81 protein-coding genes and 2 pseudogenes (1 of these 83 running past the window's edge) are annotated in these 88109 nt (G+C 54.3%); 49 read left to right on the plus strand and 34 right to left on the minus strand.

Going from position 1 to position 88109, the window contains the following annotated elements:
- The 6 genes from JX360_RS00775 to rplI form a co-directional block, all read right to left on the minus strand.
- On the minus strand, positions 1-758 hold the 5' portion of the coding sequence (locus JX360_RS00775) for an ABC transporter ATP-binding protein (protein WP_244348592.1). 67 nt of this gene lie to the left of the window's left edge; 758 of the gene's 825 nt are visible here — the first part of the coding sequence; its start codon is at positions 756-758; its stop codon lies beyond the left edge, outside the window.
- A 147-nt stretch (positions 759-905) separates the two neighbouring features.
- Positions 906-1739: a TerC family protein gene (locus tag JX360_RS00780; RefSeq protein WP_244348448.1), complete on the minus strand. Its 834-nt coding sequence runs from the start codon at positions 1737-1739 to the stop codon at positions 906-908.
- Between the two features lie 247 nt (positions 1740-1986).
- Positions 1987-2805: a nickel pincer cofactor biosynthesis protein LarB gene (gene larB / locus JX360_RS00785; protein WP_244348449.1), complete on the minus strand. Its 819-nt coding sequence runs from the start codon at positions 2803-2805 to the stop codon at positions 1987-1989.
- A gap of 11 nt (positions 2806-2816) precedes the next feature.
- A complete protein-coding gene (locus JX360_RS00790; RefSeq protein ID WP_244348450.1) occupies positions 2817-3725 on the minus strand; it encodes a universal stress protein in 909 nt (302 codons plus the stop codon).
- A gap of 95 nt (positions 3726-3820) precedes the next feature.
- A complete protein-coding gene (dnaB, locus tag JX360_RS00795) occupies positions 3821-5596 on the minus strand; it encodes a replicative DNA helicase (protein WP_244348595.1) in 1776 nt (591 codons plus the stop codon).
- A 216-nt stretch (positions 5597-5812) separates the two neighbouring features.
- Positions 5813-6277 (minus strand): 50S ribosomal protein L9, encoded by a 465-nt coding sequence (rplI, locus tag JX360_RS00800; RefSeq protein ID WP_244348451.1) that lies wholly within the window; start codon positions 6275-6277, stop codon positions 5813-5815.
- A 624-nt stretch (positions 6278-6901) separates the two neighbouring features.
- Between rplI and pstS the strand changes: the two genes are divergently transcribed.
- The 4 genes from pstS (at position 6902) to pstB (ending at position 10803) form a co-directional block, all read left to right on the plus strand.
- Entirely contained in the window at positions 6902-7978 is a 1077-nt protein-coding gene (gene pstS / locus JX360_RS00805) for a phosphate ABC transporter substrate-binding protein PstS (RefSeq protein WP_244348452.1), read from the plus strand.
- Between the two features lie 51 nt (positions 7979-8029).
- The gene (gene pstC, locus JX360_RS00810) at positions 8030-8998 is read left to right on the plus strand and encodes a phosphate ABC transporter permease subunit PstC (protein ID WP_244348453.1); all 969 of its coding nucleotides are present in this window, start codon (positions 8030-8032) and stop codon (positions 8996-8998) included.
- Positions 8999-9004: 6 nt separating this feature from the next.
- Entirely contained in the window at positions 9005-9895 is an 891-nt protein-coding gene (gene pstA, locus JX360_RS00815) for a phosphate ABC transporter permease PstA (RefSeq protein ID WP_244348454.1), read from the plus strand.
- A gap of 143 nt (positions 9896-10038) precedes the next feature.
- Entirely contained in the window at positions 10039-10803 is a 765-nt protein-coding gene (gene pstB / locus JX360_RS00820) for a phosphate ABC transporter ATP-binding protein PstB (protein WP_244348597.1), read from the plus strand.
- 14 nt (positions 10804-10817) lie between these two features.
- Here pstB and JX360_RS00825 read toward each other — a convergent pair whose 3' ends face one another.
- A complete protein-coding gene (locus JX360_RS00825; RefSeq protein ID WP_244348455.1) occupies positions 10818-12044 on the minus strand; it encodes an RNA-guided endonuclease InsQ/TnpB family protein in 1227 nt (408 codons plus the stop codon).
- Between the two features lie 87 nt (positions 12045-12131).
- Between JX360_RS00825 and tnpA the strand changes: the two genes are divergently transcribed.
- From tnpA to JX360_RS00845, 4 genes are all read left to right on the plus strand, one after another.
- Positions 12132-12545, plus strand: a complete 414-nt coding sequence (tnpA, locus tag JX360_RS00830) for an IS200/IS605 family transposase (RefSeq protein ID WP_244348456.1) — start codon at positions 12132-12134, stop codon at positions 12543-12545.
- 218 nt (positions 12546-12763) lie between these two features.
- Positions 12764-13645, plus strand: coding sequence for a TlyA family RNA methyltransferase (locus tag JX360_RS00835; protein WP_244348457.1), 882 nt, complete (start codon positions 12764-12766; stop codon positions 13643-13645).
- A 43-nt stretch (positions 13646-13688) separates the two neighbouring features.
- Complete coding sequence (locus tag JX360_RS00840) at positions 13689-14114, plus strand: tetratricopeptide repeat protein (RefSeq protein WP_244348458.1); 426 nt, start codon at positions 13689-13691, stop codon at positions 14112-14114.
- A 292-nt stretch (positions 14115-14406) separates the two neighbouring features.
- A complete protein-coding gene (locus JX360_RS00845) occupies positions 14407-14583 on the plus strand; it encodes a hypothetical protein (RefSeq protein WP_244348459.1) in 177 nt (58 codons plus the stop codon).
- Positions 14584-14915: 332 nt separating this feature from the next.
- Here JX360_RS00845 and atpC read toward each other — a convergent pair whose 3' ends face one another.
- Positions 14916-15323 (minus strand): ATP synthase F1 subunit epsilon, encoded by a 408-nt coding sequence (atpC, locus tag JX360_RS00850; RefSeq protein WP_244348460.1) that lies wholly within the window; start codon positions 15321-15323, stop codon positions 14916-14918.
- A gap of 354 nt (positions 15324-15677) precedes the next feature.
- Positions 15678-16874 (minus strand): RNA-guided endonuclease TnpB family protein, encoded by a 1197-nt coding sequence (locus JX360_RS00855; protein WP_244348461.1) that lies wholly within the window; start codon positions 16872-16874, stop codon positions 15678-15680.
- Positions 16875-17118: 244 nt separating this feature from the next.
- On the opposite strand from JX360_RS00855, the gene JX360_RS00860 reads away from it, so the two are divergent.
- Positions 17119-18327, plus strand: a complete 1209-nt coding sequence (locus tag JX360_RS00860; RefSeq protein WP_244348462.1) for a phosphodiester glycosidase family protein — start codon at positions 17119-17121, stop codon at positions 18325-18327.
- Positions 18328-18404: 77 nt separating this feature from the next.
- On the opposite strand, the gene ctpC is transcribed toward JX360_RS00860, so the two are convergent.
- Entirely contained in the window at positions 18405-19700 is a 1296-nt protein-coding gene (gene ctpC, locus JX360_RS00865; protein ID WP_244348463.1) for a carboxyl-terminal processing protease CtpC, read from the minus strand.
- A 261-nt stretch (positions 19701-19961) separates the two neighbouring features.
- Here ctpC and JX360_RS00870 point away from each other — a divergent pair, with 261 nt between their 5' ends.
- From JX360_RS00870 to JX360_RS00885, 4 genes are all read left to right on the plus strand, one after another.
- A complete protein-coding gene (locus JX360_RS00870; protein ID WP_244348464.1) occupies positions 19962-21329 on the plus strand; it encodes a glutamate-5-semialdehyde dehydrogenase in 1368 nt (455 codons plus the stop codon).
- Between the two features lie 412 nt (positions 21330-21741).
- On the plus strand, positions 21742-22224 hold the full coding sequence (locus tag JX360_RS00875) for an RNA recognition motif domain-containing protein (protein WP_244348465.1): 483 nt from the start codon (positions 21742-21744) through the stop codon (positions 22222-22224).
- A 61-nt stretch (positions 22225-22285) separates the two neighbouring features.
- Positions 22286-23128, plus strand: a complete 843-nt coding sequence (locus tag JX360_RS00880) for a DsbA family protein (protein WP_244348466.1) — start codon at positions 22286-22288, stop codon at positions 23126-23128.
- Between the two features lie 26 nt (positions 23129-23154).
- The gene (locus JX360_RS00885) at positions 23155-23775 is read left to right on the plus strand and encodes an HNH endonuclease (protein WP_244348467.1); all 621 of its coding nucleotides are present in this window, start codon (positions 23155-23157) and stop codon (positions 23773-23775) included.
- A gap of 86 nt (positions 23776-23861) precedes the next feature.
- Here the strand turns inward: JX360_RS00885 and JX360_RS00890 are convergent, their stop codons facing one another.
- Positions 23862-25019 (minus strand): amidohydrolase family protein, encoded by a 1158-nt coding sequence (locus JX360_RS00890; protein WP_244348468.1) that lies wholly within the window; start codon positions 25017-25019, stop codon positions 23862-23864.
- A 324-nt stretch (positions 25020-25343) separates the two neighbouring features.
- Here JX360_RS00890 and JX360_RS00895 point away from each other — a divergent pair, with 324 nt between their 5' ends.
- The 14 genes from JX360_RS00895 (at position 25344) to JX360_RS00960 (ending at position 42005) form a co-directional block, all read left to right on the plus strand.
- Entirely contained in the window at positions 25344-26495 is a 1152-nt protein-coding gene (locus JX360_RS00895; protein ID WP_244348470.1) for a BMP family ABC transporter substrate-binding protein, read from the plus strand.
- Positions 26495-27583: an ABC transporter permease gene (locus JX360_RS00900; RefSeq protein ID WP_244348472.1), complete on the plus strand. Its 1089-nt coding sequence runs from the start codon at positions 26495-26497 to the stop codon at positions 27581-27583. The genes JX360_RS00895 and JX360_RS00900 overlap by 1 nt, the downstream gene beginning before the upstream one ends.
- 127 nt (positions 27584-27710) lie before the next feature.
- Positions 27711-28658: an ABC transporter permease gene (locus JX360_RS00905; RefSeq protein WP_244348474.1), complete on the plus strand. Its 948-nt coding sequence runs from the start codon at positions 27711-27713 to the stop codon at positions 28656-28658.
- Positions 28659-28698: 40 nt separating this feature from the next.
- Positions 28699-29742: a formamidase gene (locus JX360_RS00910; RefSeq protein ID WP_244348476.1), complete on the plus strand. Its 1044-nt coding sequence runs from the start codon at positions 28699-28701 to the stop codon at positions 29740-29742.
- A 240-nt stretch (positions 29743-29982) separates the two neighbouring features.
- A complete protein-coding gene (locus JX360_RS00915; protein WP_244348479.1) occupies positions 29983-30132 on the plus strand; it encodes a hypothetical protein in 150 nt (49 codons plus the stop codon).
- A 112-nt stretch (positions 30133-30244) separates the two neighbouring features.
- Positions 30245-31261 (plus strand): CAP domain-containing protein, encoded by a 1017-nt coding sequence (locus JX360_RS00920; protein ID WP_244348482.1) that lies wholly within the window; start codon positions 30245-30247, stop codon positions 31259-31261.
- Positions 31262-31450: 189 nt separating this feature from the next.
- Entirely contained in the window at positions 31451-33004 is a 1554-nt protein-coding gene (locus JX360_RS00925) for a ferredoxin--nitrite reductase (protein WP_244348484.1), read from the plus strand.
- Between the two features lie 109 nt (positions 33005-33113).
- Entirely contained in the window at positions 33114-34436 is a 1323-nt protein-coding gene (locus JX360_RS00930; RefSeq protein ID WP_279611132.1) for a CmpA/NrtA family ABC transporter substrate-binding protein, read from the plus strand.
- A 111-nt stretch (positions 34437-34547) separates the two neighbouring features.
- Positions 34548-35549: a nitrate ABC transporter permease gene (ntrB, locus tag JX360_RS00935; protein ID WP_244348486.1), complete on the plus strand. Its 1002-nt coding sequence runs from the start codon at positions 34548-34550 to the stop codon at positions 35547-35549.
- Positions 35550-35608: 59 nt separating this feature from the next.
- Positions 35609-37609, plus strand: coding sequence for an ABC transporter ATP-binding/substrate-binding protein (locus tag JX360_RS00940; RefSeq protein WP_244348600.1), 2001 nt, complete (start codon positions 35609-35611; stop codon positions 37607-37609).
- Positions 37610-37644: 35 nt separating this feature from the next.
- Complete coding sequence (locus JX360_RS00945; RefSeq protein WP_244348601.1) at positions 37645-38487, plus strand: nitrate ABC transporter ATP-binding protein; 843 nt, start codon at positions 37645-37647, stop codon at positions 38485-38487.
- A 218-nt stretch (positions 38488-38705) separates the two neighbouring features.
- Positions 38706-39296: a Uma2 family endonuclease gene (locus JX360_RS00950; RefSeq protein WP_244348488.1), complete on the plus strand. Its 591-nt coding sequence runs from the start codon at positions 38706-38708 to the stop codon at positions 39294-39296.
- Positions 39297-39373: 77 nt separating this feature from the next.
- Positions 39374-41551, plus strand: a complete 2178-nt coding sequence (locus JX360_RS00955) for a molybdopterin oxidoreductase family protein (RefSeq protein ID WP_244348490.1) — start codon at positions 39374-39376, stop codon at positions 41549-41551.
- On the plus strand, positions 41532-42005 hold the full coding sequence (locus JX360_RS00960; RefSeq protein ID WP_244348492.1) for a nitrate reductase associated protein: 474 nt from the start codon (positions 41532-41534) through the stop codon (positions 42003-42005). Before JX360_RS00955 ends, JX360_RS00960 begins: the two co-directional genes overlap by 20 nt.
- Before the next feature lie 236 nt (positions 42006-42241).
- Here JX360_RS00960 and purD read toward each other — a convergent pair whose 3' ends face one another.
- The 3 genes from purD to JX360_RS00975 all read right to left on the minus strand — a co-directional run bounded on the left by purD (position 42242) and on the right by JX360_RS00975 (position 46216).
- Positions 42242-43540: a phosphoribosylamine--glycine ligase gene (purD, locus tag JX360_RS00965; RefSeq protein ID WP_244348494.1), complete on the minus strand. Its 1299-nt coding sequence runs from the start codon at positions 43538-43540 to the stop codon at positions 42242-42244.
- Between the two features lie 124 nt (positions 43541-43664).
- Positions 43665-44885: a glycosyltransferase family 2 protein gene (locus JX360_RS00970; protein ID WP_244348497.1), complete on the minus strand. Its 1221-nt coding sequence runs from the start codon at positions 44883-44885 to the stop codon at positions 43665-43667.
- 41 nt (positions 44886-44926) lie between these two features.
- The gene (locus JX360_RS00975) at positions 44927-46216 is read right to left on the minus strand and encodes an HD domain-containing protein (RefSeq protein ID WP_244348499.1); all 1290 of its coding nucleotides are present in this window, start codon (positions 46214-46216) and stop codon (positions 44927-44929) included.
- A gap of 68 nt (positions 46217-46284) precedes the next feature.
- On the opposite strand from JX360_RS00975, the gene JX360_RS00980 reads away from it, so the two are divergent.
- The gene (locus JX360_RS00980; protein WP_244348500.1) at positions 46285-47295 is read left to right on the plus strand and encodes an SGNH/GDSL hydrolase family protein; all 1011 of its coding nucleotides are present in this window, start codon (positions 46285-46287) and stop codon (positions 47293-47295) included.
- A 64-nt stretch (positions 47296-47359) separates the two neighbouring features.
- Here the strand turns inward: JX360_RS00980 and JX360_RS00985 are convergent, their stop codons facing one another.
- Together JX360_RS00985 and dapA are read right to left on the minus strand one after the other, a co-directional pair.
- Positions 47360-49204: a ribonuclease J gene (locus tag JX360_RS00985; RefSeq protein ID WP_244348502.1), complete on the minus strand. Its 1845-nt coding sequence runs from the start codon at positions 49202-49204 to the stop codon at positions 47360-47362.
- 279 nt (positions 49205-49483) lie between these two features.
- Positions 49484-50404 (minus strand): 4-hydroxy-tetrahydrodipicolinate synthase, encoded by a 921-nt coding sequence (dapA, locus tag JX360_RS00990; protein WP_341830508.1) that lies wholly within the window; start codon positions 50402-50404, stop codon positions 49484-49486.
- A gap of 280 nt (positions 50405-50684) precedes the next feature.
- On the opposite strand from dapA, the gene JX360_RS00995 reads away from it, so the two are divergent.
- Entirely contained in the window at positions 50685-51311 is a 627-nt protein-coding gene (locus tag JX360_RS00995; protein WP_244348504.1) for a nitroreductase family protein, read from the plus strand.
- On the opposite strand, the gene JX360_RS01000 is transcribed toward JX360_RS00995, so the two are convergent.
- Positions 51308-52894, minus strand: a complete 1587-nt coding sequence (locus tag JX360_RS01000) for an NAD(P)H-quinone oxidoreductase subunit 4 (protein ID WP_341830510.1) — start codon at positions 52892-52894, stop codon at positions 51308-51310. The two genes, JX360_RS00995 and JX360_RS01000, sit on opposite strands and share 4 nt — an antisense overlap.
- 479 nt (positions 52895-53373) lie before the next feature.
- Here JX360_RS01000 and JX360_RS01005 point away from each other — a divergent pair, with 479 nt between their 5' ends.
- From JX360_RS01005 to JX360_RS01015, 3 genes and pseudogenes are all read left to right on the plus strand, one after another.
- Positions 53374-54252: an isoaspartyl peptidase/L-asparaginase gene (locus JX360_RS01005; protein ID WP_244348509.1), complete on the plus strand. Its 879-nt coding sequence runs from the start codon at positions 53374-53376 to the stop codon at positions 54250-54252.
- Positions 54253-54408: 156 nt separating this feature from the next.
- The gene (locus JX360_RS01010; protein WP_244348511.1) at positions 54409-55452 is read left to right on the plus strand and encodes an amidohydrolase family protein; all 1044 of its coding nucleotides are present in this window, start codon (positions 54409-54411) and stop codon (positions 55450-55452) included.
- Between the two features lie 70 nt (positions 55453-55522).
- Positions 55523-56680 (plus strand): annotated as a pseudogene (locus tag JX360_RS01015) (DUF3095 domain-containing protein).
- A gap of 83 nt (positions 56681-56763) precedes the next feature.
- Here the strand turns inward: JX360_RS01015 and JX360_RS01020 are convergent.
- Complete coding sequence (locus JX360_RS01020) at positions 56764-58389, minus strand: sensor histidine kinase (protein ID WP_244348514.1); 1626 nt, start codon at positions 58387-58389, stop codon at positions 56764-56766.
- A gap of 171 nt (positions 58390-58560) precedes the next feature.
- On the opposite strand from JX360_RS01020, the gene JX360_RS01025 reads away from it, so the two are divergent.
- From JX360_RS01025 to JX360_RS01050, 6 genes and pseudogenes are all read left to right on the plus strand, one after another.
- Entirely contained in the window at positions 58561-59352 is a 792-nt protein-coding gene (locus JX360_RS01025; protein WP_244348516.1) for a response regulator transcription factor, read from the plus strand.
- A 357-nt stretch (positions 59353-59709) separates the two neighbouring features.
- Positions 59710-61263: a CmpA/NrtA family ABC transporter substrate-binding protein gene (locus tag JX360_RS01030; protein ID WP_244348517.1), complete on the plus strand. Its 1554-nt coding sequence runs from the start codon at positions 59710-59712 to the stop codon at positions 61261-61263.
- A gap of 99 nt (positions 61264-61362) precedes the next feature.
- Positions 61363-62193 carry a nitrate ABC transporter permease gene (ntrB, locus tag JX360_RS01035; protein ID WP_244348520.1) on the plus strand — a complete coding sequence of 277 codons (831 nt, stop codon included), beginning with the start codon at positions 61363-61365 and terminating at the stop codon, positions 62191-62193.
- Positions 62193-63080 (plus strand): ABC transporter ATP-binding protein, encoded by an 888-nt coding sequence (locus tag JX360_RS01040; RefSeq protein WP_244348606.1) that lies wholly within the window; start codon positions 62193-62195, stop codon positions 63078-63080. The genes ntrB (JX360_RS01035) and JX360_RS01040 overlap by 1 nt, the downstream gene beginning before the upstream one ends.
- A gap of 72 nt (positions 63081-63152) precedes the next feature.
- The gene (cynS, locus tag JX360_RS01045) at positions 63153-63599 is read left to right on the plus strand and encodes a cyanase (RefSeq protein WP_244348523.1); all 447 of its coding nucleotides are present in this window, start codon (positions 63153-63155) and stop codon (positions 63597-63599) included.
- A gap of 116 nt (positions 63600-63715) precedes the next feature.
- Positions 63716-63991: pseudogene (locus tag JX360_RS01050) on the plus strand (DUF1348 family protein); the annotation flags it as partial.
- 8 nt (positions 63992-63999) lie between these two features.
- Here the strand turns inward: JX360_RS01050 and JX360_RS01055 are convergent.
- Positions 64000-64467, minus strand: a complete 468-nt coding sequence (locus JX360_RS01055; protein ID WP_244348526.1) for a DUF4359 domain-containing protein — start codon at positions 64465-64467, stop codon at positions 64000-64002.
- A 130-nt stretch (positions 64468-64597) separates the two neighbouring features.
- Here JX360_RS01055 and prfB point away from each other — a divergent pair.
- A protein-coding gene (gene prfB, locus JX360_RS01060; RefSeq protein ID WP_244348528.1) for a peptide chain release factor 2 occupies positions 64598-65726 on the plus strand; the annotation gives its coding sequence in 2 pieces (ribosomal slippage) (positions 64598-64669 and positions 64671-65726; 1128 coding nt in all).
- Positions 65727-65848: 122 nt separating this feature from the next.
- Positions 65849-66523 carry a DUF3318 domain-containing protein gene (locus JX360_RS01065; protein ID WP_244348530.1) on the plus strand — a complete coding sequence of 225 codons (675 nt, stop codon included), beginning with the start codon at positions 65849-65851 and terminating at the stop codon, positions 66521-66523.
- A 31-nt stretch (positions 66524-66554) separates the two neighbouring features.
- Here JX360_RS01065 and JX360_RS01070 read toward each other — a convergent pair whose 3' ends face one another.
- Positions 66555-67508 carry an asparaginase gene (locus JX360_RS01070; protein ID WP_244348532.1) on the minus strand — a complete coding sequence of 318 codons (954 nt, stop codon included), beginning with the start codon at positions 67506-67508 and terminating at the stop codon, positions 66555-66557.
- A gap of 145 nt (positions 67509-67653) precedes the next feature.
- Between JX360_RS01070 and JX360_RS01075 the strand changes: the two genes are divergently transcribed.
- The 4 genes from JX360_RS01075 (at position 67654) to JX360_RS01090 (ending at position 70932) form a co-directional block, all read left to right on the plus strand.
- Positions 67654-68430, plus strand: a complete 777-nt coding sequence (locus JX360_RS01075) for a sirohydrochlorin chelatase (protein WP_244348534.1) — start codon at positions 67654-67656, stop codon at positions 68428-68430.
- 85 nt (positions 68431-68515) lie between these two features.
- Positions 68516-69262, plus strand: coding sequence for a uroporphyrinogen-III C-methyltransferase (gene cobA / locus JX360_RS01080; RefSeq protein WP_244348536.1), 747 nt, complete (start codon positions 68516-68518; stop codon positions 69260-69262).
- Positions 69263-69284: 22 nt separating this feature from the next.
- Entirely contained in the window at positions 69285-70073 is a 789-nt protein-coding gene (locus JX360_RS01085) for an ABC transporter permease (RefSeq protein WP_244348538.1), read from the plus strand.
- Between the two features lie 193 nt (positions 70074-70266).
- Positions 70267-70932: a response regulator transcription factor gene (locus JX360_RS01090; RefSeq protein WP_244348540.1), complete on the plus strand. Its 666-nt coding sequence runs from the start codon at positions 70267-70269 to the stop codon at positions 70930-70932.
- Positions 70933-70968: 36 nt separating this feature from the next.
- Here JX360_RS01090 and JX360_RS01095 read toward each other — a convergent pair whose 3' ends face one another.
- The gene (locus JX360_RS01095) at positions 70969-71232 is read right to left on the minus strand and encodes a sulfiredoxin (RefSeq protein WP_244348541.1); all 264 of its coding nucleotides are present in this window, start codon (positions 71230-71232) and stop codon (positions 70969-70971) included.
- A 166-nt stretch (positions 71233-71398) separates the two neighbouring features.
- Here JX360_RS01095 and JX360_RS01100 point away from each other — a divergent pair, with 166 nt between their 5' ends.
- Positions 71399-72322, plus strand: a complete 924-nt coding sequence (locus tag JX360_RS01100) for a hypothetical protein (protein WP_244348542.1) — start codon at positions 71399-71401, stop codon at positions 72320-72322.
- 47 nt (positions 72323-72369) lie between these two features.
- On the opposite strand, the gene JX360_RS01105 is transcribed toward JX360_RS01100, so the two are convergent.
- From JX360_RS01105 to JX360_RS01115, 3 genes are all read right to left on the minus strand, one after another.
- Complete coding sequence (locus JX360_RS01105; RefSeq protein ID WP_244348544.1) at positions 72370-73329, minus strand: orange carotenoid-binding protein; 960 nt, start codon at positions 73327-73329, stop codon at positions 72370-72372.
- Between the two features lie 117 nt (positions 73330-73446).
- Complete coding sequence (locus tag JX360_RS01110; protein WP_244348546.1) at positions 73447-73767, minus strand: hypothetical protein; 321 nt, start codon at positions 73765-73767, stop codon at positions 73447-73449.
- Between the two features lie 70 nt (positions 73768-73837).
- Positions 73838-74155, minus strand: a complete 318-nt coding sequence (locus JX360_RS01115) for a hypothetical protein (protein ID WP_244348548.1) — start codon at positions 74153-74155, stop codon at positions 73838-73840.
- 251 nt (positions 74156-74406) lie between these two features.
- Here JX360_RS01115 and rnc point away from each other — a divergent pair, with 251 nt between their 5' ends.
- The gene (rnc, locus tag JX360_RS01120; RefSeq protein ID WP_244348550.1) at positions 74407-75135 is read left to right on the plus strand and encodes a ribonuclease III; all 729 of its coding nucleotides are present in this window, start codon (positions 74407-74409) and stop codon (positions 75133-75135) included.
- A complete protein-coding gene (locus tag JX360_RS01125) occupies positions 75132-75332 on the plus strand; it encodes a hypothetical protein (protein ID WP_244348552.1) in 201 nt (66 codons plus the stop codon). The genes rnc and JX360_RS01125 overlap by 4 nt, the downstream gene beginning before the upstream one ends.
- A gap of 52 nt (positions 75333-75384) precedes the next feature.
- Here JX360_RS01125 and JX360_RS01130 read toward each other — a convergent pair whose 3' ends face one another.
- Genes JX360_RS01130 through JX360_RS01140 form a run of 3 tightly spaced genes read right to left on the minus strand, consistent with a single transcriptional unit; the run spans position 75385 to position 78037 of the window.
- The gene (locus JX360_RS01130; protein ID WP_244348554.1) at positions 75385-76698 is read right to left on the minus strand and encodes a sensor histidine kinase; all 1314 of its coding nucleotides are present in this window, start codon (positions 76696-76698) and stop codon (positions 75385-75387) included.
- On the minus strand, positions 76674-77369 hold the full coding sequence (locus JX360_RS01135; protein ID WP_244348556.1) for a response regulator transcription factor: 696 nt from the start codon (positions 77367-77369) through the stop codon (positions 76674-76676). The genes JX360_RS01130 and JX360_RS01135 overlap by 25 nt, the downstream gene beginning before the upstream one ends.
- On the minus strand, positions 77369-78037 hold the full coding sequence (locus JX360_RS01140) for a hypothetical protein (RefSeq protein ID WP_244348559.1): 669 nt from the start codon (positions 78035-78037) through the stop codon (positions 77369-77371). The genes JX360_RS01135 and JX360_RS01140 overlap by 1 nt, the downstream gene beginning before the upstream one ends.
- 381 nt (positions 78038-78418) lie before the next feature.
- Between JX360_RS01140 and JX360_RS01145 the strand changes: the two genes are divergently transcribed.
- The gene (locus JX360_RS01145) at positions 78419-79231 is read left to right on the plus strand and encodes a TPM domain-containing protein (RefSeq protein ID WP_279611138.1); all 813 of its coding nucleotides are present in this window, start codon (positions 78419-78421) and stop codon (positions 79229-79231) included.
- A 36-nt stretch (positions 79232-79267) separates the two neighbouring features.
- On the opposite strand, the gene JX360_RS01150 is transcribed toward JX360_RS01145, so the two are convergent.
- Positions 79268-79915: a Uma2 family endonuclease gene (locus JX360_RS01150; protein ID WP_425244330.1), complete on the minus strand. Its 648-nt coding sequence runs from the start codon at positions 79913-79915 to the stop codon at positions 79268-79270.
- A 75-nt stretch (positions 79916-79990) separates the two neighbouring features.
- Positions 79991-81283: a serpin family protein gene (locus JX360_RS01155; protein ID WP_244348563.1), complete on the minus strand. Its 1293-nt coding sequence runs from the start codon at positions 81281-81283 to the stop codon at positions 79991-79993.
- A gap of 317 nt (positions 81284-81600) precedes the next feature.
- On the opposite strand from JX360_RS01155, the gene JX360_RS01160 reads away from it, so the two are divergent.
- On the plus strand, positions 81601-82143 hold the full coding sequence (locus tag JX360_RS01160) for a DUF192 domain-containing protein (protein ID WP_244348566.1): 543 nt from the start codon (positions 81601-81603) through the stop codon (positions 82141-82143).
- A 47-nt stretch (positions 82144-82190) separates the two neighbouring features.
- On the opposite strand, the gene JX360_RS01165 is transcribed toward JX360_RS01160, so the two are convergent.
- From JX360_RS01165 to JX360_RS17805, 5 genes are all read right to left on the minus strand, one after another.
- A complete protein-coding gene (locus JX360_RS01165) occupies positions 82191-82931 on the minus strand; it encodes a sulfite exporter TauE/SafE family protein (protein WP_244348569.1) in 741 nt (246 codons plus the stop codon).
- Between the two features lie 294 nt (positions 82932-83225).
- Positions 83226-86405: a type I restriction endonuclease subunit R gene (locus JX360_RS01170; RefSeq protein WP_244348571.1), complete on the minus strand. Its 3180-nt coding sequence runs from the start codon at positions 86403-86405 to the stop codon at positions 83226-83228.
- Positions 86406-86544: 139 nt separating this feature from the next.
- Positions 86545-87132 (minus strand): transposase, encoded by a 588-nt coding sequence (locus tag JX360_RS01175; protein WP_244348574.1) that lies wholly within the window; start codon positions 87130-87132, stop codon positions 86545-86547.
- Complete coding sequence (locus JX360_RS01180; RefSeq protein WP_341830511.1) at positions 87129-87977, minus strand: restriction endonuclease subunit S; 849 nt, start codon at positions 87975-87977, stop codon at positions 87129-87131. The genes JX360_RS01175 and JX360_RS01180 overlap by 4 nt, the downstream gene beginning before the upstream one ends.
- Positions 87978-88014: 37 nt before the next feature.
- On the minus strand, positions 88015-88098 hold the full coding sequence (locus tag JX360_RS17805) for a hypothetical protein (RefSeq protein ID WP_425244331.1): 84 nt from the start codon (positions 88096-88098) through the stop codon (positions 88015-88017).
- Between the last annotated feature and the right edge of the window lie 11 nt (positions 88099-88109).

Consider the following 88109-nt stretch of genomic DNA (forward strand, 5'->3'; position numbering starts at 1 on the left):
TTGTCGCAAGTTTCAATCTGGTGTACGGATCCCTGCCACTGCACCTGTCCCTGAGCCAGTAGCACGATGCGATCCGTGGCCCGCCGAATGGTGCTGTGCTGGTGAGTGACGACGATGTAGCTCTCACAAGCCTTTTTCACCTGCTGCAGATCCCGAATCAGGTCTTCAATCACCGTGGAAGCAATTGGATCCAACCCTGCCGTCGGCTCATCGTAGAGCAACAGCTGCGGCTCATCCTGGGGCAAGGAGGGATCCTCCATAATGGCGCGGGCAAAACTGGCCCGTTTGCGCATCCCCCCCGAGAGTTCCTCGGGCAAGTTGTGCTCCTTGCCTGCCAACCCCACTGCTTCTAGCTTAGCGGCCACCAATTCCCGAATGCGAGAACGGGGTAAGCGGGAGTGTTCATAGAGCAAAAAGCCAACATTCTCTTCTACCGTGAGGGAGTCAAACAGGGCCGCCTGTTGAAAGACCATACCCACCCGCAACGGGGGAGTTTGATGTTGGGCTTGAATCTCCGGCAACGGGATCCCACACCAAAACACTTCTCCCGCGTCTGGTTCCGTTAGTCCGGCAATAATGCGCAGCAGTGTCGACTTGCCAGTGCCCGAGGGCCCCACCAACCCAAGGGCTTCGCCACGGTACACCTTCAGATCCACTTGGTCAAACACCACCGTCGATCCAAAGCGCTTGGAAACCTGGCGCAACTCCACCAAGGGGACGGGATCCCCAGTTGGGGTGGAGGACTGAGGATCCCTCATCTGCAAAGGTTGCGTCTGTTGGCTGTGACCGTTCATCCTGTTGTGCTCTGTCCAGCGTTTTACCGTCAGAGGGCCTCATTGGATAGTCTAGGGATCCCTCGCAGGTAAGGCAACGCGGAATTGGGCAGAGTTGGGCAAAGCGAGCGGTTAATCCGGCTGCAGTTCTGGAGTTGCCTCTGGTTCAGCCCCAAAGGAGGAGATCCCTTCTTCCTGCTTCAGCTCATTCGCGCCAACGGTGCAGAGCACACTTAGGCTGGGCACCGAGCCCTCCTGTCTTTCCTCCTCCTCCAGCGGGGATCCCATACGTCGGGAGAAGCCCCACGCAAATAAGGGAATCACGGCTATCATCACTCCCCACTCTGGGATCTCGATCTGTGGGAAAAACACCTCAAACAGCATGCAGCCCCCCACCAAGGCGATGATGGCAAAAGCCGCGTCTTCTAAGCGAGAGAACTCATCCAACCAGCGCAAAAACAGAGAGGCCATGTAGCGCATCAGGGTAATGCCGAGAATACCCCCAAGGATAATGACCCAGGGCTTGCGGGAGACTGCCACCGAAGCCGCAATGCTGTCGAAGGAAAACACCAAATCCGTCATCTCCACCATCACCAAGGTCTGCCAAAAGTTGGCATGGCGGGTGAGGTCTTGCTCTTCCCCTTCTTCTTCCCCCCGAAAATGCTGCCAAGCCAGCCAGAGCAAATAACAAGCCCCAACAAACTGCGCCGGCGGATACTCCACCAACCAGACGGCAGCAAAAATAATGGCAATGCGAAAGCCATAGGCACCGACAATACCCCAGCGCAAGGCCCGGTTTTGTTGTTCGGGGGTAGGCAAATGCTTCACCAAAGCAGCCAGGGCAACGGCGTTATCGGCAGATAGGGCCGCTTCCAAAAACACCAAAGCCACCACCAAAAGGAGATCCATCCAAGTGAAGGAGTGAATCACTCCTTGGGCAAAAGCCAAGACTGCGTCCATTGACATATCCGCGCGTTTTATCCACCAGAAAAAAGGAACGGAGAAAAAGAGATCCCATTTTTCCCCGCAAGAAACTCAACCCAGAGGATCCCTAGCGAGGTATTCCACATCATGCCATCTGTAGCCGAAAGGCGTGTAGCTGAAGATGAGAAAGAACCACGCCGGGCCAGGATCCAACCTGGACATGGCCCGAGTATAGCCTTTATTCCTCAGGATCGGTTTACATTGCTTAACCTTGGGCTTCATGTTTGGCTCAGGCTTTGTCGGCAGTGGCAGAGTTGAGTCGGGTGGCCATCTGCTGTCCACAGCGCAGGATCTGACCGGCCAGAATCGCTGCCCCAAAGCCATTGTCAATATTCACCACCCCTACTCCCGCCGCACAGGAGTTGAGCATGGTGAGCAAAGCGGCCAACCCTTGAAAACTCGCTCCATAGCCAATGCTGGTGGGGACGGCGATGACTGGACAGTTGGCTAAACCTGCCACGACGCTAGCCAAGGCACCCTCCATACCAGCCACCACAATCAACACATCCGCCTGGAGCGCTTGTCGGTTTTGCAGCAGCCGGTGGATCCCGGCCACCCCGACATCCCAGAGGCGTTTCACCTGAAAGCCAGACAGTTCGGCGGTAAGGGCGGCTTCTTCGGCCACCGGCAGATCGGCAGTACCGGCGGAGATCACACTTAACTGGCCGGGATAAGCAATCGCCTGAGCACGGGGGATCCAACACAAACGGGCCAGCGGCGAGTACTGAACCTGGGGCAGAAGGCGGCGGATCTGCTCATGAACCTGGGCCTCAATACGGGTGGCTAAGGCCAGGGATCCCCGTTGATGGAGCTGCTCCATAATCTGGGCAATCTGTTCTGGCGTTTTTCCTGGACCCCAAACCGCCTCAGGAAACCCAGTGCGCAAGGAACGGTGATGATCCACATGGGCGAAGTCTCCCACCGATTCAAAGGGCAAGAACCGATAGGCATCCAGGGCGCGTTCTGGGGAAAGCTCCCCTTGAGCAACAGCCTGCAGCAGCTCTCGCAGCGCCTGTTCAGAAGAAGGGGGTATGAAGGGTTCGTTCAATGCTGTACCGCCTATTTCGCCAAAGCCCCACGGGGGAAAAACAACACCGGATGCCAGCTACGCCGCAGAATGTCGCCCGTCAAGCTGCGTACCGACCATTCCCAAAAGCTCCCTACATTGGGAGAAGCAGTGGCAATCGCCGTCATATCTTCGTCGGCAGCGGTGGCCAGAATCTCCTTCAAAGGGGATCCCACCCGCACGAGGGTGCGCAGCTGCACCGCCTGAGCATGTCGAGCCAGCCCTTCAATAGCTTGAGCCAGATCCGCCTCTGCTTTCCGTTTCAGCACTTGCACATCACATCCCTGGTTGCGGCGGGCGCTGGGATCGATCACATAGAGCACCGTGATGTTCTCACACTGAGGCTGGGAGGGAGCACTATCGGACAACCGACGACTGAGGTCATCTAACAGTTTCTGGCGGGGTTCCTCAAAATCAAAAGGCACCAAGATACAGCGAAACAGATGGCGGCTGCGCAAGCGCAATTCCTCTAGGGTGAAGGCAGCAATCAACTGGGGGCGCACCACCATCACCGGGATCTTCAGTTTCGGCAATAGACCAATGGTGGTGCTGCCAAACAACTTCTCGGTGAGTAAGTTGTGGGTATCCATGCCGGTAATCAGCAGATCGGAGCCATATTGCTGGATCCCTTTTAGGATCAGATCTACTGGCTTGCTCACCTGCACCAACGCCTTAACTTCCAACCCTGCCGGAATATCGCTCAACAGCTCCTGCAACTCCGCCTGCTGAGCCTGTATCTCAGGAGTAATGTCTTCGGGAATACCGATGCTGTCATCTTGCCAGGCGACGCTGTGAACAAAGGCGATGCGTTCAATGCCGCCGCTGTGTAGGTCTGCCAAACACTTGCCAAACCGCTGTAAGCCATCTTGGCGATCGGTAGCAATTAACAGGTTCTTGAACATACAAAGAGGTGGCTGGTGACGGGTTGCCGCTGTTGCCTACAGCTACCCCAGGCTAACACCTTGAGGAGAGGCTCTGGCGGTGAGGATCTGCAGATTCAACGATTGGGATCTGCCAGATTGCGAAACTGGGTGTACTGGTTTTCAAACAGCAGCCGAACGGTGCCGGTGGGGCCATTGCGGTGTTTGGCGATGATCAATTCCGCAATGCCGCGATCGTTGGTGTTGGGGTCGTAGTATTCCGGTCGGTAGAGCATCATCACCAAATCCGCATCCTGCTCAATGCTGTTGTGTACCAGCAGACCATTGGCGACAAAGTTGTGATGACGGGGCATCTCGATGTCGTAAACCGGCTGCGGATCCCCCAACTCGCTAATCGAGACCACGGGATCCCACACCAGTTCCTCCTGGAGCACCACTGCCACTTCTTCCTCCAGTTGCAGGTCATCCAGCGCCTTCCAGCCCTGCTGCGTGAAAAAAGGGTGGTTCCCAGTCGCCTGAATAGAAAGATTAAGCCGGGTTTTCAGAGTACAGGTACGTTGCTTCCCACTACAAAACACTTTGACGGGCTTTTGGGGCACGAGGCGACCACGGCTATTCAAGCTGAGCAGACGGGGTAGGGCCTCTGGCTGAGCGACAGAAGCCAGCTGCTCCAACCGCCACACTTTGCCTCGATCCACATCCAGCACCTCCGTTTCCCCGGATAGACAGCCGGATTCCCGTAGATCCGCCAGTTGCGGACGTTTGTCGGAGCGAGACTCCACTGCCCGACTCAACTGGGACAGCACCAGCACCGGCACCATCAGTTCTTTGGCTAGGGCCTTGAGGCCACGGGTAATGCGAGACAGCTCCTGCACCCGGTTGTCGGCGGCGGATCCCTGCATCAGTTGTAGATAGTCGATCAACACCATCCCCAAAGTTCCCCCTTGCTCTGCTTGCAAACGACGCGCCTTAGAGCGAATTTCAGTGACGGTGCAATCGGGGGTATCGTCGATGAACAAGGGCAGCTGCGACAAAAAGCCGATCGCCTGTCCGAGGCGTTGCCACTCATTCTCGCTGATGCGCCCAGAACGTAGGCGGCTACTGTCGATGCGGGCTTCACTGGCCAAAAGACGCTGCACCAGTTGTTCCCGCGACATTTCCAAACTAAAGACAGCAACCGGCTGCTTGGAGTAGGCAGCCACATTCTGGGCAACGTTCAGGGCAAGGCTGGTTTTTCCCATGGAAGGGCGCCCTGCCAGGATCAACAGATCAGAACGTTGCAAACCCTGGGTTAGGTTATCCAGATCGATGAATTTGGTCGGGATCCCTGGGATTTGGGCCCCATTTTGAAACTTCTCTTCCAGATCTGAGAAGATATTGACCAAAACATCGGAGGCAGGAATAAGGCTGCGCTGCACCCGTTCTTGGGTCAGACCAAACACCTGCTGCTCTGCTTGATCCATCACCTGCGACAATGGCTGACTGGTGTCGTAGGCCAACCGAGCTAGGGTATTGCTCACCTGGATCAACTGGCGGCGCATATACTTGTCCAGCACCAAGCGAGCGTACTGATCGATGTTGATGCTGCTGACGGTTTGCTCCAGCAAACGACGAATTGCCCCGGTACCGCCCACCCGCTCCAGTAGATGGTGATCCGCCAGCCAAGCAGAAACCGTCATCAGGTCGGTAGGTTGTCCCTGACTGTGCAGCTGTAAGGCCGCCCGATAAATTTCCTGGTGGGCGGAAGTATAGAACATCTCCGGGCGCAGGAGCTCTGCCACCCGCACCAGTGCATCCGGATCCAAGAGGATCCCGCCTAGGATCTCCTCTTCGGCCTCCACATTCTGGGGGGGAAGCCGATCCCCGCCGGTTAGGTCGTAATCGCTGATCACCGCAAGCCAGGATAGACAAAAGAACCCAGCCACGGCTCAATAGCCTTGTGGCACACCAGCATGTCAGCCCAACTGCTCAACTTGATGCAGGGTTCTAGGCTGAGCATACCCACTTGTTGATTCAGACGGAAACCCTATCGAACTGAAGCCAGGGATCCCCCGAATCCAGTCCTGGGATCCATTTCGAGTTCAGGGATCCCCTGAGAGCAAATCTGCTCATGCGGGGGTGACCTGAATGCGCAGGGTGGCAGTTACCTCTGGGTGTAGCTTCACCTGCACGGGGTAAACACCGGTTTTGTTGATCTCTTCTGGCAGAGAAATGTTGCGGCGATCAATATCTAGACCGCTGGTGGCCAACACCACTTCTGCAATATCGCTGCTGGTCACTTGCCCAAAGAGCAAATCGTTTTCTCCCACCTTTTGACGAATGACAAAGCGACCAATGGTTTCCAGAGCAGTTTTGTAGCCTTCTGCCCGCTGTTTTTCTGCCAGTTTACGGGCCGCTTCTTGCTCCAGGCGCATTTGACGCTCTTTCAAAAGCCCAGGAGTAACCCGCACAGCCATCTGCCGGGGGAAAAGATAGTTGCGGGCATAGCCAGGTTTGACATTCACCAACTCCCCGGGTTTGCCCAGTCCTGGAATCGACTGGCGCAGCACAACCTGCATATCACGTTTCGACATTGGAGGAGACGCTTATTTTCTCGACAGTCCTTTATTCTAAATGTCTAACGCGGGTCTCGTCAGCCCAAGTTGCCCGAGAAAGTTGCCCACCGCACCTCAGCCATTTGGCGGAAGGGATCCCTGGTGGGTTCAATCCCCAGTGAGTATAGAGGGTGAGTCCAGCACATCTTGGTCAAGGTTCTACAGCTCAGCACAGACTCGATAGAGACCTTTTTCTCTAGTTGAAAATACGCAAACTATATGTTCATAAAGCGATTTTAAGCCAAAAGTTGATGGGATCGTGACGAAAGGGATCCCCAAAACATCTGCGACATTTGGCGGATATTTCCAGAGATAACCTGAATTTAACCTCATCTTAACTATGGATTATCAGCCTTACGTTACATTAACGACGTAGGACAGTTGGGCGATCGAAATTAATCATTTGTGGGTATCCCTAGGCTTTGAGAATTACCGATTTGGGTGCTGAGTGGATAGTCTTTGCTTGGATCGCTCTATTGGTAGTTCCCAGAGTTGGGGTTATCGCGTCAGAAACTTGCTGAGTTGATTTGATGGCTAGCCTACGGATGATCTGCGTAGTTCTAGACGAGTTGGACTGAGACTTTTCTCCCTTGGAGGCTCCTAATGCTACCTGTACACTCCTTGAATCGTCGCTTTTTCCTAAAGTCTTTGTCTGCCACCGTTGCTGGTTTTGCCGCTAGTCAAGCTGATTGGCGACAGGTGTTTGCTCAACAGGTGGTTAACTTAAATGGTGCAGGGGCCTCTTTCCCGGCTCCGATCTACCAAACTTGGGCACAGGAGTTTGGCAAGCAAAACCCAAACATTCAGATCAATTACCAGTCGGTGGGGAGTGGCGCTGGCCGGCGACAATTTGTGGCTCGCACGGTAGATTTTGGTGCTACAGATAGCATTCCTAGATCCGAAGAAATTGCTCAAATTGAGGGGGAAGCTCAACCTCCAAAGGGTATGGTCTCGGTGCCGATGGTGGGGGGAGCTGTGGTAGCTGCCTACAACATTCCCGGTGTGAGTTCAGAGATTCGCCTTTCTCGTCTGGCGCTCACGAATATCTTTTTGGGTAAGATCACCAAATGGAACGATACTTTGATTGCGTCCTTGAACCCACGTGTAACTTTCCCCGACCTGCCCATTACCGTCGTGCATCGTTCTGACGGCAGTGGTACCACCGAAATTTTTACCAGCCATCTCAACGCTGTTAACACTGAGTGGCGACAGCGGGTAGGGCGGGGCTCTTCTGTGAATTGGCCCGCCGGCGTGGGAGCGCGCGGCAATGAGGGGGTTTCTGAACAAATCAAACAAATTCCGGGAGCAATTGGCTATGTAGAATTTGGCTTTGCCAAGCTCAACAATCTAGCTGTAGCCCGATTGGAAAACCGCGCTGGCAAATTTGTCACTCCCACTGTTGAATCTGAGCAGGAAGGCTTAGGGCAAATTCAACTGAATGAGCGGTTGTTAGGATCTGACCCGGATCCATTGGGAGAGGCTTCCTATCCGATTGTCAGCTATACCTGGATCTTGGCCTATAGAACCTATGCCAATGCTCAAACGGCGCAGGCGGTACAAGCCTTTTTGCGCTATGGGTTAAACGAGGGACAGGCTTTTGCTGAGCCATTGGGTTATGTGCCCTTACCAGATGCTGTCCGTCAACGGTCTCTGGCAGCGGTCGATACCATTCAAGCCTGATTTTTCCTACTCCTTATTATCGACTTGCGGTAGCCCACTTGAGTAAGTTCTATGACAACGACTCTACCGGATTCTCCTCCTCAGTTTCGACCCAGAGTTGTCTTTCAGCGCCGGCGGGATCAGGTATTTATTTGGGCAACCCGAATTGCCGTCTTTTTCTCTGCCTTTTTGCTGTTGTGGATTGCCCTAGAGATTACTCGGCAGGCGTTACCGGCAATCGGAAAGTTTGGTCTGGGTTTTCTTTGGAATACCACCTGGGATCCGGTAGAGGATAACTATGGCGCTTGGCCACAAATCTACGGCACTTTGGTAAGCTCGCTGATTGCCTTGATTATCGGGATCCCGTTTAGCTTTGGAATTGCCATCTTCTTGAGTGAAGATTTCTTACCCAAGCCACTGCGGCTGACTTTGATCATTGTGGTGGAGTTGCTAGCAGCCATTCCCAGCGTGGTTTTTGGCATTTGGGGGCTATTTGTGTTCATCCCCTTTTTCCGACCCATTCAAATGGTATTGTTTGAGCGCTTTAATTGGATCCCAATTTTTAGTACACCCCCAGTTGGGCCAGGGATGCTTACAGCAGGCGTTGTGCTGGGGATCATGATTGTTCCCATTATTACCGCCATTGCACGGGAAGTGTTGGTGGCGGTACCTCCAGAACTAAGGGCAGCTGCCTACTCCATGGGGGCAACCCGTTGGGAGGCGATCTTCGGGGTGGTTTTGCCAGCAGCCATTGGGGGTATGTTGGGGGCGGTGGTGCTGGGTCTAGGCCGTGCCATGGGAGAGACGATGGCGGTGGCCATGTTGATCGGCAACTCCCGCAGTATCAACATTTCTATCCTTGCTCCGGCCAGCAACATCCCTGCTCTATTGGCGAACGAGTTTGGGGAGGCCAGCGACCAGCAGATCTCTGCTTTGATGTATGCTGCTTTGATTTTGTTGGTGGTTACTTTGTTGGTCAATATCGTGGCCGAGTGGATGGTGCGCCGCGTCAAGTTAGCTCTGACGGCTTCTCAGGAGTAAAGAACTATGGCAACCCAGGTGGCCGCCAAGACCAACCTGTTTAAGCGCAAGGCTCGTTCCCAACGGGTGCTGCTTGACTGGGGAATGACGGCTCTAACTTTCATTTCCAGTCTCTTTGCTATTTTTGTTTTGGGCTTGATTCTCTACTATGTGTTCATCAATGGCATTGAACGCTTCAACTGGCAGAGCTTCACCCAATTACCCCCTCCTCCTGGAGATCAAGTGGGTGGCTTTGGTAATGCAGTGCTGGGGACACTTATCGTGGTGACAATCGCCATTTCGATTAGCTTTCCCATTGGGTTGCTGGCCGCTATTTACCTCTCCGAATTTGGCCAAAATAGCTCTACGGCCTCAGCGTTGCGCTTCATTATCAAGGTGTTGACGGGGGTGCCTTCTATCATTGCTGGGGTGTTTGCTTATGGGGTGCTGGTGTTGACCACAAAAACGTTCTCCGCCCTTTCGGGAGGGGTGGCCCTCTCGGTGTTAACTCTGCCGATCATCATCCTTTCTTGCGAAGAGGCCCTACGTTTGGTGCCTAGGGACGTGCGGGATGCTGCCTATGCCTTGGGGGCTTCGAGAGTACAGACGGTGTTTCGGGTAATTTTGCCGGCAGCTCTGCCGGTGATCTTGACGGGGGTGACTCTGGCTGTTTCCCGAGCAGCGGGAGAGACCGCGCCATTGATTTTTACGGCTCTATTTAGCTTTTTGTGGCCAAGTGGCTTGCTCAGGCCGGTGGCCTCGCTGGCGGTGCTGATCTACAACTTTGCCATTGTTCCTTTCGAGAATCAGCAGAAGATCGCCTGGGGAGGAGCCTTGGCTTTGGTGATACTGGTTCTGATCACCACCGTCACCTTCCGTGTGTTACTCAGTCGGCGAGAAGAAAACATCTCTATCTGAGCGGGATCCTGCTGTGAATCTTTGAATCCTTGCTGCTGGTTGTGTTCAAGTTGCTCTGCTCTTAATTCCAGGTACTGCCCATGCACTCTCGCTCTTCCCATACCTCTGATTCTCAGAAAAAGCCTGACCGTTTGGTGGTTGAAATGGAGACGAAGGAGGTGAGTGTCTATTATGGATCTCATCTGGCGGTGCGCCACGTTTCCCTGAAGATCCCCAAAAATCAAATCACGGCGTTTATCGGCCCTTCCGGCTGTGGCAAAAGCACCCTTCTACGTTGTTTTAACCGCATGAATGACTTGATCCCTTCAGCGAGAGTTGAGGGATCCGTGATTTTCCACCAACAAAACATCTATGATCCGGAGGTGGATCCTTCTGAGGTACGGCGGCGGATTGGCTTGGTGTTTCAAAAGCCCAACCCCTTTCCCAAATCGATTTACGACAACATTGCCTTTGGGCCGCGCATCAATGGCTACCAGGGGGATTTGGATGAGCTGGTGGAGCGCACCCTCCGCCAAGCTGCCCTTTGGGATGAGGTAAAGGACAAGCTGAAAATGAGTGGGCTTTCTCTTTCAGGGGGTCAACAGCAGCGTCTTTGTATTGCCCGTACCCTGGCCATCCAGCCGGAGGTGATCCTGATGGATGAGCCTTGCGCTTCATTGGATCCCATTTCCACTTTGCGCATTGAGGAGCTGTTGAAGGAGCTGGGCCGCCGCTACACGATCATCATCGTCACCCACAACATGCAGCAGGCGGCACGGGTATCTGACTTTACGGCGTTCTACAATACCGAGATTGATGACAATGGAGTCCGCTACGGGCGTTTGGTGGAATTTAACCGCACGGAAAAGATCTTTAATTCCCCGGCCCATCGGGAAACCGAGGAATATGTGAGCGGACGCTTCGGGTGACATACTCCCGGCGCTCATGCTTCGCATAGAGCGCGGGCTTCTCTCTGAGCCATAGCCCTTCGAGCTTTTTTGAGTGAGGCGATGCCCAACCCCACTTTTTTGATCAATATCCCAGAATTTGTATCGCGTGGCATTTCTGCTCCGCATTCTGGGCAAGAGTGCCAGCGATCTGACAACTCTTTCGGGACACGGTTCAGGCAAACACAGCAATGCTGACTTGTGCCAGTTGGATCAACCTTGATTGTTCTCTTTCCGGCTCTCTCAGCCTTGAAAGGTAGAATCTGGTTCACAAACTGACTGATTCCGGCATCAGCAAAGGACTTGTTCAGCCCCGATTTTGCCGCCTGTGCATTGGGTAGAAACGTCCCATTCTCATCCTGCTTCGGCTTACACCGCTTTGTCATGTTGCTGACGCTGAGATCTTCCACAAAGATGACGTCAGCTTTATTGAGCAATTGATTAGCCGTCTCGCAGTGAAACTGATATCGCTGTCTTGCAATCTTCTGGTGTAATCTCGCAATTCTTCGATTCAGTTTCTTTCGGGCGATGCTGCTTTTAGAACGGGCATCGCGCTTTTGCTGCAACTTAGCAAGCTTTGATTCTGCCTGTCTCAGAAAACGAGGATAGTCAATTAATTCGCCTTCTGAGTCTGCTGCAAAATGCTCTAGCCCCATATCCACGCCGATTGAATTGTCCCAGTTCGGATCAACATCAATCGTTTGTTCAGGAACTGAGTCATCTTGCAATGACAGCGTGATGTACCAGCCGTCGGCTTTCCGGCTCAAAATTGCGCTTTTAACTTCAAATCCGTCAGGCAGTGGACGATGCCACACAACTTTCACCGCTCCGATTTTGGGTAGTTCGATTTTGTTGCCATCAATCCAATCAATCGAAGCTTGAGGATAGGTGAAAGAACGATACCGATTGACACCCTTGAAACGAGGCTTGCCTGATCTTTTGCCGTTGCAGTCCCCTTTGATATAGCGGTCAAAGGCAAGTTTGACCCGCTTCACCATGTCTTGCAGTACTTGAGAGTGAATCTCTTTATACCAGGGTCTATCCTGCTTCAGAGTCACCAGGGAGCGTTTCTGTCCATAGTATTCAGGCTGCTCTCTGGGTTCAGCAATGCTGCAAATCAAAGGACAGGCATTCACCAGACACCGATTCATCTCCCACCAATCAAAGCGATCTGCCAGCATCCAGTTGTACTGGTGACGCAGCATATCAAGCCAACGATTCATCGTGGCAAGCTGTAGAGCGGATGGCAGTAGCTTGTATTGATAGGCTAATCTCACATAGTGAGTGTAGCATAAGCTGCATACACTGACATGAAAAAAGACTTTGTATCAAGTGGCAGGGCGGTATCAGACATGAAGGCTCATTTGGTGCTGACAACCAAGTATCGGCGGAATGTCTTGACTGCTGCAATGCTCGCCCGACTGGGAGAAATCATGGACGATCTTTGCGAGAAGTGGAATTGCAAGCTGATTGAGTTTAACGGGGAAGAAAATCACATCCACCTTCTGTTTCAATATCTGCCTCAGATGGAGATACCCAAATTTGTGAACAATCTGAAGTCCGTCACCAGCCGGAGAATCCGCTCTGAGTTTGTCGATGAAGTGGAGCAGGTCTACTGGAAAAATGTGCTTTGGAATGAGTCGTATTTCATTGCATCGTGTGGAGGTGTCACGGTATCGGTGCTACGGAAGTACATCGAAAACCAAGACACCCCGGACGAGTAGCAGAGATTGTTGCTTGCTTCGGGGGCATTGAACCCCGCTCAGCAAGCGCGGCTCTCATCCCGACGCTATGCCTACGGCACGCGACGCGAACACCTATGCGGGCAGGCTGCGCCAACGGTAGAGCGCGGGGCTTCCCGCCTAGTTCGCTAAACTCTGCCTGAGCTTGATCCCTGGCTCCTGATCTCTGGAAAGACAGCCCCTTCGTTAGGATAGGGGACATGGGAAATTGCAATCCGTGCGGGATCCCGCTGTCGTTGTTCGGCCTCTTGAGCGTGGCAAATCGGGTTCGCCTAGACAGTTGGCTGGTGGAACGGGGTTACTTTGCTTCCCGGCAGCAGGCGCAGCGTTCCATTCTGGCGGGAGAAGTGTTCTTAAATGGAATGCGGGCCGAGAAAACCGGCGCTTGGGTGAATGGGGATCCCACGGTGCAGATCCAGTCCAAGCCAGCGTTTGTGTCGCGGGGGGGCGAGAAACTGCAGGGGGCGCTGGAGAAGTTTCCGGTACAGGTGCAAGATCGCATTTGTTTGGATGCTGGCATTTCCACCGGCGGCTTTACGGATTGCCTACTGCAACGGGGAGCCAAACAGGTCTATGGTGTGGATGTCGGCTATGGACAGTTGGCCTGGTCTTTGCGTACCGATGCTCGGGTGATCCTCAAAGAGCGGGTTAATCTTCGTTATCTTCAATCGGTGGATCTCTACGGGACGGAGTTGCCCCACGAGAACTGGCCGGATCTGGCAGTGGTGGATCTGTCCTTTATTGCCTTGGCCAAGGTGCTGGATCCGCTGTGGAACCTACTGCGTTCGCCCCGCGAGGCGCTCCTGTTGGTAAAGCCACAATTCGAGGCGGGTCGGGAACAGGTAGGCAAAAAAGGGGTAGTCCGGGATCCCGCCATTCATGCCCAGGTGATCGAGGCGGTAATTCAGTCGGCCTTGGCCCAAGGTTGGCATCTGCAGGGCTATACGTGGTCCCCGATTACCGGCCCTGCGGGGAATATAGAATATTGGCTTTGGCTAGCCGAACAAGACGGGATCCCTGTGCCTGGCCGCAGTGCGCTACAACAGATGAGCGAGCAGGCAAAAATACAGCTAGATGCATGATTTGTCGATTTTGTCAATACGTTATTGTGCGTGATCTAGGGATATGAGCGAAGAAATTGAAGAATTATTTCAGCAAGGTATTCGGCGCTACGAATCCGGGGAAGCTGCCAGGTCGCTGATTCCCTCCTTCGAGTCCATCTGTAAGAGCTCCCCGAAAGCTGCTGCCGCCTGGACCTGTTTGTCGTGGTTGTACCTGCTGGAAGGACAGGCAGAAAAAGCCCTGAAAGCCTCGCAAACCGCCGTCAAGCTAGATCCAGTGGATGCTCAGCCCCGCGTCAATTTGACCCTGGCCATGCTGGAACTGAAAAAAACAGGGGTGCGCCAACAGGTAGACACCATCAAACAAATCCTGGTGCGGGATCCCGAGCAGATCGATGGCATCAAATCCAATTTGGCGGAAGGGGAAAATCGCCGCCCTACCTGGCCCCACTTGAGCAAGATCTACCGCTGGCTTTTTGAAGAAGATTAAGCAGCTCTGAGGACTATCCTGCAACAAGACTTTAGGAAAAGCTAGGAGCTGTTACAGCAGCCTACAACTCTTAACAGGATCCTCATGAGGTGGGTGCTAGACTTCTCTTACCAAATCGCAGGATGGGATCAAATCACAGTTAGGGATTGGGTTTCATCGCTTCTCAAGCCTCTTTTTACTGGGCTTTTGAGTGGATGCGAAACGTTTAATGGCCATCGCACTTATTGTGTTGCATTGCCGTTCCTATTTTGAGTCTCACCTTTTTTTGACCCCAGATTGGAGGAACTTTAAGATGAACCGTCAAACCGTTTGGCTCAAGGGCGACACCCGGAATCACCAGGGTCATTTCGTCCCTCAATCTGAATACACCTTGATCGATGCTGACCAGAATGGCTGGGCCTTGATTTGTGTTGACAATGCCCGCTGCTACTACGTGGATCCTGAAGCACTCCGGTTTGAGGCGGGATGAGACTTATTTGAGACTTGCCGCGTAGGTCAGCTTAGCTAGGCTTCTCAAGGCAGTCTTTTCCGACCTCAAGCAGGGTTTGTCAGGTTTGTAGCAACAAAGCTAGACAAAACCCTTGGGGTACCTTACCGGGAAAGACATGAACCTGGGTCAATTGTACTGGATATCGCTGGCTGGATCTGTGGTCAAACTCCTAATTTAAGACTTCAATCCATACTCATTTCAATACTCAATTTAGTGGCCGACCGAGGAGCTAATCGCTAGCTCCTCTGCTTTTTGGCCGGCTTTTGGCCATCGGGATCCCTCAGTCAGAGGGAGTAGGTCGGGTCAAACCTCTAACTCTTGCTGCCCATTTCAGCGGCTTGGATTAAGGCGGTGGCCCGTTGCTGATCCAACTTGGCTTGCAAGCGTTCCTGCTTGTCGTTGCTGCTGCTGAGTACCCTGCTGGCTTCACTCAAAACGGCTTGGGCTGCTGCTTTATCCACTTTGTCACCCATCTCGGCTCGATTCACCAGGATGGTTACTTCGTTATTCTCGACTTCAGCAAAGCCACCCATCACCGCGATAGCAGACCATTTGCCTCCGGCCCTAACCCGCATCACTCCATTGCCGATGGCGGTTAAAAGGGGGGCATGCCCGGTCAGTATGCCCAGTTGACCTGAGGTGGCCGGGAGGATCACTTCCTCGCTAGGGGCATCCCAAACAGTGCGGTCAGGGGTGATCACACGAACCGTCAGCGTCACAGCAGATTCTCCTGGAGGCTTGAGCTTAACGTCTTTGATCCTACCGGATTACGGGGATCCCTTGTGCGGCAGTTCTTTGGATGGGATCCGGCATTCCCAGGACAATGTTCTCTGGCTGGTTGACTGACGAAAGTTGGATGAAAGCTTCTGAGCAGCGTGTGACGCGGTAGTTTCAGGGATTTGAGGAGAGAGGGAAGCCAGCATTCTGAGCTTACAGCCCTTTAATGCTCCGCAGTCGCGTGTCGCGTAGCATTAGCGTTGCGTAGCAAAATGCCTACGGCAGGCTGCGCCCCCCCAAAAGTGAACGCGGGTTTGTTGACACTCCCCCGGTTAGAAACCGGGGGATTCTCCCTTCTAGCCCCCCACAGCTTGAAGCTGTGGAGTATTCATGGAGTTCAGGGGATTGCCAACTACCCCATCCCCTGAGCCGACCGCACCCATTACAGATATGGCTTCTTTTAGACTCAGAGGACATGAGAATCCGTCCCACTGGGCTAGGTTCATAGCCGCGTTCCAGTCGGCATCACAGCAATACCCGTCCTGCCCAGTGAACAGATGCCCACTCCTTTTCCCAATGGCCTCCGGCCCTGCGGAGCAGATCAATCCTGTCCTATGGTCGGTTTTGGATGTGTAGGCAGCAGGACGTTTATGCAGCGTCCTACCTGCCAGCTCCAGCTTGTAGGCAACCTTCCACTCCAAGTCGTAGTACGACCAGGTGTGCCGTGACTTACCGGCATCCGAACGCGCCTTTCGACTCTGTCTGGATTGGCGGATACCCGAGAGGTCTTCCATCCACACATCCGCATTTACCGCCTTGGCAAACCGCACAATGCGGCGGCTCACGGTGTGGTTGACTGCCCTCATCCACCGGGCTTCTTTGCGCTCCAGTCGCTTGAGTGCTCGGTATTTACCCGCCTGTTGCAACTGGGCACGACGCTTCTGGAAACGACGACGACGGTGGGCTATCTCCCCACCGCCAAAAAACACCGCTCGACCCCAACGGGTGGCCGCTACTGCCAAACGGTTCTGCCCCCGGTCAACACCTAACCGCTCCGTACTCTTCACTTCGGGAACTTCCCAAGTGATAGATAGAACGGCATACCAAGCCCCGCGTATTTGCATCAGCTTCAAGGTTCCCCGTTCACAATCCTGTTCGGCCAGGATGCGCTCAAGACGCTCGGCATAGTAGGAACTGCTAACCTCAAGGGGAACCCGCTTGTCACCCTGAATTGTGGGAAAACTCACTGAGTAGGTGCTGCCTACTTTGTGCAGCTTCCAGTTTTGGTTGTTGACCTCTGGCCAGAATACTTTGAAGTGCTTGACCCGCTGGCCGGCTTTCCCCTTCAGGACACGAATCACCTGGTTGGAGAGGGCCGACTTGAGGGGTGTCACCACTTTGGCGGTTGTTAATGCTTTTCGTTCCTTTGGACTGATGCGGAGCAGTTCGTTTGCCAGTGCGGTTGTCGCCCAAACCGTCTGGGCAAACATCTCTGCTTTGACCGCGTTGAGATCAAGAAACTTGAGCTTGAGTGTGGTGGTGACCCGTTTCATGGGGGCTATTGTACTATTCCTGTAGATGCTTCGCCGTTATCTACATGACAGAGTACAAGCATTATCGGCATTCGGTTGGAAAGGTGTTGGAATACATCAACGACCCACACCACGGCTGAATCAATTCAGCCTGTGCGCTTATATCCCCCGGTTAGAAACCGGGGGCTTTACGCTGGTTTTCGTAAGCTTTTGCGCAGGGATCCACCCCGGATCTAGGTCTACCCTAAGGCAGGGAGGCAAAGATATGCTGAAAACAAAGCCAAGAATGCAAGCTATCCGCCGGGGAGTGGTCGGCGTAGCTGTTGGTCTTCTATCCCTCCTCCACAGTCTTGCCGCTCAAGCTCAGATGATCCCTGTACGCACAGTGCAAGGGATCCATGTGTATCAGGAAGAAACTTGGGTTGGGGGGAATCGGATCCCAGTTTCTATTTTGACCCTTTCGCCATCTGCCGGTCGCCTGCGCCCGATTTGGGCTGAGCCAACGGGGTTGGTGGGTCTAGGAGAATTGACCTCCTTCGCCCGCGAACGAGGAGCCTTAGCCGCCATTAACGGGGGCTTTTTTAACCGCAATACCCGTCAGCCGCTGGGGGCGATTCGCTTGGATGGCCGCTGGATCTCCAGCCCAATTTTGGGCCGTGGTGTTGTGGCTTGGTCGGATCAGGGATCGGTACGCTTCGGACGGCTACGGATGCAAGCCGAACTGCGCAATGGGATTGGAGATCGCATCCCGCTCATGGGCATCAACACAGGCTATATCGTCGCTGGAATCTCGCAATTCACCCCCGACTGGGGATCCATTTACACGACGCAAACCGACAACGAAACCCTTCTGCTGGTGCAAGCAGACCGGGTACAGGCCATTCTTTCCGCAGGTTTGGCAAGCAGTGTCAGTGTGCCGATTCCGGTGGGGGGCTATGTATTGGCGGCACGGGAGTTAGAGGGATCCCTGGAAGCCCAAAAACTGGTTGTCGGAGATCGTCTCAGCCTTCACTTGACTGTGGATCCGCCAGAGCTGGAAGCCTATCCTCATCTCCTGGGGGCCGGGCCTTTGTTGCTCTTGGATGGGCAGGTGGTGTTGGATGCCGAACTGGAGCGGTTTCAACCTACCTTTCGCGCTCAGCGAGCAGCTCGTAGCGCCATTGGCCAGCTGGACAGCGGACATCTGCTGTGGGTCACCGCAGGCAATGCTCAGGAAAGCCAAGGGCTCACCCTGCTAGAGATGGCCCAGTTGATGCAGCAGTTGGGCTGCCGGCATGCCTTGAATTTGGATGGAGGCAATTCTTCTACATTAGTGCTAGAGGGAGAAGCTATAAATTTAGAGCGTCGATTCTTAGAAGCTAGTAACCCTGAAAATGCAACGGGTCATGAAACGGATAATGGATTGCCGGGATCCCGGCGAATTCTACCGAGAGTTCACAATGGTCTCGGCTTTTTCCCAACAACAGCTCAATAGAGATTTAATATAAAGAGCCGCTCGAATCCCAGCAATTTCTGCCACTTGTACTACCCGTAACAGGGAATCTTTAACCGCTACAGAGAGGAGGAGCGAACGGTCTCCTTAGCCTGTTGTTGACGTGCTAAAATTTGCGGCCTTAGTGCCTCAATGGCAGCAGCATATTGCGGGTCGGCCAGAGTGGCCACCAGTTCCCGATTTTGGCTGAGGCGATTGAGATCCTCCTCCGAAAGCTCCACCAAAATGTCAGGGGTAATGCCTTTGTGGTCGATATCGGTGCCGTTGGGAGTGCGATAGCGGGCAATGGTGACCGCCAATCCCGACCCATCCGAGAGGGGATGCACCGACTGCACCAGCCCCTTGCCAAAAGTTGGGGTACCAATGATGACAGCGCGACGATTGTCTTGCAGGGCACCGGATAAAATCTCACTGGCGCTGGCGGAACCCCCATCCACCAAAACAGCTAATGGTTTGTCGGTGAGAGCCGTGTTGTTGGCATTGAAGCGATCCTGTTCCCCTTGCCGATTCACCGTCGAGACAATCCCCCCCCGTTCAATCCACATCCGGGCGATCTCGGCACTGGAGTAAAGCAGCCCACCCGGGTTGGCCCGCAGATCCAGTACATAAGCCACCACCCCTTGCTTTTCCATGTCGCGGATGGCTTGGCGCATCTTCTCGGCGGCATTGCCGGAAAACTGGGTCAGGCGGATATAACCAATGGGCAGGCCGTTTTCTTCGTGAATTTCGTAGCGCACGGTGGCCAGCTCGATTTTCTCCCGCACGAGGTCAAAAACCTTCAGCCCTTCCCCTTCGCGGCGGATCGTCAGGCGTACCCGGGATCCCGGCTCACCCCGAATCAAGCTGACGGCGGCGTTGGTGTCCATGCCCTCAGTGGATTGATCGTCAATGCGGACAATCACATCTTTGGACTTGATCCCGGCTCGGTCGGCAGGCGAGCCTTCAATGGGGGAGACCACCACCAACTCATTCGTCTCTTGATCCATGCCCAGCGTGATCCCAACTCCAGTGAGTTCGCCAGAGGTGTCAATCTGCATGCTGGCAAACTGATCGGGATCCAAAAAGCGGGTGTAGGGGTCATTCAGACCCTTCAGCGCCTCACGAATAGCGGCATAGGCATCTTCTCGAGTGGCATACTCCCGGCTCAGCAGATCGAGCCGAACGGCTTCCCAATCCAGAGCATTGAAAGAAGGGTCAACAAACTCCCGATTGACGATTTGCCAAACTTCGTCCACCACCTCTTTCGGGTCACTGCGAAACCCAGCCCAACCGGGCATGGACAGTTGCACACCAACAAGGGATACCGCCGTCACTACAGCAGCTGTTGCACTGACCACAAACCCACGCTTTCTCATTCGGCTCTCCTGGAAGACACGGTGCTAAAGGCTAAGGCTGGATACTGGGGGAGTCAGGGTTTTCCTAAAGTCTTCATCCCGGAACCGAGACGGACAAACAGAAAAGGATTCCATTGCCGCAACGAATGGGATGCAAATTTGGTAGGCTGCAAATGACACAGCCTGACTTTGCCCAACCTAGCATAGGGATCCGCCCAAGGGTGCTTTCCGGATCACATTCAAGACAACTCTTTCACCGTTACCCTTTCCTGCCCCATCCCAATGACCCTTGCCACCGATCGCCCCAACCCCTCGGCAACCGCCTCTACACCTCCCCTTGCCCAACAGGCTCGTTTGGCCCGCGCTGCTGCCCAACGGACGGCTACTCTATCGACCGCCAGCAAAAATGCGGCGTTAGAGGCGATCGCCACTGCCCTGCTGCAGGATAAGGACGCCATTCTGGCAGCCAATCAAGCGGATCTGGCCCGAGCCGAGGAGATGGTGAAGACGGGGAGTTTGTCGCCAGCGGCCTATGCTCGCCTGAAGTTGGATGCCGATAAGCTGACCGGGATGGTAGCTGGTGTTCGAGAGGTGATTCGCCTGGGGGATCCGGTAGGGCGGCCGCTGCTGATCCGCCAGTTGGATGAGGGCCTGATCCTGGAGCGGCGCACCTATCCACTGGGAGTTTTGGGGGTGATCTTCGAGTCGCGGCCCGATGCGTTGGTGCAAATTGCGGCTTTGGCGGTGAAAACGGGCAACAGCGTTTTGCTCAAGGGGGGATCCGAGGCGCTGCTCTCCTGTCAAGCATTGATGGCGGCGATCCAGCAAGGGTTGAGGAGGATCCCGGAGTTTCCAGAGGGATCCCTGCAACTGCTCACCAGCCGCGAAGAGATTAAAGCCCTGCTGCAACTGGAGGGGCTGGTGGATCTGATTATTCCCCGCGGATCCAATGCCTTTGTGCGCTACGTCATGGACAACACCCGCATTCCGGTCCTGGGTCATGCGGATGGAATTTGTCATCTGTACGTGGATCGGGCAGCCAATTTAGACATGGCGCTGGATTTGGCCGTGGATAGCAAAACCCAGTATCCTGCCGCCTGTAATGCGATTGAAACCCTGTTGATTCACCAGGAGGTGGCGCCCCAGTTCCTGCCAGCGGTGGCTGTTGCCCTGCGCCAGAAGGGGGTGGAGTTGCGGGGGGATCCCCTTTGTCGGGAGTGGGTGCCGGATTTGATCCCGACTACCGAAGAGGACTGGAGCACCGAGTACGCGGATTTGATCCTCTCGATGAAGGTGGTGGACTCTCTCGATGGGGCCATTGCTCATATTCAGCAGTACGGATCCCGGCACACCGAGGCGATTGTAACGGAGGATACTGAAGCAGCCCAGCGTTTTTTGGATGAAGTGGATGCAGCTGGGGTGTTTCACAATGCCTCCACTCGTTTTGCCGATGGGTTCCGCTATGGACTAGGAGCAGAGGTGGGTATTAGCACCCAAAAAATGCCACCGCGAGGGCCGGTTGGATTGGAAGGGTTGGTGACCTATCGCTACCAGTTGCGGGGGAAGGGGCAACGGGTTGCAGACTACACAGGCCCTCAGGCCCGTCCCTTTCAGCATCGGGATCAACTGAACAGCACCGGCTTAGCCTAAACAGCTCCAAAACGGGATCCCGATTCATCCGGCTTGAATCCACCCACGGCTGAGATTGGGATAAAATACAAGGGCTGTAAACTTGGGTGCCGCAGTGGAGTGAAAGTCTGTCAGGAGCACCCTACCGGTGAAGGAATGGGATAAAGAATGGGTGCACGGTGGGATTGTGTATTAATTGTTCAAAGTTGGTAACACAACCGATAACCAAGTTGTCCCACCTCCTTTCGGTCTCAAAGTTGAGGTAAATTAAAGAATGACTTTATGATTTGCGAAGATTGTCGTTTGCGTCACGCTGGGATGTAAAAATAATCTCTGGGTTCTAGATGTCTTGCTTTTCGGGGCTGGATTCCTTTGAACTCGGCATCTTGGTTGTTCAACTTGTCGTTACTTCGATAGGGAGCTTCACTGCATCATGTCTGTTCGTCTGTATGTCGGGAATCTACCGGAAGAGGTGGATCGTCAGGCATTGGAGGAGCTCTTTACCTCGGCGGGTGAGGTGATCTCCACCAAGGTGATTCGAGATCGCAAGACAGGCAAATGTCGCGGCTTCGGCTTTGTAACAGTGAACACGCAGGAGCAAGCGGAACAGTACATCGAAAAATTCAATGGCCATAGCTTTGGTGATGCCAACCTGCGCATTGAGATTGCCCAACCGCGAGATAAGGGGGAAGAGACGGACTCTAGCGCCGCCAGTGCTGCTCACGAAGCCAAGGAATCTGGAGAGAAGTCTGGAGAAAGTCGCGCACCCAGCAAAAAACAGCGCAACCGCGGCGGCAAAGGTGGAAGTGGCGCCAGTGCCACCGCAGAGGTAGGCAGTGCTTCCGGGCCGGATCCCCGGTGGGCTAGCCAGCTCCAGCGCATCAAAGAGCAGCTTTTACAGGCCACCAATTCTTGAATCCCCCCAAAGGAGTGAATGGACGCAGGTGGGATCTGGCAGTAGGCTAGGTTCGGCTGCTATGAGCCTACGCATGTTCTCCATTGGGTTTTCTGCAATGAATTGGCTTTCAAAGGTTTCTCGGGCTTGGGGGCAAAACTTGGCCAAGGTCGGCTTTTTGTGCGGTTTAGCCTGCTTGCTCTGGTTGGGAAGTGGAGTGCAACCCTTCCTGCCGGCGGCAGTAGCCAGCCCGGCGGATTTGGAAGAACAGGTTTTGCAGATCATCCGCAACAACCCCAAGGTGATTCTTGAGGCCGTACAGGAGTATCAGCAGCGGCAGTACGAAGAACAGCAGCGACAACAGCAGCAGCTCTCGGAAGAATTTGGCCGTCAGTTGCGGGACAATCCTCGCGCTGTCATTGGGGATTCTCCCCGCATGGGTTCCGACTCTTTGAAGTTGGTGTTGGTGGAATTTTCCGACTTTCAATGTCCCTTCTGCGCCCGCGCCCACGACACTCTTAAGCAGTTCATGGCGGATCATGGCGATGACGTGACCTTGGTGTACAAGCACCTGCCCTTGACCAGCATTCACCCAGAGGCTATGCCTGCTGCTCGTGCCGCTTGGGCTGCCCAACGCCAAGGGAAGTTCTGGGAGTTCCACGATGAGCTGTTTGCCAACCAGTCGCAGCTCGGAGATGGATTTTATGTGGCCACTGCCGAAAAGTTGGGCCTGAATGTGGAGAAATTCAATCGGGATCGACGCAGTCGGGCGGCGGAGCGCTCTATTCAGCGGGACATTGACATGGCCTCCCAGTTGGGCATTACGGGTACTCCCTACTTCTCTCTCAACGGCTTTTCCTTCTCAGGGGCACAGCCACTGCAGGTGTTCGAGCAGACTCTGGAGCAAGCTAAGCAGGCGCTCTAACTGGAACTGGCGAGAACTCGAGCACGATGTCGGGCTTTTATCGGTGTCCTGAGTGTGGGGATCTGTTTTTGTTCCAGCCGGATCCCTGCCCTACTTGTGCCGCCCGACAACGACAAAAACAGCGGGCCACTCGCGCCAAAGAAAAGCGGGGCAGTTACGACCTGACCGGGCAGATTGCGGCAAGAGAATTCTGGCAACTTTTGCGTTGGTACCCTTGCTGTCCCTGTTGTGGCAAGCCTTGGCCCCAAGTAGGATCCCTTCCTGCCCAAGATCACATAATCCCGATTAGCTGGGGTGGCCCCAACACCACCGCCAACCTGCAACCGTTGTGTCAGTCTTGCAACCTGTGGAAATCGGATCACCTGATTTGCTTTGATGCGGCAGTTCCCGGCCAAGCCAAGGCCCTCCCCCCGCGCCTTTGGCCGCATGTTCAGCCGTGGCTGACTTTGCAACAACGTCAACCGGATTCGCCGCGGCAGTTGGATTGGTTGGACATAAAGGATCCCTTGAATCCCGATCCACCAGTTTTGCAACATTTGGCCTATCCCTTGGCCAGTCCAGCCCAATTGCAGGCGGAAACGCTGCGACTCACGCAAGTAGCGATGAACTTTTCAACGGATTGGGGATCCCTGCCGGTAACAGAATAAGAACGAGAAGAGAGAAGATCACTGAAGATCGCTAGAGGCTCCCCATCTGGGCACATCGCAACTTTGAGGCTGGATCCCAGGTCTGCTCAGAGGCTAAGTTCACCCCAGAGAACCTTTCCCTGTCGCATCGTCATCAACACATCAGCCGGGGTGACCCGGGTCAGGATAGACGCAATCACATGCCGACTGGCCCGTAAATGGGGCCGTGTGAAATCTAGCACCACCAAATCGGCGGGCAACCCCATCTCCAGGTAGCCATACACATCGGATCCCAGTAGGGGCCGCAACCCTTGGATATTACTGGTGACCATTTTCAGGATCTCCACCGGCTGGGGGCGCACCGCATCTCCAAATTGGCTTTTGGCCACTTTGTAGGTGAAGTCCAGTTCGGCTAAGAGGTTAGGGCTATTCAAAAGTCCATTATCGGTGCCCAGCAAGAGGTTGGCTTGGCTTTCCAGTAGTGGGGCAATGGGCGGCAGAGGCAGGCCCAAGTTGGCGTTGGCGCGAGGGTTCAGAGCCACATTGACGCGATGCTCCGAGAGCAATTGAATCTCAGCCGCATTGGCTACCGTGGCGTGGATCACCAAATGGGGATGGTAAAAATCGAGCGCTCGCTCCAAATCTCCCCGTCCACTGATGGCCAGACTCACCTGCCGATAGCCCTCGTTTTCCAGGCAGTGGATGGCCCGGATTTTGCCCCTCTCTTCGGTGAGGTGATGGATTTGTTTCCATGCGGGTTCTGTCAGGTCGTTCAGGGTGCTTTCGGAAAAGCCATCCGCCACCGCCAGAATGTCTTGCAATTCTTGATAAGCTCCCGCGCCTAAGGGATCCCGATTTTGCTGCAATTGCTCGGCTGTAAAGGGCACACTGTCGAATTGGCTCAGAATCACCGAATGAATTCCCGTCTGGGCTGCTGCTTCTCGGAGGAGGTGACAGCCATAAACGCCCTGCTCTCGAAAGTCAATGTGCCGAATTGTGCCAGTAGCCGCCATGTAGGTGAGGTGGGCGGTGATGTGCTCCAGATGCTGTGGTCGCGACTGTTTGGCCAGTTCCCGATATTTGTAGCCATGGGGCCGGAAAAATCCCTCTTCCAAAGTCATGCCCGTCGCCCCATCCGGCAGGCAGCTATCCCCCATGTGGGTGTGGCTATTGGTAAAGGCGGGTAGGATCACCCAAGAGCCTCTTTCCAAGCTTTGAACCGGATCCCCCAGTTCCATGCGGGTAATCGTATCTTGGTCAACCACAAAGTGAGAACAATGATGGGGAATGAGATCTGGACCAGCCAGAACCACACCGTCTCGTAAATGAAAATTCATCGTTTCAAAGCTCAGGGAACGAGGGCAGACGGGAACCTTTGCGGGCAGAAGGGTCTTCTGCTGACACAAGGGCAGCATCAGCGCCTTGAACCTAAGAGATTGTAGCTGAGGCTACGAAAACTTGTGGATAGAGGTCATTAAATCCAGTAGCAGCAAATTCGGGTTTACCACACCCTACCCATGTCAGAATCGCACACCCTCCGCTGCCCTTAACCCCCTGTAGGAAGTTCCTTCACCCATAGGATGCCCAAGATGAGCCAGTCCCCATTTCGCCATCTGTATACCCGCCGGCAGATTATTCGTACCGGTGCTGCCGCCGCTGCTTTTACCCTAACTTCACAGCTATGGCGTGCCCAGGCCCAAAGCAAAGAGATCACCATCGGCTTCATTTACGTGGGTCCCAAAGATGACTTCGGCTGGAACCAAGCTCATGCGGAGGCCAATGTCGCTTTATCAAGTTTGGATTGGGTGAAAACCGTCGAAGAAGAAAGTGTACCGGAAACGGTGGCTGTGGAAGAATCGATGCGGGCCATGATCGAGCAGGATGGGGCAACGGTGCTCTTCCCCACCTCTTTCGGTTACTACGATCCGCATGTTCTGAAGGTGGCGCGAGAATATCCAGAGGTGCAATTCTTCCATGCGGGCGGCCTCTATATCGAAGGGGTTCACCCCGAAAATGTCGGCACCTACTTTGGCTACCTAGATGAAGGTCACTACATCAACGGCGTGCTGGCCGGCTCTATGACCAAGAGCAACCGCCTTGGGTTTATTGCGGCTAAGCCGATCCCCCTGGTGCTGCGCAACATCAACAGCTTTACGCTCGGGGCTAAGAGCGTTAACCCTGACATCACCACTCAGTTGATCTTTACCGGAGATTGGGCCTTACCGGTTAAAGAGGCGGAAGCAGCCAACAGCATGGCTGACCAAGGAATTGACGTGCTCACCTGCCATGTGGACAGTCCCAAGATTGTTATCGAAACGGCAGAACGACGCGGCTTGATGAGCTGTGGCCACAACACCAGTCAGGCAGCTTTGGCTCCCAATGGGTATTTGACGGGTGCTGAGTATGACTGGACGAGTGTGTATACCCAGTTTGCTGAAGATATTCAGGCGGGCAAGACCTTGATGAACGGCGGGATCCCTCACCTGATTCGGGGGGGTATCAAGGAGAAATTCATCAAGACCTCTCCCTGGGGATCCGCTGCCAGTGACGAAGCCAAACAGGCTGGGGAAGCGGCTCTGGCTCAGTTGCAAGCGGGATCATTGGTGATTTATAAAGGCCCCCTCAAAGACAACACCGGCAAAGAGGTAATACCTGCGGGGGTGGAATATGGCCAGCGGGCGATTGAGTTGGAATCCATGGATTACCTAGTGGAAGGCGTCATCGGGAGCACCTCCAGCTAATGGCAACCACCACTTCTCCTGTTTCACCCTCGGCTCCTCTGCGTTGGCGTTCTAGCCTAGAGCCGATCCTGCTGCCCTTTGGGGCTTTGTTGGCCTCGCTGGTGATCTTTGGTTTGTTCTGTGCAGTGGCTGGGGCTAACCCCTTCGCTGTTTATGGCTCCATTTACCGGGCCGCCTTTGGCAGTTGGTTCTCTTGGCAAAATACCTTGCAACGGGCCGCTCCCCTGATGTTGGCCTCGCTGTGTACGATCCTGCCTGCTCGCATGGGTTTGGTGATCATCGGCAATGAGGGGGCACTGGTCATGGGGGGAGTCGCGGCTGTGGCGATGGGACTCTGGGCGGGATCCCTCCCCCCTGCGGTGGTGGTGTTCCTGATGGCTTTGGCGGGCATTGTGGCGGGGGGCCTATGGATTATGGCGGTGGGTGCGTTGCGCCACTATCGGGGGGTGAACGAAACCATCAGCAGCCTGTTGATGAATTACATCGCCATCGCCCTGATGAACCACTTGGTCGGGGGGCCATTGCGGGATCCCAGTTTCCTCAGTAAGCCCTCCAGCTTTGCCATTGATGAGGCCAATATGCTGGGTCGGCTGTTTGGTACCCGCATTCACTTTGGCTTGGTGTACGGCATCGTTGCCTGCCTGATTGCCTATATCTTGATTCAACGCACGACGTTGGGCTTTTCGGTACGGACGGTGGGAGGTAATCCGAAGGTGGCCCGGATGGTGGGCATTGCCGTGGGCAAACTCACGTTGCTGATCACCTTCTTGGCGGGATCCTGTGCTGGCTTGGCAGGGATGGTGGAGGTGGCAGCTGTACACGGGCGGGCCAATGAGTCCTTGAGTGTGGGCTATGGCTACAGTGGCATTCTGGTGGCTTTTATTGCTCGGCAAAACCCAGCGGCGGCAGTGGTGATGGCCATCCTGTTGGGGGGGATTCTGGCCAGTGGCAGCATTTTGCAGCGCTCCCACAATCTGCCGGATGCCACCGTGCTGGTGTTTCAGGGGATTGTCTTTTTGCTGATCCTTTACAGTGAGTCCCTTTACGGGCGGTTTGACTTTTTCCGGGATCGGGAGGCCGGAGAATAGCAGCATAAGCCCATGAACTTTTAGAGTGATCAGACTTATCCGTTTTGGGTTTCTACTGCTTGCTTGAGCCCAGGAGTCAGCCGGATTTTGATCTCATAGTTCGCTTTTTCTTCGGAGATTTGGACAGATGACAACAGAAGCGCTGGGATGGTGGGGAGTCCCTTTGGCGGTGGTGGCAGGAACCCTGCGGGGTAGCGCACCTTTTCTCTTCGTCAGTTTGGGGGAATGCCTGACCGAAAAGAGCGGCAAAATTAACCTGGGTTTGGAGGGATCCCTGTTGATGGGGGCGATGAGTGCCTATGCCATTTCCTTCCTGACTCAAAATACGGCTGGCACCATAGTGGCCCCATGGTTAGGGGTATTGGTAGCTGGATTTGCTGGGTTGGTTTTGGGTGGGATCCACGCTTTTCTGGCTCAACAACCCCGAGTTAACGATGTCGCGGTGGGCATTGCCATGATTATTTTTGGCAGTGGGATGGCCTTTTATTTGGGTAAACCTTTTATTCAACCCGTAGCGCCTCAGTTACCGGCTTTTGAGCTGGGCAATTGGAGCAGTAATCCTGCTATTCGTGCTGCCCTGAAACTCAGTCCACTGCTGTTGCTAGGGATCCTCCTCGCCTTTGCCATGCACTGGTTCTTTCGGGCCACCCGTTGGGGGCTATTTGTGCGGGCTGTTGGGGATAATCCGGATGCGGCACGGGCTATGGCCATTTCGGTGCCCAAGGTACGGGCCTTGTGCATTATGGCGGGCAGTTTCTTTGCCGCTTTGGGAGGTGCTTATTTGTCGCTATACTACCCCGGCAGTTGGACGGAGCGCATTTCCAGTGGACAGGGCTTGATGGCGGTAGCTCTGGTGATCTTTGCCAAGTGGAACCCGTTGCAGTGTTTGTTGGCGGCCTTCTTGTTTGGGGGTGCACAGGCGATTGGGCCAGCCCTCCAGTCGGTGGGTGTACAGTCCAATTACTACCTGTGGAATGCCGCGCCTTATGTGCTGACCTTGGGGATCATGATCCTCACCAGTTCTCCACGGCGGACTTTGGCGGGGATGCCTGGGGCTTTGGGTACCGGGAAGTAACCTAACCGATTCCATCTTCATTCGATAAAGGATTCTGATCATGAGCGGACTTGGTGGCCTCAATAAAACCCCCAATGGCGTTGTACTAGGACTGGTACAACTACAGCTACCGAATGTCGTTACCCCTGATGATCTGGCGGCGCAAACCCAAAAGGTGGTCAGTATGGTGGGGAAAGCCCGCCGCAATATGCCCAGCATGGATTTGGTGGTCTTTCCAGAGTATGCTTTGCACGGCCTGTCGATGGATACCAATCCTGAGATTATGTGCAAGTTGGATGGGCCGGAAGTGGCTGCCTTCAGTGCCGCCTGCCGAGAGCATGATCTTTGGGGCTGTTTTTCAATTATGGAATACAACCCCCACGGCAATCCCTACAACAGCGGCATTATTCTGGACAATAAGGGGGAGTTGCAACTGTACTATCGTAAGTTACATCCCTGGATCCCAGTTGAACCCTGGGAACCGGGAAATTTAGGGATCCCCGTCTGTGATGGCCCCAATGGCTCCAAGATTGCCCTGATTATTTGTCATGATGGCATGTTTCCGGAAATGGCGCGGGAATGTGCCTACAAGGGGGCGGAGATTATGTTGCGCACAGCGGGATACACGGCTCCGATTCGTCATAGCTGGCAGATCACCAATCAGGCCAATGCGTTTTGCAATTTGATGGTCACAGCTTCTGTCTGTATGTGTGGATCGGATGGCACGTTTGATTCGATGGGTGAGGGCATGATTTGTAACTTTGATGGCACCCCTTTGGTGATGGGATCCCATCGCCCCGATGAGATTATTACTGCCGAGGTACGCCCGGATTGGGTGCGGGAAGCTCGCATTCATTGGGGTGTAGAAAACAACATTTACCAGTTTGGCCATCGTGGCTATGTGGCGGTCAAAGGGGGAGCGCAAGACTGCCCCTACACCTATATGCAGGATTTGGTGAATGGAGTCTACCGCCTGCCTTGGGAAGATGAGGTGATCCACAAAGATGGCAGCGCCTGCGGGTTTCCCCCTCCCACCCGTACCTATCAGGGATCCTCCATCACAGAGGCGTCCTACAGCGGTTCTCCTTTGAAAGAAATCTCTTGATACTTCAACAGCTCAAACCCGACAAGATTTCGCTCAAACGTAATCGGTTTTGCAGGGATCCGTCTTTGCGCTATCGGTAGAGTTTTAGAGGGGATCCCCTTTCTACCGGTAGTCTGTCTTGCCATTTTGATGAGCATTTCTTGACCGTGCCATGCTCTGAAACTCTGGCACAGGTCGGCAAGAAAACTCAGCCAGTGATAAAACAGGGGCAAATCGGCAGAGCTTAGGAGGTTTGTTGTGATGGCTCCATTACAACTCAAAGTCACTCGCAAGATCTTGGCTGCATTGGTATTGCTCGTGGGTCTGGGGCTTTTGTCCGCCTGTGACGATGGCGGTGGCACTAGCACCGTCAGCCCGCCCAGCATCACCCCTACACCAGTTAGCGAATAGTGCCAGTGTGTTTTTGCGCTTGTTAGCTAGGATCTGGATATCTGTTGTCTCAGGGATCTTCTGCCTTTGCCTACTGGTTGCCTGTGGGGGAGGGGAGGGATCCCCTTTTCTGGTGGGGCCACCCCCGGCTGGGGAAGTCCCGATTGCTGAACTTCTGTGCCAACTGGATCGGGAAACTCGCAGCTTTTCTGGGCCAATTTATGCGGAGTTACCTGAGGTTGCCACCTGTAACCCCGGTCGCCTGACCCCAGCCGCTGCTCAGAAAATGATGGATCGGCTGAACTTTTTGCGGCTTTTGCATCTGTTGCCCCCAGTGGAACTCAATCCTGAATTTTTGGATGCAGCCCAGCAAGCAGCCCTGATGCAAGTGGCCAACGATGCCCTGAGTCACCAGCCTCCCCCTTCCTGGCGATGCTTTACCGCGGCGGGAGAAGAGGGATCCCGTTTGAGCAACCTGGCCATTGGCCCGATTTTAGAATTGAACGGCACCGACCCAGGTCGAGTTTTGGCCCGTCAGGTGGATATTTATTTTGCTGAGCCAGGAATAGAAAATGTGGTCGATGTGGGGCACCGTCGTTGGAATTTGTACCCTCAGTACAGCCAGGGAGCCTACGCCATTGTCTACGACCCACGCGCTGGGCGGGTGACCCAGGCCAATGCCAACTGGATCTTTGGCTTTGATGAATCGGTGCCGGATCCGGAGTTTATCGCCTTTCCAGAAAAAGATGGCTACCTTTACCGCCTGGAAGGATTTTCAAGTCAGCCCCTTTCCGCCTACCGTTGGTCTTTTTCTGTGCCCAGTCGTGGGGGCGTTTCCGACCTCAGTCAAGCACAAGTTCGCATCACCGATGCTCTGAGCGGGGATCCCGTTCCTGTGAGCAATATTCGAGTCGGGGATCCCGCTTTTGGCCTAGAAACCCTCACCTACTCTGTCGGAGCCGTGCAGCCCAATCGAGAGTACAACTTCGAGATCAGCGGCATTCGCCTAAATGGTGGGCCACCCCGCACCTACCGCTACAGCACCGCTTTGTACGATTGTGATCCCATCTCACCCGAACCCAGTTCGACCCTCATAGAAGGGTTGGGAGTTCCCCCTCGTTTGCTTCAGTCAAGGCCCTATCGTTCTTGACCCACCCCTTCAACTCCAAGGAATTGGGGCCGTTTGAAATCTTGACCAGCAAGCCCTAATCCAAATCATGCGTAAAGCGCAAGCTAAAAATGATAAAACTGCATACTCTGTGACAAACCGTAACGCTGAATACCAAAGTTAACGGTTTGTAATCGCTAAGGTGGCGTGCATTGACCCACGGCAGCGACGATGGCGAACCAATTTGAACGCATTAAAAGCGAGAAGGATGGCTTGGCAGTCAAGGCTGAATTGGAGGAGTTTGCCCGCCTTGGCTGGGAGAAGATTCCTGAAGACGACCGGGATCATCGCCTCAAGTGGTTGGGGATCTTCTCTCGGAAGCGTACACCGGGCCAATTCATGCTGCGGCTACGCATCCCCAATGGGATCCTGACCAGTGGCCAAATGCGCATGTTAGGGGCCATCATCCACCCCTACGGATCAGATGGGGTTGCCGACATCACCACCCGGCAAAACCTGCAACTGCGCGGGATCCCGATTGAAGAAATGCCCCAAATTCTCGGCTATTTGAAGGAGGTTGGCCTGACCAGCGTGCAGTCGGGCATGGATAATGTGCGCAATATCACGGGATCCCCCTTGGCGGGTATCGATCCGGATGAGCTGATCGATGTGCGCGGCCTCACCCGCAAAGTGCAAGACATGATCACCAACAACGGTGAGGGGAATGAATCCTTTAGCAACCTACCCCGTAAGTTCAACATTGCCATCGCTGGCTGCCGAGACAACTCCATTCATGCCGAGATTAACGATCTGGCCTTTGTCCCGGCCTTCAAAAACGGCAAACTGGGGTTCAACGTGCTGGTGGGGGGATTTTTCTCCGCTCGTCGCTGCGCAGAGGCAATCCCCTTGGATGTCTGGGTGGATCCTCGGGATGTGGTTGCCCTCTGTGAGGCAGTGCTGCTGGTCTATCGGGATCACGGGTTGCGGGCCAACCGACAAAAGTCACGGCTGATGTGGTTGGTGGATGAATGGGGGATTGAAAAGTTCCGGGCCACCCTAGAACGTCAAATCGGCCATGCCTTGCCCACAGCGGCGGAAAAAGACGAAGTGCTCTGGCACAAGCGGGATCTGATCGGCGTTCATGCTCAGAAGCAACCGGGTTTGAACTTTGTCGGTCTTCACGTTCCGGTGGGACGGCTGAGTGCCCTGGAGATGATGGAGCTGGCCCGCATGGCGGAGGTATACGGCTCCGGGGAATTGCGCCTGACGGTGGAGCAGAACGTGCTGATCCCCAATGTGCCGGATTCTCGCGTGGCTTCTTTGTTAAAAGAGCCGCTGTTGAAAAAGTTTTCCCCTCATCCAGGCCCGTTGCAGCGGGGGTTGGTGTCTTGTACGGGCAATCAGTTTTGTAACTTTGCCCTGATCGAGACCAAAAACCAAGCGGTTGCCCTGATGGAGCAACTGGAGGCGGAACTGGAGATCCCGCAACCGGTGCGGATTCACTGGACCGGCTGCCCCAACTCCTGTGGTCAACCGCAGGTGGCTGAGATCGGCCTGATGGGAACAACCGCTCGCAAAGACGGCAAACCCGTTGAAGCAGTGGATATCTACATGGGGGGAGAAGTGGGTAAAGATGCCAAGCTCGGTGAATGTGTGCGCAAAGGGATCCCTTGCGAAGACCTGAAACCAGTCTTGGTGGAGCTGCTGATCGAGCATTTCGGAGCCAAACTTCGTCACCCTCCATCCGTTGCTGAGTCCTCTTCTTGTTCCATGACCATCGGGTAGGAATACGGGAGTTTATCCCTTTTCAATTCCTGTTCATCTTGGGTGTGTCTTGAGTGGGTCCTCTGCTGAATTGTCCTGATCTTCATTATTCAATATCTCGGAGTTCATCATGTTCAACATGTTCAATGCTTCTTCAGCAGTATCGCGTCGGCAATTTTTGGCCGGGGCAGCGGCTCTTACAGCTGGGGCTGTCACGGCAGGGATCCCGCGGGCGCAGTCTCAGTCTTTGGGTAGTGGCTACTGGATTGCCCAAGCGGATACCCCAGAAACCACCCGTGCCAAATTGGGGTTCATTGCTCTAACGGATGCAGCCCCCCTGATCATCGCCAAGGAAAAGGGGCTGTTTGAAAAGTACGGTATGAAGGATGTGGAGGTGGAAAAGCAAGCCTCTTGGGGCACCACCCGCGACAACCTGGTGCTCGGCTCCGGTGCCGGTGGCATCGATGGGGCGCATATTCTTACCCCGATGCCCTACTTGATTAGCACCGGGAAAGTCACGGATGGGCGGCCAGTACCCATGTACATCTTGGCCCGCTTGAACGTGAACGGGCAGGGGATTAGCGTTGCCAATACCTATCGGGAGCTGGAGATTGGCCTAGACAGTTCCCCCCTCAAAGCCAAGTTTGCCGAGATACGGGCTGCCGGTGGGGAGCCCAAATGTGCGGTGACTTTTCCAGGGGGAACCCATGATATGTGGATGCGCTACTGGTTGGCGGCTGGGGGCATTGATCCCAACACCGATGTCTCCACGATTGTGGTGCCTCCCCCCCAAATGGTGGCCAACATGAAATCCAGAACCATGGAAGCCTTCTGCGTGGGCGAACCCTGGAATGCTCAATTGGTCAACCAAAAAGAAGGGTACACGGCTCTAACCACCGGCGAACTGTGGAACAATCACCCGGAAAAATCTTTGGGAATGCGGGCTGACTGGGTGGATGCTCACCCCAAAGCCACCTTAGCGCTATTGAAGGCAGTCCAAGAGGCGCAAATCTGGTGTGATCAACCGGAGAACAAAGAGGAGATGTGCCAAATCTTGGCGCAACGGCGCTGGTTCGGGATCCCTGTGGCCGATATCTTGGGTCGTTCCCAGGGCACCTTCGACTATGGCACGGGGAGAATTGTGGAAAACAGCCCCCATGTCATGAAGTATTGGAACGAGGAGGCTTCTTATCCTTTTAAGAGTCATGAACTGTGGTTCCTGACTGAAAATATCCGTTGGGGCTATTTCCCTGCTGATACCGATACCAAAGCTCTGGTGGAGCAGGTGAATCGGGAGGATCTCTGGAAAGAAGCAGCCAAAGCGATTGGGCAAGATGCGGCTATCCCAGCCAGTACCTCTCGCGGGGTGGAAACCTTCTTCGACGGGGTGCAATTTGATCCGGAAAACCCTGGGGCTTATCTCGATGCCCTGGCGATCAAAAAGCTGGCTTAGTTCAACGAACTCTAGAAGAGAGAAGGGATCCGGCTGCAAACCGTTCAATCCAAACACCTTCTCTCTTCCACCTCCATTATCTTCACCCTAAATCTCAGCCCTAATCCACTCATGAATCTGCTATTCCGACTCTTTCCTACGCTCCTAAAAATGGGGATTTCTCTCCTTCATATTCTGGTGCCTGTACTCGCACTTTTGGGTCAATGGGTCTACAGAGCATGGCAAACCTATACCCTGCAACTCAAGGCAGTGACCCACTCTCGACCCAGTACGGGATCCCACGCTGCAAAGGACTCCGTCCCGCTGGCGCGAACGGCTTGGCTGCAACGGCTCAAACTCCACCAGACTTTACGGCGCATCCTTTTGCCCATCACCGCTATTTTGGTGGTGCTGCTCCTTTGGCAAATCATCTACAGCCAACCGGGGGCCAACTTACCTACTCCGCTCCAAGTTTGGCAGGACACCTGGGATCCCTTAATTAAAGATCCCTTCTTCGATTTTGGCGGCAATGATAAAGGTCTGTTTTGGCAAATCTGGGCCAGCTTACAGCGGGTGGCGATTGGCTTTACCCTGGCTGCCCTGATCGGGATCTTAGGGGGCATGATCATTGGCGTGAACCGCTGGCTCCATGAGGCGGTGGATCCCATTTTTCAGGTATTGCGGACGGTACCGCCTTTGGCCTGGTTGCCCATCTCTCTGGCGGCTTTTCGGGATGCCACTCCTTCGGCCATTTTCGTTATTTTCATCACCGCCATCTGGCCGATTTTGATCAACACAACCGTGGGTGTGCAACGGATCCCGCAAGATTACCGCAATGTGGCTCGGATTGTGCGCATGTCGGGCTGGAAATACTTTTTCAAAATTGTCTTTCCGGCAACTGTGCCTTACATCTTCACGGGCTTGCGGATTGGGGTAGGGCTGTCTTGGCTGGCGATCGTGGCAGCAGAAATGTTGATCGGCGGTGTGGGCATTGGTTTCTTTATTTGGGATGCCTGGAATAGCTCCCGGATTAGCGAGATCATTTTGGCTCTCATCTACGTCGGAATTGTCGGTCTTTTGTTAGATCGATTGGTGGCTTGGATCGGTTCGCTGGTCGTTGCCGAAGATCACTAAATCAATCAAGCCTTATCACTCAAATCTTGAACAGGCTAAGGATCCCTTAGGTGAGCATCATGAAGACCCAACCCTATATCGAAGTCGATCATATTGATAAGAGTTTTCCGCTCGGGAATGGTGAACTCTATCCCGCATTGAAAGGGATCCACCTGGAGATCCAAAAGGGAGAATTTGTTTCTCTGATCGGCCATTCAGGTTGTGGCAAATCCACACTGCTCAATATCATTGCCGGCCTAGAAAAACCTTCTCAGGGGGGGATCCTTTTGGAAGGCCGACAAGTGACGGATCCCGGCCCCGATCGGATGGTGGTGTTTCAAAACTACTCCTTGCTGCCCTGGCTGACGGTACGGGAAAACATCGCCTTAGCAGTGAATGAAGTGCTGGGATCCCAGCCGAAAGCCGAACGACAGCAGATTGTGGAAGAACACATCCGCCGGGTGGGGTTACAAGCGGCAGCCGACAAACGCCCTGCTCACCTGTCTGGAGGCATGAAACAACGGGTGGCCATTGCCCGTGCTCTAGCGATTCGACCGCGAGTGTTGCTGCTGGATGAACCCTTTGGGGCCTTGGATGCCCTCACCCGTGGCAACCTGCAGGAACAACTGATGGACATTGCCCAGGCGGAACAGCTCACCTGCGTCATGGTCACCCACGATGTGGATGAGGCCCTGTTGCTTTCGGATCGGGTGGTGATGCTCACCAATGGCCCCGCTGCCCAAATTGGGCAAATTTTGTCTGTGCCTTTCCCACGACCTCGCCATCGCTTGGGGGTGATTAACCATCCCGATTACTACAGTCTGCGGGGAGAAATGATTTATTTTCTCAATCAACAAAAACGAGCCCGCAAGAAAACTTCGGTCAGTGTGGCGATTGCCAAACATGGCCTCGAAAAAGTGAACCTGGAAATTGGTTTTGTGCCGCTGACCGACTGTGCCCCTGTGGTGATCGCCAAAGAAAAGGGCTTGTTTCAAAAATATGGCCTGGAAGAGGTCACTTTGGTGCGAGAGCCAGGCTGGAAAGTGTTGGCAGAAGGGATCCGCTCCGGTCGCTTGGATGCGGCAGCGGTAGTGGCGGGGATCCCGTTGGCTTCTACTTTAGGGGTGGGGGGAACTCCGATACCTTTGGTGACGGCTCTTACCCTGTCACGCGGGGGCAATGCCGTTACTTTAGGCCACCGATTTTTGCAGCAAGGCATTCAAAGCCTGGAAGACTTTCGTCAGTATCTCCACCAAACCTCCGATCAAGTGCATACTTTGGCAGTGGTGCATCCGGCCTCCATGCACAATTTTCTCCTGCGCCATTGGTTGGCTAGTGGTGGCATTCATCCAGAACAGGATGTGACCTTAACAGTGATTCCACCCCCCCAAATGGTCAGCAACCTCAAGGCAGGCAATATCGATGGCTACTGTGTTGGCGAACCCTGGAACTCCAGAGCTGTGCGGGAGCGGGTAGGCTTCATCGTCACCACCACTCCCGAGATTTTGCCCAGCCACCTTGAAAAAGTCCTGGCGGTGCGCCAAGATTGGGCGCAAAAGTATCCCCGAACCCATATTGCTTTGGTCAAAGCCCTTCTGGAAGCCTGTCAGTACTGTGATCAACCGCGGCACCGCCCCGAAATCATAGAATGTCTAGCTCAACCCCATTATGTAGGCGTAGCAAGGGAGGATCTCCAGCCAGGGCTAATGGGTACCCTCCAGCGAGGTATTCAAGATGAATCACAGGTCATTGTCGGGTTTAATCAGTTTGCCAATGGTCGCAACACCTGCCCGGAAAAGCTGGAACATCTTTGGATCTTGACCCAAATGGCCCGTTGGGGACTCTGTGCTTTTCCTCGCAATTGGATCTCGGTCATTGACCAAGTATTGGATACAGAAACCTACGCCCTTGCCGCCCAGGATTTGGGGTTGCCGGATCGAGCTCATGACCGGGGTGCGCTGATGTTTACGGATGGATCCCAGTTTGATGGACAGGATCCGATGGGTTATTTGGAGACAGTCCCCATTCGTCACGAGGTGCAGCTGCAAGAATACCGCCTCAGCAATCCAGTCTTAGCTTAACCTTCACTCAGTTTATCTATCTTTTAACCATGATGATGACCGGATCTCGCCTTTCCTCTTCTGCTTTATCCTCCGTGCCTGTGGTACCGGGGTTGCCCCTCCTTTCTCTTCAGAATGTGGGTAAAACTTATCCAACATCTGGTGGGTCGTTTGTCGCTTTAGAAAATGTCAATCTAGAGGTGGGATCCGGAGAATTTATTTGTCTGATTGGCCACTCCGGGTGTGGCAAATCTACCTTGATGAATATGGTGGCAGGTTTTTCCACCCCTACCTGCGGTTCCATTACTCTCAAGGGCCAACCAGTGGGATCCCCTGGCCCTGATCGCATGATGGTGTTCCAAAACTATTCTTTATTACCCTGGCTTACGGCTTTTGAGAATATCTATTTGGTAGTGGATCAGGTTTATCCTGACAAGTCTCATGCTGAAAAAAAACAGATTGTTCAAGAACATCTGGATTTGGTGGGCTTGAGCGAAGCCGCTCACAAACGTCCCAAACAACTCTCCGGCGGCATGAAACAACGGGTGGCCATTGCCCGTGCCCTCTCGATTCGTCCAGAGGTGTTACTCTTGGACGAACCTTTTGGCGCCCTAGATGCGATTACCAAAGAAGAACTTCAAGAGGAACTGCTCGCCATTTGGCGAGATCATCGCTGTACCGTTTTGATGATTACCCATGATATTGACGAAGCCCTTTACTTGGCCGACCGAGTGGTGATGATGACCAATGGCCCTGCCGCCCATATTGGTGAGATCCTAACCATTCCCTTCGATCGACCCCGCATCCGATCCCGCATTATGGAAATGCCAGAGTTTTACGAACTGCGCAATTACGCCCTTGACTTCCTCTACCGCCGCTTTGCCCACCATGAGGACTAAACCGGACTCCAGTATTTTGCAAATTCGATACAACGTAAGGATACTTACAGCCCTTTGCGCCAAGAGCTGTCGGAGACACCAACATTGTCGTAGGAAACCCGCAAAAAGGCTGTAGCTCCACTCCCAATGGATGTTAGGCAGCTCATTTTGGGAGTTGACTAAAGAAAGAGCTGTAAGCTGGAAAGGAAAGGACTCAGCACACGTGGAGATTCAGGTCAATGGTCATTGCCGCGGTCCATTCAGATCAAAACCAGAAAACAGATCCCGAAATAGAGGATCTTTTCCTCACTTTGCCTAAAACCCTTGAAGAGTATCTGGCAAACCCAATAGACAAAACAGAGTGGGTAAATGATCAGATTGCAGAGAAGTCAGGGCAAACACTTATGCATGCAAAGATACAAACCCGACTTCTGATTCGCTGGTCTGATTATGTTGAAACTCAGCAGTTAGGGGGTATGGTGTTAGTCGAGGCTCCCTGTCAAACACGAGGTAGAGTTAGAAGACCTGATGTTGCTTACCTTTCTCCAGATTTGATTGAGCGATTCAGGGATGATGTAGCTATATTATCCCAAAGTCATCCATTGATTGGAGAGATTATTTCTCCAACTGACTTTGGGGAAGATATTTTTCTAAAGTCTCAAGAATATCTGGGTTCTGGGGCCTTGGAAGTTTGGCTGGTTTTCCCAAAAAGCAAGCATATTTTTATTCAAACTCAAGAGCAAAATCTTTGGCTGACTGAAAAGGAAACTGCCAAAACTCAGCTAGTGTTACCAGGATTTGAGATCGAAGTTGCTGAACTGCTGAGTTGAGGGATCCTTGAGATCTCAATCAATACCAGTTGAAGTCGAATTGCGGGTCATCCTCCCAGGAGTTGAGTCGGAAGTTGATGAGTCAACCAGTGATTAAAACCCAATGCCCCTATTGCGGAGTAGGCTGTGGATTAGAAGCCGTGCCGACCGCTTCGGGGGATTGGAAGATTAGAGGAGATCGAGATCATCCTTCCAGTTTGGGCATGGTGTGCGTGAAGGGTGCCACCGTTATGGAGTCGGTTAATCAAGATCGGCTGTTGTACCCGATGTTTCGGGAGCAGTTGGATCGCCCCTTCCGGCGCATTTCTTGGGAGCAGGCTTTTGACGAGATCACCTCTCGCCTTCAACATCTGAGAACCTCTCCAGATGCAATCGCAATGTACGGATCTGGACAATTTTTAACTGAAGATTACTACGTGGCTCAAAAACTCATCAAAGGCTGCTTGGGAACCAATAACTTTGATGCCAATTCCCGCCTGTGTATGTCTTCAGCCGTTTCAGGATATATGCAATCCCTAGGATCCGATGGCCCGCCCTGCTGTTACGAGGATTTGGATCTGTGTGATTTGGCTTTTTTGGTGGGTACCAATACAGCAGAATGTCACCCCATTCTCTTTAATCGGCTCAAAAAAAGACATCGGTTGGGATCCCCTCTCAAAATGATTGTGGTGGATCCCCGAAAAACTCAAACGGCAGAAGCTGCAGATCTCCATTTGGGTATTCGACCGGGTAGTGACATTGATTTATTCAATGGAATTGCCCATTTGCTCTTGCGTTGGGGGGAGATCGATAGCCTCTTCATCGAAGATTGCACGCAAGGCTTTGCTCGATATGCGGCCTTATTATCCAGTTATGAGCCTGAAACGGTGGCACAACGCTGTGGCATCTCGTTGGAGGATCTCATCCAGGCTGCCAAGCTCTGGCAGGGATCCCGAGCGGTTCTTTCCCTTTGGTCGATGGGTTTGAATCAATCCAGCGAAGGTACCGCCAAGATTTGTAGTTTGATCAACCTCCACTTAATGACGGGACAAATTGGCAAACCTGGCATGGGGCCCTTCTCGTTAACAGGGCAACCCAATGCGATGGGAGGTAGAGAAGCGGGTGGACTCTCTCATCTGTTGCCGGGATATCGCTCCGTGAGAAATTCTGCGCATCGGGCGGATGTAGAAACCTTTTGGGGGTTACCTAGAGGGTCTATATCTGCTCAACCGGGGCTGACTGCAACCGAAATGATCTCTGCACTAGAAGCGGGATCCCTAAAATTCTTTTGGATAGCGGCTACTAACCCTTTGGTGAGTTTGCCGGATCTGGAGCGAGTTAAAAAAGCCCTACGCAAGTCCCCTTTTACCATTTACCAAGAGGCTTATTACCCCACAGAAACAGCCGAATATGCTCATCTGCTTTTGCCCGCCTGTCAATGGAGCGAAAAAACAGGGGTAATGACCAACTCAGAGCGTCGGGTTACCCTTTGTCAACGCTTTCAGGATCCCCCCGGAGAAGCCCGACCGGATTGGGAAATCTTTGCAGAAGTGGGGCGTCGCTTGGGATTTTCCCAACACTTTTCCTTTCAGAATGCGGCAGAAGTCTATGCAGAATTTGTTGCCCTGACGGAAAATCGCCCCTGTGATCACTCTGGCCTTAGTCATTCTCTTTTGGCTGAAGCAGGCCCTCAACACTGGCCTCATCCGAAAGTGCAAACCCAGGCTAAAATTCAGGATCCGGCCCGACTTTATACCGATTTGCGCTTTCCTACTCCTGATGGCCTTGCTCGGTTTATTCCCTACCATTCCCGTGGATTGGCTGAGCCGCCGGATCCCCAATATCCGTTTGTATTGACCACCGGCAGAGTTTATGGCCACTGGCACACCCAAACCCGCACCGGCAGAATTGATAAAATCATCAAAATGCACCCACAGCCGTTTATTGAAATTCATCCTCACGATGCCGAAAAGCTAGCTCTTCAGGAGGGGGATCCGGTTCAGGTGCGTTCCCCCCGTGGGCAAGCCTATTTCCCGGCCAAGATTACCCGTGCCATTGCGCCAGGAACGGTGTTTGTGCCGATGCACTGGGGATCCCTGTGGGCCAACCAAGCGGAGTGCAATGCTCTCACCCATGACACCAGTTGCCCAGCCTCTGGCCAGCCGGAATTAAAAGCCTGTGCTGTTGCTTTGCGCAAAGCGGAGTCGTTTCCGTCAAAACAGGAGATCGAGCGGGTTGTACCTGAGGAAGGTTTGGATGTCTCTGTTTCAGTTTGAGCAAGAGTTTGCCGATTCTCTGCGCTGCATTCCCATGAGTGTACGCCTCAAGTTAGATGTGTGTGGGATCAAGCTCAAGCTGCATCAGTGGGGACGATTTTCAATTCAGCAAAAGCAGCAGTGTGTCAACTGGCCCTTTCAAACCCCCCAGGATATTGAACAATTTGGTAGCTATTTGCGGCAGGTGATCCGCTCTACCTGTCATGAGGAGGCCACAGAAATTCCCCCCGACCCACAACCCGAATGGCAAAATACCGATGGGATCCCGGTCAGTGTTCAACAAAAGGCCGAAGAACTGGGGATTCAGATAACCCTCGATTTCTGGAAAAACCTACAGGATCTGCAACGATTTGCCCTGATTAAACTGAGCCGCTCCAACCACGAAAACAAGAACTTTTTACCGGCCCTACAAGAATTGGGTTTGAAGCCGAAAAGTTTGAATGGGAATGGGTAAGCCCTCTGCTCTGTGGATGGACTGATTGACTGTCAGCATAGGTATTCTAGGGACCGAGGAGTTCTTGTTGAGGAACATAAACTAAAGTTGAGGATTTGATACTTGCATTGCTTTCTTGTTACGGGAAGCGCTATTTTTTAAGTATCAAAACCCTTTTCAATACGGTCTTTACTGGCCCCGGAGGCGCAATCCTCTGGGGTTCATTTTTGCGGGGTCATTTTTGTGCTGTAGATTCACTAAACGGGCACTACCCCCCGACGAACCGCGGCTCCCAGCGCTCGGCTGCCAATATCAGAACGACAATAGGCTCCGGCAAACTGCACCTGATCCACCGCTGCATAGGCTTGGCCCAAGGCTTCCGATAGATTGGCCCCTTGCCCTGTAATACACAAAACGCGCCCACCATCGCTGAGGAGCTGCCCTCCTACCTGACGGGTACCGGCATGAAACACCAAGGCTCCGGTTTGGGTAGCGGCTTCCAAGCCCGAGATCGGGATCCCCCGTTCGTAGTTGTCTGGATACCCTGGGGCTGCCATCACCACACAGGCGGCATAACCCGGTTTCCATTTCAGTTGCACTTGCGCCAAACGCCCCTCCACACAGGCCAGTAGCACCTCGTCAAGCGGGTTTTCCAGCAGAGGCAGAATCACCTGGGCTTCCGGATCCCCAAAGCGGCAGTTGTACTCCAGGACATAGGGATCCCCGCTGGGTGTAATCATCAGCCCGGCATAGATCACCCCTTGGTAAAGGATGCCCCGCTGCTGCAAGCCCCTCAGGGTGGGATCCAACACTTGGGCTTGAATGCGGGCTAGCAATTCGGGAGTTATCAGGTGATCTGCTGGAGCATGAGCCCCCATGCCGCCGGTATTCGGGCCGGTATCCCCATCGCCGAGGCGTTTGTAGTCCTGCGCAGGCAGCAGGGGTACACAGGTTTGGCCATCGGTGAGGGCCAGGATCGAAACCTCTTGGCCGCTGAGGAACTCCTCTATCAGTACCTGTTGGGAGCCGGAAGGATGCGCCAGGGCCGCCCGCACAGCTTGCACCGCCTCTTCCCGATCTTGGGCAATGGTTACCCCCTTGCCTGCCGCCAGCCCATCCACCTTCACCACCAGAGGGAAGGTCTGGGAATCCAGATAGGCCATAGCCGCAGCCAGGGCTGTAAAGCCCACCGCCTTTGCCGTTGGGATCCCCATTTCTTGCATCAGTTGTTTAGCCCAGAGCTTGCTGCCCTCCAGCTGAGCGGCTGCACGGTTTGGCCCGAAAATAGGCAGCCCTGCCGCTTGAAAGGCATCAACAATGCCCTCGACCAAGGGAACCTCTGGCCCCACCACCGTCAAACGGATCCCTTGCACGGTAGCAAAACGGACTAGACCTTCAATATCGGTCGCCGCTAATGCCAAAGACTGGCAGCGGGGCATCTGGCGTGTTCCCCCATTGCCTGGGGCACAGTAAACCTGGGTAACCTGTGGGGATTGCAACAGCTTCCAGGCGAGAGCGTGTTCTCGTCCCCCAGAGCCGATGACCAGAACTTGCATATCCTTGCTATCCCACCCCCTATTCCACCTTTGGTGAACCCAACTGGGGAGCACCAGAACTGCTCCAAACACCCCTCATTAGACCATGTTCGGTTGCCTACTGGAGGGAAAGACTATGGGGGTACTAGGGGGTGGCCAAAGAACGGCCCCGCCAGGTCCAGTTGTGTCCAGTGCTGGTACGAATCGCTGAGGCCAGAACAATGGCAGCCGTTACCCATCCCCCCACCGCTGTCAGCCACCAGTAGCGCAGCGGTAAATGGGCCCAATGTTTAAGGAGGAGTCGAATCCCCAATTGAGCCATAATCCCCGCCAAACTGGCCAACAGCACCCCCAGCGACTGAGTGGCCCAAGCGAGGATCAGTCCTAGCCAGGGCAGGCTACAAATCCCCAAAATAGTGACCATTGCCAATAGGGCCAGCACCCAATTGCGCTCCAGGCCCAAAAACCAATTTTTTGTCCACCCCTCCCAAAGGGCATCCCCATCGGCATACATACGGCTGCGAACCCGTGCCCCACCCAGACGGATCTTCAGGCCCAAGCCACTGGCCTTGATGCGCTGACCTAAGGTGACATCTTCCACCACCACATCCGCTACTCCGGCATGCCCCCCAATCTGCTCGTAAGCAGAGCGGCGAAACAACATAAACGGGCCAAAAGCAAACGCCTTAGAGCTGTTGGGATCATTGACGGCGGCAAAGTTGTACCCAACCGCCAGGATGGTCATCATAATCGGTTGCACCAGCCATTCCGCCAGACAACCACACACCAACTGCGGCCCCACCGTTACCAGACCACTGTTGGTTTCTAGAAGCTGCCAGAGGGCGGCCTCAATCGCGCCGGATTCCAGCCGCACATCACAGTCAAGAAAGAGCAGATAATCCGCTTCAATCATCGCCACTGCCTGGGCACAGGCCCAGTTTTTGCCCACCCATACTTGTCCTTGCGGACGGGGATCCCCCTTGAGTAGATGTAGGCGTGGACCATGGGGTTGTGTCATGCGAGCGGTGGCTAGGGTTTGCGCCAGCTCCCAGGTCGCATCTGTTGAGTCATCATCCACCAGCCACACCTGCATAGGGGCAGAGGTGCTCTCCAGGATACTGGTCAGGCAGTCCACCACGTTTTTGGCCTCGTTATAGGCGGGGACAATCACCGCCAGCCGTTCCATGGCCGCCGCCACTTCAGCCGCTTTTTCCTCCGGGACATCTGTTAGCCAAGGGGAAGCCCGCAAAGCCCGCCACAACCGTACCGCCACCAGCCCAATCAAGAGGGCCGTCAAGGACAGCACCCCCATGAGCAGGCCAGGGATCCCAGCCTTGATTGGCTCCCACACTAAGCCCCCCAACATGTCTTTCTCCCGCCAATTCACATCTGAAATTCTGAAATGCATTAGGCATACAGAAACCCTTCCACGATATCGCTATAGGGGCGGGGGAAGATCAACCAAACTTGTTGTTGGGTTTTCACCAGAGCGCGCACCAGGGGGGAAAGCTGGGCAATTTCTTCACAACCTCGCTCGGTTTGCAGCTGGATCCCTTGGGCATAAAGGCTGTAGCCCTGGGTATGAGCAGAGCGGATCCCGAGGTAACTTTCCGGATCCAGGCCCTCCCGCCGCATTTTTTCGCTCACGCTGGCAACCAAAGTTTGGCGGTCTTCTTCCGGCAAATGGGTGATGTTGCGGGCCTTAAACAGATCCCGATCCAGGTAGCGCCGTGACAAATCGGCCAAGATCGGATCCCGGCCCGACATAGCCCAAAAGCGAAAGGGATAGCTAAACAGCCCATCGTCAGCAGCCAAGTACAGGGGCAAAGGCAACTCAAAGGGATCCCCTTTTTGGGCAGCTATCGCAGCCCACAACCAGGCCGTCAGTACCGGATCCAGCTCAATTTCCCCCCTTTGCAGCAGCACCTGTGCGCGCTTAAACAGCCGATCCAAGATGAAGCGGGCACACAAACTTTTGGGATGTTGATACACCTGGGTATACATGAAGTAGCGCACCACCAGATAGTGTTCAATCGCTCCTAACCCTTTGCGGGCTGGAATGGAGAGGGATCCGGTTTCCGGGTCATAATCCATCACCGTGACAATCCGATCCAGATCCAAATGGCCGTATTGGGCACCCGTGAGCAGGCTATCCCGCATCAGGTAGTCGAAGCGGTCGCAGTCCAGTTGGCTGGAGATCAACTGCCCCACCAGAGGTAAGGGAAACTGCTTTTGCAACACCTGCTGCATCTGTGCCGGCAGCTGCGGATCGAACTCCGCCAGCAGAGTGGAAACTTGCGGATCCTCCCGCAAAATGCGCGCTGTCCAGGCTTCGTGGTGGCAACCAAAAATCTCTTCCCCGGCATGGCTAAAGGGGCTATGGCCAATATCGTGCAGTAGGGCAGAGGCCAGGGTCACCGCCCGATAGGGGCGCAACTCCGCATAGCGACGGGCCAATTTGTCGAACAGCCGCCGTGTGATGTACAACACCCCCACCGAATGGGTAAACCGGGATCCCTCCGCGCCATGAAAGGTGAAAAAGGCAGTATCCAATTGGCGAATGCGGCGCAAGCGCTGAAAAGCAGGCGTATCGATCAGGCGAATCAGCAGGGCTTCAACCGCATCCCCGCCATCGAGGCTGATGGCTCCATGCAGGGGATCGTGATAGGTTCGAGACTTGCAAAAACGCAGCGCCATACTCCCACCATCCTTCTTCCCTTCCCCATTCTTGGTTAGGATGCCCTAGTTGTTGATGGGTGTGTGACATGGGATCCCCAACCGGTAACCTGCAGTGGACATCCACAAGCTCCCTTGGTTTCATAAAGCTGGGGTTGATCTTGATCCTCAGCTTGAGTTTAGTCGCCTGTGCTGCAGCCTCTGAGTCGGTTCTGCCCACCCTGCCCAGTGTTATTCGCTATACCGCTCTAGGGGCTAGCGATGCGGTGGGGGTGAATGCCTCTGTGTCCTGCGATGGCCCTGCCAATGCCGCTGGCACCCGACCCCAACGCTCGGATCCCTTGCAGTGCCCAAATGGCACCGGCTATGTGCCCCGTCTGGCTCAATTGTTACCGGCGCCGGTTGAGTTGACCAATTTGGGGCGCTCCGGAGCGGTGATCAGCCCTGCTATTCAATCTTTGGGGGACTTTATTCCCGCCAACCTACTCCAGGATCAAGTGCCCCGCATCCCCCCCGATACCACCCTGATCACGATCTGGATTGGAGGGAACGACACCAACGCCATTACCCTGGCGGCTGCCCGTCTGGCTCTACAGGGAGGGGATCCCTTGCCGTTTATCGATCAACAAATTGACCAGTTTGCCGCCGACTATCAAACGCTGCTGCAATCCATTCGCGCCCGTGCCCCGCAAGCCCGCATTGTGGTGGCCAACCTACCCAACTTCGCCCTCATCCCTTTGGGGCTCCAGCAACCTGGCAGTGTGCGTCAACTGTTGGCGACGATTTCTCTCGGCCTCACCCGACAGGTGATCAACCCCCTCAGCCAGCAGGGGATCCCGGTGGTGGACTTGCTTTGTGATCCCCGCTCCTACAGCCGCGACTCCTTTTTCCCCGGCCCGATTGCCGATGGATTTCACCCCAACGACCAGGGCTACGCTGACCTGGCTGAAGCTTTCTTGGGAGCGATCCAACAACCTACCCCACCCCAAGTCAGCTGTCCTCCCTTTAGCAATCCGGGATCCCTGCAGTTAGATGTGGAGGAGATCCTCAGCGCCAGTGAGACGGAGTTCTTTCGGAGAAGTGTTCTCGGCAAAAACTAGGATCCCTGTGTCGAACAGGTTGAACAGAGGGATCCCGACAGTATTGATTGAGATTGCGTGTGGTTTAGGACGCCGCTACCGCTGCCGAGGAGCGTCGCCGCCGCCGAGTGGCATCGGGTAGCCGTTCTTGCCGAAGGTCGCCATCCGCAACGGGCACAGCAGGGGCTGATTCTTCCTCAGGAGATTGCACGAACACCACCACCGTCGGTTTGCTGCGCAGTTGTTCCCGCACAAAGCGACGCACCACCCGTTCTAGTTCACCCTTGAGCCCAGCCCAGTCGATATCCACACTGCCCCGCTCTAGGGAGCGTGCAAAACGAGACCATTCCTGCTTCAGGGTCTCCTCCAAGAGGGGTTTCAGAGCAGAACCTTTCAGATCTTTGGCCTCACCCGCCAAGCCAAAGGTTTGTACTTGTGGAGTGTAAAGCAACTGGCCGCTGCTATCCAGGCTGAGCACCACCGTCACCATGCCATCTTTGGCGATCTGCTGGCGCTCTTGGAGCACTCTGTCCATCACCACGCCCGCACGGGAATCATCGATCATTTGCAGGCCAGAGGGCACCTTATCGACGATAGCAATGCGATCTTGGCTAACCTCCACCACATCCCCATTGTCGACAATCACAATGTTTTCCCGAGGGATCCCCATGCTCATGGCGGTTTCGGCATGCTTGAGCAACATGCGGTACTCACCGTGGGTAGGCACGAAAAACTTGGGACGGGTGAGGGCCAGCATCAGCTTTTGATCTTCCTGGCAACCGTGGCCGGAGACATGCAAGCCTTTGTCTTTGCCGTAGATCACATTGGCCCCCAACTCCATCAGTTTGTCGATCACCCGCGACACCGCAATGGTATTGCCCGGAATTGGGTTGGCGGACCAAACGACTGTATCCCCAGGCTTAATTTGCAACTGGGGATGCTCACCGTTGGCAATGCGGGTGAGGGCGGCCAGCGGCTCTCCTTGGGATCCGGTGGTGAGAATGATCACCTGGTCATCCGGCAGGTTATTGATCACCTGCATCGGTTGCAGGGTTTCGTCCTTGCAGCGCACATACCCTAAGCGGCGGGCATGAGCCACCACATTCAACATGGAGCGGCCCAGCAGAGACACCACCCGCCCCTGTTGTTCAGCAACCTGGAGCACCAGATTCAGACGATGTACCGAAGAGGCAAAGGTGGTAATGATCACCCGCCCTTTGGCACCGGCAATCGCTTTGGAAAGACCGGGCAACACCGAGGCTTCGGAAGGGGTAAATCCCGGTACTTCCGCGTTGGTGGAGTCGCTAATCAAGCAAAGAACGCCTTTCTCCCCATGTTCTGCCAGCCGTTGCAGGTCAAAATACTCGCCATCCACGGGTGTATGGTCGATTTTGAAGTCACCGGTCTGGATAATGACCCCAGCGGGTGTATGCAGAGCCACGGTAAAACTGTCGGCAAACGAGTGGGTGTTGCGAATAAATTCTGCGAAGAAATGTTTGCTCAAGGGCACAATCTCACGGGGGGCAACGGTGCGTAATTCTGTACGGTTAAGTAGCCCCACGTCCCGTAATTTTTCTTCTAGTAAGGCCAGTGCTAATCTAGGGCCGTAAATAACCGGAATATCAAATTCCCGCAGGTGATACGGGATCCCGCCGATGTGATCTTCGTGGCCGTGGGTAACCACCATTCCCCGTACTTTGTCCCGGTTTTGCTTGATGTAAGTCATGTCCGGCAGCACGATATTGACCCCGTGCATACTTTCATCCGGAAAGGCCAAACCGGCATCCAAGAGGATAATGTCATCTTCGTAGCGGAAGGCCCAAGTATTCTTGCCAATCTCCCGTTCTCCCCCCAGTGGAATCAGCTGAACGGAGGCCGTGGAGGGCAAAGCTGCAGGACGAGAAGCAACAGGAGTGCGTAATGTTGGCATAAGAGTCTAGATCCTCAACAGTAAAACAAACAAAAAACTTGGAGTAGACTAAAACCCCAGCAAAAATGTGCGGATGCTGGATTCAGCTACTGCAGATCACCCGTTCCCCAGATTGAGAAACAGTGAAATCATGTCAGAGGCAAAATTGATCCACAGGTCAAACGCCACAAAAGAGCCCCATGCAAACCTCTCAAAACCTTAACCATAGTGGAGGCAAAACCTGAAAAGACGCAATCAAGATCACAATCAAGCAAGATCATCCAAGATTATCAACAACCACTAAGAAATATTTGCCGCAATTCGCTCGGATCCCTTCAACTCAGTCAACAGCCCCATCTCTTCCAAAACCTGTCGCAAAGCCTGTAAGGAACTCGCCTGCAATGGAGCCAAGGGTAAGCGCACCCGCCCCACCTTCCATCCCTGCATCTCTAGTGCTGCTTTGACTGGAACAGGGTTGGTTTCAATAAACAAAACCTTGAACAACGGAAACAGACGCAAGTGGTGAGCCAAAGCTTGGTCGTGCTGGCCCCTACTGTAGCTCTGGATCAACTCCTGCAACTGCAAGCCGACCAAATGGCTAGCTACACTAACCACTCCACTTCCCCCTAAAGACAATATCGGCAAGGTCAGAGAATCATCTCCCGAGTAGATGCCGAAGCGAGAGGGGGTCAGTCGCCGAATTTCCGAAGCTACATCCATCATACCACTGGCTTCCTTAATAGCGACAATGGTTTCCAACTCCGCCAAGTTCGCCACGGTTTCCGGTTGTAAGCTAGCCCCCGTCCGACCGGGAATATTGTAGAGCAGGATGGGGAGATCGCTGGCTTCAGCAATGGCCTTAAAGTGCTGATACAAGCCTGCCTGGGTAGGCTTGTTGTAGTAGGGCACCACTTGTAAAGAGCCATCTAGACCCAACTGGGCGGCTTTTTTGGTGGCTTCGATGGCTTCACGGGTGGAGTTGGAGCCCGTTCCAGCTATCACCTTGGCCCGCCCGGCCACGGCATCCCGCACCACCCGAAAGAGCTCAAATTCTTCCTGCCAGGTGAGGGTGGGAGACTCGCCTGTGGTGCCGCACACCACCAACCCATCGCTGCCATGGGTCACCAAATAATCGGCCAAACGAGCGGCTTCGTCGTAATTCAGCTCCCCCTCAGCGGTAAAGGGGGTAATCATCGCCGTCAGCACCCGACCCCAATTCACAGACTGTCTCTCCCCATCAACCACACCGCTCAGCGCAGAGTTCTTTTATGAACGCTACTGGCCTCTTCATCATAACTGCCCCTGGGTCAGGGATCCCGTCTGAGTCGATCCGGCTTGCGTCCCTATCGGCCCAGTCCATACCTCACGCATCGGCACAGGCTTAACAAACAGGAGGCAAACCATTCAGACGCAGAAGAATAGCTAGTGAGCCAATTTTGGCCTTAGTCTATGGGAAGCAAATTTGTCTTTTTTGCTCCTAACTCTGTGGAGGATCGATCCGATGGATGCCCTAACTGCTCTGAAAGAGCGCATCTCCGCCAACAAGTTTGACCCCAACCGCAGTTTATCCGCAGCAGAGATCAAAGAGCTGGTTGCCTATGCAACAGAAGCCCCTTCTGCCTACAACATTCAGCACTGGCGGTTTGTTGCGGTGACAGAGGCGGATGCGAAAGAGCGTCTGAAGTCTGTAGCCTACAACCAACAAAAGGTAGCAGATGCGCCCGTGGTTTTTATCATCCTGGGGGATCTACAGGGTTACGAAAAGATGCCTCAGATCGTTGCACAAACCGTTGCTGCCGGGATCCTACCGGCGGAACAAGGGGAAAGCTGGGTGAAAATGGCGCAAAGTGCCTACCTTAACAATCCCACACTGGCGCGGGATGAGGCGATTCGCTCCGGGGCAATGGCGGCCATGGCCTTAATGATTGCCGCTCAAGCGAAAGGGCTGGTGAGCGGGCCGATGATTGGGTTTGACCCGGAAGGGGTGAAGCGGGAATTCCACATTCCCGACCGCTATGTGCCGGTGATGTTGCTGCCGGTCGGATATGCCGCCCCGGGGAATTGGCCACGGAAACCCCGTTTGAGTGTGGATGAGGTGCTGGCCTTTGGGCAAGGGCGAGAGTTTTAGTCGTAGAGGGCGGGAGCCAAAGCCACCGTTTCGGTGGGTGGGGGGAGTTCTTGCCGCAGGGTGGCGACTAGAGCGTTGGTGGATTGGTCGTAGAGGGTGGTGACCAATTTTGGGTACAGCCCAATGCCAATAATCGGGATCAGCAAGCAGGCGATGATAAACACCTCTCGCGGTTCGGCATCCACCAGTTCCTCATGTTCAGTCAGGTCTTTGTTTTCCGGCCCAAAGAAGATCTGCCGCAACATGGACAGCAAGTAGATGGGGGTCAAGATCACTCCGACTGCCGCCAAGAAAACGATGACCACCTTAAAGGGGCCAGAGTAGGCATCCGTGGTGGCCATGCCGATAAACACCATGATCTCGGCCACAAAGCCGCTCATGCCTGGCAGTGCCAGAGAGGCCAGTGAGCAGGCGGTAAACATGGAGAAAATCTTCGGCATTTTCAGCCCCACGCCCCCCATTTCCTCCAGCTCCAGCGTGTGGGTACGGTCGTAGGTAGCTCCCACCAAAAAGAAGAGACTGGCCCCAATTAACCCGTGGGAGATCATCTGCAACATCGCCCCACTCATGCCGATCTCCGTCAGACAGCCGATGCCGATCAGCACAAAGCCCATGTGGCTGATGGAGGAGTAGGCGATTTTGCGCTTCAGGTTACGCTGCGCAAAAGAGGTCAGGGCGGCAAAGATGATGTTGACCACCCCCAACACGATCAACACCGGCGCAAAGTAAAGGTGGGCATCCGGGAGCATCCCCACATTCATACGCATAAGAGCATATCCCCCCATTTTCAGCAAGATCCCGGCCAGCAACATGTGGACTGGTGCAGTGGCCTCTCCATGGGCATCCGGCAACCAAGTATGCAGAGGGAAAATCGGCAGCTTCACCCCGTAAGCAATCAGAAAGGCCCCGTAAATGAGTAGCTGGAAGGTGAGGGGATAGGTTTTCTGGGCCAGATCCGTCATGTCAAAGCTGATGGTGTTGCCGTAGAAAGCCATGGCCAAAGCCGCCACCAAAATAAACAGGGAGCTGAGGGCGGTGTAGAGAATGAACTTGGTGGCCGCATAGAGACGGTTTTTCCCACCCCAGATGGAGAGCAACAGATACACCGGGATTAGCTCCAATTCCCACATCAGGAAAAAGAGCAACATATCCTGTACGGCAAACACCCCGATCTGGCCGCCGTACATGGCCAACATCAGGAAATAAAACAGGCGCGGCTTCAGGGTGACGGGCCAGGAAGCCAGGATGGCCAGGGTGGTAATGAAGGCGGTGAGCAGGATCAAGGGCATCGAGAGGCCATCAGCCCCCACCGACCAGCTCAGGCCCACCTGGGGTACCCAGCTATAGCGCTCAAACAGTTGCAGCCCGCTGAGGCTGGGATCATAGCCGTAGTAAAACCCGGCCAGCAAAATCAGCAGATCCGTGACCCCAATGAATAATGCAAACCAGCGAATCCGTTCCGCCAGCTTTTGGGCATGGGCACGGCTGTTGGGATCCCCTGCCGGAGCCGGGATCAACGGAATGAATAGGGAGGCGACAATCGGGTAGAAAATCACCGTCGTCAGCCAAGGAAACTCGCTCAAGCTGGGCAGTGCCATGAATGCAACCTCGTTACGCCAAGTTCACTCCAAACCACCAATACAGCCCTTTAATGCTCCGCATCCCAAAAGTAAACGCGGGTTTGCTACACCAACAGTTGTGTCCTTACCCTTTTACCCTATTTTGAAAGGGCTAGAGTGCTCCGCACCGCTGTCGCGAAGGGGATTCCCCCGTGCTAGGTGACTAGCAGTCGCGCTAGCGTGCCCTTCGCGCAAAGGGCTGTATCGGGGGATCCCTGTCGACGGTTCCGCGACAGCCCTTTACCAGAATCACCCCTGAGTATCGATGCTTAGCAAATCTACAGGATTATCTTAAGGCTCGAACTCCGGTTTCGAGGGATTTAGAGGGGATCCCTGAAAGCAGTCCCTATTGCATAGGGAGTAGGTGCAGTTGCGGATCGTTGTGCCCGAGAATGGATCCAGAAACCCAACCGTACACCTGCTCGCAAGGGATCCCAATCATCATGCCTCAGCCCAAACTGATCATCCACGGTGGAGCCGGTAGCGCCCTGGATGGGGAAAACAGTGTGGAAACTGTGAGGGGATCCCTGCGGCAGGTAGTGGAGAGCACCTATGAATTGCTGCGAGCAGGGCAAAGTGCCGAAGCGGCGGTGCTGCATGCCTGTCAATTGCTGGAGGATGACCCCCTCTACAATGCGGGTACGGGTTCGGTGCTGCAATCGGATGGACAAATTCGCATGAGTGCCGCCCTCATGAACGGGGCAAACCAGGCCTTCAGTGGGGTGATTAACGTCAGCCGCGTTCAACATCCGATTGTAATGGCCCAAGCCTTGCAATCTAGCCCCGACCGAGTGGTGGCCGAACAAGGCGCTGCTGAGCTGGCCCGGGAACTGAAATTACCTCTCTACGACCCGGCCACCTTGAAACGGGTTCAGGAATGGTTGCAGTTGCGCCAAGCTCATCCCCCGGCACGGGTGCTCACCTCTTTGGCGATGGGCACGATTGGCGCTGTTGCCCTCGATCAACAGGGGCAAATTTCTGTAGGAACCTCCACGGGCGGGCGGGGGTTTGAGCGCTTGGGTCGGGTGAGCGATTCGGCGACCCCAGCCGGAACCTATGCCAGTGCTGAGGCAGGGGTGAGTTGTACCGGCGTCGGGGAAGATATCTTAGATGAGTGCCTAGCGGCGCGGATTGTGGTGCGGGTGGAGGATGGCATGAGCCTAAAAGCGGCAGTGGCCAAGTCTTTTCAAGAGGCCCGCCAACGCAGCCGTGCCTTTGGGGCCATTGCCCTATCCCGATCCGGTGAGATTGCCTGGGAGACCACCACCGATATGCTCCTGGCTGCCTATCACGATGGGCAGGGGATCGGCTTCACGATCTGAAGGATTGATCTCGAGGATTTGATCTCAAGGATCGAGCCAACCCCAAGCTTGCGGAACTCCTCCTGGACAAGCCCGCCGCCGTTGGATAAGAGTGGAAATAGTACTTAAACAAACCAAGCCCACTCCCCAGTGGGCCACTATGGGAAACCCCAATTTATGGCACTTCATGCTGAGTTGCACCGCCACCTGGGCGGCTCTGTTGTACCGAGAATTCTGTGGCGCTATTTTCATCGCCAGGGATCCCCTTTGGCGGAGCGCTTTCCCACCTATCCCGAATTTGAAGACTTTTACACTCGCCCCCGCAACACCCTTGAGGATTACCTGGAACTGCACACCCTGGTGGAGCATGTGCAAACCCTAGAGACTCTGCCCTATTTCATCTATCGTTTGTTGCGGGGGGCCTATGTGTTCGAAGATTTGGCCTATCTGGAAATTCGCTATACCCCCTATCTGCGCACGGATCCCAGCCTAGATGAGGCGGATCGGCTCAAGCAAATGCGCCAGGTAATCGAGACGGTTGGCCAAGCCAGCCAACAGCAAGAGTACCCGATCGTCACCAGCCAGATCCTGTGTTTGCACTCCCGCCTGCCTAGCCACATTAATCGAGCCATGCTGGAGGCGGCTGTCGAGTCAGACTATGTGTGTGCCATCGACCTAGCTGGAGGAGACAAACCCTATCGGGAGCGCATGGAGGAGTGGATTGAGCTGTACAAATACGCCTTGGCTCGGGGCCTCAAAACCACCGCCCACCTCTACGAAACCTTGGATGGCTGCCACCCGGAATTGTTGCCCTATGTCTCGCGGATCGGGCATGGCATCCAAATTCCGCTGCATTACCCGGAATTGCTCCCGGAACTGGCGCGCCGCGGACAATGTTTGGAAGTGTGCCCCACCACCTATCTGAAAACGGGCACTCTACCCAGTCTGGATCCCCTCAAGATTGTCTTTGATCGCTGCTTTGAAGCGGGAGTCGATATTGCCATCTGTACCGACAATGCCGGTTTGCACAATGTGCGGTTGCCTTTTGAATATGAGAACCTGCTCACCCACGACATTATTAACTTTGAACAGTTAAAACTTTGTCAGGAGGCGGCCTTCCGCCATGCTTTTGCTTGGCCCTACAAGGATCGTCCGGCCTCGCTGTTGTCGGAGTTGCAGCAGGGGGTAGCGGCGGCATCTTTGGTGGCGCTCGAAGCCTGAGTCGTGGGACAGACGGGATCCCTGGCAATTCGGGTTCTCCTAGAGTAGGAAAGGGATCCATCCTGGGGCTATGGCCAATTTTTACGAGCAATTGGCGGTGATGGAGAGCCTACAGGATGTGGCCAACCTCGATCAGTTCGCGCGGATCCCGGAAGACTGGTGGGTGGTCATCACCGATATTCGTGGTTCTACCCAGGCGATTGCGGCAGGTCAGTACAAAGCAGTGAACCTGATCGCGGCCTCCTCGATTGTGGCTGTTCTGAACGGGGCCAGGAATGTCGGGATCCCGTTCGTGTTTGGCGGGGATGGGGCTTCTTTGGTGATTCCGGCGCAGTTGTTAGAACCGACTCGGCAAGCCCTAGTGGCAACCCAAGCTATGGCTAAGCAAGCCTTTCAACTGGAGCTGCGGGTGGCTTTGGTGCCGGTGGCTGTTGTTCACCAAAGCCCCTATGAGTTGCGGGTGGCCAAGTTGCGGGTGTCGCCTGAATATACCCAGGCCATTTTTATGGGCGGGGGATTAAAATTTGCCGAGGCGTTGATCAAGGATCCCCGCACTGCCCCTCAATTTGCCGTGCAGTGGCCTCAGGGATCCAAGCCACAAGCAGACTACAGTGGGCTGGAGTGTCGATGGCAGGATATCCGTAGCCCCTATGGAGAAACCCTCAGTCTTTTAATCAGTGCCACCAGTCCGAATGAACGACAAAGCACCCAGATTTACCAGGAGGTTCTGGAGCAGATCAAGCGCATCTATGGAACGGGATCCCAGCGTCGCCCGGTGAGCTTGCAGTCTTTGCACCTAACCTGCCAAGACCGACAGTTGCAGTTAGAGACCTTGGTGCATCAGGGTCGGCAACCTCTGCTTGTACAGGCTTGGTATCGGCTCCGGCTGAAGTTGGAAAACCTTTTGGGTTGGTGCCTGATGCGCTTGCACTTGGGGGTGTAGGGAAACTATCCCCAGCTGGTGGTATCCGCCACCGATTTCGAGGAGCTGGACGATTTGCTGCGCATGGTGATCGCCAGTAGCCCCGACTAACGACAGCGGTTGACCCAATACTTGGAAACCCGCTTTCGCCAGGGAGAACTGGCCTACGGGATCCACATTTCCGATCGGGCTTTGTTGACTTGTTTGGTGTTTGAGCGGGATGGTCGGCAGGTGCATTTTGTGGATGGAGCCGATGGCGGCTATGCTTTGGCGGCCAGGGACTTGAAAACTCGCCTCAACCTCTGAGTCCAGCTCTTGCGCAGGTTTTCCACAACAAGGCTGGCACCCTTGAGGAACCTTGAAAGGTTGTAAAAGAGTCCTGGGGTGGCTCAAGGGGTAGGGGCCAAATCCCGATACCGATAATGCCGGGGCAAGCGAACCCGAAAGGTGGTTCCTGCTCCCACTTGGCTACTCACCTCGATATGGCCCGCCAACAAATCGATCAGCCGCTTGATGATGGCTAAGCCTAGCCCTGTTCCCGGAATCGTGCTGACATTGCTACCCCGATGAAAAGGGTCGAACAGGTAAGGTTGATCCTCCAATGGGATCCCAATGCCCTGATCTTCCACTTCAAAAACAAACCATTCCTGCTGACACAAGAGACGAAATTGGATCACCTGTTCTGGGTTGGAATACTTAATGGCGTTGGAGAGCATGTTTAGCAGAATCGAGCGCAGCATGGAGGGATCTAAGTAAGCATTTTGCTGTGGGCAATCGGACTGGAATTGGATGTTTGCAGCCGTGTGGGTGAGTTGTAGCTCACGAATTACATCTTGACAACACTGAACCAGCTCAATTTGAGCTGGCTGGGGGGAGAGTTTACGAGCATCAGTGCGACCGATCAACAACACGTCATCCAGCATTTGCGTCATGTGTTGAATATCCGCTTGGATCCCTTGCACATAGCGATTTTGGTCAGCCTCGGAGAGTTGATGTCGATAGCGTTCTAGGCAGGTGACGGCGAAGAGAATGGTATTGAGAGGAGTGCGAAATTCATGACACACCATTGAGACAAACCGCGATTTCATCTCGTTCAACTCTTGTAGTTGTTGATTGGCCCGTTGTAGTTCAGCTGTTCTTTCCTGCACTTTTCGTTCTAGATCTTCGTGGGCTTGTTTCAAGGCTGCTTCTGCCCATTTGCGTTCCGTGATGTCTCGAAAGGTGACCACTGCTCCCACCAAGCGGCCTTGCACATCTCGCATCGGAGTACTGGTGTACTCAACCGGAAAAGAACTGCCATCTTTGCGCCAAAACACTTCATCCACCACATGATGTACCTGTCCATCGCGGAAGGCAGCATAGATTGGGCACTCAGTGCGAGGATAGGGGGTACGGTCGGGATGGCTGTGGTGCAACAGATCGTGCATAGAGCGTCCGATCAATTCTGCGGTTGACCAGCCGATCATGCGGGCGGCGGCAGGGTTGGCAAAGGTGACCATGCCATTGGCATCGAGGCCGTAGATTCCTTCCCCGGCTGAGTTGAGGATCAGTTCATTTTGTTGCCGCAGCTGATTAAGGGTTGCATCAGTCTGGCTAGGTGCAAGGGATCCCTCAACTCTCATGCATTGCCACAGATGAGGCGTGGGATCCCATAATCCCCAACCTTGCGGGCGTGGAATCGCGATCCAAAGCGGGGGCACTGGATGGTCATGCGGACGAGCTAAGAGCGTAGCTAGGGCTTCCTCCACCGTCAGGGATCCCTGTAAAACCTCCGCGGGCAGCCAGTTCTCTTGCATGTCTTCTAGGCTGAGTGTGCTCAAGGGATCCCATCGGGCCGGATCCAGCCGCCAGTCAGCCACCTGTGCACGGGTGAGGATCCCCCGCAGAGATAGAGGATCGAACTCATGCTCAGCACCGACAATCACCGCCCCAACAGTACCTGGCGTGTGGATCAAGGCATCGGCCAACTGCGCTAGGCTCCATTCTGGGTGGGCAACCAGAGCTGGTTGGGCCATTGGTGCTAGGTGGGAGCAAGACTTCCATAGGATCTCATTCGAAGAAAGTCGTGTGGACATAACCCAGTCAGTCAAACCCTTAGGATGCTTCTCACTTAACGGTATCTCCCGATACTACAAGAGTTCGTAAGACTGGCTACCAAGAGACCCATATCCTTAACCATCGCGACTGTGTCCAGAGTATTGGTGATCGAAGACGAGCCCCGTACCCGCCAGATCTTTCTGCATTGTTTACAGCTGGAGGGATTTGAGGTGTTCGGGGCAGAAAATGGCCGTCTGGGACTGGAGCAAGCCCGTACCCATCGACCCGATCTGATTATTTGCGACATTATGATGCCGGAGTTAGATGGCTACCAAGTTCTGCAGACTTTGCAACAGGATCCTACAACAGCATGGATCCCGGTTATCTTTCTGACGGCGAAAGTTGCTAGGCAGGATGTGCGGCAGGGGATGGTGTTGGGGGCTGATGATTATTTAACCAAGCCCTGCACCGTGGATGAGTTTTTGACCACGATCAATGCCCGCTTGCGCAAACAGGCTTTTCTCCACCACAGGGCTTCGCTAACTTCAGCCATTAACACTGCCGATAGCCATTCCACCGATTCCAAAAGAGACTTTCAGTATCCCACTCATCCTAAGCTAGCTGCCGTTTTTGAGTATATCGAGGCCCATTATGCCGAACCGATTGACTTGACGGATGTTGCTCGTGCAGTCGGCTATTCACCGGCCTATTTGACCACCCTATTACGCAAACAAACTGGTCACAGTGTCAAAGATTGGATCACCGAACGACGCATGGCAGAAGCCAGGCGACTTTTACGACACAGCCAAGCCTCGATCAAGCACGTTGGACAAGCTGTGGGATATGTGGATCCCGCCTATTTTGCCCGCCATTTTCGACAAAGGCACGGGATCCCACCACTTCTTTGGCGAGAGCAACAGGGGAGGTTCTTCCAGGCTTGAACCCATACAGAACCCATACAATTGTGTTTTTGTACCTCATGCCTCAGGTTATTCATGTTTTTGCCGTAGCTGATGCTACAAAACAAGCCAAAAGCGTAATCTTCTAAATTTTGTCCTGATTTAGAGAAAATATCTCCTTGTGATCGGGAACGGTATTTCCAAAAGAAGCCGCTAGGATATTCTCAATGCTGAAGGAAACATTGAAGCGGGCCTGGGTGCGCCTCATTTGCGGATTGCGGTGAGCGGGATACCAGAGAGAGTTTGGTTTGCTTTCCCACAGATCCTGTTACGCGGGCCCAGGTTAGATCTGACTGTCTGTTCTCCCTCGTTTGCCCTTTTGAGATGGGTACAGGTTTTATGCAATTCTCCATGGACAAACTCTTCACTCTTGATTTACAACGCTGCGCCTGTGGGGGCTTTCATGCTTCCCAAGATCACAGTGAATTTTTCGCGTCCATGCCCCAAAATCCAGCGGACTTGGCAGATGACTTGATCAAAATGGGGGTTTACAAGCCACAGGTGTTGAAACTGGCGGATCAGATCAGCCGCACTGAGATGCTAGAGATGCTGGTTTTGGAGCGGTTTAGTCGGCGCAACCCCGAAAAGGAGCCGATCTTGCGGGAGATGATCCGGCAGGCGGGGGGCCTCGATCAAGCGATGGTGGCGGCATTTGGCCCCCAAGCCTCTGAGTTTTTCACGGATACCCTACGGGCTGGCCCCTACTCGCGGCGGCGCTTTTTGACCCAGGTAATGGTGGCAGCTTCGGTAATCGGGTTGACGGCCACGCAAGGGCACCCGGAACTGTCTACTCAAGCTCAGGGATCCCTGGAAAAAACGGATCTGCGAATTGGGTTTATCCCCATCACCTGTGCCACTCCGATCATCATGGCGGAACCCCTAAAGTTCTACGAGAAGCACGGGCTGAATGTGCAGGTGGTAAAAATGCCCAGTTGGGCTGCCGTGCGGGATTCGGCCATCGCTGGGGAACTGGATGCCTATCACATGCTCTCCCCGATGCCCATTTCCATCACATTAGGCCTGGGATCCACTGCTTTCCCCATTAAGCTGGCCAGCATCGAGAACATCAACGGCCAAGCCATTACTGTGGCCAACAAGTACAAAGACACCCTCAAAGGCCCTGCCGACTTCAAAGGCTTCACGATTGGGGTTCCTTTCCCCTACTCGATGCACAACCTCTTGATCCGCTACTACCTGGCCACGGGTGGTCTTAATCCCAATACCGATGTGCAGATCAACCCCGTGCCACCTCCGGATAGCGTGGCTCGTCTGACGGTGGGGGATATTGACGCCATGTTGATGCCGGATCCCTTTAACCAGCGGGCGGTGTTTGAGGGGGTGGGCTTCCTTCATATGGTTAGCAAAGATCTGTGGCCGGGACACCCCTGCTGTGCGTTTGCGGCCAGCCAAAGCTGGATCGATGCCAACCCCAACACCTTCCGCGCTGTGAACAAGGCGATCATTGATGGGGCCAACTACGCCAGCCAAGCAGAAAATCGAGCCGAGATCGCCAAAGCCATTTCCCCACGGGAGTTCCTCAATCAGCCGGAGGAAGTGGTTGCTGCTGTGCTGACGGGCCAGTTTGAGGATGGCTTGGGCAATACCTTCGACATCCCCGACCGCATTGATTTTGATCCCTACCCGTGGCAGAGCTTTGCCTACTGGATCACCAGCCAGTTGGTGCGCTGGGACTTTTTGCCTGAAGCCGATGCCGATTACTCTCAGATTGGTCAGGACATCTTCTTGACGGATCTGGCCCGTGAGCTGGCCCAGGAACTGGGACAAACCCCACCGACAGAAACGCTGCGAACCGAGACCCTGATGTTCGATACGTTCGATCCCAGCGATCCGGCTGCCTACATTCAGGCTCAGATCGAGCGGTTTGGGGTTTAGACCCCCGGGTGGGATCCCATCTGTTTGGCTTGAACAGTTGTTGCGGATCCCGTCCTTTAAGATTTCTTTAGGTTTTCTCCTTCACCCGTCGGAGGTAGTATGGCGTCTTCTTCCGTGTCGCCAGGGCGATGGATCCGTTCAATTTTGCCCGATACCAATCAGCAGGCATTGGCCTTGTTCGTGCTCTCGTTCCTCCTTATTTTGGGGGTGTGGGAAGCTGGAGCCCGCTGGGGTTTGTTTTCTCCGTTAATGCCCCCCGCCAGCAAGACCCTGGTGGCCATTTGGGAGTGGATTTCGGATCCCTTTTATGATTATGGCCCCAACGACAAGGGGATCGGCTGGCATCTGCTGGTGAGTTTGCGGCGGGTGGCGATTGGTTTCACGATCGGCTCCTTGATTGCGATCCCGTTGGGGGTGCTGGTGGGCCTTTCAGAGGTAACCTCACGGGCGATTGACCCCTACATTCAACTGTTGAAGCCGGTCTCGCCCTTGGCCTGGCTGCCATTGGGTTTGGGGATCCTGAAAAGCTCGGAAAATACCGCCCTGTTTGTCATCGCCATTACCAGCATTTGGCCGACTCTGATCAACACCAAGTTTGGGGTCAGCAATGTGGATCAATCCTATTTGAATGTGGCTCGTTCCCTGGGGGCTTCTCGGTGGCGCACCATATTCAAGGTAATTTTGCCTGCTGCTGCACCCAACATTGTGGCTGGTTTGCGCATCAGCATTGGGATTGCTTGGTTGGTGATTGTGGCTGCGGAGATTCTGGTGGGGGGAACCGGCCTTGGCTATTTTGTGTGGAATGAATGGAATAACCTGCAAATCACCAGCATCATCACCGCAATTGTTGTTATTGGCATGGTGGGTTTGTTGCTGGATCGCTTATTTGGTTTGTTGCAGCAATGGGTCGCGTTTGGGTCCAGATCATGATGGTTACCTCGACTGCTTATTCTTCGTCCTCTGGCTCTGTCGGCTCGGAGCGGATCCCGCAACTGCAACTACGCCAGGTCACCAAGATCTATTCCGGTCGGCGTGGCCTGATGGATCGAATCATTGGTCGGGCTTCGGTTGATTATGCGGCCCTCTCTCCCATTGATTTGGTGGTGGAGGCCAATACCTTTGTCTCGATCATCGGCCCCTCTGGCTGCGGTAAATCTACATTGCTAAATATCATCGCTGGGCTGTCGCAACCGTCTACTGGCCAGGTGCTGATCAACGGTGAGGAAGTTCACTCTCCCGGCCCAGATCGCGGCATTGTCTTTCAAAACTATGCCCTCATGCCCTGGATGACAGTGGAGGAAAATATCCGCTTTGCAGTGGAAACGGTTCACCCCCAAATGCCCTTGGCTCAGCAGAAACAGGTGGTGCAATCGTTTGTCGACTTGGTGGGGTTGCGGGGGGCAGAGAAGAAACATCCTCATGAGCTGTCGGGTGGGATGAAACAGCGGGTGGGTATTGCTCGGGCACTGGCGATTGATCCACAAATTTTGCTGATGGATGAACCGTTTGGAGCCTTGGATGCCTTGACCCGTGGTTTTCTTCAGGATGAAATCGAGCGGATCTGGGAGTCACAGCGGAAAACCGTCATTTTGATCACCCACAGCATTGAGGAAGCCCTGTTGTTGTCGGATCGGATTGTGATGATGACCCGAGGGCCAGGAGCACGTATTGCTCAAATTTTGGATGTGCCATTTGCCCGTCCGCGTCACCGAGATAGTTTGGATCAGCAGCCAGGCTATCACGAGCTGAAGGCAGCGATGGAACAGCATCTCTCCCAAGAAACCCGTGCCGTTGAGGAATCACGCATCCGGGTTTGAGAGCTCCATCCAAGTTGAGTCAGTTGCACAGTTAGCACAGTTACTTGTTTAGGCATCGTTTAGGAGTTTGTAATGAGCATAGCCATTCCCGAGATCACCGAAAAACTCTTGGCAGCAAAGGCCGAGAAAGGTCTAACATTCGCTGATTTAGAGCAGAAGATAGGGCGGGATGAAGTATGGATTGCAGCGGTTTTTTATCGCCAGGCCAGTGCTTCCCCAGAAGAGGCGAGTAAAATCACTGAAATTTTGGGGTTGGATGCTGCGGTGGCCAAACAATTAACCGAGTGTCCCCTGAAAGGCTTGGGGCCAGTGGTGCCGACGGATCCCTTGATTTACCGCTTTTATGAGATTATGCAGGTCTATGGTATGCCAATTAAAACGGTAATTCATGAGAAGTTTGGTGATGGCATCATGAGCGCGATTGACTTTACGTTGGACGTGGAAAAGGAAGAGGATCCCAAGGGGGATCGCGTCAAGGTGATCATGTCTGGCAAGTTCTTGCCCTACAAGAAGTGGTAGAGGGCTGTACTGTGTCGGGGTAATGCCTGATAGCAGCTGATGATCTAACACAAAGACCAGCGGCTGAGATAGAACTTCCTATCTCAGCCTTTTCTTCTCATTTCATTCCTGATTCTATGAATCCACAATCTGAGTCAAAGCCTCCTTTCCCTCCCTTTAGTCTAGAAACAGCCGCTCTCAAAGTGCGGATGGCAGAGAATGCCTGGAATAACCGGGATCCCCACAAAGTTGCCTTAGCCTATACGATCGATAGTCTGTGGAGAAATCGATCTGAATTCATCACCGGACGGGAGCAAATTATCCAATTTCTTACCCGAAAGTGGAATAAAGAACTGGAGTATCGCCTGATCAAAGAGCTTTGGGCCACCACGGATAACCGTATTGCAGAAAGACGGGTCAACTAGGGGGTTTCTCGAATTTCGACAATCTCGTAGGTATAAAACCGGCCTGCTCCTGCAAGGGTGGCAAAGCGATAGGTGGGCAGGGATCCGCCGAGGGGGCCGAGGTTGAGCAAGGATAAATCTGTCGTGTAGAGACTGAATATTCCAAAGTTTTGCCGGCGGGTTTGGCGAATAAACAGGGCTTTGAGTTCGGGTTGCAATTCTTGCACGAGGGCCTGACATTCCCCGATCAAGCTATTCAGAAAAGCCGGGATTTGCGCACAGTACTCCTGCGTAACATAGGCGGCCAGTTGTTCCCCTGCATAGGCTCCGTACTCTTCTAAAGTCGGGTTGGTCAGGACCAAAGTGGTGATGCCTGCTGCCAAGATAAAGCCTGAAAGCAGCGATAGCCTGTTCAGCATATCTGGCTCTCCAAAACGGGATCCCTCCCCATGCTCCTGCGCAACATGGCATTCGGCCAGGGGCATCGGGGCAAAAGCCCTTTCCTAAAGTCACAGGATTGCCAGCAGCAGCAAATGCTGGGTTACGGGTGAGCCTCAGAGGTTAGGATGGGATCCCAAGCGCAGACACTACAGACACCGTTCAGATCAGAATCCTATGGAACTTGCCGACTTGAGACGGACTCTGGAATCGCTCACCTTACGCCTGGGCAATGCTCAGGACTATCTTTGACCTGCCTAACCTGGAGCAGCAAATTGCCATCATGGAGCAGGAGGCCTCGCAACCAGAATTTTGGAATGATGCCGAAGCCGCCCGCCGCCAAATGCAGCAACTGAATAGCCTAAAAGCCTCTTGGGATCAGGTGCACCGCTGGAAAGACCGCCTCGCCGATGCCGAAAGTGCACTGGAACTGCTGCAGGAGGAACCCGATCCAGATCTGTTGGCTGAGATGGAGGGATCCCTGGCTGGGGTGGATCAAGAACTTAGCCAATGGGAACTGCAACAGTTGCTCTCCGGCCCCTACGACAAAAATGGCGCCATCCTGACGATTACGGCGGGTGCAGGGGGAACCGATGCTCAGGACTGGGCGGAAATGCTGCTGAAAATGTACAGCCGCTGGGCGGAAAACCAGGGATACAAGGTGAGCCTATCGGAATACTCGGAGGGATCCGAAGCCGGGATTAAGTCCGCCACCCTGATGATCGAAGGCCCTTACGCCTATGGCTACCTCTCGGCTGAGAAGGGCAACCACCGCATGGAGCGAATTAGTCCCTTTAATGCCAATGGCAAACGGCAAACCAGCTTTGCCGGGGTAGAGGTGATGCCGATTCTGGAACCGGAAAACGAGTACGAACTCAAAATGGAGGAGTTGGAGTTTGAGACTTCCCGTTCCGGTGGAGCGGGTGGCCAAAACGTTAACAAAGTAGAAACAGCCGTCCGCGTGATCCACAAACCCACAGGTATTGCTGTGCGCTGTACCGAAGAACGCTCGCAACTGCAAAACAAAGAGCGGGCCATGCAAATTTTGAAGGCCAAATTGATCGAACTTGAGGAAGAAAAACGGCGGCAAAAGCTAGCGGAAATTCGGGGTGGCATGGTGACCCAGGGCTTTGGGGGGCGCATCCGCACCTATACCTTTGATCCCTACAAGCTGATCAAAGATCACCGCACCAACGCCGAAACCTATAACGTCGATGCTTTCATGAACGGGGAGCCGAGTGAGCTGATGCACTTTATCCATTCTTATCTGCGGCAAGAGACCGCCAAAGAACCTGTCCCGATTTGACATCTCCATGTAAACGAGGCATGGAGTACTGCAGGCTTTGTTGGAGGTCGTCTGCAGAGAAGGCTAGAATCCCTTACTATATGGATGCTCTCCAGCCGCTCCCTCAACCTTACCGATCCAGCATGTACACCATTTCCGAGTTTGATCGCCTGATCCAGTTTCTCCCGGTGGAGATCCGTCCTGAAGTTCAGATCGAGATCGGTACTCCCGACCAATCTCGAATTGTGCAGCCCCTGTGGCGCTTCCCGTGGCAAAAGTATTCCCGCTTCGCCATCGACCTCAGCCGCTGGCAAAAGCTGAGCAGTGATCAGCAGAAGATCTACTTTTTGCGCGAGGCAGTGATGGCCACTGAGCTGGCTTTGGGGGATAACTGGTCAGCGTTGTTGCTCTACCCGGCGTTGATCGGGGCGGGCAGTATGGGCATTTTGGTGGAGCTACAGATGGGGGATAACCTTGGCGTTGGCTTGGCAGCAGGGTTGGCTGCTTCAGCGGTATTTCTGTTGCGCAAAGCGGAAAAAGGTCAAAAACCTCAGGTGGCTGCTGATGAGTTTGCAGTGCGCTATGCTTCCCAGAATGGCTATACCTCCGAGCAAGCTGCTTCCATTTTGCTGAGTGCGCTACAACAGGTGGCGATGATGGAAGATCGAGTTAAAAACGACTATGACACCACGATGCGCCGCCGCAACTTGGAGTTCTTAGCCCAGCGGGGCCTGGGTACTGGTACTTTAACCATCAACCCCAAGTACCGCAACAAAGGCCAAGGCTCTAACCCCAACCCCAATCCTTATCAGCGTTGAGCCTTGGGCCTTGGGACAATCCGCAATCCCATCAGGCCATGCGCAGCTCCCCTTCTACCTCCAGACGGGTATAGGGGCCAACGGAGAGAAAGCGTTCCCCTAGCATTTCGGCAGCCGCCGGTTGAATCCAGCCCATGCGCTGGAGTAGGTGCAGGGCAAGGGCATATTTGGCACGTGCGGCTCCATCTTGCACTTTAATGGCCAAACCCATGCCTTCTCCCACACGGCCAATACACTGGATCCCTTCCGCACCGGACTTGCTGACTAGCTCCCCCTGGGTGGCTCGCATCAGCTCGGTATCGAAGTGCCCACTGCCGGCCACCATTTCCGGCTGATGAGTCATGGCCCGCGCCACCAATTCCAGATCCGCCCGCTCTCCAGCCGTCAGTTGGGCGAAGAGGGAGGCCATTTGGTTTAGTTGCAACTGGTAGGTGGGCACACCACAGTCATCCCGGGCACATAAAAATTCTTCTGAGGGCATTTGCAACAGTTCCGCCAACTTGGCCCGCACCAGCGCTTGGACCGGATGTTGCCGCTGAGCGTAGTCCTGTAACGTCCAGTTTTGGGTACGGCTGGCCATGAGCATACCCGCATGTTTGCCGGAGCAGTTGTGACACAGAGGACTGGGCTTCTCGGGTGGGGTGGGGCAGATCAACAGCTCTGGAGCCAGATCCGCTCGCCACATCATGCCGAAGACTTGCCGAGCATGGGCCATGGTGCCCTGATGGGATCCGCACATAATGGCAATATCTTTTTCGCTCAGACGATAGCGCTCTCGGATGCCGGTGGAGAGCATTGCCAGCGCTTGAAAGGGTTTGAGGGCAGAACGGGCAAAAACCGCAGCCGTACTGTTGCCAGCCATCGCTAGAGAACGTCCACGGCTATCGGCCACAACCGCTTGGCAATGATGGGTAGATTCGGTCAAGCCCTCCCGCAGCACATGGATCAACAATTCGGGGGTAGCGGAACGATTCTCAAATGACATGAAATCCTAGGGAAGGGCTGATTAAGCCGGACAACAGGATGTACACCATCCAAATCATACGCGAGGAGTTGTTGTGATCTTTCTGTAATCTTTCAAAATGGAACATCAGAATGGAACAGTCCTGTTTGGATCCCGAATCCTGGCCATGCCCTTATTTCCACTGGTGTTTTTGGTTTGCCATGGCAGCCGGGATCCCGAGTATCAACAGGCTTTGGCGGATTTGTTGGCGCGGGTGCGGCAGCGGATCCCGTTGACGGTGGAGCTAGCCCAGCTGGAAGGGCAGCCTCTGAGCTTGGCAGACCAAATCGATCACCAGCTCCAGGCCCGTTTGCCGCGTCAGGTGGGGTGGTCGCCCGGTCGGGTGGTGCTGCTGTCGCTGTTCATGGGGGGGGGATCCCATGTGGAGGAGGATTTGCCCGCAGCGCTGCAACAGGTACAGGCCCGCTGGCCACACCTGAAAATCCGGCTTACCCCTCCGATTGGAAGCCATCCGGCTGTGTGGGATCTGCTGGCGGCTCGTATTCATACCCATCTGCAGGATGCTTCCGAGCGGGCGGATGCCTGGATTGTGCTGGCCCATGGCAGTCGTCTGCCGGGGTTTGCGGCTCAGTTACAGGCCGGGATCCAACAATTGGAGCAGCGCTTGCCCGGGATCCCCTTACACATGGCCTTTGTCGCCCAACCACCGATGTTGGAAGCGGCTGTCATTCATTGCTTGCGCTTGAGCCAACATCACCTGCGGTTGCTGCCGTTTTTTCTGTTTCCAGGCGGGCTGCTGCGCGCTTTGCACTCTCAAGCCCAGCAGTTACAACGGGAATGGCCGCTGCTGAAAATCCAGGTGGAGCCGCCCCTCTGGCAAGATCCACTCTTGATCGAGGCGATTGCCGACACAGTTGAGGGGGCTTTTCCAGCGCTAGAATAGGGCTTCCCTAGAACTCCACGAGGGTTTCCATCACCATCATTTCCATAGGCATTCTCCTGTATTCTCCGAAGGACTGAAAAACCGTATGGGCAAGGTGTATTTGGTGGGGGCAGGGCCAGGGGATCCGGGGTTGCTGACGGTGAAGGGGAAAGCCCTGCTGGCCCATGCGGATGTGGTGATTTACGATGCCCTGGTGGGGGGGCCAATTTTGGACTTGATCCCAGCCAGCGCCGAACGGATCTATGCCGGCAAAAACCGGGGCGCTCATACGCTGCCTCAGGAGCAGATTACAGCCCTACTGATTGAAAAGGCCCAGACTGCAGCGGTGGTGGTGCGCCTCAAGGGTGGGGATCCCTTCGTGTTTGGGCGGGGCGGGGAAGAAATGCTGGCTCTAGTACAGGCGGGGATTGCCGTAGAGGTGGTGCCGGGCATTACGGCGGGAATTGCGGCCAGTGCCTATGCCGGGATCCCCTTGACCCATCGGGAGTTCAGCTCTTCGGTAGCCTTTGTCACGGGGCATGAAGCAGCGGGGAAATATCGCCCTGAGGTGAACTGGCGGGCTTTGGCGACGGCGGTGGAAACGCTGGTGGTGTACATGGGTATGCACAACCTCAGCCATATCGTGGCGGAATTACTGGCAGGCGGTAAGGCCCCCGATACCCCGGTTGCCCTAATTCGCTGGGGTACGACTCCGCAGCAAGAGATTCACCTGTACCGGTTGGATCAGTTGCAGAGGCAGCCACCCGATGTCGCTCCACCGACGGTGGTGGTGATTGGTGCGGTGGTCAATTTGGCCATGGTATTGCCCCACTTTAGCCCCTTAGGGTTGTAGAACATAAAACTCTGATGCAAGGATGCAAGCCTTCTTTCGCAAACTGGGTGCTCTCTTTTCCACCTACTACGCCTACATGCTGGAGTATCGGGCTGAGTTGATCCTGTGGGTCTTGGCCGGATCCCTGCCTTTGATCATGATGGGGGTATGGAGTGAAGCAGCCCAGACAGGGGATTTTTCCCTCTCCTCACTGGAATTCATCCGCTATTTCCTGGCAGTGTTCATTGTGCGGCAATTCACCATCGTCTGGGTGATCTGGGAGTTTGAACGGGAGGTGGTGGAGGGCAAGCTATCGCCGCGGCTGTTGCAACCGATGGATCCGGTGTGGCACCACGTCACGAGCCATGTGGTGGAGCGCTTAGCTCGCCTACCCTTTACCCTGCTTTTGATTGGCCTGTTTTTTGGGCTTTACCCGCGAGCCTTTTGGATCCCGTCCCTGATGCAGGTGGGGCTGGGATCCCTGGCGGTGCTGATGGCGTTTACGCTGCGCTTTTTGATGCAGTACACTCTGGCCCTACTGGCCTTTTGGGTAGAACGGGTAACAGCAGTAGAGCAATTTCACTTTTTGGTGTACCTGTTTCTGTCGGGGGTGATCGCCCCGCTAGAGGTGTTTCCGCCTGGGTTGCGGCAGATCGTCTCCTGGACGCCGTTCCCCTACTTGGTTCATTTTCCCGCCAGCCTTTGGGTAGGGATCCCGGTGGATATAGGGCGTGGCTTTGTGACCGGATTGGCCTGGATTGGGCTTTTTTGGGTTGTGAATCGCTGGTTATGGCGGAAAGGGTTACAACAATACTCGGGGATGGGAGCTTAAACGGCCTAGAGCTGAATTTGAGCTATAAGATCTTGATCATGATCAGTAGTTCACCTCCACAGGCACTGTGGATCCAGCAAGACAGCCTCGGATTCAGTCACTATCATGGGGCAAGAATCTATTCCTAAGTCTTGCCCCGCTTGGCAGATAACCCCCTCTTTCTTTCCCCGACAGCTTCCCCCTTGAGTCAGCAATGAAGCGTGTACTGGTCGTAGATGACGATCCCCTGTCACTAAAGGTGCTGAGCCGCCACCTCACTCAGCATGGCTATCGGGTTTACACAGGTGCTTCCGGTATAGAGGGCTTACGCCTTTTTGCCCAGGAACAACCGGATGTGGTGGTTTCGGATGTGGTGATGCCGGAAATGGACGGCTTCGAATTCTGTCGGCAACTGCGTCAGCAGCGGGGCGGAGAGCTCGTCCCCTTCATCTTTCTTTCGTCGCGGGGGGAAGTGGATGACCGAGTGCAGGGCTATGAATGGGGGGCAGATGACTACATCATCAAACCCTTTGAACCACTGGAATTGGTGGCCAAAATCGAAGCCCAGATTGAACGGTCTCGCCGCACCCAATCGGAAATTCTGCGCCTGATCCAACAGCAACCCCAGGCAAAACCCGAAGCGTCGCCCCGCCCAACTCCGGCTGAGCTGCCCCTAACCGCTGCCGAAGAACGGGTGTTTCGGGAGGTGATTCGCGGCTCCACCAACAAGCAAATTGGCGAGAAACTGTTCATCAGCCCGCGCACGGTACAAACCCACCTGACCAATATTCTGAGCAAGCTCTCTTTAGAGAACCGCTCGCAGTTGGTTCGTTTTGCCTATGAACGGGGCTACAGCGCCGAAGAGGAACCGACGGAGTGATGGGATCCTCTAGGGTTGACCAGGGAAGGGATCCCGTCACGCCAAATGCAGTTTCAAAACAGCACGCGGCGCCTTCCGGACTCGACAAGGGATCCGCTCTTTGCCCAACCGGGTAAAAGCTTCGTAACGGTGACAGCCCGAAAACCCGTAATATTCTCCTTCCACCTCCAGAACCTCAATCGGTTCTTGCAGGCCAATTTCATCGATGGAAGCCATCAGCGCTAGCACCTTATCCGGATCCGTTTGACGCGGCAGCGGACGGCGAATTTGGGCAAGCGGAATTTCTCGAATCTGAGCCATCGGGAGTTCACTCTCAGTTGACGATAAGCTCCTTAATCATACTCATTATGACTTTGCTCTATCAAGATATGAGCAGTAGGGATGGATTCTCCAGTCAGGGCATGGCAGGATAACACCATTCGCAGCTGCGCCTCCTTCACCCCTTCGATCAGGAGCCAATACAGTCATGTGGCAAGCCCTCAAAGCTTTATGGGCAAAGATCGCTGGTCAAGCCCCCCCAGTTCCCCCTACCTCCTCGACCCGCAAGCCTGTCCCTTCGCCATCCCCTCAACCCAAGCAGCCTCCTGCCAAAGATCTCTCCACTCGCGCTACAACTCCAGTTCCACGACCTGATCCCAAAGCGGCTACCTCTGGTCGGGATCGGGATCCCTTGTCGACATTGGATGCAGTCTCGACCAAAACCCCCACTGCCCCTGATAAAGCTTGGGATGCCTTTTCCGCCATGAGTGCCACCGCAGACAAGAAGGAATCCACCGGGTTGGAATCGGGTAAGCCGGCTGAGGATGCCACCGATGACTTTATGCAAATGCTTGTCGGCAAGCGCCCAGCCCCAACGGCAGAAACGGCCCCCCCCGAACCGCAAGCACCAGAGGAGAAAGCCGTACCAGAACCTATCTCTGAATCCCCTGACTCCTCTGAGATCACTTCGGACATTTCCCCCCCAACCGGAGAAGCTCCGAAAATGGTTTCAGGGTTTTCTGAGCCTGGGGTGATTCCCCCTGTTCAGCCAGCGGAAAAACCGACAGACTCACCAACGGGCGAAGCGTTTCCCAAGGCTGTGCAGTCCCCCATTCTGCCAGCTCGACCCACGCCCACTGCCGAGAGCATCAACAGCTTCGGGGCCAAGAGCAATATTGGATCCCGGATTTCCAGCATCGCTTCCTCCACCAGCAGTGATCGGGCTGTTAGCTCTATTTCCACTGCCCGACTGCGCCAACCGGAATATGCGCCAACCGGAATAAAGCATAAAGATAAAGCCAAAGGATCATCCCTCTGGCTTCAAAAAAACTCTAGACAAAAACAGGCGCATCCCCATCTGGAGAACACCTACTTAATGTCCATGCGCAATCGCCCATTCTTTAATTTATAGGGATCCCTTCCCTAGAACAAACAGGGATCCCTTGGGTCTTGGGATCCTCAACGGATGAAATTCAGCAGTTCCTTGGGTGAGGCCAGCAGGTCAATCGCCACAAAGAAAATCTGATTCTCCGGGTTCAACAAAAATCGCCAGGCCACATTCATACCGACATTGCCACCAAACCAGGGGGTCTGCACTTTTCCAGTCACCTTAATCTGTGTGTAGCCATCTTCGGCAGGCTCAGACACCCCCCGCTCCGGCAAAAGTTTCAAGTTCTGGCACTCCTCTCGGAAGAAGCGCAGGATGGCCTCAGTGCCGACGATCGGACGCTGGAAGGGTGGCTGTAGAGCTCCATCTGGCGTGAACAGCTTGATCAGAGCATCGAAATCGTTGGCATTGAGGTTGTCCATATAGTTGAGGACGGTGGGATTGGTGATCCCCTCAATAGAAACCTTGGTGCGCTCCGACATGGATTTGGGAGGCACTACGGGTTCACTGACGCGGTTAAACTGGCCCAACTTGGCCGGGTCGTAGCCCATGTCCACCACTGCATTGCGCAAAATCGTGATCTGTTGGCCGGAATCAGCCGCTTGAATAGCTTGCAACACAGCAGAAGCATTGGCGGAGAGGCGGTATCCCTCCGGAATGGGGGCAACGATCCCTTCCTCCATCCACTTGCCCAACTGGTACCAGAACCCCAACTTGACGTTCGGTGACCAAACAGCATAGGTGCGACAAATGGGAGTATCGGCGCGGTTGGCCAAGTCGCACATGGCTTGGGTTTGCTCCCGGAAGGACATTTTCCGGAACTCTTCGAGGGTACGCTCGGCCAGAACCATACTGGCTGCACCAGGGGCGGCAATGGTGATGGTTTTGCCCATTTCTAGATATGCAAACCAGATCAGGGCCAGTTGGTCTTCTGCACTGAGCTGGTTAAATCGGGCAATGGTTGCAGGGACAACATCCGCAGCAAGAGTCTCCGGAAAGATGGTGCGAGCGGTCTCTACGTTGTAAGGCATGATTCAGTCCTATCGGTAAGGGGCTTCAAACGTTCAAGCTCCATTCCTCACCTTACCGTTAGTTACGAAAAATGTAAAAAAATGTAAACAAGCAAACAGGCTCAAGGGTGGGATCCCCTACATGCGCGCCAACGAGGTAATCTTGGCCAGTTTGTCGCGGCTGAGTCCCTCCAGATCTCCTAAGTGCAGCCAGCCCTCCCGTAGCAACTCCGCAAACACAAAAATCAAACTCGGGTAACTGTAGTCATACTTGCCGTCAATCTCGTGGCGACGGGCACTGAGAAAGTCATGCAGCCGCCAAAGATCTTCTAAGCGGGCGATGGAACCGGCTTTGGCCCGTACATCCTGAATCAGAGTGGAGGTTTCGCGATCGTAGGCGTTCTTAAAAGCAGCTTGAGCAATTTGCTGTTCGGCGGTGGACCAATCGTGAGCGTTCATGGGCGATGCAAAGGCAAGAGTTTATTAAAAATGCTTTACATAGATTAACATCTTTGTTCCACGGATCCCCTCAAGCGCTTTCCCCAGCAGCCCGTTTTTGCAGAGTGAGCAACAAAGCTTGCCATTCTACGGGATCCCGATAGACCGAAAGCAGATCCTCCATCAGGCCCGCATCCTCTTCAATGTCCTGTCTAGCCCAAGCGGAGGGAGTTGTTCCAAAGTCTCGCTGTACAGTTTTGGGATCCCTGCGGGTTTCTCGATCCAGGGCTTTGACGCGAGTGCGTCGCAACAGGTAAATCACTTCATCCAAAAGCTCCTGCAGGGGTTTGCCCTCTTCTGCGGCAATGGCTTGTAGTTGGTCAAGCGGCGAGAGGGACTGCGTTTCCATCCTGATCTCCATAAAAGACTCTGATCTGCACGAAAGATCTGCACGCCAGGATCGTAATTCTATTTGGGTGTGGTGCAGCTTGCCGTGGGCAATTGGATAGCGTCAAAGGGCTGGGCGGAGGTCATCTATTCGAGCAAATGAGATTATTGGAAATGTCATTTTTGTGTAGAGCATGTGTAGAGCAGCACCAAGAACCGTTTTCCGACAGCAACCCGCGAGCTTAGGTGATTGAGATTTGAGTCTTAGGTTTTATGTCTGAGTCTGAGCTGATCCCGCCCCGTCGCCGTGCCCTGGAGCACCTTCTGAGCCGTCTTGGGTTCAAGGATGCGGCTTTGCTGGCGCAACTGCGCTGGGATCTGTTGGATCAGGCCCTAATTCACCCCTCTCTGGATAGTCAGCGAAATAATGATCGTCTGGAGTTGTTGGGGGATTCTGTCCTACGGATTTTGGCCACGGAATTCTTGTTTGAGTCTTACCCAGATTTGTCGGTGGGAGAGTTGACCGCCATTCGCTCCGATTTAATCAGTGATGCTCATTTGGCGGAACTGGCGGATCTGCACGGCTTGGAGCGCTACCTGGAGTTGGGATCCAGCTCCCAGAAAGATTTGGCTGGACGGGATCGCCGACTGGCAGATGCCTTCGAGGCGCTTCTGGGATCCTTTTACCTCAGTTGGGGGATCCATACCCTGCCCAACCTACATCCTTGGTTGGATCCCTATTTGCGCCGGCGGGTGGAGGAGTGGTTTCAGGATCCGACCCGGCGCAACCCAAAAGCAGCATTGCAAGAGCTTACCCAACGCCTGTGGGGGGAGCTGCCAGAATATCGCCTTGTGGCGGCGGAAGAACATCCACCCCACTTCACTGTAGAAGTTTGGGGTAATGGGCGATGCTGGGGCCGAGGTGAGGGCCGTTCGAAAAAGGCTGCTGAAATGGCTGCTGCCGCTGTAGCCTATGGGCAGTTACACTCGGAGGAAGCATGAGACACCTCAGGCAAACCAGCCGCCACTACGAGCTGGCCAGTTGGTTGTTCTTGGTGGGGAGCAGCCTGTTTGGGGTGAGCGAGTTGATGAATTTGGGTACTGATTTGAAGGTCATGCAAACGCTGCTAGGGGTAGTGGCCAGTCTGCTGTTTACAGTGGGCAGTGGTCTATTTGTGCTGGATGCGCGGCAGCGCTGAAGAAAACATGTGCCAGAACAGAGTCAAAGCCGTGGGTGGCTGGGGTAGCGGATCAACCCAAGCGGGGCAGGATCACCCGGAACACTGTGCCCTGATGGAGACTGCTGCTAACGCTGATCCGGCCACCATGAGCTTCGACAACCTGCTTGGCGATCGCCAGTCCAAGACCGAAGCCATCCCCTGATCCGACGCGGTAAAAGGGCTCGAAGATGTAGGGCAGATGTTCAGCAGGGATCCCACAGCCGTCATCTGCGATGGTGATCATCAAGGGATGCAACGTTAAGGTCAGTGTGACCTCGCTGCGGCAATAGCGCTCGGCATTGCGAAGGATATTGTCCAAAGCCTGCCGCAGTAAGCCGACATCGGCCTGAATCCAAACCGGTTCTTCTGGTAGGAACCTCTTGACCCGCCCCTGCCAGGATTGCAGTAGAGCCGTCAAATCGGTAGGTATCAAGTTCAGTGAGCCACCCTGAGCGCGTGCCAACTGCAATAAGTCGTGCACCAAACCACTCATTCGCTTCGCCGTAGCCACCACGGTTTCAAAGCAAGCCAAGCTCTGCTGCCGATTGGCAGCGGCTTCCTCCGGATCCGCCACCGGACTGTGCAACAGCATCAAACCCACCTGGGTATTGCTCAACACCGCCGCCAATGGCGCCCGCAGCTCATGGGAAGCATTGGCCGCAAAACGCCAAAGTTGCTCATTGGCCAGCTCCAACTGTCGCGATCGGGATCGGAGCTCTTGCTCCTGCCGACCAAACAGCACCATTGCTCCCCCAACTGCGCCAAGCCCGATGAGAGCCAAGAGATAGAGACTGTTTTCGCTGCGGCGATAGCGAGCTTGCAAACGGGCCTGGCGCTCCCGCAGATAATCGGCCTCAAGGGCAGCAAACTCCTGCAGTTGGTTGCGAGTGAGGGTCAACGTGTCGGTCGCTTGGCTAAGCCAGACAAACAACTCCTCTGCTGTCATCTCATAAGCATCCGCGGGCCCTAAACTCAGCAGTTGCCGATCGAGCAGAGCCACACTCTGAACCAGCAGATCCCCCAACCTCTGCAGACGCTCGTATTGGGTAGGATTATCCCGCACCTGCTCTAGAAGTTGCCCTTGGGTAACCGTCAGCTCCTGAATTGCCGCCTGGTAAGCGTCAAGATAGGGTTGCTCCAGGGTTAGGCCATAGCTCTGCGCATTCACCTCCGCCTCAAGCAACTGTCGGTTCAGCATTTCCGTGGCCAGCATCACTTCCAGCGTATGGGCCACCCAGCGCTGATCCGCCCGATACCAGCGCTGAAAATTGGCAAATGTCAACAGGGCTGCCCCGAAGCAGGTAATCGGTATGGCCAGGATCAGCCAACCGACTCGGCGATCCAACCAGATGGATGGAGACGGTAGCCTAAACCATGGACGGTTTCGACCCAGTCGTTGCAACCCAGCGGGCTGAGCCGTTGCCTGAGTCGATAAATCAGGCGACTGATGGCGTTGCTCTCGGGCTCCGATCCCCATTCCCACAAATTCGCCTCCAGATAATCACGACTGAACACCCGTTGGGGCTGGCGCATCAGCAACTCCAGCAGTCGGAACTCCTGCGGCGTCAGCATTACGGTTTGGTCACCATAGCGTGCTACCAGTGTCATCAGATCCAACTGCAACCCAGCAACCGTTAAGCAATCCCCCAACCATTGGGGCGAGCGTCGCCCCAGCGCCCGTACCCGTGCCAGCAACTCCGGTACATCCACAGGCTTGACCAGATAATCATCGGCTCCCGCATCCAAGCCCACCACTACATCTGCGGTTGTATCTCGGGCTGTCAGCACCAACACCGGTGCCCCTTGACCCGCTTGACGGAAGCGACGACAGAATTCAACGCCACTGCGACCCGGTAGCATCCAATCCACGATCACCACATCGTAGTCTTTGCCCTGACAAAGGCCCTCAGCCGTCTCTGCATCAGGAACCGCATCCACCAGGTGCCCCCCTTGACGGAGGGCGACCTGGAGGGGCACCCGTTGAGTCGGATCATCCTCAACCAACAGCAGTCGCATCAGAAGCCTCGCTCTGCCGCCAGAAGATGGGTTGCTGCCTTGGCCATTTCATAGGCAGCTCGGTGCTCTGCCAGAATGCGAAAGTCAGTGGTGAAGTTGACCTCTGATGGGTTTGCGGTTGCCAGCTGCTGGGCTTGCTCAACAAGCCTGCTGGCAACTGGATTCACGGCGTCGCCACTGAAGTTAAGCTCTGCTTGAGCCCGAAACAGACGTTCTTGAGCCCGAAAAGGAGCGTCAAAGTAGCTGCGGCTGGGGGGTTCAGGTTGACCATAGCGACCCACCTTGTAACCCAGTTCACCCTCGTAGAGGGTTTCTGCTGCCTCAAACAGGGCTTTTGCTGCTTTGGCCAACTCGCGCGCCCGGAAGAACTCCCCAGCTGCCTGGGCAGTGCGCGCAGCTTCAAGAGCAGCATATCCCTCATCGGTCAGCTCTGTGGCCAACCTATTGCTCACCTGAGCGGCCAAACGCTCCACACGGAAAGCCTCCTCTGTTGCTTTGTGAATATCGCGAAGGCTCCGCTCCGCTGTACGTCCAGCAAAGCCAGGAGCAAAGGCCGGGATATCACGACCCCGCCCGCGGCTACGCTGCGCCAGTGCCGCATCCGTTGGCAACACCAGGGAGAGGGCCAATGCCGAGAGCAGGGCTGTTTTTAACAAAGGCATCATCATGAGTGTGTCCTCATTGGGTTCCAATGCTTGTAGTGTGACAAGCCCAGATGACCTCAAGATGACAGCCAGAAAATACCGAAAATGCTGGTCGGCTGTTTACGAAGAGCTCAACAACAGCAAGCAAAAGGCAATGCGCTACAGAACCAGGACTTGTATATTCTGTCGGGTCACTTGCCCATAGGGATTGCGTCGGGCCAGTTGGCCGGTCGAACCCTATCTAGGATCCCCCTGCGGGTTTTGGCTCGCTAGCCCACTCGTTCTGGATCCCTCTGGCCAAACGGTTTGTTCCAGTGCATGATGGATCTATAAGAACTTGAAATACTTCTTAACATTAGTTCTCAGCATCTCAGCACCAGAGACATTTTTAGGGGAGGGATCAGCATGAGCACAGGGTGGCAACGGATACTCCGTGTTGGGGTGGGGCTTTGCGTTGGGTTGTGCCTTTGGCTGGGCGGGGGATCCCTGACTTGGGCACAGCCTGCTTTGCCGGTGGTGCAGATGGATTTGCCTCAGCCTGCCCTGCCGGTTTTGGATTTGGCCAATCAGTTGACCAGCACCCAAGAAGCCCAACTGGCTCAACAGCTGCACAAGCTCGAGCAAGATACCGGTTGGAAGCTGCGGGTACTGACCCAGTTCGACCAAACGCCGGGCCGCCAGGTGAAAGACTACTGGGGCCTCAATGAGCGCAGTGTGCTGATGGTGGCGGATCCCAGAGGTGGCAATCTGCTGGCCTTTAATGTTGGGGATGCTGTGCGGGAGGTTTTGCCACGTACCTTCTGGATTGAGTTGCAGTCCCGCTTTGGCAATCAGTTTTACGTGCGGGAGCATGGCACCCATCGGGCGATTATGGAGACGGTGAATACCCTAGATCGCTGCTTCCATCAGGGGGGCTGTCGGGTGGTGCCTGGGTTGCCTCAAGAGCAGTGGATCCTGACGCTGGTGACCTCTATTCTGGGCGGTTTTGTCTTCGGGTTTGCCGGTAAACCCCGTCATGCGGAAGAACTGTTTAACTGGCGTTGGGCTTTGTTGATCTCTCCTTTGTGGTTTATCTTGTTCGGGGCCTTTGGAATTGGTCCAGTAGTTACTCGGACAACAGATTGGTTACCCTTGTTTCGCAATGTCATGGGGTTTGCGGCAGGAGCCTTGTTGATTTATCTGGCACCGATTTCTCGCCCGGTTCAGGATCCTCAGTAACAGGCTGCCGGGGTTTGGATTGACTGTTTATTCAACTTATTCAACATCCAAATCAACAGGTAATGAGCGACGCCACTCCCTCAGGGCCCGCCCACTGCCTTTCTCTAAGGCGGACTGAAGCAGAGTGGAAACCAGGCTTGAAAGGTTCAATTCTGGGAAAAAGCGGCTGGAAGAACGCAGTTGATAGCCTACTTCCGACCAAGCATAAATCTGTAATCCTGAGTGCTTTAGTAACCAAACCTCTGGAACTCGGTAGGGCCAATAGTCTTCGGCAGCCGTATAGGTAGTGACATCTATTTCGATCACCAAATCAGGCGGAGGATCTACACTCCAGTCCATGCGATCTTTGCCGAGAGAAGCACTCAGATTATCGATGTAGAAACAGTAATCGGGTTCAATACCTCCCTCTTCGGGTAGCTCCATCGTGATGGGAGTAAAAGCCTCAAAGTCCCGTTGTTGACTGTCGAGAAGGCTTTCCACCATTCGGGAAATCAGATGTGCCTCTCGGCCATGTCTGGGTAAAGGGCTCATTAGCAAAATCTCGCCTTGGCGGTATTTTATGCGGGGAATCGAGCCATCCCCCCGGCTGTCCCGCAGGGCACAGTAATCCTGCCAGGTGCCGGGAATGCTCACCACCGCCCCAGGGGGAAGTTGGGTTTTGTCCGGGGAGATCAAGGCGTATATCACGAGTATCCAGTCTCCAGCTCACAGGGATCCCCATTCATCCAGATTGATCCAGTGTGGCAAAGTGTGGCCAGTTCACTGGGGATCCACGACGGATCCCATGAATAAAATCGTCTGGGTTGCCGTATCTCGAATGGCAAACCAGAAGGGTCGATCCACTACCAATTGGAAAGGTTCCTCCCGGTCGATAGCAGTACGGGAAATAATCACCCCGGTTACAGCCGCGGCTTCGGATCCCTCTTCGTTCACTTCAATTACTGCTTTGTGGAGAACCTGACTGATTTGGGCAGGCTCTGAGGTCATTTGGCTAAAATCCGCGCCACCGGAGAAAGCAATGCCCATGCCCAACTGACGCAACGTTGGGATCAGATCCGTTTCGTAGGCCAAGTTGAATCTCGGGATCCGTACCGAACCGGCCCGTGACCGCAGGGATCCCGTCCATTCCCCCCACGTTTCTGGGTTGAGCTCTGCCCGCAGCGCTTCTGGATCCACACCCTCCTTCGGCAAGAGGATTAGCATTTCCATTTCCCCTTCGCCATAAGGCAGCCGTACCACTTGGAGACGTTCGGTTTCTAGGTAGCCATAACGACCGGATTGAGTCATCATTGGCACTTTTACCCGTTTGCCACCTGGGAGGGTAAAGGGTTGCAACTGGGTGCGATCTGGATCAAACGGCTGCGTCCACCTTCCCTTGAAAGAGATAGCATTGATCAGCACCATCAAATCATCGCGGCTCAACCGCTCCACAATGCGGTCGATCTTGCCTTGGGTGCGCTCCTTCACCCAGGTGTTGATATCTTGCACGGTTTGCCGGGATCCCAAATTCACCCGATTCACCACCGCCTGGTAATAACTGGCTAGGGCTTGCAAGAACTGAGGCCGAAAGGTAATGGCTTGATCCACCCAAAGTCCGTTGGCAATTTGCACCTGTATCGGATTGTTTTCGTCAAGCTGGGACTTCTCCACCAGCCCACTCACTAGTTGCGCATTGGCCCAGTTCAACTGGGTGAGGGACAACTCTTCGGCTTCCAGAACCTCGGCAATGGCGGCTTGCGTTTCTCCAGAAGCGCCGTTGTACACCATGCTCAAGGCCAGACGAATGCTTAACGGCGAGAAAAAGAGATTCTCTTGCGGCTGTTGCTGGAGCAGTTGATCGAACAACTTCAGATCAAAGCGGGTCTGTGCTTGTTGGGCCACAGCTTGTTCTCCATACCCTTCCCCATAGGTCACCGTCGGTTCAAACGGGATCCGCACCGGCGTTTCTTGCGCTACCGACCGGGATCCCAACAACAATAGACTGAGCAGAGCCAAGAGGGGGATCCGACTCACGACTTTATAGGGCCAATTCAAAGGATTGATCAGGTGCATGGCGGCTCTCCCATGGGGACTCAGGCTTTTTCCTGCTCCGCACCCTGCGGAGCCTATTGTTATGCTATCGAGTCGACTTCAGGGTGTTCCTGCCAAGGCTGGCCGATTCCGCTGCGCTTGAGGGGGCTACAGATCAGCGGTTTGCAGTAAAGGGAAGTATACAAGAGCACCGATGAGGTCGATAAAGAGAATCTTGCCAGGGATCCCTACCCAATTGGCCCTCATCCGTCTCTGTCCGAAGGATCCCACGAGTTAGGATAAAGCCTGCCCAGGAATGGCTTGAATGAAGCATACAGAAGAAGACAAAGGGGTGAAACATGGCGGCAAAATGGCGCAAAATGACCGGCTCCTTGAGTTTGGCTTTGCTGCTACTGGGATCCGGGCTGGGATGTACGTCTTCAGCAGGTGAATCCTCGCAAGTGCAGGTCGCCGAGGCAGCCGCCAATCCTTCTTCAGCAGCAGGGCAACCTCAACAACTGACGGTAGAAGCAGAGGTGACCATCGCCGGTCAACCCTTTGAGCTGGAAGTGGCTCGCACCCCTGAACAACAGCGCATTGGCTTGATGTTTCGCACCGATTTACCAGAAGACCGGGGCATGTGGTTCCCCTTTGATCCGCCGCGACCGGCTTCCTTTTGGATGTTCAATACCTTGATCAACCTGGACATCATTTTCCTGTACCAGGGGCAAGTGGTGTATATTGCCGCCGATGTGCCTGGCTGTCCGGCTCAACCCTGCCCAACCTATGGGCCACCCCCTTCGCAGTTGGTGGATGGGGTGCTGGAATTCCGTGGGGGTACTGCTGCCAGCTTGGGTTTGCAGGTGGGAGATCGCGTTGAGATCCAGCCCTTATCACCCTGACCCTCTGAGCAAGTCTCAATCTTGTCCTGATTCTATTTGAGACTTCCTCATCCCTGGCCCGAAAGAGTTGATAAAGACCGCCCCAGGAGCATGAGCCCAATCCCCACCAGTGACATCAGCACCAGACGACGAAATTGCACCGGATGAATCCAGCGGGATAACCACAACCCTGTAACAAAGCCGATAACAATAGCAGGCAACCCTAACCCCAACAGCCGCAACACCTGTGGAGTGTAGTTGCCCTGGAGGGTATGGCTCAGCATGACGGTGCCTAGATTGCTCAGAAAAAGACCCTGCAGATTGCTCTTAAACCGTTCTGGCTCCCAACGCCGACAGTTGGCGTAGATGATGGCGGGAGGGCCACCGATATTGGCCATGCCGGAGAGAAAACCGGACAACCCACCAAACAACCAAGCCCAATGGGGGGATCCCAGCTCAGGCAGTCGCAACCCCAAAAGTCTGTAGAGGGCATACAAAACCAGGAGGATCCCTAACATCAGGGCAATCCAGCGTTCATCCCAGCAAGCCGCTGCCCAAACCCCCAAGGGAATGGTTAGCGTAGCTCCTCCCGCCAACCGCAGCAGGGATCCCCATTCCAAAGCATGCCGATAGCGCCAAGCCATCGCCACCACCGTCATCCCTGAGACCAAAGAGATCAAGGGCGTTGCCACCTGCAAGCTAACCACCAGCTGCAGCAGGGGCACCGCTACCAACGCTAGGCCAAAGCCCGACAGCCCATGCGTCAGGGTAGCCAAGAATAAAATCAGACAGACCCACCCCTCGACCATTTTGGTGATCTACCCCGAACTGCTACGGTCAGCCCTATCCAGATATTCAGCAGATATCTGGCAGATATCAGTGGTGGCAAGTGACTTGAGATTTCCAATCAACCATCTTTATTCCGCCGCTGCAACGATTTGTTACAGCCCTTTCGTTAGTCACCTAGCACGGGGGAATCCCCAGTCCTCTTTGTAAAATAGGGTAAGGACACAATTGTTGTTGTAGCAAACCCACGAAAGGGCTATATCCTGCTTTGTGAGATTTTGAGTGTGTTTTCTTCATATTTAGAACTCATAGGGTATTTAACCCGAACCACCAACCACCCATGCAGCCGATAGCGCTTCTGCTTGTTGTAAGACATTTTGAACGGCGGCAGCTTGTAGGTCTGGAGGATAACCATACCGTCGCAGGATGCGCTTTACGATGGTGCGGAGACGGGCACGGGCACTTTGTCTGTGTGCCCAATCCACAGTGACGTTCGATTTCAGGCTCATCAGCAATTCATGGGCGATGATTTTTAGGCTATCGTTGCCCATGATTTTAACGGCACTTTCATTCTCAGCTAAGGCATCATAAAAAGCGATCTCCTCAGCAGAAAGTCCTTGTTCTTCTCCTCGTTGACGGGCAGCTTTAATATCTTGAGCCAGATTGATTAACTCTTGTAGGACTTCGACAGTGCTGATGGCGTTGGTGTGGTACCGAGCGATCGCCTGCTCCAATCGCTCCGAAAACTTTTTCTCCTCGGTAACGTTGGTGCGGCTGTGGGAATGGATCTCATCATTCAGCAAGCGTTTTAGTGCTTCTAGGGCGAGATTTTTCTTCTCCATTTGCTGAATCTCCAGCAAGAAGTCATCGGAGAGGATGGAAATATCGGGGGAAGATAGCCCGGCGGCACTGAGAATATCGACAATTTCCGTGGAGACCACAGCCCGATCAATAATTTGTTGAACAGCAAATTCCCGTTCTGCAGCAGATTTACCGTAGGGGTTGGTTTCAAACCCACCCTTACCCAGGGCAGCGCGGATGGTTTGGAAGAAACCGACCTCATCGCGAATCTGGCGGGCTTCGTCGCTGGCAGCAGCCAGGGCAAAGGCTTTGGAGAGTGCCAGTACTGCATCTTGATAGCGGCGGTGGGCTTGTTTTTTGGCGTTGTCGTCGGTTTCTTGCTGGGCGGCTTGGTGTTGTTGTTCGAGAATCCATTCGATCGCCTCAGCCATCACGACCAACCGTTCTTGAGGTGTTCCAGCCAACCCCCGCTGGTACTCAAAACCGTGAAACATGGCGCGAACGACATCATATTTTTCTAGCATCAGGGCGATTGCTTCTCTCTCATCAATGCCTGTCTGTTGCTGGTCTTGGGCGGAGTAGTCCCGGAGGGCTTCTTTCAACCGCTGGGCAATGCCAATATAGTCTACGACTAAGCCAGCGGGTTTATCGCGAAAGACTCGGTTGACGCGGGCGATCGCCTGCATTAAGCTGTGGCCTTTCATGGGTTTATCAATATATATGGTGTGCATTGAGGGCGCATCAAACCCGGTGAGCCACATATCCCGCACAATCACCAGTTGCAGAGGATCGTTAGGATCTTTAACCCGCTTAGCCAGCAGATCGCGACGGGCTTTGGTGCCGATGTGGGGCTGCCAGTCTTGAGGATCGGCGGCGGAACCCGTCATGACGATTTTGATCGTTCCTTCGTTATCGTCGGGGGAATGCCAGTCAGGGCGGAGGGCGACAATCTGGTTGTAAAGCTTGACACAGATCGCCCGACTCATGCAGACGATCATGGCTTTCCCCTTGAGGGCAGCAACCCGATTTTCAAAGTGGCTGACCAGATCGGCGGCAACCAACTTTAACCGCTCCTCTGCCCCGACAAGTGCTTGAACTGTTGCCCATTTTTGATTGAGCTTGGCCCGTTCCGATTGTTCTTCGTCTTCAAACAGTTCTTCAATCTCTGCGTCAATCTGGGGTTTTTGGTCTTCAGGCAAATCGATCCGGGCGAGGCGGCTTTCATAGTAGATGGGGACGGTGGCGCCATCTTCCACGGCGCGGCTGATGTCGTAGATGTCGATGTAATCTCCAAATACAGCGGGGGTATTAACATCGGCGGCTTCGATCGGGGTGCCAGTGAAGCCAATGAAGGAAGCATTGGGGAGGGCATCTCGCAGATATTTGGCGAAGCCGTAGGCAATGTCTCCCGTTTTTGGATCGACCTTGGCTTTAAATCCATATTGGCTGCGGTGGGCTTCATCGGCAATGACAATCACATTGCGGCGATCGCTCAACACTGGATAGGTGGTTTCCCCTTTGGTGGGGGCGAATTTTTGGATGGTGGTGAAGACAACGCCGCCAGAGGCGCGGTTGAGGAGGGTTTGCAGGTCTTCGCGGCTGTCGGCTTGTTGGGGTGTTTGGCGAATCAGATCGCGGCACATCGCAAAGGTGCTAAAGAGTTGATCGTCGAGGTCATTGCGATCGGTGATGACGACGATCGTCGGATTTTCCAGTTCGGGACGGCGCACCAATTGCCCAACATAAAAGGCCATTAGTAGGCTTTTGCCAGAGCCTTGGGTATGCCAGATCACTCCCGCTTTGCGATTCCTGTCGGGGCGGGTTTCAAACTCGCCCGTACAAGCGATGATGGTGCTGGCTACAGCTTTTTGGACGGCGTGGAATTGGTGGTATCCGGCGATGATTTTACAGATGCCGGAGCCAGAGTCGCCAAAGACGGTGAAGTTTTGGATCAGGTCGAGCAATCGCGATTTGGCAAACACGCCCTCGATCAGCACTGGCATTTCGGGGGTGCCCTTGGGGGCGATGTCGCTGCCATCAATGGTGCGCCAGGGCATGAACCGTTCTAGGTCGGCGGTGAGGGAGCCGATGCGGGCGGTGAGTCCATCGGTGGTCACGAGAAGGGCGTTGGTGCGGAATAGGGAGGCGATTTGGGTTTTGTAAGTTTGTAGTTGGTTGTAGGCGGCAGCGAGGGTGGCGGTGGCGGAGCTGGGGCTTTTAATTTCGATGACAGCGATCGGTAGCCCGTTGATAAAAACCACGACATCGGGGCGGCGGTTGTGACCGTTTTCGATGACAGTAAATTGGTTCAGCACGAGCCAATCGTTCGCGCTGGGGTTGGCAAAGTCGATGGCGTAGACTTTATCACCACGAATGGTTCCATCTTCGGCGTAAAACTCGACATCGATTCCTTCAACGAGGGCGCGGTGGAGGCGGCGGTTTTCTTCGATCAGGTTGGGTTTTTCGGTGGCAATGATTTTCTTAAAGGCATCGTCGCGGGCGGCGGCGGGAATGGTGGGGTTGAGGCGATCGAGGGCTGCTCGCAACCGTTGGGACAAGATTACATCAGCGTAGGATTCCCGCTCTGGGTGCGAACCGTCAGGATTGGTAACAACATCGGCAAGGTGAGTATAGCCGAGGTGTTGCAGTTGCTCTAGGAGCGTTTGCTCAATATCAGCTTCGGTGAGGTAGGACATGGCATTAAGAACAATCCCAACGGTTGATTGCGTCATGTTGTTTTGCGCCGGTAGGGGCGGGGTTGAAACCCGTTTCTACGATGTTGGCGGTGGAACTTTCCCGATCCCTCTGCCAATTTTTGGGATTGTCCATAATGTATTAGCGAATACGATCGAGGCTATCTTCGTTGCGGATGATGTGTTCGTAATAATTACGCTGCCATACAGGATAACCTGTGGTGTTTTGATGGGCATTGATGCGTCGTGCCGAAAATGTTTTGAATGCCCGAATAATTTCAGATAAGGGTTGGCGTTTGGTTGGGGTAGGGGCGATTGGTGCCGATGTCGTTGGGATAGGGGCGATTGGTGTCGATGTCGTTGGGATAGGGGCGATTGGTGCCGATGTCGTTGGGATAGGGGCGATTGGTGCCGATGTCGTTGGGGTAGGGGCAGGTTTGAAACCTGCCCCTACGGGGGGGTCGGATAGAACGATGATGCCGTGGATGTGGTTGGGCATTACAACGAATGCATCTAATTCTATATGTAAATAATGGTTGGGCAGTCCATACCATACATCATAAAGAATTAGTCCTGCATCATTGAGAAACATATCGCCTGCATGAATTTCACCAAATAAACATTGCCTATCTTTAGTACAAATCGTTACAAAGTATGCCCCGGCTTGGCTATAGTCATATCCCTTGAGGCGAATAGACCGCCGATGATGCTTTTCAGGATCGTATCTCATACCACCTCCTCCACCGGTTTCTCGGCATCTTTTACCCGAATTTCGCCAGACATGAGCTTGGGTAAAAGGCGATCGCGCAGTTCAGCCAGCGTACGACTTAGATGGATATTGCTAATTATTTGACTTGTGCAAGGTTTAATCATCAACTCAAATTGTTTCACAATGTGTTCATCAGGTAATGGCAATTCATATTTAGCCATAATGCTCCAGCTTGTTCGGGGCATTTTAGTTCCAGTTGATGTTAAATTTGTATACTCAACAAAATTATTAGTCGAAATAGCTGTTAATACTAATGATGACCATACCTCAGATTTTGGACGAACTACAACAATATCTGTAGAACAAATTCCGCTTAATGGTGCAATACCTACTTTATGAAAATAAGGCCGCAATTTTCCAAATAAAAACTCTCCAGTTTCAAACCTAAGCTTATTACTGGTAACTTTCCCTGCGTCTTCCCAATGCTCTAAGGCTATAGAGCGACGAGGCATATGCTCTAATCCGATGTAAGGGGTTTGTTCATCAATTTCCGTCGGGTTAACAGTTCTATTGACTGATTCTGCAATAGAGCCTAACTTTGTCAATTTCCACCCCATTGGTAAGCCCGTCTCCTCATCGATCGCGTCTGGAAACAGCGACCACAACGGCTCCGGCAGATAGGCGGCGCGTCCCTCTTGCTTGGCGCGGGTGGGACCAAAGTCCACAAACCAATCCTTGAAGATCGCCCGTGCCATTGCCTCCAGGGTTTCGTTCATCCGCCGATTCAGTTCGATCTTGTCGTCGAGGGAAGAGAGGATAGATGCGATCGCTTTTTGTTCGGGGAGGGGGGGAAGAGGAATAATAATTTGGTGGCTCTCCTGGACTTATGGTGATCAAGGATTACTAAGGCCAGAAAGCTGCTAATAATCTGGCTCTGAAGTTAGTAATGTTGGTAAACCCATACCCTTGTCGCTTGATTACCTTGATCCGGTTGTTGA

Source organism: Thermostichus vulcanus str. 'Rupite', assembly GCF_022848905.1.
Lineage (GTDB): Bacteria > Cyanobacteriota > Cyanobacteriia > Thermostichales > Thermostichaceae > Thermostichus > Thermostichus vulcanus_A.

What these genes read in the sequence shown, in the direction of transcription:
- JX360_RS01075 (WP_244348534.1), top strand. Translation starts at nt 67,654, where the DNA reads ATGCCCTTATTTCCACTGGTGTTTTTGGTTTGCCATGGCAGCCGGGAT.
- JX360_RS01175 (WP_244348574.1), bottom strand. Translation starts at nt 87,132, where the DNA reads ATGAGATACGATCCTGAAAAGCATCATCGGCGGTCTATTCGCCTCAAG.
- JX360_RS00790 (WP_244348450.1), bottom strand. Translation starts at nt 3,725, where the DNA reads ATGTTCAAGAACCTGTTAATTGCTACCGATCGCCAAGATGGCTTACAG.
- JX360_RS01070 (WP_244348532.1), bottom strand. Translation starts at nt 67,508, where the DNA reads ATGTCATTTGAGAATCGTTCCGCTACCCCCGAATTGTTGATCCATGTG.
- JX360_RS01020 (WP_244348514.1), bottom strand. Translation starts at nt 58,389, where the DNA reads ATGGCCCAACCAGCTCTGGTTGCCCACCCAGAATGGAGCCTAGCGCAG.
- JX360_RS01030 (WP_244348517.1), top strand. Translation starts at nt 59,710, where the DNA reads ATGCAATTCTCCATGGACAAACTCTTCACTCTTGATTTACAACGCTGC.
- JX360_RS01090 (WP_244348540.1), top strand. Translation starts at nt 70,267, where the DNA reads ATGAAGCGTGTACTGGTCGTAGATGACGATCCCCTGTCACTAAAGGTG.
- JX360_RS00970 (WP_244348497.1), bottom strand. Translation starts at nt 44,885, where the DNA reads ATGTTGGGGGGCTTAGTGTGGGAGCCAATCAAGGCTGGGATCCCTGGC.
- JX360_RS00955 (WP_244348490.1), top strand. Translation starts at nt 39,374, where the DNA reads ATGAGTCAACCAGTGATTAAAACCCAATGCCCCTATTGCGGAGTAGGC.
- JX360_RS00995 (WP_244348504.1), top strand. Translation starts at nt 50,685, where the DNA reads ATGGATGCCCTAACTGCTCTGAAAGAGCGCATCTCCGCCAACAAGTTT.
- JX360_RS01155 (WP_244348563.1), bottom strand. Translation starts at nt 81,283, where the DNA reads ATGCACCTGATCAATCCTTTGAATTGGCCCTATAAAGTCGTGAGTCGG.
- rplI (WP_244348451.1), bottom strand. Translation starts at nt 6,277, where the DNA reads ATGTCGAAACGTGATATGCAGGTTGTGCTGCGCCAGTCGATTCCAGGA.
- JX360_RS00875 (WP_244348465.1), top strand. Translation starts at nt 21,742, where the DNA reads ATGTCTGTTCGTCTGTATGTCGGGAATCTACCGGAAGAGGTGGATCGT.
- tnpA (WP_244348456.1), top strand. Translation starts at nt 12,132, where the DNA reads ATGAAAAAAGACTTTGTATCAAGTGGCAGGGCGGTATCAGACATGAAG.
- JX360_RS01065 (WP_244348530.1), top strand. Translation starts at nt 65,849, where the DNA reads ATGTACACCATTTCCGAGTTTGATCGCCTGATCCAGTTTCTCCCGGTG.
- JX360_RS00780 (WP_244348448.1), bottom strand. Translation starts at nt 1,739, where the DNA reads ATGTCAATGGACGCAGTCTTGGCTTTTGCCCAAGGAGTGATTCACTCC.
- JX360_RS01160 (WP_244348566.1), top strand. Translation starts at nt 81,601, where the DNA reads ATGGCGGCAAAATGGCGCAAAATGACCGGCTCCTTGAGTTTGGCTTTG.
- JX360_RS00985 (WP_244348502.1), bottom strand. Translation starts at nt 49,204, where the DNA reads ATGCCAACATTACGCACTCCTGTTGCTTCTCGTCCTGCAGCTTTGCCC.
- purD (WP_244348494.1), bottom strand. Translation starts at nt 43,540, where the DNA reads ATGCAAGTTCTGGTCATCGGCTCTGGGGGACGAGAACACGCTCTCGCC.
- JX360_RS01005 (WP_244348509.1), top strand. Translation starts at nt 53,374, where the DNA reads ATGCCTCAGCCCAAACTGATCATCCACGGTGGAGCCGGTAGCGCCCTG.
- JX360_RS00855 (WP_244348461.1), bottom strand. Translation starts at nt 16,874, where the DNA reads ATGAAACGGGTCACCACCACACTCAAGCTCAAGTTTCTTGATCTCAAC.
- JX360_RS01170 (WP_244348571.1), bottom strand. Translation starts at nt 86,405, where the DNA reads ATGTCCTACCTCACCGAAGCTGATATTGAGCAAACGCTCCTAGAGCAA.
- JX360_RS00925 (WP_244348484.1), top strand. Translation starts at nt 31,451, where the DNA reads ATGGCGAACCAATTTGAACGCATTAAAAGCGAGAAGGATGGCTTGGCA.
- JX360_RS00930 (WP_279611132.1), top strand. Translation starts at nt 33,114, where the DNA reads ATGTTCAACATGTTCAATGCTTCTTCAGCAGTATCGCGTCGGCAATTT.
- rnc (WP_244348550.1), top strand. Translation starts at nt 74,407, where the DNA reads ATGTCTGAGTCTGAGCTGATCCCGCCCCGTCGCCGTGCCCTGGAGCAC.
- JX360_RS00860 (WP_244348462.1), top strand. Translation starts at nt 17,119, where the DNA reads ATGCTGAAAACAAAGCCAAGAATGCAAGCTATCCGCCGGGGAGTGGTC.
- JX360_RS00835 (WP_244348457.1), top strand. Translation starts at nt 12,764, where the DNA reads ATGGGAAATTGCAATCCGTGCGGGATCCCGCTGTCGTTGTTCGGCCTC.
- pstA (WP_244348454.1), top strand. Translation starts at nt 9,005, where the DNA reads ATGGCAACCCAGGTGGCCGCCAAGACCAACCTGTTTAAGCGCAAGGCT.
- pstS (WP_244348452.1), top strand. Translation starts at nt 6,902, where the DNA reads ATGCTACCTGTACACTCCTTGAATCGTCGCTTTTTCCTAAAGTCTTTG.
- JX360_RS00910 (WP_244348476.1), top strand. Translation starts at nt 28,699, where the DNA reads ATGAGCGGACTTGGTGGCCTCAATAAAACCCCCAATGGCGTTGTACTA.
- cynS (WP_244348523.1), top strand. Translation starts at nt 63,153, where the DNA reads ATGAGCATAGCCATTCCCGAGATCACCGAAAAACTCTTGGCAGCAAAG.
- JX360_RS00880 (WP_244348466.1), top strand. Translation starts at nt 22,286, where the DNA reads ATGAGCCTACGCATGTTCTCCATTGGGTTTTCTGCAATGAATTGGCTT.
- JX360_RS00845 (WP_244348459.1), top strand. Translation starts at nt 14,407, where the DNA reads ATGAACCGTCAAACCGTTTGGCTCAAGGGCGACACCCGGAATCACCAG.
- JX360_RS01055 (WP_244348526.1), bottom strand. Translation starts at nt 64,467, where the DNA reads ATGCCCCTGGCCGAATGCCATGTTGCGCAGGAGCATGGGGAGGGATCC.
- JX360_RS00840 (WP_244348458.1), top strand. Translation starts at nt 13,689, where the DNA reads ATGAGCGAAGAAATTGAAGAATTATTTCAGCAAGGTATTCGGCGCTAC.
- JX360_RS00940 (WP_244348600.1), top strand. Translation starts at nt 35,609, where the DNA reads ATGAAGACCCAACCCTATATCGAAGTCGATCATATTGATAAGAGTTTT.
- pstC (WP_244348453.1), top strand. Translation starts at nt 8,030, where the DNA reads ATGACAACGACTCTACCGGATTCTCCTCCTCAGTTTCGACCCAGAGTT.
- JX360_RS01145 (WP_279611138.1), top strand. Translation starts at nt 78,419, where the DNA reads ATGAGCACAGGGTGGCAACGGATACTCCGTGTTGGGGTGGGGCTTTGC.
- JX360_RS01010 (WP_244348511.1), top strand. Translation starts at nt 54,409, where the DNA reads ATGGCACTTCATGCTGAGTTGCACCGCCACCTGGGCGGCTCTGTTGTA.
- JX360_RS00980 (WP_244348500.1), top strand. Translation starts at nt 46,285, where the DNA reads ATGGGATCCCCAACCGGTAACCTGCAGTGGACATCCACAAGCTCCCTT.
- ctpC (WP_244348463.1), bottom strand. Translation starts at nt 19,700, where the DNA reads ATGAGAAAGCGTGGGTTTGTGGTCAGTGCAACAGCTGCTGTAGTGACG.
- JX360_RS00885 (WP_244348467.1), top strand. Translation starts at nt 23,155, where the DNA reads ATGTCGGGCTTTTATCGGTGTCCTGAGTGTGGGGATCTGTTTTTGTTC.
- JX360_RS00870 (WP_244348464.1), top strand. Translation starts at nt 19,962, where the DNA reads ATGACCCTTGCCACCGATCGCCCCAACCCCTCGGCAACCGCCTCTACA.
- JX360_RS01115 (WP_244348548.1), bottom strand. Translation starts at nt 74,155, where the DNA reads ATGGAAACGCAGTCCCTCTCGCCGCTTGACCAACTACAAGCCATTGCC.
- ntrB (WP_244348520.1), top strand. Translation starts at nt 61,363, where the DNA reads ATGGCGTCTTCTTCCGTGTCGCCAGGGCGATGGATCCGTTCAATTTTG.
- JX360_RS01100 (WP_244348542.1), top strand. Translation starts at nt 71,399, where the DNA reads ATGTGGCAAGCCCTCAAAGCTTTATGGGCAAAGATCGCTGGTCAAGCC.
- JX360_RS01125 (WP_244348552.1), top strand. Translation starts at nt 75,132, where the DNA reads ATGAGACACCTCAGGCAAACCAGCCGCCACTACGAGCTGGCCAGTTGG.
- JX360_RS01040 (WP_244348606.1), top strand. Translation starts at nt 62,193, where the DNA reads ATGGTTACCTCGACTGCTTATTCTTCGTCCTCTGGCTCTGTCGGCTCG.
- pstB (WP_244348597.1), top strand. Translation starts at nt 10,039, where the DNA reads ATGGAGACGAAGGAGGTGAGTGTCTATTATGGATCTCATCTGGCGGTG.
- JX360_RS00975 (WP_244348499.1), bottom strand. Translation starts at nt 46,216, where the DNA reads ATGGCGCTGCGTTTTTGCAAGTCTCGAACCTATCACGATCCCCTGCAT.
- JX360_RS01085 (WP_244348538.1), top strand. Translation starts at nt 69,285, where the DNA reads ATGCAAGCCTTCTTTCGCAAACTGGGTGCTCTCTTTTCCACCTACTAC.
- JX360_RS01135 (WP_244348556.1), bottom strand. Translation starts at nt 77,369, where the DNA reads ATGCGACTGCTGTTGGTTGAGGATGATCCGACTCAACGGGTGCCCCTC.
- JX360_RS00945 (WP_244348601.1), top strand. Translation starts at nt 37,645, where the DNA reads ATGACCGGATCTCGCCTTTCCTCTTCTGCTTTATCCTCCGTGCCTGTG.
- JX360_RS00950 (WP_244348488.1), top strand. Translation starts at nt 38,706, where the DNA reads ATGGTCATTGCCGCGGTCCATTCAGATCAAAACCAGAAAACAGATCCC.
- JX360_RS00905 (WP_244348474.1), top strand. Translation starts at nt 27,711, where the DNA reads ATGACAACAGAAGCGCTGGGATGGTGGGGAGTCCCTTTGGCGGTGGTG.
- JX360_RS00960 (WP_244348492.1), top strand. Translation starts at nt 41,532, where the DNA reads ATGTCTCTGTTTCAGTTTGAGCAAGAGTTTGCCGATTCTCTGCGCTGC.
- JX360_RS00915 (WP_244348479.1), top strand. Translation starts at nt 29,983, where the DNA reads ATGGCTCCATTACAACTCAAAGTCACTCGCAAGATCTTGGCTGCATTG.
- JX360_RS00825 (WP_244348455.1), bottom strand. Translation starts at nt 12,044, where the DNA reads ATGAATCGTTGGCTTGATATGCTGCGTCACCAGTACAACTGGATGCTG.
- cobA (WP_244348536.1), top strand. Translation starts at nt 68,516, where the DNA reads ATGGGCAAGGTGTATTTGGTGGGGGCAGGGCCAGGGGATCCGGGGTTG.
- ntrB (WP_244348486.1), top strand. Translation starts at nt 34,548, where the DNA reads ATGAATCTGCTATTCCGACTCTTTCCTACGCTCCTAAAAATGGGGATT.
- JX360_RS01110 (WP_244348546.1), bottom strand. Translation starts at nt 73,767, where the DNA reads ATGAACGCTCACGATTGGTCCACCGCCGAACAGCAAATTGCTCAAGCT.
- JX360_RS01105 (WP_244348544.1), bottom strand. Translation starts at nt 73,329, where the DNA reads ATGCCTTACAACGTAGAGACCGCTCGCACCATCTTTCCGGAGACTCTT.
- JX360_RS01165 (WP_244348569.1), bottom strand. Translation starts at nt 82,931, where the DNA reads ATGGTCGAGGGGTGGGTCTGTCTGATTTTATTCTTGGCTACCCTGACG.
- JX360_RS00900 (WP_244348472.1), top strand. Translation starts at nt 26,495, where the DNA reads ATGGCAACCACCACTTCTCCTGTTTCACCCTCGGCTCCTCTGCGTTGG.
- JX360_RS01140 (WP_244348559.1), bottom strand. Translation starts at nt 78,037, where the DNA reads ATGATGATGCCTTTGTTAAAAACAGCCCTGCTCTCGGCATTGGCCCTC.
- JX360_RS01095 (WP_244348541.1), bottom strand. Translation starts at nt 71,232, where the DNA reads ATGGCTCAGATTCGAGAAATTCCGCTTGCCCAAATTCGCCGTCCGCTG.
- JX360_RS00895 (WP_244348470.1), top strand. Translation starts at nt 25,344, where the DNA reads ATGAGCCAGTCCCCATTTCGCCATCTGTATACCCGCCGGCAGATTATT.